The 114,458-nt window shown below is 66.6% G+C and carries 103 protein-coding genes, 1 tRNA gene and 1 pseudogene (1 of these 105 running past the window's edge); 77 read left to right on the top strand and 28 right to left on the bottom strand.

Features of this window, described 5'->3' with window-relative positions; genetic code table 11:
* The 7 genes from ACR4XW_RS14550 to ACR4XW_RS14520 all read left to right on the top strand — a co-directional run.
* A protein-coding gene (locus ACR4XW_RS14550) for a SpaA isopeptide-forming pilin-related protein (protein WP_434761291.1) crosses the window boundary here: on the top strand, positions 1 to 2,572 show its 3' portion. Its footprint begins 1,799 nt before the window's first position; 2,572 of the gene's 4,371 nt are visible here — the last part of the coding sequence; the start codon falls outside the window, past its left edge; its stop codon occupies positions 2,570 to 2,572.
* 85 nt (positions 2,573 to 2,657) lie between these two features.
* Positions 2,658 to 4,280, top strand: coding sequence for a SpaH/EbpB family LPXTG-anchored major pilin (locus tag ACR4XW_RS14545; RefSeq protein ID WP_434761290.1), 1,623 nt, complete (start codon positions 2,658 to 2,660; stop codon positions 4,278 to 4,280).
* Positions 4,281 to 4,355: 75 nt separating this feature from the next.
* Positions 4,356 to 5,255: a SpaA isopeptide-forming pilin-related protein gene (locus ACR4XW_RS14540; RefSeq protein WP_434761289.1), complete on the top strand. Its 900-nt coding sequence runs from the start codon at positions 4,356 to 4,358 to the stop codon at positions 5,253 to 5,255.
* The gene (locus ACR4XW_RS14535) at positions 5,252 to 6,148 is read left to right on the top strand and encodes a class C sortase (protein ID WP_434761288.1); all 897 of its coding nucleotides are present in this window, start codon (positions 5,252 to 5,254) and stop codon (positions 6,146 to 6,148) included. The genes ACR4XW_RS14540 and ACR4XW_RS14535 overlap by 4 nt, the downstream gene beginning before the upstream one ends.
* Positions 6,135 to 7,031 (top strand): class C sortase, encoded by an 897-nt coding sequence (locus tag ACR4XW_RS14530; protein ID WP_434761287.1) that lies wholly within the window; start codon positions 6,135 to 6,137, stop codon positions 7,029 to 7,031. Before ACR4XW_RS14535 ends, ACR4XW_RS14530 begins: the two co-directional genes overlap by 14 nt.
* A complete protein-coding gene (locus ACR4XW_RS14525) occupies positions 7,021 to 7,926 on the top strand; it encodes a class C sortase (protein ID WP_434761286.1) in 906 nt (301 codons plus the stop codon). The genes ACR4XW_RS14530 and ACR4XW_RS14525 overlap by 11 nt, the downstream gene beginning before the upstream one ends.
* Positions 7,927 to 8,249: 323 nt before the next feature.
* A complete protein-coding gene (locus tag ACR4XW_RS14520; protein WP_434761285.1) occupies positions 8,250 to 10,556 on the top strand; it encodes a helix-turn-helix transcriptional regulator in 2,307 nt (768 codons plus the stop codon).
* A gap of 59 nt (positions 10,557 to 10,615) precedes the next feature.
* Here the strand turns inward: ACR4XW_RS14520 and ACR4XW_RS14515 are convergent, their stop codons facing one another.
* Positions 10,616 to 11,746, bottom strand: coding sequence for an ATP-binding protein (locus ACR4XW_RS14515; protein ID WP_434761284.1), 1,131 nt, complete (start codon positions 11,744 to 11,746; stop codon positions 10,616 to 10,618).
* A 226-nt stretch (positions 11,747 to 11,972) separates the two neighbouring features.
* Between ACR4XW_RS14515 and ACR4XW_RS14510 the strand changes: the two genes are divergently transcribed.
* The 4 genes from ACR4XW_RS14510 (at position 11,973) to ACR4XW_RS14495 (ending at position 14,765) form a co-directional block, all read left to right on the top strand.
* Entirely contained in the window at positions 11,973 to 12,470 is a 498-nt protein-coding gene (locus tag ACR4XW_RS14510; protein ID WP_434761283.1) for a flavin reductase family protein, read from the top strand.
* A 5-nt stretch (positions 12,471 to 12,475) separates the two neighbouring features.
* Entirely contained in the window at positions 12,476 to 13,585 is a 1,110-nt protein-coding gene (locus ACR4XW_RS14505; protein ID WP_434761282.1) for an LLM class flavin-dependent oxidoreductase, read from the top strand.
* A 3-nt stretch (positions 13,586 to 13,588) separates the two neighbouring features.
* Positions 13,589 to 14,557 (top strand): AraC family transcriptional regulator, encoded by a 969-nt coding sequence (locus ACR4XW_RS14500; protein WP_434761281.1) that lies wholly within the window; start codon positions 13,589 to 13,591, stop codon positions 14,555 to 14,557.
* 135 nt (positions 14,558 to 14,692) lie between these two features.
* Positions 14,693 to 14,765, top strand: a tRNA-Pro gene (locus ACR4XW_RS14495).
* A 75-nt stretch (positions 14,766 to 14,840) separates the two neighbouring features.
* On the opposite strand, the gene ACR4XW_RS14490 is transcribed toward ACR4XW_RS14495, so the two are convergent.
* Both ACR4XW_RS14490 and ACR4XW_RS14485 read right to left on the bottom strand, forming a co-directional pair.
* Positions 14,841 to 16,283, bottom strand: a complete 1,443-nt coding sequence (locus tag ACR4XW_RS14490; RefSeq protein ID WP_434761280.1) for an SMI1/KNR4 family protein — start codon at positions 16,281 to 16,283, stop codon at positions 14,841 to 14,843.
* A gap of 55 nt (positions 16,284 to 16,338) precedes the next feature.
* Complete coding sequence (locus ACR4XW_RS14485; protein ID WP_434761279.1) at positions 16,339 to 16,806, bottom strand: DUF309 domain-containing protein; 468 nt, start codon at positions 16,804 to 16,806, stop codon at positions 16,339 to 16,341.
* Between the two features lie 144 nt (positions 16,807 to 16,950).
* Here ACR4XW_RS14485 and tig point away from each other — a divergent pair, with 144 nt between their 5' ends.
* The 5 genes from tig to ACR4XW_RS14460 all read left to right on the top strand — a co-directional run bounded on the left by tig (position 16,951) and on the right by ACR4XW_RS14460 (position 21,887).
* Positions 16,951 to 18,345: a trigger factor gene (tig, locus tag ACR4XW_RS14480; RefSeq protein WP_434761278.1), complete on the top strand. Its 1,395-nt coding sequence runs from the start codon at positions 16,951 to 16,953 to the stop codon at positions 18,343 to 18,345.
* A gap of 302 nt (positions 18,346 to 18,647) precedes the next feature.
* Positions 18,648 to 19,214, top strand: a complete 567-nt coding sequence (locus tag ACR4XW_RS14475; protein ID WP_434761277.1) for an ATP-dependent Clp protease proteolytic subunit — start codon at positions 18,648 to 18,650, stop codon at positions 19,212 to 19,214.
* Positions 19,215 to 19,306: 92 nt separating this feature from the next.
* Positions 19,307 to 19,906, top strand: coding sequence for an ATP-dependent Clp protease proteolytic subunit (locus tag ACR4XW_RS14470; protein ID WP_434761412.1), 600 nt, complete (start codon positions 19,307 to 19,309; stop codon positions 19,904 to 19,906).
* 86 nt (positions 19,907 to 19,992) lie between these two features.
* Complete coding sequence (gene clpX, locus ACR4XW_RS14465; RefSeq protein ID WP_434761276.1) at positions 19,993 to 21,276, top strand: ATP-dependent Clp protease ATP-binding subunit ClpX; 1,284 nt, start codon at positions 19,993 to 19,995, stop codon at positions 21,274 to 21,276.
* A gap of 80 nt (positions 21,277 to 21,356) precedes the next feature.
* Positions 21,357 to 21,887, top strand: a complete 531-nt coding sequence (locus ACR4XW_RS14460; protein WP_434761275.1) for a DUF1707 domain-containing protein — start codon at positions 21,357 to 21,359, stop codon at positions 21,885 to 21,887.
* 87 nt (positions 21,888 to 21,974) lie between these two features.
* On the opposite strand, the gene valS is transcribed toward ACR4XW_RS14460, so the two are convergent.
* Positions 21,975 to 24,563 (bottom strand): valine--tRNA ligase, encoded by a 2,589-nt coding sequence (gene valS, locus ACR4XW_RS14455; RefSeq protein WP_434761274.1) that lies wholly within the window; start codon positions 24,561 to 24,563, stop codon positions 21,975 to 21,977.
* 55 nt (positions 24,564 to 24,618) lie between these two features.
* Between valS and ACR4XW_RS14450 the strand changes: the two genes are divergently transcribed.
* The 10 genes from ACR4XW_RS14450 to ACR4XW_RS14405 all read left to right on the top strand — a co-directional run bounded on the left by ACR4XW_RS14450 (position 24,619) and on the right by ACR4XW_RS14405 (position 35,282).
* Positions 24,619 to 26,097, top strand: coding sequence for a bifunctional folylpolyglutamate synthase/dihydrofolate synthase (locus ACR4XW_RS14450; protein ID WP_434761411.1), 1,479 nt, complete (start codon positions 24,619 to 24,621; stop codon positions 26,095 to 26,097).
* Positions 26,094 to 26,489, top strand: coding sequence for a DUF4233 domain-containing protein (locus ACR4XW_RS14445; protein ID WP_434761273.1), 396 nt, complete (start codon positions 26,094 to 26,096; stop codon positions 26,487 to 26,489). The genes ACR4XW_RS14450 and ACR4XW_RS14445 overlap by 4 nt, the downstream gene beginning before the upstream one ends.
* Before the next feature lie 10 nt (positions 26,490 to 26,499).
* A complete protein-coding gene (ndk, locus tag ACR4XW_RS14440) occupies positions 26,500 to 26,919 on the top strand; it encodes a nucleoside-diphosphate kinase (protein ID WP_434761272.1) in 420 nt (139 codons plus the stop codon).
* Between the two features lie 22 nt (positions 26,920 to 26,941).
* Positions 26,942 to 29,908: a Na+/H+ antiporter subunit A gene (locus ACR4XW_RS14435; protein ID WP_434761271.1), complete on the top strand. Its 2,967-nt coding sequence runs from the start codon at positions 26,942 to 26,944 to the stop codon at positions 29,906 to 29,908.
* A complete protein-coding gene (locus tag ACR4XW_RS14430; RefSeq protein ID WP_434761270.1) occupies positions 29,908 to 30,357 on the top strand; it encodes a Na(+)/H(+) antiporter subunit C in 450 nt (149 codons plus the stop codon). The genes ACR4XW_RS14435 and ACR4XW_RS14430 overlap by 1 nt, the downstream gene beginning before the upstream one ends.
* Complete coding sequence (locus ACR4XW_RS14425) at positions 30,354 to 31,883, top strand: Na+/H+ antiporter subunit D (RefSeq protein WP_434761269.1); 1,530 nt, start codon at positions 30,354 to 30,356, stop codon at positions 31,881 to 31,883. Before ACR4XW_RS14430 ends, ACR4XW_RS14425 begins: the two co-directional genes overlap by 4 nt.
* Complete coding sequence (locus ACR4XW_RS14420) at positions 31,880 to 32,446, top strand: Na+/H+ antiporter subunit E (RefSeq protein ID WP_434761268.1); 567 nt, start codon at positions 31,880 to 31,882, stop codon at positions 32,444 to 32,446. The genes ACR4XW_RS14425 and ACR4XW_RS14420 overlap by 4 nt, the downstream gene beginning before the upstream one ends.
* On the top strand, positions 32,443 to 32,778 hold the full coding sequence (locus ACR4XW_RS14415; RefSeq protein ID WP_434761267.1) for an MrpF/PhaF family protein: 336 nt from the start codon (positions 32,443 to 32,445) through the stop codon (positions 32,776 to 32,778). The genes ACR4XW_RS14420 and ACR4XW_RS14415 overlap by 4 nt, the downstream gene beginning before the upstream one ends.
* Positions 32,775 to 33,248: a monovalent cation/H(+) antiporter subunit G gene (gene mnhG, locus ACR4XW_RS14410; protein WP_434761266.1), complete on the top strand. Its 474-nt coding sequence runs from the start codon at positions 32,775 to 32,777 to the stop codon at positions 33,246 to 33,248. Before ACR4XW_RS14415 ends, mnhG begins: the two co-directional genes overlap by 4 nt.
* 87 nt (positions 33,249 to 33,335) lie before the next feature.
* Complete coding sequence (locus ACR4XW_RS14405; protein ID WP_434761265.1) at positions 33,336 to 35,282, top strand: TIGR03960 family B12-binding radical SAM protein; 1,947 nt, start codon at positions 33,336 to 33,338, stop codon at positions 35,280 to 35,282.
* A gap of 1 nt (position 35,283) precedes the next feature.
* Here the strand turns inward: ACR4XW_RS14405 and ACR4XW_RS14400 are convergent, their stop codons facing one another.
* Positions 35,284 to 36,480: a cytochrome P450 gene (locus tag ACR4XW_RS14400; protein WP_434761264.1), complete on the bottom strand. Its 1,197-nt coding sequence runs from the start codon at positions 36,478 to 36,480 to the stop codon at positions 35,284 to 35,286.
* Between the two features lie 119 nt (positions 36,481 to 36,599).
* Here ACR4XW_RS14400 and ACR4XW_RS14395 point away from each other — a divergent pair, with 119 nt between their 5' ends.
* The 5 genes from ACR4XW_RS14395 (at position 36,600) to ACR4XW_RS14375 (ending at position 43,496) form a co-directional block, all read left to right on the top strand.
* Entirely contained in the window at positions 36,600 to 37,367 is a 768-nt protein-coding gene (locus tag ACR4XW_RS14395; RefSeq protein WP_434761263.1) for a 3'(2'),5'-bisphosphate nucleotidase CysQ, read from the top strand.
* The gene (gene cysD / locus ACR4XW_RS14390) at positions 37,364 to 38,284 is read left to right on the top strand and encodes a sulfate adenylyltransferase subunit CysD (RefSeq protein WP_434761262.1); all 921 of its coding nucleotides are present in this window, start codon (positions 37,364 to 37,366) and stop codon (positions 38,282 to 38,284) included. Before ACR4XW_RS14395 ends, cysD begins: the two co-directional genes overlap by 4 nt.
* The gene (gene cysN / locus ACR4XW_RS14385; RefSeq protein WP_434761261.1) at positions 38,284 to 40,185 is read left to right on the top strand and encodes a sulfate adenylyltransferase subunit CysN; all 1,902 of its coding nucleotides are present in this window, start codon (positions 38,284 to 38,286) and stop codon (positions 40,183 to 40,185) included. Before cysD ends, cysN begins: the two co-directional genes overlap by 1 nt.
* A 177-nt stretch (positions 40,186 to 40,362) precedes the next feature.
* A complete protein-coding gene (locus ACR4XW_RS14380; protein ID WP_434761260.1) occupies positions 40,363 to 42,144 on the top strand; it encodes an SLC13 family permease in 1,782 nt (593 codons plus the stop codon).
* 86 nt (positions 42,145 to 42,230) lie between these two features.
* The gene (locus tag ACR4XW_RS14375; protein ID WP_434761259.1) at positions 42,231 to 43,496 is read left to right on the top strand and encodes a sulfotransferase family protein; all 1,266 of its coding nucleotides are present in this window, start codon (positions 42,231 to 42,233) and stop codon (positions 43,494 to 43,496) included.
* Positions 43,497 to 43,550: 54 nt separating this feature from the next.
* Here ACR4XW_RS14375 and ACR4XW_RS14370 read toward each other — a convergent pair whose 3' ends face one another.
* On the bottom strand, positions 43,551 to 44,732 hold the full coding sequence (locus ACR4XW_RS14370) for a flavin reductase family protein (protein WP_434761258.1): 1,182 nt from the start codon (positions 44,730 to 44,732) through the stop codon (positions 43,551 to 43,553).
* A gap of 224 nt (positions 44,733 to 44,956) precedes the next feature.
* Between ACR4XW_RS14370 and dctP the strand changes: the two genes are divergently transcribed.
* The 6 genes from dctP to ACR4XW_RS14340 are packed head-to-tail and all read left to right on the top strand — an operon-like array spanning position 44,957 to position 50,196.
* The gene (gene dctP / locus ACR4XW_RS14365; protein WP_434761257.1) at positions 44,957 to 46,036 is read left to right on the top strand and encodes a TRAP transporter substrate-binding protein DctP; all 1,080 of its coding nucleotides are present in this window, start codon (positions 44,957 to 44,959) and stop codon (positions 46,034 to 46,036) included.
* On the top strand, positions 46,029 to 46,613 hold the full coding sequence (locus ACR4XW_RS14360; RefSeq protein ID WP_434761256.1) for a TRAP transporter small permease: 585 nt from the start codon (positions 46,029 to 46,031) through the stop codon (positions 46,611 to 46,613). Before dctP ends, ACR4XW_RS14360 begins: the two co-directional genes overlap by 8 nt.
* 4 nt (positions 46,614 to 46,617) lie before the next feature.
* On the top strand, positions 46,618 to 47,925 hold the full coding sequence (locus tag ACR4XW_RS14355) for a TRAP transporter large permease (protein WP_434761255.1): 1,308 nt from the start codon (positions 46,618 to 46,620) through the stop codon (positions 47,923 to 47,925).
* 60 nt (positions 47,926 to 47,985) lie between these two features.
* Entirely contained in the window at positions 47,986 to 49,245 is a 1,260-nt protein-coding gene (locus ACR4XW_RS14350) for an amidase (protein WP_434761254.1), read from the top strand.
* Positions 49,245 to 49,571 (top strand): hypothetical protein, encoded by a 327-nt coding sequence (locus ACR4XW_RS14345; RefSeq protein ID WP_434761253.1) that lies wholly within the window; start codon positions 49,245 to 49,247, stop codon positions 49,569 to 49,571. The genes ACR4XW_RS14350 and ACR4XW_RS14345 overlap by 1 nt, the downstream gene beginning before the upstream one ends.
* Positions 49,558 to 50,196 carry a response regulator transcription factor gene (locus ACR4XW_RS14340; protein ID WP_434761252.1) on the top strand — a complete coding sequence of 213 codons (639 nt, stop codon included), beginning with the start codon at positions 49,558 to 49,560 and terminating at the stop codon, positions 50,194 to 50,196. Before ACR4XW_RS14345 ends, ACR4XW_RS14340 begins: the two co-directional genes overlap by 14 nt.
* Positions 50,197 to 50,481: 285 nt before the next feature.
* On the opposite strand, the gene ACR4XW_RS14335 is transcribed toward ACR4XW_RS14340, so the two are convergent.
* Genes ACR4XW_RS14335 through ACR4XW_RS14305 form a run of 7 tightly spaced genes read right to left on the bottom strand, consistent with a single transcriptional unit; the run spans position 50,482 to position 56,005 of the window.
* Positions 50,482 to 51,432, bottom strand: coding sequence for a PDR/VanB family oxidoreductase (locus tag ACR4XW_RS14335; protein ID WP_434761251.1), 951 nt, complete (start codon positions 51,430 to 51,432; stop codon positions 50,482 to 50,484).
* Between the two features lie 10 nt (positions 51,433 to 51,442).
* Positions 51,443 to 52,189 (bottom strand): SDR family NAD(P)-dependent oxidoreductase, encoded by a 747-nt coding sequence (locus ACR4XW_RS14330; protein ID WP_434761250.1) that lies wholly within the window; start codon positions 52,187 to 52,189, stop codon positions 51,443 to 51,445.
* On the bottom strand, positions 52,186 to 52,677 hold the full coding sequence (locus ACR4XW_RS14325; RefSeq protein WP_434761249.1) for an aromatic-ring-hydroxylating dioxygenase subunit beta: 492 nt from the start codon (positions 52,675 to 52,677) through the stop codon (positions 52,186 to 52,188). Before ACR4XW_RS14325 ends, ACR4XW_RS14330 begins: the two co-directional genes overlap by 4 nt.
* Positions 52,674 to 53,963 (bottom strand): aromatic ring-hydroxylating oxygenase subunit alpha, encoded by a 1,290-nt coding sequence (locus ACR4XW_RS14320; protein WP_434761248.1) that lies wholly within the window; start codon positions 53,961 to 53,963, stop codon positions 52,674 to 52,676. The genes ACR4XW_RS14325 and ACR4XW_RS14320 overlap by 4 nt, the downstream gene beginning before the upstream one ends.
* Entirely contained in the window at positions 53,960 to 54,448 is a 489-nt protein-coding gene (locus tag ACR4XW_RS14315; protein ID WP_434761247.1) for a nuclear transport factor 2 family protein, read from the bottom strand. Before ACR4XW_RS14315 ends, ACR4XW_RS14320 begins: the two co-directional genes overlap by 4 nt.
* A gap of 1 nt (position 54,449) precedes the next feature.
* Positions 54,450 to 54,809 carry a hypothetical protein gene (locus tag ACR4XW_RS14310; protein ID WP_434761246.1) on the bottom strand — a complete coding sequence of 120 codons (360 nt, stop codon included), beginning with the start codon at positions 54,807 to 54,809 and terminating at the stop codon, positions 54,450 to 54,452.
* Positions 54,810 to 54,835: 26 nt separating this feature from the next.
* Positions 54,836 to 56,005 carry an acyl-CoA dehydrogenase family protein gene (locus tag ACR4XW_RS14305; protein WP_434761245.1) on the bottom strand — a complete coding sequence of 390 codons (1,170 nt, stop codon included), beginning with the start codon at positions 56,003 to 56,005 and terminating at the stop codon, positions 54,836 to 54,838.
* Positions 56,006 to 56,175: 170 nt separating this feature from the next.
* Here ACR4XW_RS14305 and ACR4XW_RS14300 point away from each other — a divergent pair, with 170 nt between their 5' ends.
* Both ACR4XW_RS14300 and ACR4XW_RS14295 read left to right on the top strand, forming a co-directional pair.
* Positions 56,176 to 57,708 (top strand): PAS domain S-box protein, encoded by a 1,533-nt coding sequence (locus tag ACR4XW_RS14300; RefSeq protein WP_434761244.1) that lies wholly within the window; start codon positions 56,176 to 56,178, stop codon positions 57,706 to 57,708.
* Positions 57,709 to 57,864: 156 nt separating this feature from the next.
* Positions 57,865 to 58,452: a CPBP family intramembrane glutamic endopeptidase gene (locus ACR4XW_RS14295; protein ID WP_434761243.1), complete on the top strand. Its 588-nt coding sequence runs from the start codon at positions 57,865 to 57,867 to the stop codon at positions 58,450 to 58,452.
* A gap of 40 nt (positions 58,453 to 58,492) precedes the next feature.
* Here ACR4XW_RS14295 and ACR4XW_RS14290 read toward each other — a convergent pair whose 3' ends face one another.
* Positions 58,493 to 59,344, bottom strand: coding sequence for a sugar phosphate isomerase/epimerase family protein (locus tag ACR4XW_RS14290; RefSeq protein WP_434761242.1), 852 nt, complete (start codon positions 59,342 to 59,344; stop codon positions 58,493 to 58,495).
* 76 nt (positions 59,345 to 59,420) lie between these two features.
* Here ACR4XW_RS14290 and ACR4XW_RS14285 point away from each other — a divergent pair, with 76 nt between their 5' ends.
* Genes ACR4XW_RS14285 through ACR4XW_RS14275 form a run of 3 tightly spaced genes read left to right on the top strand, consistent with a single transcriptional unit; the run spans position 59,421 to position 64,242 of the window.
* Positions 59,421 to 61,793, top strand: a complete 2,373-nt coding sequence (locus ACR4XW_RS14285; RefSeq protein ID WP_434761241.1) for an arylsulfatase — start codon at positions 59,421 to 59,423, stop codon at positions 61,791 to 61,793.
* 10 nt (positions 61,794 to 61,803) lie between these two features.
* Entirely contained in the window at positions 61,804 to 63,069 is a 1,266-nt protein-coding gene (locus ACR4XW_RS14280; protein ID WP_434761240.1) for a sulfotransferase family protein, read from the top strand.
* A gap of 12 nt (positions 63,070 to 63,081) precedes the next feature.
* Positions 63,082 to 64,242, top strand: coding sequence for a sulfotransferase family protein (locus tag ACR4XW_RS14275; protein WP_434761239.1), 1,161 nt, complete (start codon positions 63,082 to 63,084; stop codon positions 64,240 to 64,242).
* Between the two features lie 85 nt (positions 64,243 to 64,327).
* Here ACR4XW_RS14275 and ACR4XW_RS14270 read toward each other — a convergent pair whose 3' ends face one another.
* On the bottom strand, positions 64,328 to 65,104 hold the full coding sequence (locus tag ACR4XW_RS14270) for an SDR family NAD(P)-dependent oxidoreductase (RefSeq protein ID WP_434761238.1): 777 nt from the start codon (positions 65,102 to 65,104) through the stop codon (positions 64,328 to 64,330).
* 146 nt (positions 65,105 to 65,250) lie between these two features.
* Between ACR4XW_RS14270 and ACR4XW_RS14265 the strand changes: the two genes are divergently transcribed.
* A complete protein-coding gene (locus tag ACR4XW_RS14265; protein ID WP_434761237.1) occupies positions 65,251 to 65,955 on the top strand; it encodes a TIGR03936 family radical SAM-associated protein in 705 nt (234 codons plus the stop codon).
* Between the two features lie 257 nt (positions 65,956 to 66,212).
* Positions 66,213 to 68,837, top strand: a pseudogene (locus ACR4XW_RS14260) (Rne/Rng family ribonuclease); the annotation flags it as partial.
* A gap of 904 nt (positions 68,838 to 69,741) precedes the next feature.
* On the opposite strand, the gene ACR4XW_RS14255 reads toward ACR4XW_RS14260, so the two are convergent.
* Positions 69,742 to 70,716: an alpha/beta fold hydrolase gene (locus tag ACR4XW_RS14255; protein ID WP_434761236.1), complete on the bottom strand. Its 975-nt coding sequence runs from the start codon at positions 70,714 to 70,716 to the stop codon at positions 69,742 to 69,744.
* A 220-nt stretch (positions 70,717 to 70,936) separates the two neighbouring features.
* Between ACR4XW_RS14255 and rplU the strand changes: the two genes are divergently transcribed.
* The 10 genes from rplU to ACR4XW_RS14205 are packed head-to-tail and all read left to right on the top strand — an operon-like array spanning position 70,937 to position 79,023.
* Complete coding sequence (rplU, locus tag ACR4XW_RS14250; RefSeq protein ID WP_434761235.1) at positions 70,937 to 71,245, top strand: 50S ribosomal protein L21; 309 nt, start codon at positions 70,937 to 70,939, stop codon at positions 71,243 to 71,245.
* A gap of 9 nt (positions 71,246 to 71,254) precedes the next feature.
* The gene (rpmA, locus tag ACR4XW_RS14245; RefSeq protein WP_434761234.1) at positions 71,255 to 71,524 is read left to right on the top strand and encodes a 50S ribosomal protein L27; all 270 of its coding nucleotides are present in this window, start codon (positions 71,255 to 71,257) and stop codon (positions 71,522 to 71,524) included.
* 43 nt (positions 71,525 to 71,567) lie between these two features.
* Entirely contained in the window at positions 71,568 to 73,085 is a 1,518-nt protein-coding gene (gene obgE / locus ACR4XW_RS14240) for a GTPase ObgE (RefSeq protein ID WP_434761233.1), read from the top strand.
* Positions 73,082 to 74,221, top strand: a complete 1,140-nt coding sequence (gene proB / locus ACR4XW_RS14235) for a glutamate 5-kinase (protein ID WP_434761232.1) — start codon at positions 73,082 to 73,084, stop codon at positions 74,219 to 74,221. Before obgE ends, proB begins: the two co-directional genes overlap by 4 nt.
* Positions 74,222 to 74,234: 13 nt before the next feature.
* On the top strand, positions 74,235 to 75,917 hold the full coding sequence (locus ACR4XW_RS14230) for an ABC transporter substrate-binding protein (protein WP_434761231.1): 1,683 nt from the start codon (positions 74,235 to 74,237) through the stop codon (positions 75,915 to 75,917).
* Positions 75,918 to 75,950: 33 nt separating this feature from the next.
* Complete coding sequence (locus ACR4XW_RS14225; protein WP_434761230.1) at positions 75,951 to 77,201, top strand: glutamate-5-semialdehyde dehydrogenase; 1,251 nt, start codon at positions 75,951 to 75,953, stop codon at positions 77,199 to 77,201.
* A 19-nt stretch (positions 77,202 to 77,220) separates the two neighbouring features.
* The gene (locus ACR4XW_RS14220) at positions 77,221 to 77,352 is read left to right on the top strand and encodes a hypothetical protein (protein ID WP_434761229.1); all 132 of its coding nucleotides are present in this window, start codon (positions 77,221 to 77,223) and stop codon (positions 77,350 to 77,352) included.
* Complete coding sequence (gene nadD / locus ACR4XW_RS14215; RefSeq protein ID WP_434761410.1) at positions 77,352 to 78,002, top strand: nicotinate-nucleotide adenylyltransferase; 651 nt, start codon at positions 77,352 to 77,354, stop codon at positions 78,000 to 78,002. The genes ACR4XW_RS14220 and nadD overlap by 1 nt, the downstream gene beginning before the upstream one ends.
* An 8-nt stretch (positions 78,003 to 78,010) precedes the next feature.
* A complete protein-coding gene (rsfS, locus tag ACR4XW_RS14210) occupies positions 78,011 to 78,385 on the top strand; it encodes a ribosome silencing factor (protein WP_434761228.1) in 375 nt (124 codons plus the stop codon).
* Positions 78,382 to 79,023: a histidine phosphatase family protein gene (locus ACR4XW_RS14205; protein WP_434761227.1), complete on the top strand. Its 642-nt coding sequence runs from the start codon at positions 78,382 to 78,384 to the stop codon at positions 79,021 to 79,023. Before rsfS ends, ACR4XW_RS14205 begins: the two co-directional genes overlap by 4 nt.
* A 16-nt stretch (positions 79,024 to 79,039) precedes the next feature.
* Here ACR4XW_RS14205 and ACR4XW_RS14200 read toward each other — a convergent pair whose 3' ends face one another.
* Both ACR4XW_RS14200 and ACR4XW_RS14195 read right to left on the bottom strand, forming a co-directional pair.
* Positions 79,040 to 79,852 carry a sulfurtransferase gene (locus ACR4XW_RS14200; RefSeq protein ID WP_434761226.1) on the bottom strand — a complete coding sequence of 271 codons (813 nt, stop codon included), beginning with the start codon at positions 79,850 to 79,852 and terminating at the stop codon, positions 79,040 to 79,042.
* Between the two features lie 9 nt (positions 79,853 to 79,861).
* Positions 79,862 to 80,446 carry a TetR family transcriptional regulator gene (locus ACR4XW_RS14195; RefSeq protein WP_434761225.1) on the bottom strand — a complete coding sequence of 195 codons (585 nt, stop codon included), beginning with the start codon at positions 80,444 to 80,446 and terminating at the stop codon, positions 79,862 to 79,864.
* 182 nt (positions 80,447 to 80,628) lie between these two features.
* Between ACR4XW_RS14195 and ACR4XW_RS14190 the strand changes: the two genes are divergently transcribed.
* Entirely contained in the window at positions 80,629 to 81,546 is a 918-nt protein-coding gene (locus ACR4XW_RS14190; protein WP_434761224.1) for a TauD/TfdA dioxygenase family protein, read from the top strand.
* A 36-nt stretch (positions 81,547 to 81,582) separates the two neighbouring features.
* Here the strand turns inward: ACR4XW_RS14190 and soxR are convergent, their stop codons facing one another.
* The gene (gene soxR / locus ACR4XW_RS14185) at positions 81,583 to 82,044 is read right to left on the bottom strand and encodes a redox-sensitive transcriptional activator SoxR (RefSeq protein WP_434761223.1); all 462 of its coding nucleotides are present in this window, start codon (positions 82,042 to 82,044) and stop codon (positions 81,583 to 81,585) included.
* Between the two features lie 106 nt (positions 82,045 to 82,150).
* On the opposite strand from soxR, the gene ACR4XW_RS14180 reads away from it, so the two are divergent.
* Positions 82,151 to 82,987, top strand: a complete 837-nt coding sequence (locus ACR4XW_RS14180; RefSeq protein WP_434761222.1) for an MBL fold metallo-hydrolase — start codon at positions 82,151 to 82,153, stop codon at positions 82,985 to 82,987.
* Positions 82,988 to 83,061: 74 nt separating this feature from the next.
* Here the strand turns inward: ACR4XW_RS14180 and ACR4XW_RS14175 are convergent, their stop codons facing one another.
* Positions 83,062 to 83,388, bottom strand: coding sequence for a sulfurtransferase TusA family protein (locus tag ACR4XW_RS14175; protein ID WP_434761221.1), 327 nt, complete (start codon positions 83,386 to 83,388; stop codon positions 83,062 to 83,064).
* A 23-nt stretch (positions 83,389 to 83,411) separates the two neighbouring features.
* Positions 83,412 to 84,473 carry a YeeE/YedE family protein gene (locus ACR4XW_RS14170; protein WP_434761220.1) on the bottom strand — a complete coding sequence of 354 codons (1,062 nt, stop codon included), beginning with the start codon at positions 84,471 to 84,473 and terminating at the stop codon, positions 83,412 to 83,414.
* Positions 84,474 to 85,045: 572 nt separating this feature from the next.
* Here ACR4XW_RS14170 and ACR4XW_RS14165 point away from each other — a divergent pair.
* Together ACR4XW_RS14165 and ACR4XW_RS14160 are read left to right on the top strand one after the other, a co-directional pair.
* The gene (locus ACR4XW_RS14165) at positions 85,046 to 86,098 is read left to right on the top strand and encodes a winged helix DNA-binding domain-containing protein (RefSeq protein ID WP_434761219.1); all 1,053 of its coding nucleotides are present in this window, start codon (positions 85,046 to 85,048) and stop codon (positions 86,096 to 86,098) included.
* A 10-nt stretch (positions 86,099 to 86,108) separates the two neighbouring features.
* Positions 86,109 to 86,489, top strand: coding sequence for a hotdog fold thioesterase (locus ACR4XW_RS14160; protein ID WP_434761218.1), 381 nt, complete (start codon positions 86,109 to 86,111; stop codon positions 86,487 to 86,489).
* A 161-nt stretch (positions 86,490 to 86,650) separates the two neighbouring features.
* Here ACR4XW_RS14160 and ACR4XW_RS14155 read toward each other — a convergent pair whose 3' ends face one another.
* Entirely contained in the window at positions 86,651 to 87,250 is a 600-nt protein-coding gene (locus ACR4XW_RS14155; RefSeq protein WP_434761217.1) for a PepSY domain-containing protein, read from the bottom strand.
* Positions 87,251 to 87,312: 62 nt separating this feature from the next.
* On the opposite strand from ACR4XW_RS14155, the gene ACR4XW_RS14150 reads away from it, so the two are divergent.
* From ACR4XW_RS14150 to ACR4XW_RS14105, 10 genes are all read left to right on the top strand, one after another.
* Complete coding sequence (locus ACR4XW_RS14150) at positions 87,313 to 88,548, top strand: CynX/NimT family MFS transporter (protein ID WP_434761216.1); 1,236 nt, start codon at positions 87,313 to 87,315, stop codon at positions 88,546 to 88,548.
* A gap of 197 nt (positions 88,549 to 88,745) precedes the next feature.
* Complete coding sequence (gene erm / locus ACR4XW_RS14145) at positions 88,746 to 89,546, top strand: 23S ribosomal RNA methyltransferase Erm (protein ID WP_434761215.1); 801 nt, start codon at positions 88,746 to 88,748, stop codon at positions 89,544 to 89,546.
* 128 nt (positions 89,547 to 89,674) lie between these two features.
* Complete coding sequence (locus ACR4XW_RS14140) at positions 89,675 to 90,895, top strand: sensor histidine kinase (protein WP_434761214.1); 1,221 nt, start codon at positions 89,675 to 89,677, stop codon at positions 90,893 to 90,895.
* Positions 90,892 to 91,557 (top strand): response regulator, encoded by a 666-nt coding sequence (locus ACR4XW_RS14135; RefSeq protein ID WP_434761213.1) that lies wholly within the window; start codon positions 90,892 to 90,894, stop codon positions 91,555 to 91,557. The genes ACR4XW_RS14140 and ACR4XW_RS14135 overlap by 4 nt, the downstream gene beginning before the upstream one ends.
* 120 nt (positions 91,558 to 91,677) lie before the next feature.
* A complete protein-coding gene (locus ACR4XW_RS14130) occupies positions 91,678 to 92,586 on the top strand; it encodes an ABC transporter ATP-binding protein (RefSeq protein WP_434761212.1) in 909 nt (302 codons plus the stop codon).
* A 2-nt stretch (positions 92,587 to 92,588) separates the two neighbouring features.
* On the top strand, positions 92,589 to 93,329 hold the full coding sequence (locus tag ACR4XW_RS14125) for an ABC transporter permease (RefSeq protein WP_434761211.1): 741 nt from the start codon (positions 92,589 to 92,591) through the stop codon (positions 93,327 to 93,329).
* 1 nt (position 93,330) lies between these two features.
* Complete coding sequence (locus tag ACR4XW_RS14120; protein WP_434761210.1) at positions 93,331 to 94,080, top strand: ABC transporter permease; 750 nt, start codon at positions 93,331 to 93,333, stop codon at positions 94,078 to 94,080.
* A 22-nt stretch (positions 94,081 to 94,102) separates the two neighbouring features.
* Entirely contained in the window at positions 94,103 to 94,486 is a 384-nt protein-coding gene (locus ACR4XW_RS14115) for a hypothetical protein (RefSeq protein WP_434761209.1), read from the top strand.
* Positions 94,487 to 94,605: 119 nt separating this feature from the next.
* On the top strand, positions 94,606 to 95,142 hold the full coding sequence (locus ACR4XW_RS14110; RefSeq protein WP_434761208.1) for a PadR family transcriptional regulator: 537 nt from the start codon (positions 94,606 to 94,608) through the stop codon (positions 95,140 to 95,142).
* On the top strand, positions 95,139 to 95,969 hold the full coding sequence (locus ACR4XW_RS14105; protein WP_434761207.1) for a CPBP family intramembrane glutamic endopeptidase: 831 nt from the start codon (positions 95,139 to 95,141) through the stop codon (positions 95,967 to 95,969). Before ACR4XW_RS14110 ends, ACR4XW_RS14105 begins: the two co-directional genes overlap by 4 nt.
* 6 nt (positions 95,970 to 95,975) lie before the next feature.
* Here ACR4XW_RS14105 and ACR4XW_RS14100 read toward each other — a convergent pair whose 3' ends face one another.
* Entirely contained in the window at positions 95,976 to 96,350 is a 375-nt protein-coding gene (locus tag ACR4XW_RS14100) for a hypothetical protein (protein ID WP_434761206.1), read from the bottom strand.
* A gap of 70 nt (positions 96,351 to 96,420) precedes the next feature.
* Positions 96,421 to 96,711 carry a helix-turn-helix transcriptional regulator gene (locus tag ACR4XW_RS14095; RefSeq protein ID WP_434761205.1) on the bottom strand — a complete coding sequence of 97 codons (291 nt, stop codon included), beginning with the start codon at positions 96,709 to 96,711 and terminating at the stop codon, positions 96,421 to 96,423.
* A 220-nt stretch (positions 96,712 to 96,931) separates the two neighbouring features.
* Here ACR4XW_RS14095 and ACR4XW_RS14090 point away from each other — a divergent pair, with 220 nt between their 5' ends.
* Entirely contained in the window at positions 96,932 to 97,831 is a 900-nt protein-coding gene (locus tag ACR4XW_RS14090) for a CPBP family glutamic-type intramembrane protease (RefSeq protein ID WP_434761204.1), read from the top strand.
* Positions 97,832 to 98,046: 215 nt separating this feature from the next.
* Positions 98,047 to 98,787, top strand: coding sequence for an ASCH domain-containing protein (locus ACR4XW_RS14085; protein ID WP_434761203.1), 741 nt, complete (start codon positions 98,047 to 98,049; stop codon positions 98,785 to 98,787).
* Between the two features lie 735 nt (positions 98,788 to 99,522).
* Here ACR4XW_RS14085 and ACR4XW_RS14080 read toward each other — a convergent pair.
* Complete coding sequence (locus tag ACR4XW_RS14080) at positions 99,523 to 101,928, bottom strand: S8 family peptidase (protein ID WP_434761202.1); 2,406 nt, start codon at positions 101,926 to 101,928, stop codon at positions 99,523 to 99,525.
* 92 nt (positions 101,929 to 102,020) lie between these two features.
* On the opposite strand from ACR4XW_RS14080, the gene ACR4XW_RS14075 reads away from it, so the two are divergent.
* Positions 102,021 to 103,325: an ISL3 family transposase gene (locus tag ACR4XW_RS14075; RefSeq protein ID WP_434761201.1), complete on the top strand. Its 1,305-nt coding sequence runs from the start codon at positions 102,021 to 102,023 to the stop codon at positions 103,323 to 103,325.
* 261 nt (positions 103,326 to 103,586) lie between these two features.
* On the opposite strand, the gene ACR4XW_RS14070 is transcribed toward ACR4XW_RS14075, so the two are convergent.
* On the bottom strand, positions 103,587 to 104,543 hold the full coding sequence (locus tag ACR4XW_RS14070; RefSeq protein ID WP_434761200.1) for an AAA family ATPase: 957 nt from the start codon (positions 104,541 to 104,543) through the stop codon (positions 103,587 to 103,589).
* Between the two features lie 267 nt (positions 104,544 to 104,810).
* Here ACR4XW_RS14070 and ACR4XW_RS14065 point away from each other — a divergent pair, with 267 nt between their 5' ends.
* On the top strand, positions 104,811 to 105,155 hold the full coding sequence (locus ACR4XW_RS14065; protein ID WP_434761199.1) for a sulfate permease: 345 nt from the start codon (positions 104,811 to 104,813) through the stop codon (positions 105,153 to 105,155).
* 68 nt (positions 105,156 to 105,223) lie between these two features.
* Positions 105,224 to 106,219: a DNA-processing protein DprA gene (locus ACR4XW_RS14060; RefSeq protein WP_434761198.1), complete on the top strand. Its 996-nt coding sequence runs from the start codon at positions 105,224 to 105,226 to the stop codon at positions 106,217 to 106,219.
* A 72-nt stretch (positions 106,220 to 106,291) separates the two neighbouring features.
* On the opposite strand, the gene mobF is transcribed toward ACR4XW_RS14060, so the two are convergent.
* Positions 106,292 to 109,834, bottom strand: a complete 3,543-nt coding sequence (gene mobF, locus ACR4XW_RS14055) for a MobF family relaxase (protein WP_434761197.1) — start codon at positions 109,832 to 109,834, stop codon at positions 106,292 to 106,294.
* Between the two features lie 391 nt (positions 109,835 to 110,225).
* On the opposite strand from mobF, the gene erm (ACR4XW_RS14050) reads away from it, so the two are divergent.
* Both erm (ACR4XW_RS14050) and ACR4XW_RS14045 read left to right on the top strand, forming a co-directional pair.
* Positions 110,226 to 111,044 carry a 23S ribosomal RNA methyltransferase Erm gene (erm, locus tag ACR4XW_RS14050; protein WP_434761409.1) on the top strand — a complete coding sequence of 273 codons (819 nt, stop codon included), beginning with the start codon at positions 110,226 to 110,228 and terminating at the stop codon, positions 111,042 to 111,044.
* Positions 110,963 to 111,484 (top strand): helix-turn-helix transcriptional regulator, encoded by a 522-nt coding sequence (locus tag ACR4XW_RS14045; protein ID WP_434761196.1) that lies wholly within the window; start codon positions 110,963 to 110,965, stop codon positions 111,482 to 111,484. Before erm (ACR4XW_RS14050) ends, ACR4XW_RS14045 begins: the two co-directional genes overlap by 82 nt.
* A gap of 7 nt (positions 111,485 to 111,491) precedes the next feature.
* On the opposite strand, the gene ACR4XW_RS14040 is transcribed toward ACR4XW_RS14045, so the two are convergent.
* Entirely contained in the window at positions 111,492 to 112,088 is a 597-nt protein-coding gene (locus ACR4XW_RS14040) for a TetR/AcrR family transcriptional regulator (protein ID WP_434761195.1), read from the bottom strand.
* A 59-nt stretch (positions 112,089 to 112,147) separates the two neighbouring features.
* On the opposite strand from ACR4XW_RS14040, the gene ACR4XW_RS14035 reads away from it, so the two are divergent.
* Together ACR4XW_RS14035 and ACR4XW_RS14030 are read left to right on the top strand one after the other, a co-directional pair.
* Positions 112,148 to 113,227 carry a GNAT family N-acetyltransferase gene (locus ACR4XW_RS14035; protein ID WP_434761194.1) on the top strand — a complete coding sequence of 360 codons (1,080 nt, stop codon included), beginning with the start codon at positions 112,148 to 112,150 and terminating at the stop codon, positions 113,225 to 113,227.
* Between the two features lie 133 nt (positions 113,228 to 113,360).
* A complete protein-coding gene (locus ACR4XW_RS14030; RefSeq protein ID WP_434761193.1) occupies positions 113,361 to 114,377 on the top strand; it encodes an MFS transporter in 1,017 nt (338 codons plus the stop codon).
* Positions 114,378 to 114,458 lie beyond the last annotated feature (81 nt).

Raw genomic sequence — 114,458 nt, 5'->3', positions numbered from 1 at the left:
GCTCTACCTGGGCATGGGAACCGGGGCCCTCTACACCGTCAATCGGGACACGTTGGCCATCACCGGGGTTGACGAGCGTGCGGTCGGGTACTCGGTGAGCCTGCCGTCCGACTTCGCCTCCTGTGCCTTCCCGACCGAGGAGCCGTACCCGCCGCTCACCCCGCAGTTCAAGGTGCAGAAGTCGATCATCAACGAGGACGGCTCGATCGCGCCGGCCGGAACCACCGGCACCAAGCGCACCCTCAACGCCGACGGCACCCTCACGATCGAGTACCTCGTGGTGGTGACCAACTCCGGGTCCAAGCCCGGGGTGTTCCCCACCATCACCGACCGGGTGACGGTTCCGGAAGGGTTTCGGGTCACCGGCCTGTACTTGGACGACGTGGCGCAGAGCTCGCTGAGCACCTTCACGATTCCCGGTGAGATGCTGGGCGGTGATCAACCGGTCTTCCGCGCCTACACGGTCAAGGTCGAAGCGGTGGCCGGCGACCTGAACGCGGTCAACTGGTCAACCGCCGGAACCTGTAACACCGAGGGTGCCGGCACACCGGCGGCCGGGGGCTTCTTCAACCTGGTCACGATGAACGACGACTCCGACGGGCCGAACAACAACGACGCCTGTGCGCCGGTCTCCATCGCCCAGTTGCGATTGATCAAGCAGATCGTCGATGCCAACGGCAACCTGGTGAACAGCACCGACTCGCAGTACTTCGATCTGCGTGCCGACGGCCCCACCCCGCTGAACGGCACCTCGTCCACCTCCGGGGCGATCGGCCCGAGCGGCCGGGTCGTGCCCGGTAGCTACTCACTCAGCGAACAGGGCAACGACGATGGCGCCACCAGCGGTCAGTACGTTCGCTACGCCTACTGGGCCTGTCGCGATGTGAACACCAACGCCGTCGTCCCGGTGGAGGAGGGCGCGGTGTCGGTGGCCGATGGCGCCCATGTCGAGTGCGTCATCAAGAACACCAAGAAACCGAAGGTGCACGTCGTCAAGACGGCCGCCGACCCCACCGAGAACCCGCATATCGGCCAGCCGGTGATTCCGGACGAGAACGGCACCTTCACCGCCGAGTACCGGATCACCGTCACGAACCAATCCGGTGCCACGATCGACACCGGCCCGGTGTGGGACCAGTTCCTGGTACCCGACGGCCTGCTGTGGGACGGCGACAAGCCCGCCACCCTCAGCTACCAGGCCCCCGCAGGCGTGACGGTGACAGGGTCGCCCACGCAGGTGTCCCGAGACGCTCTCTCGACCGAAGCCACCCTCGCCGAGGCGATCAGGAACCTGCCCCACAACGGCCAGGTCGTGTTCACCCTGCGGATTCCGCTCAAGATCGATACCAGCGCTGCCTCCACCGGCACCGGCACGAAGTTCGAGGAGCATGCAGCCACCCTGGGTGTCTGTGAGGACGAGACCTCGGCCGGCGGCAACCCGTACACCACCGGCAACTCGGGCATTCCGAACGTCACCGGCATCGCGAACGAGGATCTCACCTACAACGACATCCCGATCGAGGACAACGTGGCCTGCATCCCGGTGCAACCCGTCAAGTTCAAGATCGAGAAGGTTGCCGATGACCCCGTCGAGGGCAATCCCCACGTGGGTGTCACCCTCCGTCCGGACGGCAACGGCAAGTTCATCGCTCACTACCAGATCAAGGTCACCAACCTGTCGACCATGACGGCCGACTCCGGTGCGATCACCGACACCTTCGTGGTGCCCGAGGGCCTCACCTGGAACGACCGTGTGGACGGGCCGGCCATCTTCACCCAGGTGGAGGGCTCCGCCGGTGAGGTCCAGTTCCCGTTCAATGGCGGCTACTTCGGCCGCAGATCGCTCGAGAACGGTGCCGAGATCGCCAGCGGCGTGACCGGGCTAGCCCCGGGTGCCACCGCGGTCATCGACGTGACCATCCCGCTGCGCCTGGACCTGACCGTGCCGGAAGGGCAAACCCAGTCGGCCTACGAGCGCAATGCCGACACGTTGGCCGAGTGCTCCATGCTCACGGCGAATCCGGGTGGGCCGCACACCGACACCAACCTCGGAATCCCGAATGTCGTGGCCCTGGCCGGTGAGGACACCGGCTACAGCCCGATCTGGAAGGAAGACAACATCGCCTGCGTGTCGGTGGAGACCCCGCCCAGCGATGTGACCCTGGTGAAGGTCAACGCCGATGGTGAGCGCCTGGCCGGTGCGGAATTCACGCTGTACGGACCCAACGACCAGAACACCGTGCACAGCACCGTGGTGGTTCCGGCCAGCGGTGAGGTGACCTTCACCGATCTGGCGGGCGGCAAGTACTGGCTGAAGGAAACCAAGGCCCCCGAGGGCTACGCGGTGGACCCGACCGTCTACAGCTTCACCGTCGGACGCGGGGCCGGGATCTCGGACATCTCGCCGTCCGACGGCAGCCTGGGGCTGGTCGAGGGACGGTTGGAATTCACCAACCTGCAGCCCCTGGAACTGCCCATGACCGGTGGTCCGGGCACGCTGCCCTTCGCTCTCGTCGGGCTGGCGCTGATGGCGTGGGCCGTCCTCAGAACCCGGGCGAGGAGGCGGGCATGACTTGAGCGCACCTCGGCCCGACCCGGCCTCCACCAAGTACATCCGAAGCATCCATTCCATACCGCCTGAACAAAGGACAGTGAACATGCGAACACTACGAACGATCGGGGCCTTCTTACTGGGCCTGGCGCTCGTGTTGGCTCCGCTGAGCAACGCTCACGCTGCGGACACCAACGTGACCATTACGAAGCTCAAGATGACCAGCCTCGAGGGCTGGCCCCGTGGCACCGACGGTCAGGGTTCGACCGGTAACAACGGTGAGACCTACACCGGTGGCCAGATCAACGACATCGACGGCTTCTTCGGCCAGGGCACCGAAGCCCTGCCGGGCGTGACCTTCACCTACTGGAGCGTCACCGAGGAGCAGTACAACACCATGATGGCTGCCTCCGCGAACTACGAGACCGTTGACGCCGTCAGCGCCTACGTGGGTTCGCCCGGCACCGCTGTGGGTCCGACCAACGCCAACGGCCAGGTCAGCCTCACCCTGGGTGACGGCTTCTACTGGTTCGTGGAGAACACCCCCGGTGAGGACGGCCCGCTGGTCAACGCCTCGGCCGCTGTTCCGTTCGGGCTCAAGCTGCCGCTGGTGCAGGCCGATGGCTCGGAACTGACCGACGTCTACGTCTACCCGAAGAACACCGTGGGTGACGAGCCCACCGTCGACAAGGATGTCACCGAGGAAGGCAACGACTCCGACTCGGCCAACGTGGGCGACACCGTCACCTGGTTGATCAAGCCGAACCTGCCCGCCGATGTTGCCGAGTACCAGGAACTGAAGTTCACCGACAACATCGACACCCGCTTGAACTACCAGAACAACGTCGTGGTCACCAACGGTGACGGCACCCTGGTGGAAGGCACCGACTACACCCTGACCCAGCCCACTGTGGGCCAGGCCGGTGGCACCCTGGTGATCGACTTCACCGAGACCGGTATCGCGAAGCTGACCCCCGGTAACAACCTGCGGATCACCTTCGACACCGTCATCAACGAGACCGCCGTGGTCGGCACCCCGATCCCCAACGACGTGACCCTCGACTACACCAATGGTTCCGGCGTCAAGGGCAAGCCGAAGAACGTTCCGCCGGAGGATCAGCCCGAGGTGTGGACCGGTGGCGAGAACTTCGTCAAGGTTGACGAAGGCGATGGCAGCGCGCTCGCGGGTGCTGTGTTCGCCCTGCACAACGCCGATGGTGAAACCGCCACCAACCAGGTGGTGTGGACCCAGGCCATGATCAACATGAACAAGGCCGGCATCGACGCCGGACTGTTCGCCACCGAGGCCGGCGGCGACTACACCGCCACCAGCGCCACCAACGTGCCGGCCGTCGGTTCGCCCGTGTACCTGCGTTCCGGCGCGGATGGCAAGTTCGAGATCCTCGGTCTGCAGGGCTACGAGCCCACCAGCGCGGCTCCGGGTACCGAGGAGGACAAGGTCAACACCATCTCGCACCCCGGCACCTACGTGCTCAAGGAAGTCGTGGCCCCCGAAGGCTACGCGCTTCGCACCACCGACTTCCCGTTCACGGTGACCAAGACCAGCTACAACGACAACCCGTCGGTCAAGCTGGGTGAGGAAGTCTCCAACAAGAAGATCACCATTCCGCCCACCGGTGGCATCGGTACGGTCGTCTTCATCGTGGCCGGCCTCGCCCTGATGGGTGTTGCGTTCTACGGCATGCGTCGCCGTAGCGTCAACGGCTGATCAACCCCGGTCCGGGAGGGCTTCGGCCCTCCCGGACCACCCCGAGCAACCACCACGCCCGAAGGAGGTGCGGACATGCTGAGCAAGAAGCTCTGGACGAGGGGGGTCGTGACCACCATCGTGGTTGTCCTGTCCGCCCTCCTCGGGTTGGCGGCTCACGCCGCGGGCCGGAACACCCTGATCGTGCACCCCAGTGCCGAGGAGGGGGCCGTCCGGCCGGTGGCCTACACCGTCTGGCAGATCGCCGACACCGATAGCGACCCCCACACCGTTGCCGAACAGCTCGAGCCCTTGGACGATGCCCAGCTCGCTGCTCGCTATCCCAACCACGTCACTGCGCCGGTCGATGACACCGGCAATGCCACCTTCGCCGACCTGCCCGATGGCCGCTACTACGGACGGGCGGCGTTGGCCGATGGCTCCAGCACGCTCATGATCAGTGCCCCCTTCGTGGTGGACCTGCCCCAGGTGGCCGCCGACGGCACCGTCAGTACCGAGGTCACCGTCCATCCCAAGGTGGTCGAACCCACCGAACCCCCACCGCCGCCGCCCACCGGTGGCGAACGATTCGTCAAGGTGAATGGCTCGGGGGAGAAGCTCGCCGGTGCGAGTTTCGTGCTGATGGCCAAGAACGACGCCGACGAGTACAGCCGCGTCCGGATCGGGGGACACCCCGTGGTCGTGACGTCGGGCCGCGATGGCAGGTTCGACATCACCGGCCTGGCCCACGGCCGCTACTACCTGATGGAAACCAAAGCGCCCGCCGGCTACCGCCAGTTGAGTGAGCCGATTGCGTTCACCGTCGATGACAACTCTTATGACGACAGCACGATAATCAGCATCACCAATGTCGCGTTGCCGCCCAGTGAAATCCCCAAGGCGGGAGATATCACGCTGCTGATTTCGCTGATCACCGCTGCTATTCTGATCGGCATGGGCGTCTACTTCTATCGCGGGGCACGAGAAAGTCGATGACCGTCACAGCCCGGCGGGAGATCCAGGCGCCGTCGCGGCGAAAGCGGTGGCCATTCTTTCTGATCTTCATTGTCGGATTGGCCATCTTGGCCTACCCACTACTAACTCGAATTTTCTATGACACCGGGGCTGCTCAGAGCACCCAGGAGTTCGAGGATGCGCGGGCGGCGCTCAGCCCCGAAGAGGTGGAGCGGCGCCTGGCCCTGGCCCGTGGGTACAACGAAGCACTCGAGACCGGCAACCTCTCCGACCCCTACACCGAAGAGCAGAAGGAAGGGGTGGCCGAGTACGCCCGCATGTTGGAGTTGCATGAGCGGCTCGGGCATGTGTCGGTTCCCAAGCTGGCGCTGGACCTGCCGATGTATGCCGGCACCTCCGAATCGGTGTTGCAGAAGGGCGTCGGGCATCTGGAGGGCACCAGCCTGCCGGTGGGGGGCAACAGCACCCACACGGTGTTGACCGCGCACCGGGGGCTGCCGTCGGCACGCCTGTTCTCCGAACTTGACCGTCTCGACATCGGCGACAAGTTCTACATCCACAACGTGGGTGGGGTGATGGCCTACCAGATCGACCAGATCAAGGTCGTGGAGCCGGAGAACTTCAATGACCTGCTCGTGGAGCCCGGCCACGACTACGCCACCCTGCTCACCTGCACGCCGTACATGATCAACTCACACCGCTTGCTGGTGCGCGGCCATCGCGTCGAATACGTGGCCGCGGTGGAGGAACGCAATATCGCCGAGCAGCGTCGGGGCTACTTCTACCGACTGGCCTTCTTCGCTGCCACCGGACTGTTCCTGATCACCCTGCTGGTGGCTCTGCGCGGATACTTCCGGCGCCGGAAGTTGACCCGTCGCATCGCATCCCTGGAGGCGGCCCGTGCAGAAGACTGACGTCCCCGATACGCCGCAGGCACCGGACGAAGCGACCGACAGGTCTGCGCTTCGGCTCCTGCGTGCCCACTGGAAGTCCATCGTGATCTTCCTCGTGGGCCTGGCCATCGTGCTCTACCCCTTGGCCACCCAGCTCTACTACTCCACCGACGCCGAAGAACGGGTCACCGACTTCGAGGAGGGCCGCAGCGAGCTGGACCAAGAAGTCATCGATCAGCGCATCGACCTGGCCCGCGCCTACAACGAATCGCTGGACCCGTCCCGGATTTCGGATCCCTACTCCAAGCGTGCCCGCGAAGGACGGGCCGAGTACGCCCGCATGCTCGAGGTGCACGAGATGCTCGGCCACGTGGAGATTCCCAAGATCGGCCAGGATCTGCCGATGTACGCGGGAACCTCCGACGAAGTGCTGCAGCGCGGTATCGGCCACATGGAGGGCACCAGCCTGCCGGTCGGTGGGGCCGGCACCCATTCGGTACTGACCGCGCACCGGGGTCTTCCCTCGGCCCGCTTGTTCACCGACCTGGACAAGATGGAAGTCGATGACGTCTTCCTCGTCCACAACATCGACGGGCCGATGGCCTACAAGGTCGATCAGATCACCATCGTCGAACCGAGCGATTTCTCCGACGTGCTCGTGGTGGAAGGTCAGGACTACGTCACCTTGCTGACCTGTACGCCGTACATGATCAACTCGCATCGGCTGCTGGTGCGAGGTCACCGGGTCGAGTTGAGCGAGTACGCGGGCTCGGCCGAACAGGCACCGATCATCCCCTGGGACCTCGCGCTCGCTCTCGGGCTGGGTGCCGTGGTGGTCGTGGTGGGGATCATCTTCGTCAGAAGGGGCCGCTCCCGGAAACGGGGTTCACGCCGTGCGGCGTAGAACGGTGGGGCTGCTGCTCATCATCGCCGGTCTGCTCTTCGCGTTGATCCCGCTGACGTTGATCGAGTACCAGTCGCTGACCCGGTATCGGTCGGTGGAAACCTATCTGGACCGGATGACGGGGGAGGGCAACCTGGACCGTCGCCTGAGCGAGGCGCGCGGCCACAACTCCCGCCTCGAACAAACCGGGTACGACGTGGTGGATCCGTTCAGCACCGAACTCGACGAGCAGGCCAACCCCCTGGCCGACGAGGACGGGGAGTTCGCCCACATCATCATTCCCAGCATCGCCCTGAGCCAACCGGTCTATCTCGGTGCGTCCTACGACAACATGGCCAAAGGCCTGGCCCAGGTCGAGGGCACCAGTCTGCCGGTCGGTGGGGAAGGCACGCGCAGCGTCATTGCCGGGCACAACGGCTGGTACAACAACCACTTCCTGTTGTTCGCCGATCGGCTCGAACCCGGGGACCGCATTTACGTCGTGGTGCTGGGGAAGGTGCTGGCTTACGAGGTGGTGGACTCCGAGGTGATCCTGCCGTCCGAGGGTGAGAAACTGGCCGCCGTCGCCGACCGGGACATGCTCACCCTGCTCACCTGCACGCCGGCACCGGTCAACGACAAGCGACTTTTGGTAAACTCGGTTCGAGTACCCCACGAAGACGCCGACAGCACCGAGTCGGCAGGGAGCAACGACGCTCGCGAGCAAGTCCGCCGCATCGAGCAGAACGATGATCAGGCAGGCGCGGTTCGATTCTGGCAATACGTCACTCGGCTCACGATTTTCGTGCTGACGGTGACTCTGCTGTGGGCCGTGGGACGTCTCGTCCGGTCTTCGCGGGCTCGTCCGACTGAGCACGCAGCCGGTGGAATTGAAAACGAGAACCAACAGTCGTAAATAGGGTGGTTCACCGTATTCAAGAACACTTCCGCAGGGTCTGGTCTCTGCTTACTCATTCGGTAGAGTGGAGCATTCAAGTTCGGCTCCGGATGAATACGGGAGAGCGCCGGGAATAGGAATTCAATATACGGCGGAATGAGGAGAGCCATTATGGCTCGACCCCGGACACAATGATGTGTCGACCGCCGTGGATCCGGGTCAGGAAAGGAGGCAGTACGTTGCCATACCCGTCCACATTGGAGAATTTGCTCCAAGTGATGGGTCCGCGGCTCTGCTCTGTCCTGACCGATGGTCGGTCCGTTCTGTTGGTGGCTCCGGACGTGTTTCTGGCGCAAGAACTGTGCCGCGGGGCACTCACCACCATGCACGGGCCCGATGCAGTGGCCGAGCTGGTTCTCGATTCCCCCGAGCCCGCGTTGGACGCCCACGCCGGCAAGGTGCTGTTGGTGAAAGTGCCGGCCGACCGGATCGGAACTCTCGTCGAGGGGGCCGAGCACCTGCTGAAGGCAGTGGCCGGCGGGCAGATCGGCGGCCTATTGGTGATCGTGGACGCCAACGAGATTCCGGCCGAGATCTCCGATCTGGGCTTCGAGCGGGTATTGGGCCACCACGTGTTGGTCATGACCGCGCAGGAGATGGCCTCGCTGCTGCCGCCGAAGGTGCAGCAGATCCCGGGAGCCACCAGCAGTCTGGAGGCATTCACCGGAGCTGTACCGGGTCTGGTGGCAGCGGTTGACCTCGATGATCCGGAGGTTCCGGCACCCATCATGGAGGCGGCCATGCCCTGGGCGGAGCAGTTCGTGGCAGCGGCCCGCAACAATCCGTTGTTGATGTTGCACGTGTGGGGCGGAATGCTCTCCTGTCAGACCATGGCCAGCCTGGCCAGTCACATGATGGGTGAAGGCATCAACGCCGACGATGTCCGCGACGTCCGCAGCGGGGCCTTTTTCCTGGGTGCGAGCAGTACCGATGAGGTCGCCCCCTACGCCTTGTTGGAGGCGGCCCGGGAAGTTGTTGCGCGCTTCGACCCACAACTGTCGCAGCGCATCAGGAGATCCCTGCGAGCGGCGGCCGTGGCCACCCCGACGATCGGCGCCTTCGACAAACTGGAGGTACTCACCAGTCTGCAGGATTGGGCCGGGTTGGATGCGGTGCTCGCCGACTCCATGCACCTGCTGGCCGCTGCCGGGTATGCGTTGCGGGCCAGGATCAAAGTTCTGTGGCCCTGCACCGTGGCAGCGAATCTGCGCTACCTGACCCACGCGCGACGGTTCCTGGACGGCGAACTGAGGGCATCGTCCCCGGCGAACGGCACCCACCGCAGTTATGCCGATCTGGAGATGCTCTTCGAGCAGGAACGTCAGCCGGAGCCGGAATCGGGGATCGCCTGCGTCCGTGATCTGCTCACTCCGCCCATCCCCATCTGGACCGTTCCTCCAGACGTGGGTTCGGACCGGCTCGAACATGTGATGACGTGGATCGAGTCCACCGAGGAGGAAGCAGCCCAATACACCGGCGGGGCGAGGACGGATCTCGCCATCGTGCTGATCCTGGTGGTGTTGGGTACCGCCGACAACGCCACCCAGTTGGGCAGACTGCAAGAGGCCTACGAACTGGCCAACCGGGCCCTGCGGCTCACCCAGTGGCTGGACCACCGGGAAATGGTGCACGCGTTGAGAATCGCCACGATGTCTCGGCTCGCGTTCCTGGCTGCCGTGATCGGCATGCCGTCCACCGCCCAGTACTGGCTGCGACGTTACGACGAGAAGGTTCGCCTGTACGGCGGGTTCAACGAGGACAGCGACCGGTTGGTCGAGATCACCAGGCGCTTCACGTCGCTGCCATCGGCCGATGGTGAGGAAGGGCTGCAACTGAGCGACCCCAATGCCAGCTTCATCGCCTTCGAGGCCGAGGTGGAAGCGCTGCGGGCCGTGCTGATGCGTGACGCGAACGGGGCGTTGACGCACCTGAGATCGATCGCGAACCTGAGTACCTGGTCGCAGTATCCGGCGTGGACGTGGTGGCCGTTCTTCATGATCCTGGCGCTGGTCGAGGCCCGTGAGGGCCACCTCGACTCGGCCCAGAAATGGGTCGACCGCGCGGCCCTCCCTTCCGAGAAGGGCGGCATCGTCAAGGCGTACAGCGAACTCGCGGCCGGTCGGCACACCACCGCAGGCCTGCTGGCGCGGCAGGAATTGGGCATCGTCGATCTCACCCCACGCTGCCGAGCCCTGGCGGTGGGGGTCATGTTGAGCCTTCCCGATATCTCCGATGTCGAGCGGGAGGTGCTGTTCTCGTCGGTGCTCTGGGAGGAATCACTGGATGCGGTCTGCCTGCTGCCCCGGGTCGCCCAGGAGCTGGTGGTCGACCGGCTCGGTCTGTCCACCGACCGGTATCCCGGGCTGGCGCCGACACCGTCACCGCCCGAGCCCACGACGCAGTTGACGCGTCGACAGCTCGAAGTGCTCGAAGCTCTGGACTCCTCCAGAACGTTGGCGCAGATTGCCCGCGCCCAACACGTGGGGGTCGAAACCATTCGATCCACCACCAAGGAGATCTACCGCAGGCTGGGCGTCCGTGACCGCCACAGTGCGGTGCGGATGGGGCGGGCGCTCAATCTGCTGTAGCCATGCCCGGGGGCGGCCTGTCGGTCGAGTGCTGCGCGACGAGTAACGGCGGGCCGGGCTCAGTCGTCGGCTTGCTCGCGCAGATACTCCCGTAGGTAGGGCAGCTCGAAATCGACCTCCCCGTAGCCGGCCGGGGCGATGATCTCGGCATCGATCAACCGCCTTCGATAGACCCCGGCGTACTTGGTGGTGACCCCCATCTGTTCGGCGATCGCCCCGGTACGCATCGGCCCATCGGCTCGGGCCAGGGTGTCGAGGAAGGTGCGGTCGACTTCCGACAATCCGGCCAGGGCGGTTTCGTGCACCTGGGTGTGCATGGTCGCCAAAGCCCGTGACACCGCCAGTTCGACATGGCCGGTGGTGATGGACTCGGCCCGGTCGCGGGTCACCACCCGGATGCACTCGTACCCGATCTGCTGGATCAGGAAGGGGTAGCCCTGGCTCGCGGCGGCGGCCGCCCGCAGCGCATCGGCATCGAAGGGCACGCCCGCGTCCCGGGCCGGAATCGCCAGCGCCCGGCTGGCCTGGGCGTCGCGCACGCTGGTCAACGACACCTGCACCGCCCGACGCAGAAAGGTGATCGGGGTGTCCTTGCGCAGCAGGGCCTTGATGCTGGACGGCAGCCCCGCGCCCACGAAGGCGACGGGCAGTTCCTCGCGGAACATGTGCTGCACGATCATCGTCAGCCGACGCAGGTCGTCCTCGGCGCTGCGGTGGATCTCGTCCACGGTGATCAACAGCCCGGCTCCCTTGCCGGCCTGAATGGTGCCGATCGCCTCGAACATCATCCGCGCGTCCCACTGCACGTTGTAGTCGGCCGCCACCGAGGTCTGCACCCCGCCGCCCCCGAGCCAGGTCGGCAGGGTGATGCCGGTGATCTTGCGGGTGAGTTGCCCGCGCGGGTCGAGGGATCGCAGCGCCCGGGGCAGCTCGGAGTCGGTGAGTCGATCCATCAGCCCCGGTGAGGTGGATTCGCTGATCACCACCCAGCCGCGGCCGCGGGCCTCGTCCTCGAGCACATTGAGCAACACGGTCTTGCCCACCCCACGGGCACCGGTCAGCAGGGTGGCCCGGCCCGGGGCACCGACCCCCTGATCGATCGCATAGGCCCAGTCCTCGACCATCTGGTCGCGTCCGGCCAGGATCGGTGGGGTCTTGCCGAAGGTCGGGGTGAAGGGGTTGCGCACCATCGCGTCTCCTTTGGATCTCTTTAGAACTATAAAGGGTTCGCGTCCCCCGCTATCCGAAATGCGCAGACCCGATGGGTGATCGGCGTGGAAGCGGGGTAGGGCAGTGGTTGTCGTTTCGAGGTTCGGGAAACCTTTTCGCACTGGTTCGCCTTGGGGACACCCGGTTGCGCGTAGTGGATATCACAGCTCCGTGACTGTCGTCACACTATTTCGACAGGAGGTATGCATGGAAGCCAAAGAACTTCGAAATCACCTGGCCAGGTGGGCCACCGGGGTCACGGTCATCACCGCGATGGATCGTGCCGGCGTCCCGCTGGGCAAGGCTGCGAACAGCTTTCACGCGGTGTCGATCGCCCCACCCCTGGTCGCCTGGTGCGTCGACGTCGCGTCCACGCGTTACGACGAATGGCTGGCCGCCGAACACTACGCCGTGCACGTGCTGGGTATTCATCAGGAAGACCTGGTCAAGCGCTTCAGTACCCGGGGCGGTGACAAGTTCGACGAACTCGAATGGACCTCCGGCCCCGGCGGCACGCCGCTGCTCGACAGCGCCCATCTGCGGGTGATCTGTCGCGTGGTCGACCGGCATCCGGCCGGTGACCACACCTACCTGATCGGGGAGGTGCTCGACATCCAGTCGGGCGACCAGACCACGCCACTGCTGTTCCACGGGGGCAAGATCTCGCACTTCCTGGAACCCCAACTCATCGACCGAAAAGGATGAAAACCATGAGCATTCCCATTCTCGACACCCAGGATTTCCGACTGGGCCTGTTCTCGGCCAACTGCTCCGGCGGCTTGGCGGTCACGACCATTCCGGAGCGGTGGGACGCTTCCTGGGCCTCCAACCTCGCCCTGGCGAAGCTGGCCGACGAGGTGGGGCTGGACTTCATGCTGCCGATCGCGCGCTGGATCGGCTACGGCGGTGACACCAACTTCCACGAATCGGTGCTCGAACCGGTTCCGTGGGCCACCGGCATCGTGAACAACACCAAGCGCCTCACCGCCTTCACCACGATCCACACCGCCTTCAATCACCCCGCGGTGACCGCCAAGCAGTTGGCCACCATCGACCAGATGGCCCCGGGGCGGATCGGCCTCAACGTGGTGGCCGGCTGGAACGAGCCGGAGTACCGGGCGATGGGCGTCGACCTGCCGACCGACCACGATGCCCGCTATGCGCGCAGCCAGGAGTGGATCGACGTCGTCACCACCCTGTGGAGCAAGGAGGGTCGTTACGACCTGCCCAGCGAATGGTGGAACCTGCGCGGTATCGAGTCGGTGCCCAAGCCGGCCGCCGGGCGCCTGCCGATTCTGAACGCCGGCTCGTCCACCCAGGGACGGGACTATGCTGCGCGCAACGCCGACTTCGTGTTCACGATCGTGGTCGGCCCGGAGGATGGTGCCGAGGTGGTCAAGAAGGTCAAGTCGGACGCAGCCGCGCTGGGCCGTGAGGCCGGCGTGCTCACCCCCACCCATGTGGTCTGCCGGCCCACCAAGCAGGAGGCCGAGGACTTCTTGCACTACTACTCGGTGGAGAACGCCGACGAGGACGCGGTGGACAACCTGATGCGTCTGCAGGGCATGCACGCGAAGTCGTTCACCAAGGAGATGCTGGAGATGTTCCGCGGCCGATTCGCCGCCGGACACGGCACCTGCCCGCTGATCGGTACTCCCGATGACGTGGCCGACGGCATCGAGGCCCTGGCCAATGCCGGCTTCGGCGGCATCACCATGGCCTTCGTTGACTACATCGGCGAGTTGGAGTACTTCGCCCAGGAAGTGCTGCCCCGACTCGAGGCCAAGGGGCTGCGCGCACCCCGTCCGGCGGCGGAGTAACCCATGGACGGCGAAATCGTGACGGAATATCCCGACCTGGGGCAGGAACTGCATGCCACTGCCCAGGTCACCGAGTTGCGCAACCGGATGGCCGATTTCGCCGTGCCCCATGTGTTGGAACCGAAGACGGGACGGGTCTCCGGGCTGGTCACCGGGATTGCCCTGGGGTCGGCCAAGCTCGCCTTCATCAAGTACGGGGCACCGATCCGGGTGGTGGCCCAGGCGACCGACGAACAGGTCTGCTGGACCATCCCGATCGGCCCGATGCGGGTCGAGGTCGGCCGGAGCAGGGCGAAGACCATGCGGGAAGGGTTCCTGCTGGATCCCGACAACCGCACGGTGATGGAGCCCAGTCCCGAGCGCGGGGCCGTGGTGGTGACCACGCACGCCACGGCCCTGCAGCAGCAGCTCACCCAGTTGGTGGGCAACGAAACGGCTCGGCTGAGGTTCAAACCGGGCCCGTCCACGGCCGCGGTGAAGGGGCAGGTCGACCTGGCCTGGCAGTACGTCGCGGCCAGCCTCGCGCTGACCCCCGATCCGCCCGAGGCGTTGCGGCATTCGCTGGGACAGACCCTGCTCACCGCGATGCTGCTCGAACTGCAGCAGCCGCAAGATGTGCTGGACGTCACCGATGCAGGCGAGCCGGGCCGTCAACATGCCCGACGCGCCGCGGAATGGGCGGCGGAGAACTTCACCAAGCCCGTCCGGGTCACCGAATGGGCCCGGGGAGTGGCGATCTCGGTGCGGCATCTGCAGGCCACGATGCTGGCCGAGTACGGCTGCACCCCGCGGGAGTACCTGCTGAAACTGCGCCTGGAACGGGCACATGCCCTGCTGCGCGAGGCCGGCCCGGACGACACCATCACCGGCATCGCCTCGGCCGCCGGATTCAGCCATCTGGGCAGGTTCGCCGCTCAGTACCGCGACCGCTACGGCCACTCCCCATCCCAGGAGTTGAAGCAGGCCTCCTGAGGGAGCTTTGGAAGGATAAAAGCTTCCAAAGGTGTGGTGAAGCGGCCAGGGGGCACGGTCGCTGTTGTTCACGTGTCGCGTCGGGCCGTACCGGTGTAAGCTGTGCCACTGGTTGGCCGCCCGAGTGCGGTACGACGGGGCGTAGCGTAGTGGCTAGCGCGCCTGCTTTGGGAGCAGGAGATCGCAGGTTCGAGTCCTGTCGCCCCGACTCAATACTGTCGCCCCGACCAACGCCCGGCTCATCGTGCAGCCCAACTCGTTGTGAAGCCGGTGCTGCGCAGGGTCACTCCTTCTCGGCCGAGGCGGTGATGATCGTCGTCGGTTCGCCGCCGCGCAGCACGTCGATCAGGCGCACCTTCTCGGTGAGCGGAAGGTCGCCGAACCGACCCAACTCGACAACGTGGAGGTGCTGGTTCGCGCCGGCTGCGGTGAGTACCTCATCGGGCGTGGCGCCCTCGAGGCACAGCTCCTCCAAGGCAGGCAATGAGGCGAGGGTCTCGCCTCCTCGGATCCGGTCGATGCGTTCCAGGGTGACCAGACGCAGGGTCGGGTGTCCGGCCAGCGGCGTGAGGTCGACCTCGGGCAGGTCCAGCAACCTGATTTCCTGCAGCGGCAGGGCGGTGAGGCCGGTCAAGTCGACCTCATGGGCGTCCTTGATCAGGAGCAACTTGAGGTTGGTGGCGCGGGCAACGCTTCGTCCTTCGACCCGGCTGTGGCCGAACAGCCGAAGCGACTGGATCGCGGGCGGAACCTGCTCCGCCTCGAGTGGGCCGGACTCATCGGCCGACACCATCACGTCGAGTTCAAGGTCTTCGGGCCAGGACCGACGCCGGCCGGCCAGGTAGTCGATCAGCGAAGCAGCGTGGACGAAGGGCCCGTCGTCGCTGTCGCTGCCGAACTCGATCACCTGACCGGGAGTGCCGGCCGGGCCGGGGACGGTGTCGATCGCGAGGTGGTTGCCGGCGTAATCCTGCGCGAACGGAATCCACCCCGGATGCGCCAGCCGAAGTTGGGTGAGGCCGGTTTCCCCGAGGTCGTAGGCGACCCCCATGTGGTGGCCTTCCTCCGCCGCTTGCCGCCACTGCCGGTATTCGTCGGCGATTTCGTCGGTCGACATCAGGTGCAGGCCACCCAGCAGGGAGTTGGCTCCCGCCTCCTCGTCGAACTCCTCGTCCTCATCGGCATCGTCGACCAGCACGGCGCCGTTGGTCAGGCGCAACAGGGCCGCCAACTGTGGTGGAACCGGCTGCCCGATCGTTTCGGCCAGCCCGGCAAGTTCGTCGTCAGCGGCCCCGGGAACCGTCTCGAAGTCCGCTGCTCCGGCCTGCCACAGTTCCGCCAGGGTGGCCTCTTCGTCCCGCGTGATCGCGGGCAGCTCGACCGGCTGGTGCGAGAAGCTCACCGGACGCAGGCGCACCCGCTCGGGAACGTCGGCGGCGGCCACGGCACTCCAGCCACCCTCCCGGTCGACGGTTAACTCCAGGGCCCAGGCTTCTTCCTCGACCGAATCACTCAACTCGTCGAGAAGATCGTCCAGGTCGTCCTCGGCGTCGTCACCGAGCTCGAACGGGCGGGCCTGGCCCTCGGTGTCCAGCCCCACACACCGTCGCACACTCGAGTACTCGCCGAAGGTGCTGGAAAGTCGTGCGGCCGGCAAGTCGGTACTGCTGAGGGTCTGGGTGACGAGGCCGGCGATTCTCGTCAGAACTGCGTCGTTGAGTTGCATGGGTTCATTTTCCACCCGTGGTCGGGTCGTTGTGGGCTCGGGTCATCTCGGCCGATCACTCTTCGGCGGTTTGCGCAACGTGGCGTCGGGCACAGGCGATCACCTCGACCAGGTCCAACCCGTAGCGGGGACCTTCGCCGTGCTGATACTCGGTCACCTGCGCCGCACCGCGTTCCAGCAGCCGATCGGCACCGGCGCGGTTTCCCCGGGCGGCATGGGTGATCGCCACACACAACTGCGCCAGCCCCTGCCACAGGCTTCGTTCCTCGGGCGGGCAGGCCTTCCACCGGGCCTCCAGTACCTCGTGGGCCGAGAAGGGCCGTCCCTCGTCGAGCAGGCTTCGGGCCAGGGCGAGGGTCTCGTCCGGGGGCAGTGGATCCTCGGGCACCGGTGGCACACCCTGGGCGCCGTAGGGGAGGGGGCGACCCAGTTCGTCTCGGGGTCGGGCCTGCCGCGGCCGACCTTGTTCGTCGCGGTCGCGGTTCCCGGAGGGCTCCCGTGGTGGTGGGGTGGTGGACACCATCGCCCCATCCTAGGTGTGGCGGGGCTGTTCGGTGTTTGCCGGAGTTGGTGCGCGGTAATGGTGTCACGTTAGGATGGCCGCTGCGCTGGACTGGGTCCGAGGCTCACCCACGCCCAAAATATTCGATCGTTCAGGAGTCATCCCTTGCCCACCACCGTCGAACAGCTCAGCCCCACGCGGGTCAAGATCACCGTCGAGGTGCCCTTCAGCGACCTGAAGCCCAACCTGGACAAGGCATATCGGGAGATCGCCCAGCAGATCAACATCCCCGGATTCCGCAAGGGCAAGGTGCCGCCGCCGGTCATCGACCAGCGCTTCGGCCGCGGCGTGGTGCTGCAGGAAGCCATCAACGATGCGCTGCCCGAGCTCTACGGCAAGGCCGTGGACGAGAACGACCTCAAGCCGATGGGTCAGCCCGAGGTGGACATCACCAAGCTCGAGGACGGCGAACTGGTCGAGTTCACCGCCGAGGTGGACGTCCGTCCCGAGGTGACGCTGCCCGATCTGAGCAAGATCTCGGTCGAGGTGCCCGCCGTCGAGGTCTCCGACAGCGACCTCGAGGAGCAGCTCGACGTGCTGCGTCAGCGCTTCGCGACCCTCAACGATGTCGACCGCGCCGCCGCCGACGGCGACGTGGTGACCATCGACCTGAAGGCCACCAAGGACGGCGAGGACCTCGACGAGGCCCAGGCCGAGGGGCTGACCTACCGGGTCGGCGCCGGCGGCATGCTCGACGGCCTCGATGAGGCGTTGACCGGCCTGAGCGCGGGGGAGTCCAACGACTTCACCTCCACCCTGGTGGGTGGCCCCGACATGGGCACCGAGGCCGACATCCACGTCACCGTCACCAAGGTGCAGGAGCAGGAACTGCCCGAACTGGACGACGAGTTCGCCCAGATGGTGTCGGAGTTCGACACCGTCGAGGAGATGACCGCCGACCTGCGTGCCGGCCTGGAGCGCAACGGCCGCCTGGAACAGGCCGCCCGCGCCCGTGACCTGGTGCTGGAGAAGATCCTCGAAGAGGCTCCGATCGATCTGCCCGAGAAGCTGCTCGCCGAAGAGATCGAGACCCGCAACAGCCAGATCGACCAGCAGTTGCAGGCCGCCGGCACCACCCTGGCGAAGTACCTCGAGGCCTCCGACGAGGAAGCCGAGACCGAGGAGGAGTTCCGCGCCGACGTCGCCAAGCGCGCCACCCAGGCCCTGCAGGCCCAGATCCTGCTCGACCACGTGGCCGACGCCGAGGAAGTCGGTGTGGAGCAGGAGGACCTGACCGCGCACATCTTCCGCAAGGCCCAGCAGTCCGGCACCACCCCGGAGCAGGAAATGCAGCACATGATGGAGCACAACCACCTGCCAGAGTGGATGGGTGAGATCCGTCGTGGCAAGGCCCTGGCCTGGGTTGTGGAGCAGGCGACCGTCACCGACAGCGACGGCAACGAGGTCGACCTCGCCAACCTGCGCGGCGACGGCAGCATCGCCGACCCGGCCGCCGAAGAAGCCGCCGAAGCCGAGGAAGAGGCCTCCGACGAGGAGTGACCGACCCCGATTCGCCGAACGGCCGTGCCCTGTGGGCGCGGCCGTTTTGCTGTGCCGGGCCGGTGATGGATGAAAACTACCCCCAGGGGCAGGCACCCGGCGCTACAGCGACGCATACCTCCCGGTAGGGGTAGTTTTCATCCATCGGGGGCGGCGCCACGTGCTTCGCAGGGGCTGCGCCGACAGCGAACACGCGGCCCCGACTGTTCGGAATGACGGTGCTGGGCAGTAAGTTCGTAGGCGTGAACAGTTCAGTACCCGCTTTGCCCCGTGCCGCGGCCACGACCCCGACCGGTATCGGTATGACCGACAACGTGTATCAGGCGCTGCTGGCCAACCGCATCATCTTCCTGGGTTCGGAGGTGCGCGATGAGAACGCGAACGCCATCTGTGCCCAGATGCTGCTGTTGAATGCCGAGGACCCGGACAAGGACATCTACCTCTACATCAACTCCCCGGGCGGCTCGGTCGACTCCGGCATGGCCATCTACGACACCATGCAGTGGATCAGCAATGACGTCGCCACCGTGGCGATGGGCCTGGCGGCGTCGATGGGGCAGTTCCTGTTGAGTGCCGGCACCAAGGGCAAGCGCTTCGCGCTGCCGCACAGCCGGATCATGATGCACCAGCCCTCGGGTGGGCTGGGCGGTACCGCCTCCGACATCCGGATTCAGGCCGAACAGTCGCTGCACATCAAGAAGACGATGGCCGCGCTGATCGCCGAGCACACCGGGCAGACCGTCGAGCAGGTCGAAGCCGACTCCGACCGTGACCGCTGGTTCACCGCCGAGCAGGCCTTGGAGTACGGCTTCATCGACCACGTCTACGAACGGGCCGCGCAGATCACCTCCGACGCCCCGAACCAGTGAGGCAGATACCCATGATCAACACCAATCCTTCTTTCCTGCTGCCCACCGCCGGCTTGGACTCCACCCCGGCGCAGCCGCCGCTGTCGCCGGACATGAACTACTACATTCCGCAGTGGGAGGAGCGCACCTCCTACGGTGTGCGCCGGGTCGACCCGTACACCAAGCTGTTCGAAGACCGGATCATCTTCCTCGGCACCCCGATCACCGATGAGATCGCCAACGCCGTGATGGCCCAGTTGCTGTGCCTGCAGTCGATGGATGCCGAGCGTCAGATCAGCATCTACATCAACTCCCCGGGTGGCTCGTTCACCGCGCTGACCGCGATCTACGACACGATGCGCTACATCAAGCCCGATGTGCAGACCGTGTGCCTGGGGCAGGCCGCCTCGGCGGCCGCGGTGATCCTGGCGGCCGGCACCAAGGGCAAGCGCCTCGCCCTGCCGAACTCTCGGATCCTGATCCACCAGCCGGCCACCGAGGGCGGTTACGGACAGTCCTCCGACCTGGAGATCCAGGCTCGCGAGATCCTGCGGATCCGGGAACTGATGGAGAACATGCTGGCCGAGGACACCGGCCAGCCGGCCGAGTCGATCAGCCGCGATATCGAACGCGACAAGTACCTGACGGCCGAAGAGGCCAAGGAGTACGGCATTATCGACGACATTCTGATGTCGTTGAAGGACGCCAACTGACCCGACCGGAAAAGGTGCCTCCCCAACGGCCCTTCGCGGGTTAGTGTGGGGAGGAGCACCGGATCGGTGGAAGGAGGGGAGCACCGATGGCACGCATTGGTGAGAGCAGCGATCTGCTGAAGTGTTCGTTCTGCGGCAAGAGTCAGAAGCAGGTCAAGAAGCTGATCGCCGGCCCGCAGGTCTACATCTGCGACGAGTGCATCGATCTGTGCAACGAGATCATCGAGGAGGAGTTCTCCGAAGCCTCCGATGTCGGTTTGCTCGAGGAGCTCCCCAAGCCCCGCCAGATCCGTGACTTCCTCGACGCCTATGTGATCGGCCAGGACGCGGCCAAGAAGGCCCTGTCGGTGGCGGTCTACAACCACTACAAGCGGGTTCAGGCCCAGGCGGCCACCCCGGCCCGCCGGGCCGCGGACGAAGAGGGCGTCGAACTCGGCAAGTCGAACATTCTGCTGATCGGCCCGACCGGCTGTGGCAAGACCTATCTGGCTCAGACCCTGGCCCGGTTGCTGAACGTTCCCTTCGCGATGGCCGATGCCACCGCACTGACCGAGGCCGGTTATGTCGGCGAGGACGTCGAGAACATCCTGCTGAAGCTGATTCAGGCCGCCGACTTCGATGTGAAGAAGGCCGAGACCGGCATCATCTACATCGATGAGATCGACAAGGTCGCCCGCAAGAGCGAGAACCCCTCGATCACCCGCGACGTCTCCGGTGAGGGTGTGCAGCAGGCGCTGTTGAAGATTCTCGAGGGCACCACCGCCTCGGTGCCGCCCCAGGGTGGCCGCAAGCATCCGCATCAGGACTTCATCCAGATCGACACCACCAACGTGCTGTTCATCGTCGGTGGCGCCTTCGCCGGCCTGGAACACATCATCAACGACCGGGTCGGCAAGCGGCCGCTGGGCTTCAACAACGAGGACGTCGCCCGCCGCGCCCCCAGCGACGATCCCTACTCGGAGGTGCGGCCCGAGGACCTGCACAAGTTCGGGCTGATTCCCGAGTTCATCGGCCGCCTGCCGATGATCTCCTCGGTCACCCCGCTCGACAAGGAAGCCCTCGTCCGGATTCTGATCGAGCCGAAGAACGCGCTGATCAAACAGTTCCGCAAGCTGTTCGAACTCGACGGGGTCGACCTGGTCTTCGCCGATGACGCGGTCGATGCGATCGCCGACCTGGCCCTGGCCCGCGGCACCGGCGCCCGGGGACTGCGCGCGATCCTCGAAGAGGCACTGCTCGATGTGATGTATGACGTGCCCAGTGATGAGGACGTCGTGCAGGTGGTGATCACCGGGGCAACGGTCACCGATGGTGAGGCCCCACAACTGATGACCCGCCAGCAACTGGCCAAGCGCGAGAAGAGCGCCTGACCCACCAGGTACGTCCCAGCTCGGACGGTGCGGCGTGCGGACGTCGAAATGGTCACCCCACCTGAGGCACAATGAGCCTCATGAGCGATTTGGCGCGCAGCGGTGGCACTCCCAGCAGTTGGAGTGAGTTCACCGCCGACCCCCGCAAGGCGAAGAACTTGGAGCTGCGGGCCTCGGACACCGACCGCAATCTCGTCTCCGAGATCTTGGCCGACGCCTTCGCCGAAGGACGCCTCGACCCCGAGGAATACCAGAACCGCCTCGACAAGGCACTGAGCCTGCGCACCCTGGGTGAAATCACCCCACTGGTGCAGGACGTGTGGCTGGCCGGCCGTCCCAGCGCCAAACAGGTCGCACCGCGCAGCAAGGTCGAGCGAGGGTTCGACATCGCCGTCGGCGCCGGGCTCGGGAGCTGGCTGGTGGTCGCGGCGATCACCAACGTGGTCTGGCTCGCCACCTCGCTGTCCGGCGGCTTCTACTACTACTGGCCGATCTGGCCGATGCTGGGCGTCGGTATCGGCGTCGTGGTGTCGTTGATCGGGCGCTGGCAGGCCGGCGCCGAGAAGCGGCTGAAGGTCGAGGACAAGCGCCGCCGCGAACTCGAAGGCTGAGCACTCCGAGCAACCGGGACCCGTCCCCGGATCCCAAACGACGACGGCTCCCCGATCCTTCCGAACCGGGGAACCGCCGCCGAGAACTCAGTTCGTCGCCGGTGGGGCCAACTCCACGTTCACCTCGAGGTCGCCGTCGGCCTCGGTCCACACGACCTCACCGGTCACCCGGCCCACGGCCCGCAGATCGGCCTCGACCAGGCGAAGCTGCTCCAACTCCGCGGCCGCGCCACGGAACTCCGCCCGCAGCACCTCGGTCTTCATCGACACCTTCGCCGACGACTTCGCACCACGAATCGCGATCAGCGCCTCGGAGACCAGATCGAGCAACTCGGGATTGTCCCCGACCTCGATCTCGTCCACGGTCGGCCAGGCGGCCAGGTGCACCGAGCCGTCCTGCCACCACGACCACACCTCTTCGGTGACGAAGGGCATGATCGGGGCGAACAGTCGCAACTGCACCGACAGGGCCGTGGTCAACGCGGCCACCGCCGAGGCGGCACCGGCCTCACCCGCCGCCCCGTACGCCCGTTCCTTCACCAGTTCGAGGTAGTCGTCGCAGAAAGTCCAGAAGAACTTCTCGGCCGCTTCCAGGGCCGACGAGTAGTCGAAGGCGTCGAAGGCCGCGGTGCATTCGGTGATCACCTCGCGCAACTGCGCAAGCATCGCCAGGTCGGCGGCCTCGGTGACATCACCCAGCGACCCGCCCGCGCCGTAGCTCAGCACGAACTTCGAGGCGTTCAGCACCTTGGTGGCGAGCCGGCGTCCGACCTTCATCTGGGTCTCGTCAAAGGGCGAATCGGTTCCCGGACGGGCCATCGCGGCCCGCCAGCGCACCGCATCGGCACCGAACTTGTCGAGGATCTCGGTGGGCACCACCACATTCCCCTTCGACTTCGACATCTTCTTGCGGTCGGGGTCGACCACGAAGCCCGAAATCGTCGCCCGCTGCCACGGCAGGGTGTCGAACTCGAAGTGTGAGCGCACCACCCGCGAGAACAACCAGGTGCGGATGATGTCGTGCGCCTGCGGGGCGATGTCCATCGGGAAGGTCAGTGCGAACAGTTCCTCATCGCGCTCCCACCCGGTCGGAATCAGCGGCGACAGCGACGAGGTCGCCCAGGTGTCCAACACATCGGGGTCGCCGATGAACCCCCCGGCTTGACCACGTTGCGATTCGGTGTAGCCCGGCGGGCAATCGGTGGACGGGTCGACCGGCAGGGCGTCCTCGCTGGCGATGATCGGCTCGCCGTAGTTCGGCTCCCCGTCGGCGTCCAGCGGGTACCACACCGGGAAAGGCACCCCGAAGAACCGCTGCCGCGAGATCAGCCAGTCACCGTTGAGACCCTGCACCCAGTTGGCGTAGCGGTGCCGCATGTGCTCGGGCACCCAGGCCAGTTGTTCACCTCGGGCCAACAGGGCCTGCTTGAGGTCGTCATCGCGGCCGCCGTTGGTGATGTACCACTGGCGGGTCGACACGATTTCCAGCGGCTTGTCACCGCGCTCGTAGAAGTTCGCCTTGCGCTGGGTCGGCTCGGGCTCACCGTCCAGATCGCCGGAATCGCGCAACAGGCCGACCATCGCCTCCCGGGCCGAGAAGGTCGTCTTGCCGGCCAACTCGCCATAGGGCTCCGGGTTGGTCAACCAGTCGGGGGTCTCGCGCAGAATCCGGCCGTCGCGACCGATGATCGTACGGGTCGGCAACTGCAGTTCGCGCCACCAGATCACGTCGGTCAGGTCACCGAAGGTGCAGCACATCGCGATGCCGGCGCCCTTGTCCATCTCGGCGGCCTGATGGGCCAACACCGGAATCTCCACCCCGAACACCGGGGTGGTCACCGTGGTGCCGAACAGGTGCTGGTAGCGCTCGTCGTCGGGGTGGGCGATCAGCGCGGCACAGGCGGCCAGCAATTCCGGGCGGGTGGTCTCGATGTACACCGGTTCGCCGTCCGGCTTGTGGAAGGCGACCCGGTGGTAGTGGCCGGGGTAGTCGCGGGCTTCCATCTCGGCCTGGGCGACCGCGGTCTGGTAGGTGACGTCCCACATCGTGGGGGCCTCCGACAGGTAGGCCTCACCGCGGGCGGCATTGCGGACGAAGGCCAGTTGGCTCACCCGCTGGGTGTCGGTGCTGATCGTGGTGTACAGGTGCTCCCAGTCGACCGACAGCCCGACCCGCTGCCACATCTCCTCGAACACCCGCTCATCGGTCAGGGTCAACTCATGGCACAACTCGACGAAGTTGCGCCGCGAGATCGGCACCGGACGCTTCGGGTCGGGCTTGGCCGGCGGGGTGAAATCCGGGTCGTAGGGCACCGACGGCTCACAGCGCACCCCGTAGTAGTTCTGCACCCGACGTTCGGTCGGCAGGCCGTTGTCGTCCCAGCCCAGGGGGTAGAAAACCTGCTTGCCACGCATCCGCTGGTAGCGGGCGATGCAGTCGGTGTGGGTGTAGCTGAACACGTGCCCCACGTGCAGCGAACCCGACACCGTCGGCGGGGGAGTGTCGATGCTGAACACCTCGTCGCGTGAGGTGGGACGTTGGAAGGCGAAGGTCTTCTCCGCCACCCATTTCGGGCCCCATTTGTCCTCCAAGCCGTCCACGACCGGCCGATCCGGTACCCGAACCTCGCGGTTGGTCGTCGGAACGGAGGTCGCTGATGTCTGCTCGGCACTCATGAGCACAGATCATAGTGGCGCCGAGCGCGTACACTCTGCGGCGATGTCCAGCGAAATTGAACAGCACGCCCGCCTGGTCGCCGAGTTGACCGGGCGCTGGCCGGAAAACCGGGTCGCCCCCAGCCTGACACGCATCTCGGCGTTGTGCGGCCTGCTCGGCGACCCGCAGCACGCCACCCCGGTGATTCACCTGACCGGCACCAACGGCAAGGGATCGACCGGGGCCATCATCGACGCCCTGCTGCGATCGGTCGGGCTGCGCACCGGCCGGTTCAGCAGCCCGCACCTGAGCGATCTGACCGAGCGGATCAGCATCGACGGCCAACCGATCGGCAAACAGGACTTCGCCGACCTGTGGGAACAGGTCGCCCCGATGGTGCAGATGGTGGACGAGCAACGCCTCGACGGCGTGCCGATGACCTTCTTCGAGGTGATGACCGGGCTCGCCTTCGCCGCCTTCGCCGACGCCCCGGTCGACGTGGCGATCGTCGAGGTCGGCCTGGGTGGCCGCTGGGACGCCACCAATGTGGCCGACGCCCAGGTGGCGGTGCTCACCCCGATCTCGCTGGACCACACCCACCTGCTCGGCGACGACGTGGTCGCGATCGCCGAGGAGAAGGCCGGCATCATCAAGGAAGGTGCCTGCGCGGTGCTCGCCGGGCAGGAACCCGAGGTGGCCAAAGCCCTGCTGCGCCGCTGCGCCGAAGTCGGCGCGAAGGTGATCACCGAGGGGGTTGACTTCGCCGTCCTCGACCGCACCCTGGCGGTGGGCGGACAGGTGATCCGGATCGACGCCCACGACGGGCCGGTCGGTGAACTGCACCTACCCCTGCACGGCGCCCATCAGGCCCACAACGCCGCCCTGGCGGTGGCGGCGGTGGAGGCCTTCCTGGGCGAGACCGGGCTCGACCCGCAGGTGATCCAGGATGGCTTGGACGAGGTTCGTTCCCCGGGCCGGCTCGAACTGGTGCGCCGCTCGCCGTCGATCGTGCTGGACGCCGCCCACAACCCGCACGGTGCCCGGGCCGCCGCCGAAGCCCTCACCGAAGCCTTCAGCCCCGACCCGCTGGTGCTGGTCTTCGCGGTAATGCGTGACAAGGACGCCGACGAGATGCTGCGGGTCTGGGACGAGGTGGCCACCGAAGTGGTGATCACCCGGGTCGCCGGCACCGACCGGGCGATGCCGGTGGACGACCTTGCCGAACAGGCCGAGGGCATCTTCGGCGCCACCCGGGTGCACCGGGCCGAACGCCTCGACGATGCGATCGAACTGGCCACCGCCCGCGCCGAGGCCCTCGCCGGTTCGGGTGGTCAACCCGGGGTGCTGGTTACCGGTTCGGTGATCGCGGTCGGACAGGCCCGCACCCTGCTGGTCGGCGACGAACCGACACCGGCCGAGCCGGTCGAGCTCGAGGTCGGCGCCCCGCACGACCCCGATGCGGCCTTCGACGAAGCGTTGCGCCGGGCCTTCGAGGAGCAACTTTCCGACGATCACGTCAACGGCCATGGTTTCGGCGAGGGGATGGACCGATGAACGGGCTGGGCGCCAAGGTGTCCCTGATCACCGGCAATCCGATGACCAAGGTGCTGGTCGCCATTCTGGCCTTCGAGGCGATCGTGGTCGGGCTTGCCGTCGCGGTGATGGTGCAGGTGTCCGACGTGTCCCCGGTGCTGGCCGGAATCTCGGCCGGGGTGGTGGCGCTGTTGGCGATCATCGGTGCCGGAACGCTGCGTCGGGGCGCCCCCGGGTACCTGGTCGGCTGGTTGACCCAGATCGCCCTGGTGGCCACCGGTTTTCTCACCCCGGCGATGTGGGTGATGGCGGTCGTTTTCGGGGGCCTGTGGCTGACCTGCTTCATTCTGGGCAAACGCCTCGAATCCGAAGCGATCATGAGCAGTGACGAAAGCGGCGACGAGGACGGCTAAGGTACGTGCCATGAGCACCACCGAGAAGACCCTGATCCTGTTGAAGCCCGACGCGGTACGCCGCGGCCTGATCGGTGAGATTCTCGCCCGCTATGAGTACAAGGGCCTGACGGTGGAGGCCATGCGGATGGTGCAGTGCACCACCGAGATGGCCGACGCGCATTATGCCGAGCACGTCGAGAAGGACTTCTACCCGCCGCTGCGCGATTTCATCTGCTCCGGGCCCCTGGTGGCCGCGGTGCTCAGCGGTGAGTCGGTGATCGAGATCGTGCGCACCATCAACGGTGCGACCGACGGCGTCCAGGCCGCGCCCGGCACCATCCGGGGGGACCTGTCCGCCTCCAAGCGGGAGAATCTCGTGCACGGCTCGGATTCGGCCGAATCCGCCGAGCGCGAGATCGGTATCTGGTTCCCCGAGCTGAACACCTGATCCGCGCCGAGGAAGCACGCTCGTGATTTGGCTGCTGGCAGCGTTCTTCGTCCTGGCGACCCTGTCGCCCTTGGTGATGCGGATCGTGGGCCAGCGAGGATTCTTCTTCTTCGCACTGATCCCGCTGGCCGCCGCGATCTGGTTGATCGTCCACGGGCCCGCCGTGTTGGCCGGTGGGGTGATCGTCGAAGGGTTCGAATGGATTCCCACCCTCGGGGTCGGATTCACCTTCCGGATCGGCCTGTTGCAGTGGGTGCTCGGCCTGGTCGTCACCGTGATCGGTGCGATCGTGCTGTTCTACTGCCGCAGCTACTTCGCCCATGACCCACCCCAGGCCCGGGTCGCCGGCCTGTTGGTCGGTTTCGCCGGCGCCATGCTCGGCCTGGTCACCAGCGACGACCTGATCGCGCTGTACATCTTCTGGGAACTCACCACCGTCTTCAGCTACCTGCTGGTCGGCCACAACCCGTTGCGGGCGGCCAACCGCGGCGCCGCGATGACGGCCCTGATCGTCACCACCTTCGGTGGCCTGGCGATGCTGGTCGGCATCCTGATCCTGGCCGACAAGGCCGGGAGTTTCAGCCTGGCGACCGTTCTCGAGGCCGGGCTGGACGGCCCCCTGGTCACCGTCGCGGTGGCCCTGCTGCTGCTCGGGGCGATCACCAAATCGGCCCAGATCCCGTTCCACTTCTGGTTGCCCGGAGCGATGGCCGCACCCACCCCGGTGTCGGCCTACCTGCACGCCGCGGCGATGGTCAAAGCCGGCATCTACCTGATCGCGGTGCTGGCCCCGGTCGCCGCCGGCAACCCGGTCTGGCGACCCACGGTGCTGCTGCTCGGAGCGGTGACGATGATCATCGGCGGCTGGCAGGCCCTGCGCCAGAACGACATCAAACTGCTGCTCGCCTTCGGCACGGTCAGCCAACTCGGCTTCCTCACCGTCCTCAACGGCCTCGGCACCGCCTCGGCGGCACTGGCCGGGCTGGCGCTGCTGGTGTCCCACGCCCTGTTCAAATCGGCCCTCTTCCTGGTCGTCGGCGTGGTCGACCACAGCACCGGCACCCGCGACCTGAACGAACTCAGCGGCGTGGGTCGCAAGATTCCGGTGATTGCCGTCGCCGCCATCCTGGCCGGCGCCTCGATGGCCGGATTCCCACCGCTGCTCGGTTTCATCGCCAAGGAATCGGCCTTCGAATCGGTGCTGTACCTGATCACCGAACAGGGCGACGGCACCAGCATCCTGCCCGGCCCCGCGGTGCTGCTGATGGTGGCCCTGGTGCTCGGCTCGGTACTGACCGTCGCCTACACGCTGCGATTCCTGTGGGGTGCCTTCGCCGACAAGTCCCGGGTCTCGGGACGCACCGAGGTCGCCCGGGTCGGCCCGGTGTTCGGCTCCTCGCCGGTCGTTTTGGCCCTGGCCGGTCTGGTGCTCGGCTTCTTCGGCCCGCACCTGACCCGCGCCTTCAGTGGCTTCGTCGACCTGTTCAGCGTCGGACACCATCCGCACGGGTTGGCGCTGTGGCACGGCGGCTTCACCGTGCCGCTGCTGCTGTCACTGCTGTGCTGGATCCTCGGCGCGATGATGTTCCGCTGGCGGCTCGCCTTCGCCCGCCTGCAGGAGACCTTCCCGGAGATCCTGACCGCGCAGGAGGCCTACGGGCACGTGATGCGCGGCCTGGACCGGGCCTCGGTCGAGGTGACCGCGCGCGCCCAGCGGGGCTCCCTGCCGATCTACCTCGGCACCATCATGGTGGTGCTGGTGCTGTTCACCGGCGGGGTGGTGCTGACCAGCCCGGCCCTGCCCGACAAGGTCGTGTGGTGGGACAACATCGCCCAGGCCATGGTCGGGCTGGTGATCGTGATCGCCGCCTTCCTGGCCGCCAGTTCCCGCGGACGACTCAAGGCGGTGATCCTGGTCGGGGTCACCGGCTTCGGGGTCTCGGTGTTGTTCCTGCTGCACGGCGCCCCCGACCTGGCACTCACCCAGGCCCTGGTCGAAACCGTCTCGATCGTGGTCTTCGTGCTGGTGGTGCGCAAACTGCCCAAGTACTTCACCGACCGTCCGCTGCATTCCTCCCGCTGGTGGCGCTGGGCCCTGTCGGTGCTGGTCGGGGCGACCGTCGCCGGTGCCACCATGTTGGCCGCCTCCGCCCGACGGGCCGTGCCCCCGTCCGACAGTCTGACCGAATCGGCCTACCGCTTCGGCTACGGACGCAACATCGTCAACGTGGTGCTGGTCGACACCCGAGCCTGGGACACCCTCGGCGAGATCAGCGTGCTGCTGGCCGCCGCCACCGGGGTGGCCTCACTGATCTTCATCCGGGCCCGGTTCTCCCGGCAGACCCGGGTGCGCCGGCTCACCGCCCCCGATGAGGGCCAGGCCTGGCTGCGCGGCGGGGTCACCCTGTCACCCCAGCAACGCACCGTGGTACTGGAGGTGATGACCCGGTTGATGTTCCCGGTGATGATGATCGTCGCGGTCTACCTGCTGCTGGCCGGACACAACCATCCCGGCGGCGGTTTCGCCGGTGGCCTGATCGCCGGCATGGGCATCATGATCCGCTACCTGGCCGGCGGACGACACGAACTGGAGGAGGCCGCCCCGGTCGATGCCGGCCGGGTGCTCGGTGGCGGCATGATCCTGGCCACCCTGTCGGCGGTGTGGCCGGTCGCGATCGGCGGACGCATCCTGCAGAGCTATGAGGTCAACATCCACATCCCCTACCTGTCCCAGGTACCCACCCCGTGGGGGCCGGTCGACCTGATGGGTGATATCCACCTGGTCACCTCGATGTTCTTCGACATCGGCGTCTTCCTGATCGTGCTCGGGCTGATGCTCGACATCGCCCGCTCGCTGGGCTCGGGCATCGACGTGCACGAGGAGGAGGACCGGGCACCCTCCCCCCGCTCCGGTGCCCGCGGCAGCCGCAGCGGACGGCCCACCGTCACCCGGTTGCGCCGGCCCCGAACGTTCTCGGAGGCGCCCTGATGGTTGTGAACTTCACCCTCGTCGTGGTGGCCTCGGTGCTGATCGCCACCGGCGCCTACCTGCTGCTGGAACGCTCCCTGACCCGAATCCTGGTCGGCGTGCTGCTGATGTCGAACGGGGTCAACGTGCTGTACCTGGTCGCCGCCGGCCCGGCCGGACGAGCCCCGTTGATCGGTCTGTTCGAGCCCGACGAGATGTCCGACTCGCTGCCGATGGCGATGGTGCTGACCGCGATCGTGATCACCCTGGCGTCCACCGCCTTCATGCTGACCATGGCCTACCGCAGCTTCCAGTTGCACGGCCACGACGAGGTACAGGACGACGTCGAGGACGCCCAGATCCGTCGCCTGGCCGAGGCCGACGAGGCCTCCGAGTCCTTCGACGAATCCGGTGACGGAACCCCCGACGAAGTACCCGGCAAGGACCCGGCCGAGGAGGTGGGCGCATGATCAACAACCTGATTCCGCTGCCGGTACTGCTGCCGCTGCTCGGCGCCGGCCTGACCCTGGCAATGGGCCGCCGCGCCCGGGCCCAGCGGTTCGTGTCGACCGGCATCCTCGGCCTCACCGTGCTGATCGCCGCCGTGCTCGCCTGGCACACCGACCAATACGGTGCCCAGAAGATCTGGCTCGGCTCCTGGCCCGAGCCGGTCGGCATCGTGATGGTCGCCGACCGGCTCAGCTCCCTGATGCTGCTGGTCTCCACCGTGGTGGCCCTGATCGTGCTGCTGTTCTCGATGGGTCAGGACCAGGACGAACGCCGCCGCGAAACACCGCTGTCGATCTACCACCCGACCTTCCTGATCCTCTCGGCCGGGGTGTCGAACGCCTTCCTCACCGGCGACCTGTTCAACCTCTTCGTCGGCTTCGAGATGTTGCTGTTCGCCTCCTACGTGCTGCTCACCCTCGGCGGCACCTCCGACCGGGTGCGGGCCGGCACCACCTACCTGGTGGTGAACCTGCTGTCGTCGCTGCTGTTCCTGGTCACGATCGCGGTCACCTATGCCGCCACCGGCACGGTCAACATCGCCCTGCTGGCGGTGCGGGTCGCCGAACTGCCCGGCACCGTGCAGACCATCATCCAACTGCTGCTGCTGACCGTGTTCGGCATCAAGGCCGCGGTCTTTCCGCTGTCGGCCTGGCTGCCCGACTCCTACCCGACCGCCCCGGCACCGGTCACCGCGGTGTTCGCCGGCCTGCTGACCAAGGTCGGGGTGTACGCGATCATCCGCACCCAGACCGTGATCTTCCCCGACCGCTCGCTGAGCGAACCGCTGATGGTGCTGTCGCTGCTGACCATGCTGGTCGGCATCCTGGGTGCGGTCGCCCAGTCGGAGATCAAACGAATGCTGTCGTTCACCCTGGTCAGCCACATCGGCTACATGCTCTTCGGGGTGTCCCTGGCCACCGAGGCCGGGCTGGCCGGTGCGATCTTCTACACCGCCCACCACATCACCATCCAGACCACGCTCTTCCTGGTCACCGGTCTGATCGAACGACGCGGCGGCTCGACCTCGCTGAACGAATTGGGCGGGCTGGCGGCGATGTCACCGATCCTGGGCGTGCTGTTCTTCGTCCCGGCGATGAACCTGGCCGGCATCCCACCGTTCTCGGGTTTCATCGGCAAACTCGGGCTGCTGCGCGCCGGTGTCGAAACCGGCACCCTGCTCGCCTATGCCCTGGTGGCCGCCTCCATGCTGACCAGCCTGCTGACCCTGTTCGCGGTCGCCAAGGTGTGGAACCGAGCCTTCTGGCGAGGGGTGCCCGACCAGGTCGCCGGACGTCCCGGCGCCTCGGCGCGGGCCCGGGGCCGACGGATGCCCCGGGGCATGGTGGTCACCGCCGCCGCCCTGGTCGGGATCGGCATCGCCCTGTCGGTCGTCGCCGGCCCGCTGTACGGGTTCACCACCCGCGCCGCATCCGACACCTACGCCGGCCATTACGTGCAGGCCATCCTTCCGGAGGGCATCAGATGAGTCCCGATCGAGTCCGGCAGAGCCGGTTGTCATGGTTGAACGCCGGCGTCGCCCTGCTGGTGTGGATGTTGTTGTGGGGCACCTTCAACATCCCGCTGGCGATCCTCGGGCTGGTCGTCGCCGTGCTGGTCGCGGTCACCTTCCCGATGACCCCGATCAACTTCCGCGGCACCTTCCGTCCGCACTGGTGGTTCCTGATGTTCCTGCGCTTCCTGTGGGACCTGGTCGTCGCTTCGATCGCGGTGCTGATGCTGGTCTTCCGGCCGAGGATGGACTTCAAGAACGCCGTGATCCGGGTGCCGATGCGGGTGCAGTCCGACCTGATCCAGACCCAGACCGCCGAACTGGTCTGCCTGGTACCCGGTTCGATCGTGCTCGAGGCCACCCGTGCCACCCCGGTGCTGTACGTGCACAACCTGGACGTGCCCAACGATCCCGAAGCCCTCGACGAGGTTCGCGAGCGGGTGCGCGACGCCGAGGCGCGGGTGCTGCACTTCCTGGGCTCGAAGGAGCACTACCAGAAGGTGCGCGCCGAACGCCGGGGTGAGGAGGTGACCTGGTGAGCGCCATCCAGATCGCCACCGTCGTGTTCATCGTGCTGGCCGGCCTGGTGCTGTTGACCGCAGCCCTGCTGACGCTGATCCGACTCAGCCGCGGCCCGTCCAACCTCGACCGGATCATCGCCAGCGATGTGATGGTGGGCGTGGTGATCGCCGGCCTGGCGATCGAGGCCGCGGTGCACAAACACTCGACCACCTACCCGGTGATGGTGGTGCTGTCGCTGGTCGGCTTCGCCGGGGCGGTGGGCATGGCCCGCTTCGTCGGTGACCGCGACAGGGACCCGGCCACCCGTCACCCGTCGCCCAAGATCGAGGAACGGGGGGAGCAGGGATGACCGGAGAGATCCTCGACCTGATCGGCGCCATCTTCCTCTTCCTCGGCTCGGTGTTGTCGTTGGGCGCCGCGGTCGGGTTGCTGCGATTCCCCGACGTGGTCACCCGGATGCACGCCGGTGCCAAACCACAAACCCTCGGGCTGCTGTTCCTGGTGGTCGGTGCGACCCTCTCGATTCGGGAAGTGCCCGCGGTCACCATGGGCATCCTGATCATCGCCTTCCAGTTCCTGACCGTCCCGGTCTCGACCCACATGGTCGCCCGCACCGCCTACCGGGCCGGCCTGGTGGCCAAGGATTCCCTGGTGATCGACGAGTTGGCCGATCAGGTGCAGCAGACGCAGCGACCGGTGCCACGTCCGGCCGGGCCCAAACCCAAGGCCAAGCCCGATCCGACCGCACGTCAGGTGGACCCGGCCGACGAGAACGGCGATGGGGGCCGCACGGGTGAGGTCACCGGACGCTCCGAGTAGCCGCCGACGGTGCCGCAGCGGTCCCCAACAGGGGCCCCCACGCAGAGGTGTGGTGAGCCTTCCCTCAGCAGGTACTCTTGATGCCCTATGACTACAGCAGAGCCGGAGACGCTGTTCCCCCGCCTGGAGCCCTTGCTCGGACGGGTGGGCAAACCGATCCAGTACGTCGGCGGTGAGGTCAACTCGGTGCAGACCGAGTGGGCCGATGCCGACGTGCGCTGGTGCCTGATGTACCCCGACGCCTACGAGGTCGGTCAGCCCAATCAGGGCGTGGCGATTCTGTACGAGGTGCTCAACGAGGCCGACCGGGTGCTGGCCGAACGCACCTACTCGGTATGGCCCGACCTGGCCGCCCTGATGCGCGAACACGGCATTCCGCAGTTCACCCTGGACACCCACCGTCCCGTGCGGGCCTTCGACGTGCTCGGGGTCAGCTTCGCCACCGAACTGGGCTACACCAACCTGCTCGAAGCCCTCGACCTGGCGGGTATCGCGCTGCACGCCGCCGACCGTGGTGACGACGAACCGATCGTGTTGGCCGGCGGGCATGCCAGCTTCAACCCCGAACCGATCGCCGACTTCATCGATGCCGCAGTGCTCGGCGACGGCGAAGAGATCGCGCTCGCGATCAGTGACCTGATCGCCGAATGGAAGAGTGAGGGCAGCCCCGGCGGACGCGACGAACTGCTCTCGCGACTGGCCGCCACCGGCGGGGTCTACGTACCCCGCTTCTACGATGTCGACTACCTGCCCGACGGACGCATCCAGCGGGTCGCGCCGAACCGTCCCGGGGTGCCGTTCACGGTGCGCAAACACACCCTGATGGACCTCGACCAGTGGCCCTACCCGAAGAAGCCGTTGGTGCCCCTGGCCGAGACCGTGCACGAGCGCTACTCGGTGGAGATCTTCCGCGGCTGCACCCGGGGCTGCCGGTTCTGCCAGGCCGGCATGATCACCCGTCCGGTGCGGGAACGCAGTATCGAGACGATCGGGCAGATGGTGGCCGACGGGCTGGGTGCCACCGGCCTGGAAGAGGTCGGCCTGTTGTCCCTGTCGAGCGCCGACCACTCCGAGATCGGCGAGGTCACCACCCAACTGGCCGACCGCTACGAGGACAGCAATGTGTCGCTGTCGCTGCCCAGTACCCGGGTGGACGCCTTCAACATCGACCTGGCCAACGAACTGTCCCGTAACGGACGGCGTTCCGGGTTGACCTTCGCCCCCGAGGGCGGCTCGGAGCGGATGCGCCGGGTGATCAACAAGATGGTCGACGAGGAGGACCTGATCCGCACCGTCGCCACCGCCTACGGCAACGGCTGGCGGCAGGTGAAGCTGTACTTCATGTGCGGGCTGCCCACCGAAACCGACGAGGACGTGTTGGCGATCGCCGACCTGGCCGCCCGGGTGATCGAAACCGGACGCGAGGTGTCGGGCCGCAAGGACATTCGGTGCACCGTGTCGATCGGTGGTTTCGTGCCCAAACCGCACACCCCCTTCCAGTGGGCCGCCCAACTCGACGCCGAAACCACCCACGAACGGTTGATCAAGCTGCGCGACGCGATCCGCGCCGACAAGCGGTACGGCCGGGCGATCGGGCTGCGCTACCACGACGGCGAACCCGGCATCGTCGAAGGGCTGCTCTCGCGCGGCGACCGCCGACTCGGCGCCGTGATCGAAGCGGTCTGGCGTGCCGGTGGACGCTTCGACGGGTGGAGCGAACACTTCAGCTACGAACGCTGGCTGGAAGCCGCGGCCGAGAACCTCGACGGCGTGGACGTCGACTGGTACACCACCCGCGAGCGCGACTACGACGAGGTGCTGCCCTGGGACCACCTCGACGCCGGCCTGGACCGGGACTGGTTGTGGGAGGACTGGCAGGACGCCCTCGACGAGGTGAACGTCGACGACTGCCGCTGGACCCCGTGCTTCGACTGCGGGGTGTGCCAGCACCTCGACACCGAGATCCAGATCGGGCCGACCGGCCGCTCGCTGCTGCCGATCGCCCAAGTCACCGGCCCCGGTCTGACCGGCTGAATCAGCGCAGGTACACCGGCAGCTTGTCCGGCCCGCGCAATACGGTGACGAAGGAACTGCCGATCTTCGAGGGCACCGACGGGTCGAGCCGCAGATTCGGATAACGCTCGGCGAGCACCCGCAGCACCGTGGAAACCTCGGCCCGGGCCAGGTGCAGGCCCAGACAGAAGTGCGGGCCGGCGCCGAAGGTCATCGTCGCCTTGACCGGACGTTCGATGTCGAAGGTGTCGGGATCGGGGTAAACCTCGGGATCGCGACCGGCCCCCAGGAGGGCCAGCAACATCGGCGTCCCGGCCGGAATGTGGATGCCCTTCCATTCGGTGTCCTCGGGGCAGGTGCGCGGCAACAGTGAGGTCGCCGGGTACCACCGCAGGCCCTCGGCAGCCGCCTTGTCGGCCAGCCCGGCCGGGTCGGCGGCGACCTTCTCCCACTGGTCCCGGTTGGTCAGCAGCGCCCACAGGGTCGAGCCGAGATTCAGGTAGGTGGTGTCAGCACCTGCCGGGAAGAGCAGTGAGATGAAGGCGACGATCTCGTTGTCGGTGAGCCGCTCCCCGTCCACTTCTTCGGTGGCCAACTGGGACAACAGATCCTCACCGGGATCGGTTCGACGTTGATCGATGACCGGTTTGAGGTACTGGAAGAACTCCTCGGCCGCGGCCCGGGCGCCCGTCATGTTCTGCCCGTGGTCGAGCAGGGCCACGGCCCACCGGGCCAGGGTGTCGGCATCGGTCAGCGGCAGCCCGAGCATCGCCGCGATCACCTTGATCGGGTAGGGACGGGTGAGCTCGGCCACCAGATCGAACGGCCCGTCACCGCCCTTGGCCTCCATCTCGTCCAGCATCTGATGCGCCACCGGGGCCAGCATGGACTCGACCAGTTTCCGAAATTGGGCGCCCCGGAAGAACGGAGCGACCAGACTGCGCTGCACCTTGTGCTCGGCGCCGTCATAGGTCTGGATGGTGCGTCCCAGCACCGAAACGTAGCCCGGCTGGTTGTAATGCGCGCCGCCGGGAAAGCGTTCCTCGTCGCGGAAGGCGTCCGAAACGTATTCGTAGCTGCTGAGCAGCAGGGCGCGTCGGCCCTGGAGTTTGACCCAGGCCGCCGGATGCGTTTCGCGCACCTCGGCCAGCCAGGCCGGCAGGTCTGCCACGTCGTCGGTGAACAGGTCCACATCGAAGTCGAGATCGTTGCTCGTCACAAGGGTCTCCTCCCATTTGCTGAACAGTGTTCAATCAATTTTCGTGCTGGGCCGCAAAGTGATCCCGGTCACTGGGAATGCAGGCTGAACGGCGTTCAATCCTCGTATCGTGCAGGTTTATGAGCACTGACGCTGCGACCCACAACGGTCACGGGGACGACGCACGCACCGCTGCCGAACTGGCAACGGCCTCCGGTGACCTGCTGCTGAAGATCCGCGAGGATCTGCGCTCCGGAGCCGAACCCTCCGACGTGCGCAACCGGGGAGACCGGGAGAGTGACGACCTGCTGCACGAGTTGCTCGGGGAGCGTTGTCCGGGGGATTCGATCCTGTCGGAGGAAACCGCCGACAGCCCCCAGCGCCTCGAGGCCGACCGGGTCTGGATCATCGACCCCCTCGATGGCACCCGCGAGTTCGGCGAGGACGGTCGCAGCGACTGGGCGGTACATGTGGCCCTGGTGTCCGGCGGCGAGCTGGTGGCCGGCGCGGTGGCGCTGCCCGCATTGGGCATCACCTTCAGCAGTGACCGGGTCGAAACCGCTCCCCGGCCCGATGGGCCGGTGCGGGTGGTGGTCAGCCGCACCCGTCGTCCCGAACCGGTGTTGAAGCTGGCCGAGGCGATGGATGCCGAACTGGTCGAGATGGGATCGGCCGGTGCCAAGGCGATGGCGGTGGTGCGCGGTGAGGTCGACATCTACGCCCACACCGGCGGCCAGTACGAGTGGGACTCCGCTGCCCCGGTTGCGGTCGCGCAGGCCGCGGGGCTGCACGTCTCCCGGATCGACGGGTCCCCGCTGCGCTACAACCAACCCGACCCGAAGCTCCCGGACCTGTTGATCTGCCGACCCGAGTACGCGGCCCGCGCCCTGGAGGTGTTGAACTCATGACCCACGACCTGAGAACCCCCGAGCTGACCCACCTGCAGCGGCTCGAGGCCGAGAGCATTCAGATCATGCGCGAGACCGTCGCCGAGAGTGAGAACCCGGTGATGCTGTACTCGGTGGGCAAGGACTCGGCGGTGATGCTGCACCTGGCGCTGAAGGCCTTCTACCCGTCCCGGCTGCCCTTCCCGCTGCTGCATGTCGACACCACCTGGAAGTTCCAGGACATGTACAAGCTGCGCGACAAGGTGGGTGCCCGCGACGATGTCGACCTGCTGATCTACCACAACCCCGAGTGCGTCGAGCAGAACATCAACCCCTTCGACCACGGCTCGGCGGTGCACACCGACATGTGGAAGACCGAGGGTCTGCGGCAGGCCATCGACCACTACAAGTTCGATGCCGCCTTCGGCGGGGCCCGCCGCGATGAGGAGAAGTCCCGCGCCAAGGAGCGGATCTTCTCGATCCGCAGCGCCGAACACCGTTGGGACCCCAAGGCCCAGCGCCCCGAACTGTGGCACCTGTACAACGTGCGCAAGGCCCGTGGCGAAAGCCTGCGGGTCTTCCCGCTGTCGAACTGGACCGAGCTCGACATCTGGCAGTACATCCTGCTCGAGGGCATCGAGATCGTGCCGCTGTACTACTCGGCGGTGCGTCCGGTGGTCGAACGTGACGGCACGCTGATCATGGTCGACGACGAGCGGATGCGACTGCGCGAGGGCGAGGAACCGATGATGCGCTCGGTGCGCTTCCGCACCCTCGGCTGCTACCCACTGACCGGTGCGGTCGAATCCGAGGCCGCCACGCTGCCCGAGATCATCCAGGAAATGCTGTTGACCACCACCTCCGAGCGGCAGGGCCGCGTCATCGACCACGACTCGACCGCGTCGATGGAGAAGAAGAAGCAGGAGGGCTACTTCTGATGTCGCACCAATCGAATCTGATCGCCGAGGACATCGACGCCTACCTCGACGCCCATGCCCACAAGTCGATGCTGCGGTTCATCACCTGCGGCTCGGTCGACGACGGCAAGTCCACCCTGATCGGCCGGATGCTGTACGAGTCGAAGATGGTCTTCGAAGACCACCTCGCCGCGCTCGAATCCGACTCGATCAAGAGCGGCACCCAGGGTGAGGAACTCGACTTCGCCCTGTTGGTCGACGGCCTGGCCGCCGAGCGCGAACAGGGCATCACCATCGATGTCGCGTACCGCTTCTTCTCGACCGACAAGCGCAAGTTCATCGTCGCCGACACCCCGGGCCACGAGCAGTACACCCGCAATATGGTCACCGGTGCCTCCACCGCCGACCTGGCGATCATCCTGATCGACGCCCGCAAGGGGGTGCTCACCCAGACCCGCCGGCACTCCTACCTGGTGTCCCTGCTGGGTATCAAGCACGTCGTGTTGGCGATCAACAAGTTGGATCTGGTCGACTACTCCGAAGAGGTCTACCGCAGCATCGAGGCCGACTACCTCTCCTTCGCCAAGGACATCGGCCTGCTGCAGGTGGTGGCGATTCCGCTGTCGGCCCTCAACGGCGACAACCTGGTGTCCCACAGCCCGAAGACCCCCTGGTACGACGGGCCAACGCTGATGGAACACCTGGAGACCATCGAGATCGAGGATGAGGTCACCCACCATCCGATGCGGATGCCGGTGCAGTGGGTGAACCGACCGAACCTCGACTTCCGCGGCTTCTCCGGCCCGATCGTCTCCGGTGGGGTGCGCCCCGGTGATCAGGTGCGGGTGCTGCCGGCCGGGCAGCGCAGCTCGGTCAAGGAGATCGTCACCATGGACGGCAACCTCGACCAGGCGATCGCGGGACAGGCGGTGACCCTGACCCTGAACGACGAGATCGACATCAGCCGCGGCGACGTGCTGTGCGCGGCCGACTCGCCCCTGGCGGTCTCGGATCAGTTCGCGGCCCACATCGTGTGGTTCTCCGAGGACGCGATGTTGCCCGAACGCACCTACGCCTGCCGGATCGGCACCTCCACGGTGCAGGTACGGATCACCAAGCCGAAGTACAAGGTGAACGTGAACACCTTGGAGAAGCTGGCCGCCTCCACCCTCGAGGTGAACGAGATCGGCCAGTGCAACATCAGCTTCAGCCGCCGGGTGCCCTTCGCGCCGTATCAGGAGAACCGTGATCTGGGCGGCTTCCTGATCATCGACCGGATCACCAACGCCACCGTCGGTGCCGGCATGATCGACCATTCGCTGCGCCGGGCCGACAACATCCACTGGCAGGCCGTCGACGTCGACCGGGAACAGCGCGAACACCGCAATGGGCACAAGGCGGTGGCCCTGTGGTTCACCGGCCGCTCCGGCGCCGGCAAGTCCACGATCGCCAACGTGGTCGAGAAGCACCTGCACGCCCGCGGGATCCACACCTACCTGCTCGACGGCGACAACGTCCGACACGGGCTGAGCCAGGATCTCGGCTTCACCGATGCCGACCGGGTGGAGAACATCCGCCGGGTGGGGGAGGTGACCCGGTTGTTCGTCGACTCGGGTGTGGTGGTGCTGACCGCCCTCATCTCACCGTTCATCCGCGACCGCAATGCGGTGCGCGAACGGATCGGAACCGACGACTTCTGCGAGATCTACGTCGATGCACCCCAGGAAGTCGCCGCCGAACGCGACCCCAAGGGCTTGTACAAGAAGGCGGCCGAGGGTGACATGAAGTACTTCACCGGCCTCGACTCCTCCTACGAGCCCCCGCAGAATCCCGACATCTACCTGGACACCACCGAACTGTCGCCGGAGGAGGCGGCCACCAAGGTGATCACCTGGTTGCGGGACAACAAGAAGATCCGCTGACCGGAGCACCTGCTCCGGTGGGGCTGCTGCAAAACGCCTGATTGTGAGGGTCAAAACCACATAGCAGCTTTGGTGCCCGAGATCAGGCACTTTGCAGCAGCCGGCTCGGACGGACCGGGACCGGAGGGGCCGGAGGGGCCGGAGGGACGAGAAGGACGCGGCCCGAGGAGGGATGCGATGGGTCTCCTGGCACTGACCGGCACCGCGGCCGCGATCACTGCCCTGATCGTGGCGGTGGGCATGCTGGTGCTGTTCATCACCGAGACCTATCCGCCCGAGGTGGTGGCGGTCACCGGCGCCGCGGTGATGATCGTGCTGGGCATCGTGCCGGCCGACCTGGCCGCAGCTTCCTTCGCCAACCCGGCCCCGTGGACCATCGCGGGAATGTTCATCCTGGTGGGTGCCCTGGTGCGCACCGGCGGTCTGGACGCCCTGGGCCGGGTGGCAACCACCTGGGCCAAAAACCACCCCCGGCTGACGCTGGTCGGCATCGGCCTGGGCACCGCGGTGCTGTCGGCCTTCCTGAACAACACGCCACTGGTGGTGGTGTTGATGCCGGTCTACGTCCAACTCGCGCGGTCGCTGGGAGTGGCACCGTCCAAGGTGCTCATCCCGCTGTCGTATTTCGCCATCCTCGGCGGCGGCATGACGATGATCGGCACCTCCACCAACCTGATCGTGGACGGGGTCTGGGCACAAGCCGGGTTCGGTCACTTCGGCATCTTCGAGATCATGCCGCTCGGGGTGCTGATGCTGGTGGTCGGCACGGTCTACCTGGCCCTGTTCGCCAACCGGCTGCTGCCCGCCCGCGACCCGGCCGGCCCCGGAACCCATGTCGAGCGGGAGTTCCTGACCGAGTTGCTGATCGTGCGGGACTCACCTCTGATCGGCCTCACCCTGAGCGAGGTGGCCGCCTTCAAGCGTTCCGCGATCACCGTCATCGACGTGATTCGCGGCTACGACTCGCTGCGCTGGAATCTCGCCGGGGTACGGATCGAAGCCGGTGACCGGATCGTGCTGCGCAGCCCGATGGGGGAGATGCTCACCCTGCGCGACCACCGCGACCTGCGGCCGGTGGACAAGGTGGCGACCGCGGAGATGACCGTGGTGGAAGCCCTGATCACCCCCGGTTGCCGGATGGTCGAGCGCACCATGGGTTCGCTGCACCTGCGCCGCCGCTACGGGGTGTACGTGGTGGCCATGCACCGGCACAACCACGACCACCCGGCCGGAACGCTGCGTGACCTGGTGGTGCAGGTCGGCGACCTGCTGGTGCTCGCCGGCCGCCCCGCCGACATCAACCGGATGGTTGCCGAGATGGAGCTCGTCGAGGTCGACGAACCCAGCGAACGGCCCTTCCGGCGCACCCATGTGCCGATCGTGATCGCCTGCCTGCTGGCGGTGGTGACCCTCTCGGCACTGAACATCGCCCCGATCTTCGCCCTGGTGTTGCTCGCGGTCGCGATCGTGCTGATCACCCGGTGCATCGATTCACGCGAGGCCCTGGGTTTCGTGGACGGCCGGTTGCTCTTCCTGCTGGTCGGCATGCTGATCGTGGGGGAGGGGTTGCACGCCTCCGGCGCCCTGCAACTGCTGGTCGGCGGCATCGCGCCGATCCTGCAGCACGCGCCACCGTGGGTGATCGTTGCGGCGCTGTACCTGCTCGCCTCGGCGCTGACCGAACTGATCACCAACAATGCGGTCGCACTGATTCTCACCCCGCTGGCGATCGTGCTGGCCGGTCAGCTCGGGGTTGATCCGAAACCGGTGGTGATCGCGGTGATGATGGGCGCCAGCGCCAGCTTCGCCACCCCGATCGGCTACCAGACCAACACCCTCGTGTACGGCCCCGGCGGCTACAAGTTCCTCGACTTCGCCCGGATCGGCATCCCACTCCACCTCGTGCTCACCGTGGTGGTCGCGGTCGCGATCCCACTGCTGTGGCCCCTGGATGCCTGATCTCTCCCGGTGACCGGCACGTCCCGGTCGGCCGCTGAAGGCCTGATTAGGCTCCGAGAGAATTCAACCCAACATCAGGAGCCGCCATGTCCGCCCCGGATCTCGAATTCCCGCCGCTGGTCAACCGTGAACTCACCCCGTACCAGCAAGCCCTGGTCGACTACGCCGACGCGAACCCCGTGCCCTTCAGCGTCGACGCCATCAAGGGAGCCGCTCAGGCCGCGACCGGTCTGGACGACTTCGGCCCCGGCGAGGAGGGCCTGACCGAGCGGATGCAGGTCTGGGTCGATGTCGGCAACGAACCGATCCGCACCAACATGGCCCGCCTGGGCATGTTCGCCCTGATGACCAAATACCTGTCGAACCGGATGCGGGTCTTCAACTTCGTCAAACAGCACCCCGAGGTGCGCGAGATCGAGATCAAGCGCCCGTTGATGGTGGGCGGCCTGCCGCGTTCGGGAACCTCGCATCTGGTGAACCTGATCGCCGCCGATTCCCGGTTCCGCGCCGCACCGATCTGGGAACTCGACCAGCCGGTGCCCGACCCCGGTCAGGGAGCCGGCCCCGACGGCATCGACCCGCGCTACAAGAACGCCCAGGCCGCCTGGGACGAGATGGTCGCCGGCAACCACTACATGCCCGCCTGGCATCCGATGCAGCCGTACCGGATCGAGGAGGACGTCGAAACCTTCGCCCAGAACTTCACCGGCCACTATCCCGATCACCTCTACCAGCACGCCCAGCCGTGGCGGGACTACTACCTGGCCCACGACCAGACCGAGCACTACGAGTACCTGAAACTCGTGATGCAGATCATGACCTACTTCCGCCCGAAGGATCAGTGGGTCACCAAGTACCCCGCCCACATCGAGAACATCCCGGCCTTGCTGAACGTGTTCCCCGATGCGGTGCTGGTGGAGACCCACCGCGACCCGGTGGCCTCGGTGCAGTCCATCGCCACCATGCACACCTACATGGCCGCCGAATGGCAGACCGAGGTCAAGCCGGAGCTGCAACTCGACTACTGGACCAGACTCTGCGTCGAGTTGAAGGAGGCCGGGATGCGTGACCGACACCTGGTCGAACCCGATCAGATCGTCGAAGTCGGGTTCCGTCCGTTCATGGCCGATAACTGGAGCGCGATCCACACGATCTACGACAAGCTCGGCCTGGAGATCACCGATCAGGCCCGCCAGGAGATCGACCAGTTCATCGAGGACCACAAGATCGGTGAGAAGGTCAGCCGGATCAACTACGACGTGCGCCGCCACTTCGGTGTCAGCCCCGAGGAGATTCGCGAACCCTTCAGCGAATACGTCGAGAGGTTCGACGTCCCGATCGATGTGAAGTGACCCCGGGCCGGGCCCGCGCCGTTCGAGGTGCCGGGCCCGGTCTCGGTGTGTGGTTCAGCCGCAGGCGCGCAGCGTGCGCTCCATCGAGCGGGCACAACTCAGCGCCGCCTCGACCCACTCGCCCACCCGCTGCCCGGACGTTGCGGCCGGAAGCTGCGACAGGCGCAGGGTCAGCGGGGCCGCCCCCGACTCGTCGTACAACGGCACCAGAATCGCTCCCACGTCGTAGCTGCGCTCGGGGTCGATCGGCTGCGGTGTGTAGTCGATGCCCGAGGTGAGGATCCGCTCCCGGATCTCACGTTCCTGGGCCGGGGTGATCCGTCCGGTGGCGTAGAGCTGGGTCGCTTCGATCACCGCCTCGTAGGCCTCGGGATGGTCGGGTGGCAGCAATGCCATCAGGTAGCCGTGCTCGGTGCAGAAACTCAGTCGATCCCAGAAGAGTTGCTGCTGCTCGGCCGACTCGTGGGACGCCTTGGCCAACCAGGCCTCCTGCTCGGCATCCGATGCGGCACTGTGATAGGTGTCGCCGATCGGCGGCACCATGGGGATCCGTTCCCCCAGGCCACCGCCGGTACTCAGCCCTCTGCCCAGGGCGCTGGCCACCGAGGCCAACTCGTCGGGGCTGACCGCGGCCAGCAGGGATACCTCACAGCCGATCTCGCGGGCCAGGTCCTCCAGTTCACCGCGCACCCGGGCGGCGTCCTGCACCGAGGAGATGATCCCGTCCTCCATCCGGGCCACCAGGGAGGGCATCACGAAGGTGCCGTAACCACCCTGGAAGAACAGCAGCGGGGTGACCGGGTTGTGCACCGCCAGATCGACCACCCGACACTGCGCGATCCAGTGGTCCCCGGCGTCGATGGTCGAATCCAACCGGACGTCCAACCAGGCCAGTGACTCGTCGAGCACCGGGTCACCCGAAGGGGACGGCGACCAGGACAACCCCTCCAACTTGTGCTCCTTGCGCCCGGCGATGGTGCGCACGACCTGCTCCTGCTCGCCGGTGAGCACGTTGATGCACAGCGACTCGCAGCGGCGCAGTTGCTCGAAGGTGCGTGAGCCCCGGGTGGGCAGGAAGGCCACCAACGGCGGGTCGAGCGACACCGAGGTGAAGGTGCCGACCACCATGGCCAGCAACTCACCATCGGCCGCCACCCCGGTGACCACGACGACACCGGTGGGGTAGTGGCCCAGAACATGTCGGAAGTGCGTGGCACTGATCGCCTGCTGCGTCATCGCGCGACTCCTTAGCGGCGGTGGGGGATACACCCCCGACGCTAGACAGCTTGGTCGGCGGGCAACAGTCGAAGAACCTTTACTCAACGCGGATGCCGGGTACGGCGGCCTAAAGGTTATTCGTATATCGGTGCGTCGCGGCGCTGCCTAGCCTGAACACACCCGGTCATCACGCCGAGCGTGTCGGGTCGGGCGGATGCGCGTCGACTGAATGGAGTTTTGAGATGAAGAAACGTTGGGCAGTCACCATTGCCGGTGCCCTGGCCGGCGCCCTTGCCCTGTCGGCGTGTGGTGGCGGCGGCGGAGCCGGTGGCGGCGGGGACGACGGGGAGCGCGAAGAGGTCACCTTGACCTTCGTGACCGGATTCCCCGAGAAGCTGGTGAACAACCAGGGCTTCTGGATGTTCCGCGACAAGCTCAAGGAGAACGCTCCCTGGGTGACCATCGACTACCGCGGTGGCCCCGAGGTCATTCCGCCGAACCAGATGATGGAGGGCGTCTCGTCCGGTGCCTACGACGGCGCGCACATGCCGGGTGACTACTACGTCTCCCAGTTGCCGGCGATGGACCTGCAGCGGTTCACCCCGTTCACCCCGGCCGAGGAGCGCGAGAACGGCGTGGCCGACCTGTGGCAGCAGGTGCACGAGCCGCTCGGCCTGCACTATGTCGGCCACACCCACTCGGGTATTCCGCAGATCATCTTCCTGAAGGACAAGATCGACAAGCCCGACCTGTCCGGTAAGTCGATCCGCACCTCGCCGGCCACCTCCTACATGGTGCGTGCCATGGGCGGCACCCCGGTCGAGATGCCGGGCGCGGAGGTGTACACCGCTCTGGAACGGAATGTGGTGCAGGGCTCGGCGTGGACCTCGGTGGGCGTGTCCGACCTGGGCATCGACGACCAGACCAAGTACTGGATCTCGCCGCGGTTCTACGACTCGCTGGCCAACACCGTGATCAACAAGGATCGCTGGGACTCCCTGGAACCCGAAACCCAGGAGGCCATCACCAAGACGATCAACGAGGTGGAGCCGGAGATCTTCGACTACTACCAGAAGCTCTCGGCCGAGGAGACCCAGGCCTGGCTCGACAAGGGCCTGCAGCGGATCGAGTTCACCGACGCCGATGCCGAGAAGATTCTCGACATTGCCTACAACAAGGCGATGAACGACCTGGACTGGGATCGGATGAAGGAGATGACCCCGCAGGCCGAGGAGATTCGCACCAAGTTCGAGGAGAAGTACTCCGAAGACCTGACCAAGGCCGTGCCCGGTGGGGTCATGATCAAGGGAACCAATGAGTAACGAGCACGACCACGCGGCGTCGTCCGGGGCCTCCGAGGTTCCGGACGACGCCGTCCCTTCCCCGGCGCACGATCTGGTGGCGGCCACCGCCCCCGACCGGCCCGAGGCCTGGCTGCCGCTGCGCGGCCTGGAGTATCTCGGCGGGTTCGTGGTGCTGGGCATGGCCCTGCTGATCACCGCCTCGGTGGTGATGCGGGCCATGGGGTACGGCCTGACCGGGGTGATCGAACTCAGCTCGGTGGCGATGCTGTTCCTGGTGCTGCTGGGCGCACCCGCCCTGGCCAACCGGGACGAGCACGTCCGGCTCGAATTGATCGACATGGTCGCCAAGGACAACCACCTGCGCCTGCTCTCGATCTTCGGCGCACTGGTGCAGTTGGTGGTGATCGGTTTTCTGCTCTACGCCACCTGGATGCTCTTCCAGACCGACCTGGCCCGCGGCACCACCGTCGCCGGTGAGCTGCGGATGCCGCGCTTCTATGTGACCGCCGGCGCCATGGTCGGTTTCCTGGCCCTGGCGATCGGGGTGGTCGTCCGGATGCTGCACGAACTCCGCCGATCGCGCAAGGAAGCCTGAAATCATGGAATGGTATGTCTTCCTGGGCGCCTTTCTGCTCTGTTTGATCGTCCTGCTGGCCCTGCGGGTGCCGGTGGCCTTCGCGATGCTCGGGGTCGGTATCGCCGGCGCTCTGATCAGCTACAACACCGTCGACGCGGGCCTGCGTCAGGTCGGCCTGAGCGTGATCTCCAGCGTCGACAGTTTCGTCTTCACCGCAATCCCGCTGTTCATCCTGATGGGCGAGTTGCTGTTCCAATCCGGTATCGCCCAACGCGCCCTGGACGAGATCTCCCGAGTGCTGAGTCGGCTGCCGGGACGGTTGGCGATGGTCGCGGTCGGCGGCGGCGCCCTGTTCGGGCTGTTGTCGGGCTCGTCGCTGGCCAACACCGCGCTGTTCGGCCGCACCCTGCTGCCCGAGATGACCGCCCGCAAGTACGACCCCAAGTTGGGTATCGGCTCGATCCTGGCTTCCGGTGGTCTGGCGATGGTGCTGCCGCCGAGCGCCTTCGCGATCCTGTGGGGTGGCATCGCGAACGTGCCGATCGGCCCGCTGCTGATCGCCGGCATCATTCCGGGCATCCTGATGACGATCGCCTACGCGGTGATCGTGGTCGTCTGGGCCAAGCGCAGCGGCCTGTCCGAGCCCAAACAACCCCGCCGCCCACTGGGACGCTGGCTGCGCGAAGGTGCCCGCGACGCCCTGCCGCCGGGACTGTTGATCGCTGCGGTGCTCGGGATGATCTTCTTCGGTATCGCCACCCCCACCGAGTCGGCCGCGGTCGGCTCCCTGCTGGCACTGTTGCTCGGGGTGGTCACCGGCAAGCTCAACCCGGCCAAGATCATGGCCGCCGCCCGCGGCACGGTGCAGACCACCGCGATGATCTTCCTGATCGTGCTCGGCTCGAACCTGTACGGACAGTTGATGAGCTTCAACGGGGCCACCGCCGGGATGGTGCGCTTCGTCACCGACAACATCACCCATGGTGCGGTGATGCTGATCGTGATCATGCTCACCGTGCTGGTGCTCGGCGCCTTCATCGACCAGGTGTCGATGATGATGGTCACCGCACCGCTGTTCATGCCCCTGGTGGCGAGCTTCGGCTGGGATCCGATCTGGTTCTCGGTGTTGCTGATGATCAACCTGCAGATCGCCAACACCACCCCGCCGTTCGGGATGGGCCTGTTCGTGATGAAGGGCGTGGCCCCGCAGGTGTCGTTGCCCACCTTGTACAAGGCGGCGTTGCCGTGGATCACCTCCGACCTGGTGGTCATCACCTTGGTCGCTGCGGTGCCATCCCTTGCATTGTTCCTGCCACAATTGATGGGCTGAGGGCACGGCACCGACTAGGAGCCGGGTAGGTCAACGACGACCACGGAAGGGGCAGATTCGGTGAAGACGACATCGCTGCAGGAAACGATCGACCGGATCCGGGCCGGACAGCGTTCGGTGGCCGAGGAATTCGAGGCGACCCGGTCCCGGATCGAGGCGGCCGACACCGAACTGCGCTCCTTCGTCGAGGTCGCCACCGAACTGCCGCCGGTGGTCGAGGACGGCCCGCTGCACGGGGTACCGATCGGGGTCAAGGACATCATCGATGTGGCCGGCTACCCGACCAGGTGCGGCAGCTCGATCACCGACCCCGCCCCGGTCACCACCACCGCTGCCTGCGTGCAGCGCCTCGTCGACCTGGGCGCGGTCGTCGTGGGCAAGTCCGTCACCACCGAGTTCGCCTACTTCGCCCCCGGACCGACCCGCAACCCGGCAGCCGCCGGACGCACCCCGGGTGGCTCGTCCAGTGGTTCGGCCGCGGCCGTCGCGGCCGGACTGGTACCGCTGGCACTGGGTAGTCAGACCGCCGGATCGCTGACCCGTCCGGCCTCCTTCTGCGGGGTCTCAGGCATGGTGCTGGCCCACGGCTCGGTCGACCTGTCGGGGGTGACCGGGCTCAGCCCGTCGCTGGATTCGCTCGGTCTGATCACCCGCACCGTCGCCGATCTCGAGATCGTCCATCGTGCCTTCACCGGCGACGCGACGACTGTCACCGGGGAGCCGGCCTTCCTGGTCTGGTCGGGCTCGGAGCTGGGCGAGATCGACCCGGCGATGACCCGGCTGATCGATGCGCTGGCCGCAGATCTGGCCGCCGATCACGAGGTCGCCCCGCTCGATTGGGACGACCATGTGCACACCCTGACCAGCGACCACCTGATCGTGATGGGGTACGAGGCGGCCCGGGAACACCCGGAACTGCTCGCCGAGCATCGCGACGCACTGTCCGCCCCGCTGGTGCAGTTGCTCGCCGAGGGTGCCGAGACCACTCATGACCAGTACGAGGGTGCCCGCTACCGCCGCGACCGCTCCCGGCTGGACCTGGCCGAGCGGATGCCGGCCGGCACCGTGCTGATCGGGCCGGCTGCCCCGGGCCCGGCGCCCGAAGGGTTGGAGGCCACCGGATCGCCGGTACTGAGCCGGGCCTGGCAGTTGCTCGGACTGCCGGTGATCACCGTCGCCGGAGCCACCACCACCGACGGTCTGCCGTTGGGGGTGCAGGTGATCGGCTGGCCCGGCCGTGAAGCCGACCTGCTCGCCGCCGCGGCGCTGGTCGAAGACCGGGTGCGAGGAATGACCGTTGGTCGAGAGGAGAGTGTGTGATGTCGACGCCCCTGAAACAACGCCCCACCGAGGTGCACCGGATGTCGCTGACCTGCTACGAGGACACCCTGGATTACGGCTGGCAGCACGTCGACCTGTTCGAACACGACAGTCACGGACGGGAGGTCAGCTGGGTGCACTGGGGAGTGCCCGCCGACGGACCCGAGGCCGCCGACGCCTCGATCCGCCGTCAGGAACCGCTGTTGCGTCGCACCAGCGAATGGCGTCCCGCGACCAGCCCGGCCGGGGTGCGTTACTGGACCGCCGACGCCGCCTGGGCCGACCCTGATGACGACGACCACGCCGATGCCGATGAACCCCGATAACGAGGACGAGGCACACCCCACCGTCGTCTACATCGTCGATGACGACCCCGAACTACTCGAATCGGTGTCGTGGCTGTTGGGCAGCATCGGCATCGACTCGGTGCCGTTGGATTCGGCCCAGGCCTTCCTGGACACCTATGACGGCAACCACCCCGCTCTGCTGATCCTGGATGTGCGGATGCCGGTGATGAGCGGTACCCGGTTGCAGGAGATCCTCAACGACGAACTGCCGTGGGTGGCGGTGATCTTCGTATCGGCCCACGGAGACATCAAGATGTCGGTGCGCACCATGCGCCGCGGCGCGATCGACTTTCTGGAAAAGCCCTACGAATCGCAGCACATGCTGGACGTGGTGCAGTCGGGTATTCGTACCGCCGCCGAGAGGTTCACCGAGTTCCGCGACCGGCAGGACGTGCAGGCCAAGCTCGACACCCTCACCCCGCGGGAGAAGGAAATCCTGCGGCTGGTGGTCGAGGGCCTGCCGAGCCAGAACATCGCCCGCCGGCTGGAGATGAGCGTGAAAACCGTCGACGTACACCGGGCCCGGATCAAGGCGAAAACCGAGGCCGACTCGATCAACACCCTGGTGCGCGACATCCTGCGCTACGGCGCCGATCTCGACTGATTGCCCGGGGCTCGGCTGGAACTCGTTGTTGCTGCAACTGGCCTGATTTCGTCGAGCCACGTCAGATAGCTCGATGCCGACCCGAAAACAGGCCAGTTGCAGCAGCATCCGGGTGATGGTCCGGGTGTGACCTCGGGCTCGTTGAGTTGGGGGTTTTGGTACCCGCGAGCCCGGACTGGGCCGGGTTTGGCGGCTCTGCAAGATTGTGTGACTTCTTGTCCGGCAGGCGAGCAAGATGTCACACGATCTTGAGGGGGAGAGCCCGGGGTGACGACCACACCCGGCTCAGTACCAGTCGAGCACCAGTTTCGGATCCCGCGACCGGGACACACAGGTGGTGATCAGCTCGCCCGATTCGCGCTCGTCGGTGGTCAGCACGTTGTCGCGGTGTTCCACCTCGCCGGACAGCACGGTCATGATGCAGGTACCGCAGATGCCCTCCTGGCAGGAGGTGTCGATGCCGACCCCGGCCTCGTTGAGCACTTCGACGATGCTGCTCTCGGGCGGGATTTGGTAGGTCTCCCCATCCAGCTCCACCTCGAAGGCGGAGTTGTCCTCGGCGCCGGGTTGTTCGGTGGGGGTGAAGTTCTCGCGGTGGAAACGATCGGAGCTGAACCGTTCGGCCGACACCTGCTCGACCATCTCCATGAACCCGTCCGGCCCACACACATACACATGTGAGCCCTCCGGAACCTCCGCCAGGGCGGCTCGCACCAGCCCCTCGTGTTCGGTGCGTGCAAAACCCAGATGCGCGTGCAGTTTCTCGGGGCAGCGTTCCTGCAGCAGCGGCAGGAAGGCCGCCTCCTCGCTGCTGCGGGCGAAGTAGTGCAGCTCGAAGCTGTACCCGTGCACATCCATCCAGCGGGCCATCGACAACATCGGGGTGATCCCGATGCCGGCCGCCAGCAGCACATGGTGTTCGGCATCGGGGGCCACCGCCATCAGATTGCGCGGCTCACTGATCTTCAGAATGTCGCCGACCTGCAACTCGTGCAGCGCCGCCGAACCACCCCGTCCGGTCTCCTCGCGTTTGATCGCGACGATGTAGGAGTTCGGGTCGTCGGGGGTGCTGCACAGCGAGTACTGCCGGGTGATCGCGGTCGGTCCGACCACGTCGACATGGGCACCGGCCCGATAGGCCCCCAGCGGGCGCCCGTCGGTGCGCTCGAAACGGAACGACTTCACCGTCGGCGTCTCGTCGACGATTTCGGCCACCCGTACCTCGATCAGATCCATCCCCAACTCCTCAGCGCAGGTAGAGGCCGCCGTTGACGTCCCAGCAGGCGCCGGTGACGAAACCGGCCCGTTCGGAGGCCAGCAGAGCGACCACGTCGGCGATGAAGGCCGGGTCGCCCAGATGCCCGACCGGAATCCCGGCGACCACTCCGGCCAGCTTGTCGGCCGGCACCGTGCGGTGCACCACCGGTAGATCGTGCGGGCCCGGCGAGATCGCGTTCACCGTCACTCCACGCCCGGCCAACTCGCGGGCGAACACCTTCGTGAGGGTGTGGATCGCACCCTTGGAGGCGGCGTAGTGCACCCCGGTGGCGGTGCCGCCGTTCTGGCCGGCCAGCGAGCCCATGTTCACGATCCGGCCGAAACCGGCCTCGGCCATCGCCCCACCGATCACCTGACAACCCAGCAGCACACCGCGGGTGTTGACGTCGACGACCTCGGCGAACTCGGTGTCGTCGATGGTCATCACATCGGCGGCCCGGGTCACCGCGGCGTTGTTCACCAACACCGTGGGGGTTCCCCAGGCCTCGGTGGCCAGGTCGAGGGCGGCCCGGAAATCGTCCCGGCTCGCCACGTCCAGCCCGGTTCCACGCACCGCCGCACCACTGGGGTCCAGTTCGCGCGCCAGTGTCTCGGCGGCTCCGGCGTCCAGGTCGGTGGCCAGCACCCGCAGCCCGTCGGCGTGCAACCGTCGGACGATGTGGGCGCCCATCCCGCCGGCCGCCCCGGTCACCACCGCAACCCCGGCGGCACTCACAGCAGGAACCCGGCGGTGGAGACCGCGTCGGTGGAGTTCAGCAACCGGACGACCTTGTAGGCGATCCGATCCCCGTCATCGGCGAGCGCGATGGTGTGGGTCAGTTCGGCACCGACGGTGTCGAACTGCTGACGCTTGTAGGAGTTCACGATCTGCGCCGACCGCAACACCACCTGCTGGTCGTCGACCGACTCGACGCTGAACCGCGAAACCGTCCGCACCGTCGCCGCAGCAGCCACCGCCGATTGCGAGTAGCCCTGGGTCATCCGCTCCACCCGCATCCGGCGCATCCGCTCGTCGTCGTAGACCATGTTCAACGAGGCGGCGTAGTCGGTGGTGTCGGGGTCGATCGGAATCACGTAGTACGCCTCGGGTGTGTACATCTCCTGCCAGGCGAGGTAGTCCTTGTCGTCCAACAGTCGGGCCTCGGTCCACACCACCTGAATCGCCCGCTGCACCCGCGGGTCGCTCAACCACAACTCGTTCATCGTGCCTCCTGTTCGGATCCGGCCGACATCATCTGCTTCCACATCCGGTACGACTCGCGCATCCCGGTCTCGTCGGTGACATGGGAGGTGGCCCAACCCTCGGGGCTGGTCTCCTCACGGTTCAGGCCGCGGTTGACCAGAATCGGCAGGTCGGGGCCGCCGTGGGCACCGATCTGGACGCGTTCCCAGCCGTCGGCGTCATCGGGGGAGCCGAAACCGAAGGGGCCCTGGAAGTGCTCGTGAATCCGCATCCGCTCCTGGTTCACGATCTCGGGGCCGCCGTCCATCCCCAGCGCCATGTGCCAGATCTCGGTTTCGTCCACCGAGATCGGGATCAGCACCCGGAAGAAGGCCGACGACATCGCCACATTGGGGAAGGTGTTCAGGTTGAACCCGCAGCCGTGCATCGAGCGCATCATTCGGCGGATCTCCTCGGCGGAGTAGCCGTCGGCCTCGAGGGCTTCGACCAGATGGTTGAACCGGGGCTGGATCTCCTCGGTGCCGTCGTCGATGTCCAGATCGAGGTGTTCGGTGGCCATGATCGCCACCGAATGACCGTTGCCGAGGTTGTGGGTGACCGACTCGGGGTCGTTCATGAACGACATCATGTCGGCGGTTTCGGCATCGACCGAGACCATCCACGACTTGTGCACCATCGGGAAGTGGTAGCCGTCGGTGGTGTTCTCCAACTGGATCTTCCAGTTGCCGCGGAAGCGGAATTTATGCACGCCGATCACCTTGGTGGGGTAGCCGGCGCTCTGCTTGAAGAAGCGCTCCATCCACAGCTTCGCATCACCCAGGAAGTCCTCCAGGGGCTCGGCGTCCTCGTTGAAGGTCGCCCAGATCATGCCCAGGTACGACTCGGTGCGCAGCCGCTTCAGCGGGAACTGCTTCTTGTCCACCACACCCTCGTAACCGGTGGGGTAGGGGATGCCGCGCAGCGTCCCGTCCAGGGTGTACGACCAGTTGTGGTAGGGGCAGGTGAAGCCGTTGGCCTTGCCGCTGGGCTGATCACACACCGTGGCGCCGCGGTGTCGGCAGCGGTTCAACATGGTGTTGAAGTTGCCCTTGCGGTCGCGCACCACGATCACCGGCTGCTGACCGATCTGGGTGGTCTTGAAGCTGCCCGGGGTCGGGATCTCGCTCTCGTGGGCCACCCACACCCAGGTGCGGTAGAAGATCTTCTCCATCTCCTCTTCGAAGATGTCGGGATCGGTGTACAGCCGCGCGGCGACCCGGTCGGATTCGACCAGGTCGGGCGGGTGGATGCCGTCATGGGTGGTCATCGGTGCTCCTTCTCGACGGGAGGGGTCAGGTCGGCGGTGAAGAGCCGTTCGGTGCGGAAATGGGAGATCAGGGCCGAGCCCGAGGCCAGCTCGAAGTCGACGGTCAACCTGGCCACCATCACCTCGTCGCGGTGGTCGGTGTAGGTGGACAGTTGCTGCATCAGCCACTGGCCCTGCCCGGTGTGACCGTCGGTGCGCAGTTGCTCCGAGGTCAACAGGTGAACGTTGCGGCGGAAGTGCTCGATCGGGGGCAGGTAGCTCGCGACGTGGGCGGCGATTTTGCGCCGCCCGGTGACCCGGCCGAACTTGCCCGCGTAGGCCTCGCCGAGCCCCTCCCAGATCGCCCGGGGGGTGAACAGTTCGGCCAGTTGGTTCTGATCGGTGAACGGGCCGGGCACGTCACACAAATCGAAATAGCGGGACAGGCAGGATCGGATGGCGTCCTTCGCCTCCAGGATCCGGACCCGTTCCGCGAGGGTGGTCATCTCAGGTGACCTCGGGGCGGATCACGAGCTTGCGGCCCATCCGGGCCTCGATCTTGGCGTACTTCCACAGGGCATCGCCGCCGAAGACCTCGGTGGTGCGGAACAGGTTGCAGACCTGCTTCACGGTCTCCTGATCACGGACGTCGGCCAGCACGTAGCAGGTCCACGGCCATCCGTCGGACGGGCCGACCATGTGCGAGTCGTCGTCCATATTGCCCAGCACCTCGACCCCGTCGAAGTCCTCCATCTCGGCCAGCATGCCGGCGAAGGCCCGCCACACCACACCGATATCGGACTTCGGCAGATCGAAGAAGTTCTGGTTGATGCCCATGCAGAACAGCACGCGCAGTGGTTCGCTCATGATGGTTTCCTCCGGTGGTTGTCGGATCAGGGGAAGCTGGGAATGGTGACGTCGGCGCCGAGCAGTACCGCCCCGGCGGCCTCGATGGTGTTGGTCTGCAACATCGCGTGCTGAGCCGGTACCAGGGCATCGCGCAGGCAGCGCTGCAGCGGATGGGAGTTGTAGATCGCGCCGGTGCCGGCCAGGTCGAAGCAGGCCAGCACCACCTTGCGGCTGACATGGGCGATGTGGCTGGTGGCCAGCCGCAACAGGGCGGTGGTTTCGGCGTCGATCGGGTCGCCGGCCACGGCCAACTGCCACACCCGGTCGGTCTCCTCGTAGAAGAACGACCGGGCCGAGCGCAGTTCGGCCTCGGCGGTGGCCAGCTCCATCTGGTAGCTGGGCCGGGCGCCCTTGGCCCGCCCGCCGGTGATCGAGGTACGGGCCGAACCGACCTCCCGGCTGTAATCCAGAGCGGCCCGGGCAGCACCCAGACCGGTCACCGCCAGCACCTGGGCGGCGTACGACAGGGACGGATAGCGGTACAGCGGCTCGTCGACCAGCGGGGTGCCACCGCGGATGAAGGTGTACTCATCGGGGACGAAGACCCCGTCCAGGTGAATCTCGTTCGACCCGGTGGCCTTCATCCCGGAGACATCCCAGTTGGCCACGATCTCGGCCTGTTCCGGCTTCAGCAGGGCGGTGACCGGGCGGCCCTGGGTTTCGGGGCCACCCTTGAGGCCCACCCCGAGAATGTCGGCGGCATGCGAACCGGAGGCGAACTGCCACACCCCGGTGCAGGAGTAGCCGCCTTCGACCCGTTCGGCCTCCTGCAACGGGAACAGGCCGGCGGCGAAGACCAGGTCGGGGCCGTCGGCGTAGATCTCGGCCTGGGTTTCCAACGGCAGCGCGGCGAAGTAGCACAGCGCCGAACCGAAGCTCGCCACCCAACCGGTGGCGGCGTCGACCACCGAGATCTTCTCGATGCGTTCCAGGAACTCCGCGGGCGCCTGGGCGTCGCCACCGAAGCGGGCGGGGGTGGAGGCGCGGTAGATGCCGGCGCGCTTCAACTGATCGATGAAATCCTGCGGTACGTAGCCCTGCTCGTTGAACTCGTCGCGGCGCTCGTGCAGCGTGGTCAGAGCCTCTTCGAAGGCACGCTCGCGGGCGGGGCCCTCCGGCTCGGCAGTCACCATGGTCTTGGGCGACGCGGTCATCGTTCCTCCGGAGGGTGTGAGACGTACAGGTGCTGGGCCCAACGTAAAGTCGCCGCCACCGGCCCAGCTATTGGGACTTTCCAGGCTGCTCCTGAAGGAATCCCCTACTTGCCCCGGCAATGGCCCCGAATCGGTTGGCCGACCCCCGTACGCCGGGCAGGATGGCCTGCATGCAGACGAGCCGAGGGGACCTGTTTCCGACCGGACGCGATTTCCGGGAAATGGCCCTGCACACCGAGGTGGGTGTGCTGATTCACGAGGCGGCGAGCAAGAACATCCTGTGGGCCAACCCCGCGGCCTGCCGGATGTTCGGGTTCACCTTGGAGGAACTTCGTCCACTGAAGGCCCATCACATGTCGTCGTCGGAGAAGCAGTACCGCCGCGAGGTCGGGGTGGCCTGGTTGCAGGACGCGGTGAACCGCGGAGTCAGCCACAAGCGGTGGAAGTACCGGGCCAAGGACGGCCGGGACTTTCTGACCGATGCGGTGGCCACCCTGGTGCCCTTCGACGACGGGCCGGTGGTGATGGTGCAGTTTCGCGCCATCGACCAGGAGGTCGGTCTGGAGGCCGAACTGGAACGCACCAACGACTACCTGATGCGACTGATGTCCTACGCCTCGGCCGGCATCCTGCTGCTGGACGACGAGGGCCGGGTGCTGGACGTGTCGAACATGGTCTCGCAACTGTTCGGCCGCTACCCCGACCGGGTGATCGGCGAACCCCTCGAGGCCCTGGCCGAGGTGAGCATCGCCAGCGGCGCGGCGGTTGACTGGCGGGACGCGGTGGAGCAGGTGGGGGTGCCGATTGAGTTGCGGCTGAAGGTCGACATCGACGGGCAGACCCGCTGGCTGTCGGGTCAGGCCGAGAAGGTCGACCACGACGGGATGACGTCCACCCTGCTGGCGGTGCGCGACATCACCACCCGGGTGGAGATGCAGCAGGCCCACGACTACCAGGAGGCCAACCTGCAGTATTTGGCCCGGTACAACGCGATGGGCGATATGGCGATGATCATCGCTCACGAGCTGGGGCAGCCGCTGGCCGCGGCCGGCAACTTCCTCAGCGGCATCCTGACCCGACTCGATTCGGGACGGTTCACCGAGCAGGACATCCGGTACGCGGTGGAACGCGCCCGGCAACAACTCGGCCGTTCGGCCGACATCGTCAGCAGCGTCAAACGGTACGTACAGCGCATCGAAAGCCCGGCGACGGTCTCGGACCTCAATGCGATCACCGAGGAGAGCCTGTATTTCGCCAGACTGCGGGCCGCCGAACGTGGGGTGGTGGTCGAATCGGAGCTGACCTCCGAACCTTTGCGGATCAGTGGCGAGCAGATCCTGATCGGTCAGGTGATCATCAACTACTGCTTCAACGCGATCGACGAGATGGCTCTGGTCGCCGATGGGCCACGGCTGGTGCGGGTGCGCACCTTCGCCGACGGTGACCGGGCCTGTTGTGCGATCGAGGACTGGGGACGCGGCCTGGACCAGGCCCACCATCAGGACGTCGCGGAGGGCCGCCTGCCCAACAGCGCCACCGGCAACCGGCTGCTGCTGGCACCGTTCTCGGCCAAACAGGACGGTGCGGGCATCGGGCTGGTGCTGTCGGAACGCATCGTGGAACGCCACGACGGCGAAGTCACGGTGGCCGACAACGATCCCTGCGGCACGGTGATCACGATGCGCCTGCCCCTGGCACCGTGACACAACACGCCCGGGGGCCGGGTTCCGGACGAGTCCGGGCGGGCCTAGGCTGATCGCGTGATTGCTTCAACACCAGAGACTTCACCTCAGCGCAAGACCGCGCCCGTATGGTTCGTCGCCGTTGCCTGCATCGTGCTCTCCCTGACGTGGGTGCTGGTGTCAGTGGCCCTCAAGTCGGTCGTCCCCGGTGACTACATCGACTTCGGCCGAAAGGTCGAGCCGACCCTGCTGCGCGGCGCTTTGCCGATGGCGGTGGTCGGGCTGATTGTCGTGATCGCCCTTGCCGCCACCGGCCGGTTGCGCCGGGTCTGGCGCGACCAGAAGGACCTGCCGCGTCCCCCGATCTGGATGCGCCTGCTGATCATCATCCCGATCGCGGTCACCATCGCCGGTTTGGTGCGCCGGGTGGTGCAGTTCAACTCCACCGGCCCCGCCCTGCTCGGCGCGATTCTCGTGTTGGTGCTGGTCGTGGGCTTCACCGAGGAACTGATCTTCCGCGGTTGGGTGATCACCGAGCTGCGCGATCGCGGCTTCGGCGAGATGCACGTGATGTGGATCAGCGCCCTGCTTTTCGGTGCCTGGCATCTGCCGAACATCTTGTTGGGGCAGAACGTGGGGCAGGTTCTGACGCAGTTCGCGCTCACCACGCTGACCGGTCTGATCGACTACGCAGTACGCCGCACCACCCGACGCCTGTGGCCGCTGATGGTGCTGCACGCCGGTTGGGACTTCGCGGTTCTCTGATCGAGCCCTGGTCGGGACGGGTCGGCTGCGAACGGACGGTTCAGTCCGGGTCGGGCAGGACGGCTCGTCCGGCCTCGGCGGCCAACCGGGCCGCCTCCCGCGGCGGCAGCGCCCGCAGCCGGTCGGACATCACCTCGACACTGATCGGCACCGACACCCCGAGCCGGTGCAGTTCGGCCAGGGTGGCCGCGACCTCGGCATCACCCTCGCCGGGCAGCAACCGGCGGTGCATCGTTTCGGCGAACATATTCGGCTCGGCCGTGGCCGGGGCGTCGTTGATCTGCACCGCCAGGATCTGATCGGCCACCGCGGCCAGATCGGACGGGGTACCGCCCGATCGGAAGTGGTGCCAGGTGTCCAGGATGACCCCGCCGTTGGGCCGTCCGGCCAGACGACTCACCTCGGCGGCGACCGCGATCGTCGGCACCGCCGAACCACCCAGGGGTTCCAGGTGGGCCAGCAGGCCGAACTCGGCCGCCCGGTCACAGGCCCGGGCGAATCCCTCGGCGAGGTCTGCGACCGGAACCGGACGGCCACCCATGTCGACCACATTCACCGACCGGGCGCCCAGCCCGGCGGCGGCCGTCCACAGGTTCTGCTCCATGGTGTCGAAGTCGTGGTCGGCGGGCAGGAGCCCGTGGTGCTGCCAGTGATGGGGCGCCCAGCGGGCCAGCGCATCGAGGTCGGCGACCACCAGGCCGTGCTCATCGAGCAACGCGGCGATACCGCTGATCGTCCAGCCGGCGGCCAGGGCCCGTCCGATATCGGGAGGGCGCAGGGACAACCCGGCGAAGCCCGCCGCCGCGGTCGCCTCGACCCGTTCGGTGAGGTCGGCACCGTCCAAGGTGTAGGCCGCGAGCACCAGATCCCAGCCGGCCGGAGAACTACTCATGGGGTCACGTTAGGGGTACGTCCCTGTCAGCGGGAAAAGCTTGTCCTATCAGTTCCGGTAGGTCACATTGACTCCCATGACTTCATCGACTTCGGCGCCCCGTGACGACCGCGGTATTCCCACCGACCTGGACGAATCGGCGCGGGCGTATCACGGCTTCGAGGGACGCATCGGACGGACGATGGCCGGATCCGAGCCGTACTGGCCGCCCCGTCCCCGGGCCGGTGCCGACGCCCCGAATGTGATCCTGATGCTGGTCGACGATCTGGGGTACTCCGACTGGGGGTGTTTCGGGTCCGAGATCGACACCCCCGAAGTCGATCGGTTGGCCGCCGAGGGATTGCGGTACACGAACTTCCACGTCACCCCGATGTGTTCCCCGACCCGGGCCGCGCTGATGACCGGCCGCAACTCCCACGCCGCCGGGGTCGGTTACGTCGCACATGCCGACCCCGGTTATCCCGGCTTCGCGATGGAACTGGCCGACGATGTCAGCACGATCGCCGAGGTGCTGCGCGACACCGGGTATTCGACGTTGATGGTCGGCAAATGGCACCTGTGCAAGGACGGTGATGTCACCGAGTCGGGGTCGAAGAAGTCCTGGCCCCTGCAGCGTGGCTTCGACCGCTTCTACGGCTTCATGGACGGGCTGACCAACATGTTCCGTCCGCACGGGCTGTACCGGGACAACTCGGTGGTCACCCCCGAGGACTACCCCGAGGATTACTACCTGACCGACGAACTCACCGACGAGGCGATCTCGATGGTGCGCGCGGTGAAGGCCTCCGACGCCTCGAAACCGTTCCTGCTGTACTTCGCCCACGGGGCGGTACACGCCCCGCTGAATGCCAAGGCTGAGGACATCGAGCGGCATCGCGGTGCCTACGAGATGGGCTGGGACGAGTTGCGCGAGCGGCGACTGGCCCGGATGAAGGAACTGGGCATCTTCGACGAGGACGTCCAACTGCCCCCGCGCAATGCCGAGGCCGGCAACGACGTCGAGGCCTGGGACTCGCTGAGTGATGACCAGAAGCGGCTCTTCGCCCGCTACATGGAGGTCTACGCCGCCATGGTGCAGACCATCGACCAGTCCCTGGCCCGGCTCCGCGCGGCGCTGGAGGAACTCGACGAGTGGGACAACACCTTCGTGCTGTTGATCTCCGACAACGGCGCCTCCCGTGAGGGTGAGGCCCAGGGCAGCAGCCAATACTTCGATCTGCTGCGGCACTACCACGGGGTCGGCGACCTGGGTGGGGCGCTGGAGCGCGACCTGGCCGATATCGATCTGATCGGTGGGCCACGCACCCTGCCGCACTACCCGCGGGGGTGGGCGATGGCCTGCAACACTCCGTTCCGGCTGTACAAGATCAACACCCACGCCGGTGGGCACTCCACCTCGGCGGTGGTGTCGTGGCCGCGGGCCCTGCACGGTCAGGAAGGGCAGTTCCGGCGGCAGTACACCCACGTCACCGATGTCTTTCCCACCCTGTTGGAGATCTGCGGGGCGACCAACCCGAGGGAGCGCTACGGGGTGCCGCTGAAACCCCTGGCCGGGGCCAGTTTCGTCGACAGCCTGACCAACCCCGATGCGCCCGAACATCACCGGGAGCAGTACTACGAGATGATGGGCCACCGCGGTTACTACCGCGACGGCTGGGAGATCGTCACCCTGCACCCGGCGATGACCGAGTTCGGCGACCACGAATGGCAGTTGTACAACCTGCGCGAGGACCCGACCGAGACCACCGACCTGGCCGCCGAGCATCCCGAGCTGGTCGCCGAACTGTCGGCCGCCTGGGACAGGGCGGCCTGGCACAACCAGGTGTACCCGCTGAACGAGGGCGCGGGCCTGCTGCGCAATGTGCGACCCGAACACGAGGACGTGTTCTCGCTGCCGGCCACCTTCGTTCCCGGAACCCGCACCCTGGAGCGATACCGCTCGCTGATGTTGGTCTATCGCCGCGGCTTCGATGTTGCCGTCGACCTGGAGTTCCACTCCGGTGATGCCGGCGTGCTGTTCGCCCACGGCACCCAGAGCGGCGGCTATCTGTTGGCGGTCGAGAACGACCGGCTGAGCTACCACCACAACAGTTCCTCGATCATGACGGTGCTCGATTGCGGGGAACTGGCCGACGGAGTGCGCTCCATCGGGTTGCACGTCGCCGCCTTCGAGGGCGGCTCCCGGGTGAACGTGCGGGTCACCGTCGAGGGGGAGGAACGCGCCGCGATCGAGGGCATCGACATGCCGATGGGTCAGGCGATGTTCCAGGGCATCGACATCGGCATCGACCGGGGTTCACCGGTGTCGTGGGAGATCTACGACAAGCACGGCACCTTCCCCTACACCGGACGGCTCAAGTCGGTCACCTGGACCCCGGGCCCCCATGCGCCGAACACCGGCCCCGATCAGATCCCGCGGATGCGCGAACTCGGTCTCAAGTTCGAGTGAGAGGTAGCACATGTCAGCCCCGGACCTGGAGTTCCACAATCTCGGTCACCGAGAACTGACCCCCAACCAACAAATGGCCACCGATTACGCGAACGCGAACCCGGTGCCGTTCAACGTGGATGCGATCAAGGAAGCCGCCCGCGATGCGACCGGCCTGGACGACTTCGGCCCCGACGAGGACGCCCTGACCGAGCGGATGCAGGTCTGGGTCGACGTCGGCAACGAACCGATCCGTACCAACATGGCCCGGATGGCCATGTTCGGCCTGATGACCAAGTACCTGTCGAACCGGATGCGGGTGTACGACTTCGCGGCGCGACATCCCCAGGTGCGCGAGATCGAGATCACCAAGCCGGTGATGGTGATCGGACTGCCACGATCGGGCACCTCACACCTGGTGAACCTGATCGCCGCCGACTCCCGCTTCCGGGCCGCCCCGATCTGGGAACTCGATTCCCCGGTGCCGCCGCCCGGTGGCGGGCCCGGCCCCGACGGCATCGACCCGAGGTACAAGGCCCAGGAGCGCACCTGGGACATGATGACGGCCGGCAACCCGTACATGCATGCCTGGCACCCGATGCAGCCCTGGCGGATCGAGGAGGACATCGAGATCCTCGCCCAGGACTTCTCCGGTTACTACCCCGAACAGCTCTATCAGCACGCCGAACAATGGCGGGACTACTACCTGGCCCATGATCAGACCCCGCATTACGAGTACCTGAAGCTCGTAATGCAGATCATGACCCACTTCCGTCCCAAGGATCAGTGGGTCACCAAGTACCCGGCCCACATCGAGAACATCCCCGCACTGCTGAACGTGTTCCCCGATGCGATCCTGATCGAGACCCACCGCGACCCGGTGGCCTCGGTGCAGTCGATGGCCACGATGCACACCTACGTCGCCCAGCAATGGCAGACCGAGGTCGACCCGCAGCGGCACATGGACTACTGGACCGAGTTGTGCGCCCGGTTGAAGCATGCCGGTATGCGCGACCGACATCTGGTCGAACCCGAACAGATCGTCGACGTTCCCTTCGCGCCCTTCATGAGCGACAACTGGACCGCGATCCACACGATCTACGACAAGCTCGGCCTCGAGCTCACCGATCAGGCCCGTCAGGAGATCGACACCTTCATCGCCGAACACCAGCTCGGTGAGAAGGTCAGCCGGATCCGGTACGACGTGCGCCGCGACTTCCACACCACCCCGGAGGACATCCGGGAGCCCTTCGCCGAGTACGTGGCGAAGTTCGATATTCCGGCAGAGGTCACCTAGGAGAGGGCGTCCATGACGTTATCCGCGCAAGCCCAACAACTGCACGAACTGGCGATTCAGAACTCCGGTGGCCTGGACGATTTCGGGGACGTCGACAGCTACAGCGAAGGTCTGCACGTACTGCTCGATTCGCTGAACACCGAAGCCCAGTTGAACGAATTCGGCGTCGAATCCCTGTACGGCACTGTCGTCGGATATCTGATCGCCCGGCTGGTCGCCGAAGCGGGCTTCAAGGCGGTGCCCGGGGTGGCCGACATCGCGATCACCGAGCCCTTCTTCATCGTCGGATTGCCGCGATCGGGAACCACGGCCTCCCACCGGTTGTTGGCCTCCGATCCCCGACATCAGGCGTTGGAGATGTGGTTGGGCTTCAGCCCCCAGCCGCGTCCCCCGCGGGAGACCTGGGAGTCGAACCCGGCCTACTCGGTGTTCAACGAGCGGCTCAACTCTTCACGCACCGGGACGCCCCAGGGGCGCGGGCTGCACTATCTGCGGGCCGACCTGGCCGATGAGTGTCACCACCTGACCGCGCAGATGTTCGTGGCGAACAGTTTTCCGAGTACGGCCAACGTGCCGAGCTATGTGCGGTGGCTGGCCGACAACGACTACAAGGCGGCGATGCACCGGCACAAGCAGAACCTGCAGTTGATCGGGTCGACCAGCCCCGAGAAGCGATGGGTGCTGAAGAATCCGGGCTACACCGGGGCCCTGCCGGGCATCTTCGACGCCTATCCGGACGCCCGGGTGATCGTGATGCATCGCGACCCGGTGGAGACGATTCCGTCGGTGTGCAACGTGATCCAGTATTTCCAGAGCCCCACCTCACCGCTGGAGTCCGGTCGTCCGCTGGCCGATCTGATGTTGGACATGCTCGGTGGCGACATCGACCGCTTCCTGGCCCAGCGCGAACAGTTCGCCGACCGGATCGTCGAGGTGTACTACCGCGACTACGTCAAGGACCCGATCGCCATGATGCGATCGGTGTACGAGCGCTACGAGATGGACTTCGATTCCACCGCAGAAGCGGCGATGCGGGCCGAGTACGAGATCTCGATCAGCGGTGACCGGGCGCCGTCCGGCTCGTACTCACCGGCCGATTTCGGGATGACCCCAGAAGAGATCGACGAGCGGTTCGCCGACTACCTGGCCGCCTACCCGCGGCTGCGGGACTGAACCACCCAAGCGCGCAGACACAGCAGAGCGGTACCGCCCCGAGGGAAGCGGTACCGCTCTGTTGTGTCCGTGCTGGATCGTGCGTTCAGAGCGACGCGCGCGCACCACCGTCGATGCGCAGATCGGCGGCATTCCAGTAGACCGCGTCATCGGAGGCGGCGAAGCAGATGAAGGCGGCCAACTCGGCGGCCTCACCGGACTCCTCCTGACCCCACAGGTGCAGCAGGCGGCCGTACCAGTCGCCGTCGTAGTCCTTCACCTGCTCCCAGATGTCCCACATCATCTTGGTCTTCACACCCGAGGGGCTGAGCGACACCGCGCGGATGCGCTTCGGGGCCAGCTCCACCGCCAGACCCATGGTGGCGGTGACCAGTGCGGCCTTGGAGGCGCCGTAGGCGGTGAGTTCGGGCATCGCCTGGGTGGCAGAGGTGGAGGAGATGTTGATGATCGAGCTGCCGACGCCCTCGACCATGTGCGGCAGGGCTTCGGCGATCACGCGCATCGGGCCGTGGAAGTTCACGTCCATCAACGTGCGGGCCACCTCGGAGTCGTAGCCGGCGATCGGGGTCTTGACGGTCAGTCCGGCGACGTTGGCCACGACGTTGATCTTGCCGTCGAGGAACTCGGCGCCGGCCTTGACCGCTGCGGTGATCGAGGCTTCGTCACCGACATCGCAGGACGCGTAGTTGAACATGTCGGGGTTGTCGCACATCGACTTGGTCTCTTCGAGGCCCTCGGTCGAGCGGGCCAGGCCGAAGACCTTCGCGCCCTCGGCCACGAAACGGGCGGAAGTGGCTTGGCCGATGCCGGAGGAGGCGCCGGTGATCAGGACGTGCTTGCCGGCGAAGCGCGGTTGGGTCATGGTAAATCCTTTTCTCTGCGGGTGCGAGCGAGGTTATGGGGTCGTACCCGGGCACGCCAGCACATTCCCGTTGACCGAATCGGTTACGGATCGGCTATGTGTTCGCGCCCTCTCGGCAGTGGCCGGGCCGCCTATGCTGTGGGCTTGTGAGCAGTAATCGACGCCAACCCGAACAGCAGGCACCCCCGGTTCAGTGGCTGCGCGTGCAGTACGCCAAGCGGGGCCGGGCCCGGTTCACCTCACATCGTGACTTCAGCCGGGCCTTCGACCGGGCGTTGCGCCGCGCCGGGGTGCCGATGGCCTACTCCTCGGGGTTCAATCCGCATCCGCGGGTCTCCTTCGCCAACGCCGCGCCCACCGGTGCGGCGACCGAGGCCGAGTACCTGGAGATCGGCACCAGCGAGGTCTGCGACCCGGTACTGGTGCAACAGGCCCTCAACGATGCGCTGCCCACCGGCCTGTCGGTGCTCGCGGTGGTGGCGGGCACCAAGGGGAGCCTGGCCGACAAACTCACCGCCTCGTGCTGGCGGGTCGAGCTCACCGGGGTGCCGGACGGCCTGATCGAGGAGATCGTGCCGCAGTTCTTGGCCCGCGAGGGGGTCGAAGTACAGCGGATGACCAAGAACGGGATGCGCAGTTTCGATGCCCGGGCCGCGGTGGTCAGCGCTGCGGTCGAGGATGGGGGATTGCTGCTGGTGATCCGACACACCACACCCCTGGTGCGCCCCGATGATGTGCTCTCGGCGATGAGCCAGGTGGACGAACGCTTCGCCCCCGACGGAGTGCTGTTGACCCGGCTGGCCCAGGGCCCCCTGAGCGGCGACACGGTCGGTGATCCGCTCGCCGAGTGAGTCGCTGATCGGTGCTTTTGGGCAGGGTGTGCGATAGTGGACTCAGGTTTGGGTGCCGCCGGCACCCGAGTTCGGCACCGAGTTCCGCCCCGCAGATGACGACGGGGGTGGGATCGGCCGCGTACTCGACCGCGACGCAACAGCGACCGCGGGGGTACGTGCGACGTAGGTGTCGAGACCGCCAGCTTTCGGGTCGGCCCTGGCCGCCCGGTGTCCGGGATCGGGGTGCCGTCACACCCCGGCCTTGAGGAGCCTGCATGCTCGACAACGAAGAAAACACCACCCCCACCACCCAAGACGCACCGGCCAGGCCGGCTCGCACCCGCCGCCGGGCCGCCAGCCGTCCGGCCGGCCCCCCGCCCGAGGTCACCGTCGAGACGACTCCGGTGACCGAACCCATCACCAGCCCCGCCGCCGAGCAGCCCCCGGCCACCGAGACCACCCCCGCCACCGCAGCCGACGACACCGCTTCCGAGACCAAGCCGCCCCGCCGGCGCCGGGCCACCAAGCCCGCCGGTGAGCCCGCCCCGGTCACCGAAGTGGCTTCCGACGAGACACCCGCGCCGGTGACCGCAGCCGAGGACAAGCCGGCCCCGCGTCGCCGCAACCGGTCGACCGAGGCGAAGACCGATGATCAGAGCGATGCCGCGACCCCGGCCGAAGAAGCCGACGAGGCCCCGCGTCGCACCCGTACCCGTACCCGCCGCACGGCCGACACCCCGGTCGAGGCCCCCGAGGACTCGGCCGAACAGAAGTCGGAGAGCCGCGCCACTTCAGCGACAACCGAGGACGAGGCGCCGTCCGGCCGCACCCGTACCCGCCGCCGGGCGACCCGTCCGACCGCCGCCCCGCCGCCGGTCGAGAAGTTGGAAACCCTGCCGGTCGGTGAAGAAGCCGAACAGGCCACCGACGAAGAGGACGAGGCCACCGCCGACGCACACCTCGAGCAGGCCCCGGAGGAAACCGCCGAGGACAGCGGGTCGGTCGACGACAAGGCCGATGACGAGGCCACGTCCGATGACAACGACGCCGACGCCGAGGTCAAGGACGCCGACAAGGACGGCGAGGACAAGGACAGCGACAACGGCGACGACTCCGACGATGACTCCGCCGACGGCGAATCGTCCGGTACCCCGCGCCGCCGCCGTCGGCGCCGTGGTGGCCGTCGTCGCCGCCGCAGCGGGGACAGTGACAGCAGCGATGCCACCCCCGATGACGACTCCGACGACGAGGACGACAACGACTCGGGCGAGGACGACGACCAGCCTTCCGGCAGCGACGATTCGGGCAGCAGCAGCACCCGCCGTCGCCGTCGTCGCCGGCGCCGCCGCGGGGAGGACTCCGGCGGCTCGGACGACGACTCGATGGATGTCGTGGTGCGGGTGCGTGAGCCGCGTTCGTCGCGCAATGACGAGATCACCGGTATTGAGGGTTCGACCCGGATGGAGGCCAAGCGCCAGCGTCGCCGCGAGGGACGCCAGGCCGGCCGCCGCCGCACGCCGGTGCTCTCGGAGGCCGAGTTCCTGGCCCGTCGCGAGTCGGTCAAGCGCGAGATGGTGATTCGGCAGAACGACGAACTCACCCAGATCGCGGTACTCGAGGACGATGTGCTCGTCGAGCACTACGTCGACCGGGATTCGGCCGCCTCACTGATCGGCAATGTCTACCTGGGTCGGGTGCAGAACGTGCTCCCGTCCATGGAGGCCGCCTTCATCGACATCGGCCGGGGCCGTAACGCCGTGCTCTACGCCGGTGACATCGACTGGAGTGCCTTCGGTGAGGCCGGCGAATCGCGTCAGGTCGAGAAGGTGCTCAAGAGCGGCCAGTCGATCCTGGTGCAGGTCACCAAGGATCCGATCGGCGCCAAGGGCGCCCGGCTGACCCATCACATCTCGATGCCCGGCCGCTACGTGGTGTACTCCCCGGGCGCGCACCTGTCCGGCATCTCCCGCAAGCTGCCCGACACCGAACGGCAGCGACTGCGCGAGATCCTCTCGCGGGTGGTCGACGAGTCGGCCTCGGTGATCGTGCGCACCGCCGCCGAAGGGGTCAGCGAGAAGGAGCTGGTGCACGATGTGAACCGGCTCAAGGCCCAGTGGGAATCGATCGACAAGAAGCGCAAGGGCTCGGCCCCGCAACAGCTCTACGGCGAGCCCGACCTGACCGTGCGCATCGTGCGTGACCTGTTCACCGAGGACTTCGTCTCGCTGACCATCGACGGCAACGACGGTGATGACGACGCCTATGAGACGGTGACCGCCTATGTGGCCGACGTCGCCCCGCACCTGAGCGACCGGATCAGCAAGTGGGATCGCGATGGGGGAGACGTCTTCGCCGCCCGCCGGATCGACGAGCAGATCTCCAAGGCGATGGAACGCAAGGTGCACCTGCCCAGCGGTGGTTCGCTGGTGATCGACCGCACCGAGGCGATGACGGTGATCGATGTGAACACCGGCAAGTTCACCGGCACCGGCGGCAACCTCGAGGCCACCGTCACCAGCAACAACCTGGAAGCGGCCGAGGAGGTCGTGCGCCAACTGCGGCTGCGCGATATCGGCGGCATCATCGTGATCGACTTCATCGACATGGTGCTGCCCAGCAACCGTGAGTTGTTGCTGCGCCGCTTGGTCGAATGCCTGGGTCGCGACCGCACCCGCCACCAGGTGGCCGAGGTGACCAGCCTCGGGTTGGTGCAGATGACCCGCAAGAAGATCGGTACCGGTCTGGACAGCGCCTTCAGCGAACCCTGTGAAACCTGCCAGGGACGGGGTTACCACGTGCACGACATGCCGGTGGCCACCCAGACCCAGGCCGATGGTGGCGAGCGGCGCAGCCGCAGCGGACGCAACCGCCGCAACAAGGGCGGCGGCAACGGTTCGGCCAAGGACGAGCACAAGCAGCAGCAGTCCGAGGACAAGAACGGCGAGGCCGAGAACCAGAGCCACAACCGCGAGGAAATCATGAAGGTGGTTGCGGCCACCGTCGGTGGTTCCCACAAGGATGAGGAGGCCCCCGAGTCTGCCGAGCCCACGGTGCAGGATGCCGAGGCTGCCGACAAGCAGGCCGAGACTTCTCAGCAGCAGGACGAGCCCAAGCAGGACGAGCCGAAGCAGGCGGAGCAGAAGCCGAAGTCGTCCTCGAAGGGTAAGCAGAGCAAGCCGGCACAGTCCGGTGCGGGCGAGGACGAGGTCAAGCCGGCCCGACGTCGCCGCAGCAGCTCCAAGTCGGCCGAATCCAAGGCCGACACCGGAGCCAAGGGTGACACCGGAGCCAAGTCCGACGCCGAGCCGAAGACCGATGCCCCGGAGAAGAAGGCCGATACCTCGGAGAAGAAGGCCGATACCTCGGACAACGACGCCGAGTCGGGTGAGCAGGATGCCAAGGCCGACGATGCCAAGACCGAAGATGCCAAGGCCGCGCCCAAGCGCACCCGCAGCCGCAGCACCAGGGCCAAGAAGCCCGCTGCCGAGGCGGTCGAAGAGGGCCAGCCTGAACCGCCGGTTGCCCAGCAGACCGAACTCGCTCCCGAGGGCGACGCCCTGCGCGCCGCCGAACCGGAGTCGTCCGAGGACTGATCACCGGGGTTCACCCGAGCGATGAAGCGGCTCCGTCACCGAGAGGTGGCGGAGCCGCTTTCGTCGTGTGTTTGGGCCGGTGGATGAAAACGCACCCCAACCGGGCCGATAGGGCCAGAAAGTGCCGGATACCCGGCTCTGGGGTGCGTTTGTATCCATCACCGACGGCGGCTCCCGCCACGGTGACGGGGCAACGGTCGGGATGAGCGGGTCAGTCCAGACCGGCGAGGAAGTCGAGGAAGATCTTGTTGACCTCCTCGGCAGCCTCCATCTGCACGAAGTGACCCGCACCCTCGATGATGTGGATATCGGTCAGGTTCGGGGCCAGATCGCGCATCGACTCCAGGCCGGCTGCGCCGAACATCTCCACCACGGTGTCGCGTGCACCGGCCACGAACACCGCCGGGCACGTGATCGGGTCGTCGGCGAACTCGGCCGTCTGCTCCCAGACCAGGTCATTGGCCCGGTACCAGTTCAGTCCGCCGGTGAAACCGTGCCCGAAGCCCTCGACATACACGTCCAAGTCCTGTTGGGTGAGCCACGGCCAGGGCAGTTCGGGGGTCTCGGGCAGCACATCCAAGTACCCCAGCCGGCGCCCGTCCGGGCCGTAGCTCGGCTGCTGCCAGAGGTCGAGGTAGTGGAACCCGCCGCTGAGGGCGAAGAACACCCGGCGCAGGAACTCCTCGGTGCGCGGGTTGATCTCGGCCTCGGCCATTCCGGGTTCGCGGAAGTAGTCGTAGTGCAGGAAGTGCTCCTCGGCCATCGCCGCGTAGGTCTCCGAGGGGCGCTGCGGGGCGCGGTGCATCATCGGCACGCTCACCCCGATCACCCCACGAATCCGGTCGGGTGCCCAATGCGGCAGATCCCAGGCCAGCGTCGCCCCGAAGTCGTGTCCTGACACCACCGCCTCATCGATGCCGAGGGCGTCGAGCACACCGAGCGCATCCGAGACCACCTTGTCGCGACCGTAGGCCTCGACCTCGGTCGGGGCATCGGTGCGGCCGTAGCCGCGCATATCGGGGGCGATCGCGGTGTAGCCGGCCTCGGCCAGGGCACGGATTTGATGCCGCCACGAGTAGCCCAATCCGGGGAAACCGTGCATCATCAATACCGCCGGGCCCGATCCGGCCATCGTGACGTGCATGGACAGGCCGTTCGCATCGACCTGCTTGTGCTCAAAGTCCATTGTTCCTCCTCAGTGCATGCTCAATGTAGGGAAACCGGGGCGGGCGGAGCGGAAAGATCCCGCTGGTTTGACCGGTTCGCGGGTGCCGCCTAACATTGATCCTCGGTGCGCACGCGGTGCGGTTGTATTCCTGCAGCGATTTCGTCTCCACGTCCCAACGGATGGTTGGTCCGGTGAGCACCGCGTGAAAGTTTTCCAGGCAGAAGAGAGTGGGTCAGGCGTGTACGCGATCGTGCGCAGTGGCGGCCGCCAGCACAAGGTGGCCGTTGGCGATGTCCTCGAGATCGACAAGGTCGCCGACGAGGTGGGTTCCTCGGTTCAGTTGCAGCCGCTGCTGGTTGTCGACGGCGACACCGTGACCTCGGAGGCCAAGGCGCTGGACAAGGTGAAGGTCACCGCTGAGGTGCTCGCCGAGACCAAGGGCCCGAAGATTCGGATCTTCAAGTACAAGAACAAGACCGGGTACCGGCGGCGCCAGGGCCATCGCCAGCGCTACACGCAGGTCAAGGTCACCGGGATCGAGAGCTGAGGTAGCGACATGGCAACAAAGAAGGGCGCGTCGTCGACCCGTAACGGTCGCGACTCCAACTCCAAGCGTCTGGGCGTCAAGCGTTTCGGCGGCCAGACCGTCAGCGCCGGCGAGATCCTCGTCCGTCAGCGCGGCACCTACTTCCATCCCGGCACCGGCGTGGGCCGTGGTGGTGACGACACCCTCTACGCCCTGGTTCCCGGCGAGGTCGAATTCGGCAACAAGCGCGGCCGCCGGGTCGTGAACATCAAGACTGCCGAGGTGGCCCCGTCGGCCTGAGTGCCGACGACAGGATCACCCGGACAACGAAGGAGGAGCGCCGATGGCGATTCCATCGTTCGTTGACCAAGTAACGCTCAACGTGGCCGCCGGAAACGGTGGCCACGGTTGCGCTTCGGTGCGTCGCGAGAAGTTCAAGCCCCTCGGTGGACCCGACGGCGGCAACGGCGGCAACGGTGGCTCGGTCACCCTGCGCGTCGACCCCGGGTTGACCACCCTGGTGGACTACCACCGGCAATCACATCGGCGCGCCCAGAACGGTGAGCCCGGCCGCGGTGACAACCAGAACGGCGCCAACGGCGACGACATCGTGCTGCCCGTGCCGATCGGTACCCAGGTCAGCGACGCCGCCACCGGCGAAATGCTGGCCGACCTGGCCCACCACGACGACGAGGTGGTGATCGCCACCGGCGGTCGCGGTGGTTTGGGCAATGCCGCACTCGCCTCCCGCACCCGCAAGGCCCCCGGTTTCGCCCTGCTCGGCGAAGAGGGCGAGGCACGCAAGATCATCCTCGAACTGAAGGTCGTGGCCGATGTCGGCCTGGTCGGCTACCCGAGCGCGGGCAAGTCGTCCCTGGTCGGGGCCATCTCCCGGGCCCGACCGAAGGTGGCCGACTATCCGTTCACCACGCTGACCCCGCACCTGGGTGTGGTGGTCGCCGGCGACACCACCTTCACCGTGGCCGATGTGCCCGGCCTGATCGAGGGCGCCAGCGAGGGCAAGGGTCTGGGCCACGACTTCCTGCGCCACATCGAACGTTGCGCCGCCCTGGTGCACGTGGTCGACCTGGCCACCTTCGAGCCCGGACGCGACCCGGTCTCCGACCTGCGGGTGATGGAGGCCGAACTGGCCGCCTTCGGTGGCCTGGAAGACCGTCCCCGCCTGGTGGCGCTGAACAAGATCGACGTTCCCGATGCCGCCGAACTGGCCGACATCGTCCGCGACGAGGTCGCCGCCGAGGGCTGGCCGGTGTTCGAGATCTCCACCAAGACCGGTCAGGGCCTCACCGAACTCATCCACGCGATGGCCGATATCGTCCGGCAGCGCCGGGCCGCGACTCCGGCACCGACCGCCAAGCGGATCGTGTTGCGCCCCGAGCCGGTGCGCAGCGGGCCGGAGTTCACCATCACCCGCGAGTACGACGCCGAGGTCGGCGATGTTTGGCGGGTGCGCGGCAGCAAGCCCGAGCGCTGGGTGCGCCAGACCGACTTCAACAACCCCGAGGCCGTGGGGTACCTGGCCGACCGGCTGAACCGGGTGGGCATCGAGGACGAGTTGCTCAAGCTCGGCGCCCAACAGGGTGAAGCGGTCGCGATCGGCGACCCGAACCCGGTGGTGTTCGACTTCGCCCCGCAGATCGACGTGGGCGCCGAGATTCTGTCCCGGCGCGGTGAGGATCATCGCCTCGAAGAACTGCGCCCGGCCGCCGCCCGTCGCCGGATCCGCGACGAGGAATACCACCGTGCCAAGGCCGGCGACGACCTCGACGAGGACGACGACAACCTCGACGACGACGACTGGCTGCACGAGGACTGGACCGAGGAACCGGATCGGCAATGAGAAACACCGTGGCCCGGGCCCGGCGGGTGGTGGTCAAGGTCGGTTCATCCGCGCTGACCACCGACGAGGGCGGGGTGGACCTGCGCCGCCTGCATGCCCTGGTGGACGTGCTCGCCGCGAACAAGCAGCAGGGCCGCGAAGTGATCCTGGTCTCCTCCGGCGCGATCGCCGCCGCCCTGGGCCCGCTGCGGCTGGCGAACCGGCCCAATGATCTGTCCACCCAGCAGGCCGCGGCCGCGGTCGGCCAGGGGCTGCTGATCGAGCATTACACCCAGCGTTTCGCCCAGCACGGCATCGTGGTCGGCCAGGTGCTGCTCACCGTCGACGACCTGACCCGCCAACAGCACTACCGCAACGCCCACCGCACCGCCGAACGGTTGCTGGAGCTGGGGGTGTTGCCGGTGGTGAACGAGAACGACACCGTCGCCACCCACGAGATCCGCTTCGGTGACAACGACCGACTGGCCGCCCTGGTCGCCCACCTGGTGCACGCCGACGCGCTGGTGCTGCTCACCGACGTCGACGCACTGTACAGCGACCACCCGTCCAAGCCGAACGCCCGCCGCATCGAGGAAGTGCGCTCGGCCGCCGACCTGCGCGACATCGACATCTCCCGACGCGGAACCGCGGTCGGCACCGGCGGCATGCAGACCAAGATCGAAGCCGCCCGGATCGCCACCTCGGCCGGAATCCCGGTGGTGTTGGCGAAGGCCTCCGCAGCCGCCGACGCCCTCGGGGGGCAACCGGTGGGCACGATCTTCCATCCCACCGGCAAACGTCGTCCGACCCGGCTGTTGTGGCTGGCCCACATCACCGAGGCCAAGGGTGAACTCGTCGTCGACGACGGAGCGGTGCGCGCCCTGACCGAACGCAAGGCGTCGTTGTTGCCCGCCGGGGTGGTGCAGGTGCGCGGCACCTTCCGCGCCGGCCAACCGGTCGATGTGGTCGCCGCCGACGGCACCCTGATCGCCCGGGGGCTGACCAACTACGCCGCCACCGAACTACCCGACCTGATCGGGCGCAGCACCACCGATCTGGTGGCCGAATACGGCCCCGGCTACGAGCGCACCGTGATTCACCGCGACGCGATGGCACTGCTGGTCAAGCGGGGAGAACCGGCCCGCAGCCGGAACTGACGGCGGTGACCAGGTGTCCGGCTACGCTGACTCGGTGATCAGGGCTGGACGGGTGCGACGGCGGGTGATCGCGGCCGGTGTGGTCGCGTTGCTGACCGCCTCCTGCGCACCCAACCCCGTCCCGCCGCCCGAACCCTCACCGAATACCTCGGGCGGGCAGGGAATCTACGTCCATGCCACCGGCACCGAGCCGCTCGGCTTCGACCCGGCCTTCGCCACCGACCCCGCCAGCGAACAACTCGCCCGGCAGATCTTCGAGGGGCTGGTTGCCCCCGACGAGGTGGGCACCGGGGTGCAACCGGCCCTGGCCGAAGCCTGGGAACACAATGACGAGCACACCGAGTGGGTCTTCACCCTGCGCGAGGGCGTGCAGTTCCACGACGAAACCGCCTTCACCCCGTCTGCGGTGTGCGCCAACTTCGACCGCTGGCACCGGTGGCGCGGACGTGCGGCCCGCACCGCCGAAACCTACCGCGCCCACTTCTTCCGCGACGGGCACGAGCTCTACCATTCCTGCACCCGGGTGGACGATCGTCGGGTGCGGATCACCCTGACCCGGCCGACCCCGAACCTGCTCGAAGTGCTGGCCCAGCCCCAGTTCGCGATGCAGAGCCCCACGGCCCTGGCGGAGTACCGGGCCGATGCCGACTCGGCCACCGCCGACCCGCGGGCCAGCGAATACGCCACCGCCCACCCGACCGGGACGGGACCGTTCCGTTTCCTGGCCCATGAGCCACTGGTGCAGGTCGTGGTGGAGCGCAACCCCGACTATTGGGGCCAACCCGCCGAGCTGAACAAGGCGGTGCTGCGGGTGGTACCCGACTCCAAAGCCCGGCTGGCCGACCTGGCCGCAGGACGTGTGAACGGTTTCGAGGTACTGCAACCGGCCGACGATGCCGACCTGGCCGAACTGGCCGAGAAGGGCAGCAAGCCGGTGGTGATCAACCGCCGGCAACCCTCGGTGCTGTACGTGGGCTTCAACCAGCACAACCCGATGCTGGCCGATGTGCGGGTACGCCGGGCGATCGCGCTGGGCATCAACCGCCAAGAACTGCTGGACGGGGTGATCCTGCCCACCGACACCCGCCCCGCCCACGAACTGATCCCACCCGGCATGCTCGGCCACGCCGGGATCGAGGCCGAGGAACCCGACCCGGAGCTGGCCAAGCTGCGGCTGACCGAGGCCGGCTACTACGGCGACGACCTCACGGTGAAACTGGCCTACCCCAGCGGGGTGACCCTGCCGTACCTGCCGGCACCGGAGGAGACCTATGTGGTGGTCGCCGAGCAACTTGAAGCGCTCGGCTTCACCGTGCAACCGGTGGCCGCGTCCTGGCCCGACTACCTCGACCTGATCAGCAACCCGAACCGCGCCGACGAGCACGATCTGCATCTGATGGGCTGGTCATCCTCGTCCAGCCACCCGGCGAACCTGCTGGTACCCAAGTTCGGCGCCCAGAACGCAGAGTTCGGCTTCGTCCAGCCCGCGATCAGCACCACGGTCAACGCCGCGGCCACCGACCCCGGCCGGGATCCGCAACGCACCTGGGCCGATGTGTCGCTGCGACTCGACGACTTCCGGGCCGTGGTTCCGCTGGCGTACCCGCAGCCGCACCTGGTGCTCGACCCCGAGGTGCGCGGATATCGACCCAGTCCGGTGGCCGCCGAGACCTGGAACACCGTGGTGGTGGAGTGATCCGCCCGGTAGATTGCCCGCTCAGGAGGACCCATGTCATTCACCGAACAGGCCACTGCCGCCCGTACCGCCGCGATCCGTCTGGCCACCGCCACGCGCGCCGAGAAGGATGCCGCGCTGCACGCGATGGCCGACGCCCTGCTGGCGGCCGAGGACGAGATTCTCGCCGCGAACCAGGTCGACATCACCCGGGCCGAGGAATCCGGCACCGCCGCCTCGCTGATCGACCGGCTGCGCCTCAACCACGACCGGCTGGTGGGTATGGCCGACGGCCTGCGCCAACTCGCCGACCTGACCGACCCGGTCGGCAGCGCGGTGCGTAGCTGGACCACCCCGCACGGGCTGGAGATCAGCCAGATTCGGGTACCGATCGGCGTGATCGGCATCATCTACGAGGCCCGGCCCAATGTCACCGCCGACGCCGCCGGTATCTGCCTGAAGTCGGGTAACGCCTCGCTGCTGCGCGGCTCGTCCTCTGCCTACGACTCGAACGTGGCCATCGTCAACGCCCTGCGCGCCGGGCTGGCCGCCGCCGATTTCCCCGAGGACGCCGTGGCGCTGGTTGCCGGCGGACGGGAGGTCACCACCGAGATGATGACCGCCCGGGGGTTGGTCGACCTGCTGATCCCGCGCGGTGGGGCCGGCCTGATCAACGCGGTCGTCACCGGATCGCAGGTGCCGGTGATCGAAACCGGTACCGGCAACTGTCACCTCTACGTGCACAGCGAGGCCGACCAGCAGATGGCCCTGGACATCATGGTGAACGCCAAGCTGCAGCGTCCCTCGGTGTGCAATGCGCTGGAGACCCTGCTGGTCGACGAGGCGATCGCCGAGGACTTCCTGGCCAAGGCACTGCCCGAACTGACCTCGGCCGGGGTGACCGTGCACGGCGACGGGGCGGTCGTGGCGGCCGGTAACGGCAACGAGCACGTGGTGCCGGCAGCCGAGGGTGATTTCGATGAGGAATGGCTGTCGCTGGACCTGTCGGCCAAGGTCGTCGCCGACATGGACGAGGCGATCGAGCACATCCGCGCCCACACCTCGGGCCACTCCGAATCGATCGTGACCGACAACGCCGAGGCCGCCGGCCGGTTCGTCGACCAGGTCGACGCCGCCGCGGTACTGGTGAATGCATCCAGCCGGTTCGTCGACGGGGGCGAGTTCGGTTTCGGCGCCGAGATCGGCATTTCGACCCAGAAAACCCACGCCCGCGGGCCGATGGCCCTGCCCGAAATGACCTCCACGAAGTTCGTCGTTCGCGGCACTGGCCAGGTTCGCGGCTGAATTCGGTAGGCTGCGCGTCATGAATCTTGGATTTGTGTTTCTCGAGGCCTACGGGCCACACCCCTTGGTGTTCGGGATCATCGCCCTGATCGCTCTGCTGGTCGCGCTGGCCTTCGTGCGCGGCATCGGCAAGGGCCGTCCGCACAGCTGATCTTGACCACGCAACCGGGGTTGGCCCGCCGACCCGATGCGACGCCGGGAGCCCGTTACCGCCTCGGCGTGATGGGTGGCACCTTCGATCCGATCCACCACGGACACTTGGCTGCGGCCTCGGAGGTCGCCGCCCGCTTCCACCTCGACGAGGTGGTCTTCGTCCCCACCGGCGTGCCCTGGCAGAAGAAGCACCGCCGGGTGTCGCTGGGTGAAGACCGCTACCTGATGACCGCGATCGCCACCGCGTCCAACCCGCGCTTCACCGTGAGCCGGGTCGACATCGAACGTCCCGGCGACACCTACACCGTCGACACCCTCAAGGATCTGCGCGCCGAACGCGGCGATGTCGACCTGTTCTTCATCACCGGTGCCGACGCACTGAGCCGAATCCTGACCTGGCGGGGGGCCGACGAACTGTTCGACCTGGCCCAGTTCGTCGGGGTGTCGCGGCCCGGGATCTCACTGGACGGGGCGATCGACCACCTGCCGTCCGACCGGGTGACCCTGCTGGACGTGCCGGCGATGGCGATCTCGTCCACCGACTGCCGCGCCCGCACCGCCCGGGGCCTGCCGATCTGGTACCTGGTGCCCGACGGCATCGTGCAGTACATCCAGAAGCGGGGCCTGTACCTGCCCGAGAACGAATAGGAATCCGCGTGAGCGCAACCGATCGTGCGATCGAGATGACCAAGGTCGCGGCCGCAGCCGCCGCCGACAAGATGGGCACCGACCTGATCGCCTACGACGTGTCCGAGCAACTTGCGATCACCGATGTCTTCCTGGTGATCACCGCCGAGACCGAACGTCAGGTGGGCGCGATCGTCGACGAGATCGAGAAGAAGCTCCGCGAAGACCTGGACGCCAAACCCACCCGCCGCGAGGGTGACCGGGAACAGCGCTGGGTGCTGCTCGACTACCTGGACGTGGTGGTGCACATCCAGCACACCGAGGAACGCGGCCTCTATGCCCTGGAGCGGTTGTGGTCCGACTGCCCCCGAGTCGCACTGGGACTGCCGGAGGAGATGGCGTGACCGCTCGCCGGCTGATTCTGTGGCGACACGGACAGACCGACGGCAACCTGCACGGACGCATGCAGGGACAGGCCGACGTACCACTGAACGACACCGGGCTCGCCCAGGCCCGTGACGCCGCCCCGCGGGTCGCCGCCCTGGCCCCGACCCGGATCGTGTCCTCGGACCTGCAGCGGGCCTCCCAAACCGCCGAGGTGATCGCCGAACTCACCGGGTTGGAGGTGACCACCGACGCCCGCCTGCAGGAGATCAACGTCGGCGACTGGGTCGGCATGACCCGCGACGAGGTGGCCGCCGCCCATCCCGGATTCTTCGAGGACCTGGCCGCCGGGCGCGACTTTCGGCGCTCGGATGCGGGGGAGACCGGTGACGAACTCGGCCGCCGGGTATCGGCCGCCCTGCACGAACTGGTCGAGGCCGGTGATGATGACGAGGTGCTGCTCGCGGTCGGCCACGGGATGGCCTGGCGGGTCGGCCTGGCCTACTTCCTCGGCTACGACTTCACCGTCTCGCGCACCTTCGCCGGGCTGCACAACTGCGGCTGGATAGTGCTCGACCGCGCCGGTGCGCACTGGAAGCTCGAGGCCTACAACGTGACCGCCGACCCACGCGAGCCGTACTCCTCGGTGATGCGCTGAGCCTCGTCCCCTCGGCTCAGTCGCCGGTGGCGATCGGACGGTCGGTCGCGGCGTACTGCGACCACGAACCGGGGTAGAGCCGGCCCCGTCCGAGCCCGGCGTATTCCATCGCCAACAGGTTGTGGCAGGCGGTGACGCCCGATCCGCAGGAACTGATCACCTCGCCCGCATCGGTGATGCCCAAGGCCGCGAAGCGTTCGCGGAGTTGTTCGGGGGTCTTGAACCGGCGGCCGTCGGTGAGGTTGTCGGTCATCGGTGCGCTGCGCGAGCCCGGAATGTGCCCGGCCTGCGCGTCCCGGTTCGGGCCCTCGCCGCGGAAGCGTTCGGCCGAGCGGGCGTCGATCACCATCGGGCCGGCGGCGGCGGCCTCGTCGATGGTCGCGATCAGTTCCGGACCCCAGGTGCCGACCGGGAAGGAGATGTCGCCCTCGGGGTCGGGTGCAGGGTCGGTGCTGAGCTCGCCGTCCCAGGCGGTCAGGCCGCCGTCCAACAGGGCGGCGTCGACACCCAGGGCCCGCAGCATCCAGATCAGTCGGCCGGCGGAGAACCCACCACCGTCGTCGTAGCCGACCACGATCGAGTCGGCCCCGATGCCGGCGGCCTCCATCGCGGCGGCGAAATCCTTGGGGTCGGGCAGCGGGTGGCGTCCGGCCTCGGTACTGGCCGGGGCGGACAGTGCCTCGTCCAGATCGATGAACACCGCGCCGGGAAGGTGTCCGGCATCGTAGGCCTCGCGGCCGGACCGTCCGTCCAGATACCAACGAACATCGGCGATCATCGCTTCGGGGTGGGCGCGCAACCAGGTGAGATCAACGACCGGTGGAATCATGACGACACCCTACGCCCGTGCCAGCCGGGCGTAACGGTCGAAAGCCGCATCGAGGGACGTGAGCCAGTCGACCGAACCCCGGCCGGCATACCACTCGTCCTCGGCGAACCGCAGGATGGTGAAGGAGATCGCCGCGAGCAGGTGCACGTCGCGATCATCCATGTCGACCCCCCGTCGTTCGGCCAACGCGGCGGCGACCTCCTGCTTCCAGCGGGCGGCAACCAGTTGGGCGCGTCCGCTGAGGACGGGCGTTTCGTCGGTGACGCGATGACGCTGCATGCGGCGCGCATCATCATCAACGCCGCCCTGTTCGTGGAAGGTGCGCAGTGCCTGATGGATGGCCTCGAGGTCGGATTCATCGGCCGGGCGTTGTTCGATCAACGACCGCACCTCGGGCGCCCAGTGGTCGGAGTCGGCGAAGAGCACCTCGTCCTTGGCGCGGAAATAGCGAAAGAAGGTGGTCACCGAGATGTCGGCGTCACCGGCGATCTCCTCGACGGTGGTCGCCTCATAGCCCTGCTCGACGAAGCGGTTCAGGGCAGCGTCGACGATACGCCGACGTGTCTGCACCTTCTTGCGCTCACGTAACCCCATTGCCGAACCTCCTTTCGCCGACCAAACCTATCAATGGGCATTGACTCACAAATGGTAGTTCACTAACTTATTGACGTCACAGCGGGTGCGGATGGCGAATCGTCACCGCCCCCGGAACCGGGAGTCGCCTCGCAGGGGTTCCGCCGGAAAGCGGCTCACAGCCGACCAATGAAGGGATATCCATGAACTCCGTACAAGTCGCCGATACCGCAACGCAGTCGCACGAAGGCGGAAAGATGCGCATCACGCGGTTGAACGCCAACATCGGGGCTCTGGTCGAGGGAGTGCATCTCAGCGACCTGAGCGATGAGCAGTTTCACGACTTGCACCAGGCTCTGCTCGACCATCACGTGATCTTCCTGCGCGACCAGCACCTGTCGGAGGAGGATCACGTCGCCCTGGCCCGCCGGTGGGGCACGCCCATGGTGAACCCGGTCGGCAAGTTGCACAACAGCGATACCGTGCTGCATCCGGTCGAGGACACCCCCGAAAGCCCGCCCGCCGCCGACGGGTTCCACACCGACCTGACCTACTGGGCCGAGCCACCCACGCTGGCGATTCTGGCCGCGATGAGCATTCCTCCGGTCGGTGGTGACACCTTGTGGATGAGCCTGTATGCCGCCTACGACAGCCTCTCCGACGAGATGAAGCGCATCTGCAACGGCCTACGGGCATGGCACAAGCCCTCGCCGCATTTCATCGAGGCCAACATCCGCCTGTACGGCGGCGAAACCGAGCAGTTGATCCGCGACAACCTGCGTGGCGCGATCCTGCCGCTGGTACGTACCCATGACGAGACGGGTCGCCAGGCGCTCTTCCTCAGCTCCTTCATCGACCAGATCGTCGACATGCACCGAGCCGAGAGCGATGCCCTGCTGGGGTATCTCAACGGACTGGTGCACAACCCGAACTGGGCCGTGCGGTGGCGCTGGCGCGAGGGTGACGTTGCGATCTGGGACGAGCGCTGCACCAATCACCGCGCCTTGTCCGACCACTTTCCGCAGTACCGGCTGATGCGCCGCTGCACCGTCGAAGGGGGCCGGCCCTTCTACCGGCCCGAGGGTGCCTCCGAGCCGCTCATCGAGGGTGTCTTCGCCTGATTCCGGCTGCCGACAGCCGGAGGTCGTCCCGGTTGATCAGGTGGGCGGGTGAAACTCGGGGAACATGCGCCGGGCGCCGGATCCGGTGGCGGCGAGTTCGTCGTGCGGGTTGTAGATGGCGCACTGGCGCATGGTGAGGCAGCCACACCCGATGCACATCGACAACCCGTCGCGCACCTGTTCGAGTTCTCTGATGCGGGCGTCCAACAGGGGGCGCCACGTCTTGCTGAGGCGTACCCAGTCCTGTTTGGTGGGGGCGTGATCGGCGGGGAACTTCGCAAAGGCCCGGCGGATCTCGGCCAGGCTGAGCCCGACGTGCTGGGCGGCCTGGATGACGGCGATGCGGCGCAGCACCGACCGGTTGAACCGGCGGTGGCCGGAGTCGTTGCGGGTGCTGGTGAGCAGGCCGAGGCTCTCGTAGTGCCGGATGGCCGAGGTGGCCAGCCCGGCGCGTTCGGCGACCTCGCCGATGGTGAGTTCCTCCGCTGTGTCACCCATGTCGGGCAGCTTGCCAAGATCAGGTCTTGACTTCAAGTGCACTTGAAGTTCAAGGCTGTTTTCGTGGGCCGTACCGAGCGGCCCCGGAGAACTCTTGGGAGCAGCTTTGACAGCAACCACCCCCGTCGTCCAGTGCTCGACCTGTGGTGTCGAACGCAGCGCTGAGACCACCGGCGCCGACAGCACCGTGTGCCCGATCTGCGCGGACGACCGCCAGTACCTGCCGCCCGACGGTCAGCACTGGCTCGACCCGCGCGAACCGGAGCCGGCGGCACACCTGTCGATCGCCGAGCTGGAACCGGGCGTCCACGCAATCACCCAGCACGATTGCCCCGGTATCGGCCAGACCCCGCTCCTGGTCGAAACGGCCGCCGGGCCGGTGATGATCGAAGTACCGACTCACATCGATGACCGGGCCATCGCCGAGGTCGCCCGCCTCGGTGGGCTGGCCGGGATCATCGCCTCGCATCCGCACATGTACGGGCTGCAGTCGTTGTGGTCGGAGGCCTTCGGCCACTGCCCGGTCTACATCTCGGCCAAGGACGAGCAGTGGCTGGGTCACCGGCCCACCAACACGGTGATCTGGGACGGGGAACTGCGCTTGGCCGAGGACATGGTCGCCAGCCAGCCCGGGGGTCATTTTCCGGGAAGCGTGGTGGTGCACTGGCGCGGGCGGGACGGCGGGGGAGTGTTGTTCGGCGGTGACACGATCTTCCCCACTCCGGCCGCCGGTTGGGTCACCTTCATGCGCTCGTTCCCGAACATGATCCCGCTGTCGGCCGATGTCGTGACCCGGATCGCAAAACACGTCGCCCGCTATGACTTCGACCGCCTCTACAACAACTTCGGCAGGTGTCTGCCCCAAGACGCCCACGACGCCGTCCAGCGATCGGCCCGCCGTTACGCGGACTGGGTCTCGGGCATCCACGACCACCTCACCTAGCCGCCGGCATGTTCGACGCTGCGCGGGGTGTTGCGAATCGCAACACCCCGCGCGTCCGGTTCGGGCCGGTGTCCTCAGGCCTTCCGGACCGTGATCGTCCAGGCCGCCTCACCCACCTGCTCGAAGTGCGTCACCGGGTGTCCGGCCGCAGCCGCCCAGTGCGGAATCGAATCGGTGGCCTGGGTGCAGTCGAAGTCGATCACCAACTCGTCCCCGGAGTTCAACTGCTGCATCGCCTGCTTGGCCTCCACCAGCGGGAAGGGGCAGACCTGACCGAGGGTGTTCAGTTGGTAGCGCCGGGCCTCGGTGGCCGAATCGAGTGGGGTGATCGTCTCGACGTCGGGGCTGACCGGGGAGGTGACGACGTTCTTGGCGGTGCGAAAGCGGTTCAGAATGCTCATGGTTCTTTCCTGTCTGTCGATGATCAGTTGTTGGCGCCGACGCGGGGCAGGGCAACCGGTGCGGCACCGGCCCGTCGGTGGGTCTGGATGAAGTAGCGGGCGCCGATGCCCACCCCGAGCAGGGTGAACACGAAGGCGACCCAGCCCTGGTAGCTGAACAGGGCGGTCTGCACCAAGGAGTTGCCGATCGTGCAGCCACCGGCGAGGGCCGCGCCGACGCCCATCGCCGCGCCGCCGGCAATCGCGCGCACGGTGGTCGGGGCGTCCGGCACCCGCAGCTTGAACTCACCCGACAACTTGGCCGCGATGAACGAACCCGGAATCAGGCCGAGCACGAAGAGCACGCCCCAGTCGATGAGGCTCGCATCACCGGTGGTCAGGAACTGCACGATATTGGCCGACGGGGTGGTGATCCCCATCCCGGCGGCTCGTCCGGTGGCGTTCGACAGGGGGTAGGCCACCGCGGCGAGGACGCCGACCACGATCGCGGTCGCATAGGGGCTCCACGGTTTGCCCACCAGCCGGTGCGCCAGGGCAGAACGACCCGGTTTCGGCGGCAGGGTCGCGACGCGTTGGGCACGCTGCCGGGTGATACCCCAGGCCACCACGGCCACGAGTGCGACGACCGGGATCCAGGGGCTGATACCGAGGGAGTCGTGGATGGTGGTGAGTTCCGACTTGCCGGCACGGGCCGCGTCGTTGACCGGCCGCAACGCGCCGTACTTCATCACCGAGGCGAGCAGGGCGTAGAAGATCAGGGCGATCCAAGAACCGATCAGGCCTTCGCCGGAGCGGTAGTAGGTGCCGGTTGCGCAGCCGCCGGCCAGCACGATGCCGATGCCGAAGATCAGGGAGCCGCCGGCCACGGCGAGCCAGGCGATCTGGGGCACCTTGACCTGAATCAGGCCGAACGCGAGCAGAAACTGCACGAGCACGGCCTGCACCGCGATCGCCAGTCCGAAGGCGGTCAGCCAGCGGGTGGAACGCGACAGCCACACGTCGCGGAAGGCGCCGGTGACGCAGAAGCGTCCGCGTTGCAGAACGAAGCCGAGCACAATGCCCAGCAGAAGTCCGGTGAGAATCATGGGTTTACTCCGAAATGGGTGCGAAGGATCTGTCCCGGGCGGTGCGCGGGACGGTCGAGCAATGGGCCGGCGGGTCAGCCGGGCGGCCTACCGGAGCAGTCGGGGGAGCTTTGTGAGCGCGCCGATCACCGGATATGCGGCCGGGGATGGAAGCACAACGGTCGAGGGATTGGTGGATCACATCGATCGGTCGGCCACGGCAGAGCCGAGACCGGGATGTGCGGAGGGACGACGAGGCGTCCGGTGGTGCCGGAGAGGACCGTGCTGCCGGGGGCAGCCGGGGTCAGCCGACGAGCGTCAGGCGCGACAACAACACGGACGGGCCACAGCGACGCACATGCCGTACGCGCTGCGTACGGTGTGGGGCCGGCGGGAGTCCGCGAGTCGAATCATGAAGGAAATGTCCTTGCCTGAATGGGCCGAAGCCCGGATGGAATGCTCTGCACGCTAGGGCAAGAACTCCTGCGTTGTGAAATGGCGTCTCATTTTTCGGTACGACGGTTGGGGTGAGCCCTCGACATCGGTGCACCCAGTGCACACAATGAAACGCCCATCCGCTCAGGGAGGACCGCATGGTTTTCACACCCGGTGACATCAGTTCGGCCCGCATCGTGGCCCAGCGGTTGGTCGGCGAGCAGGCGGACGATCCGGTCGAGGTGGTGCGCCATCTCGGCTGCGTCCAGGCCCAGGACCTGCCCGGAGCCCTGGTCTCGGTGGCGCTGCGCACCAGCGGACGGTCGGTCGATGCGGTGCGGCAGGCCTTCGCCGACGGCGGCCTGGTGCGGTCGTGGCCGATGCGCGGCACGCTGCACTTCACCCGTGGGGTCGACATCGGCTGGATGTGCGCGCTGACCGGGCCGCGGGTGTTCGCCCAATCGGCCCGTCGCCGTGCCGAGTTGGGTCTGGACGAGGCGATGCTCGCCCACAGCGGTGAGTTGGCGGTGGCGGCGATTCGTGAGCGCGGGCCGCTGACCCGCGCCGAGGTGCTGGAACTGTGGGAGCCGCACGGCTACCTGGAGGTACCCGGCCGGGGATACCACCTGCTGTCGGTATTGAGCTACACCGGGGTGCTGGTGCAGGGGCCGATTCGCGACAAGGAGCAACTCTTCTGCGTCCTCGATGATCTCGTGCCCGACCCGTACACCCCGGCCGGGGAGGAAGCCCTGGGGGAGTGGGCCACCCGGTACTTCACCTCCCACGGGCCGGCCACCGTTGCCGACTTCGTCCGCTGGACCGGGCTCACCGTCCGCGACGCCAAGCAGGCGATCGCCGTCGCGGGCGACGCACTGGCCGATGCCGACATCGACGGGACGCGGTACTGGTACGACCCGGCCCTGCCCGATCTGCTGGCCGAACACCGCAAGGAGGCCGCCGGCTTGTTCCTGCTGCCCGGCTTCGACGAGTTGATCCTGGGTTACAAAGACCGTTCCTGCACCCTCGACCCCGAACACGAACAACTCGTGGTGCCCGGCAAGAACGGCATGTTCCGTCCCACCGTGGTGCTGGACGGAACCGTGCGTGGGGTGTGGAAACGGGCCCGCGGTGGGGTGCAGACCGAGCCCTTTCCCGAGCAGCGGTTCCCGGCTGCTTCCCGAATCAGCAAGGCCGCCGCCGCTTTGCCCTAGATTGTCGGCCATGACGCAGCACATCGTGGACAGCGCGCTCGATACGAAGATGGGCCTGGAACTGACCGAGGCCACCCCCGAGCGGATGGTCGGCCGAATGCCGGTGGAGGGAAATACCCAGCCGGTGGGCCTGTGGCACGGCGGAGCCAGTTGTGTGCTGGCCGAAACCCTCGCCTCGATCGGCTCCTACCTGCACGGCGAGCCCCGGGGGATGAAAGCGGTCGGCACCGAGATCAACGCCACCCACCACCGCTCGGCCACCGAGGGCTGGGTGACCGGCACCGCCACCGCCATTCACCTGGGACGCACTACCACCAGCTACGAGGTGGTGCTGGTCGACGACTCCGGACGCCGGTTGTGTACCGCCCGGGTCAGTTGCCGGCTGGTCTGAGCACAAAGCAGTACCTAAGACTGCGGTACCAAAAACTGCGGTACCAAAACCGCCAACTCACCCGTCCGATCTGACCCGATCTGGGCCGAAACGGCGGGTGAGTTGGAAGTTTTGGTACCGGCGAAACCGGTGTCGGAGGTTCTGGTCGCCGAAAGCGGACGTCAGCCGCGGTTCAGAACCTCGCCGCTGGCCGCGTTGATGTAGATCGAGACGTCGTCACCCTCGGGGGTGTCGATCTCGACCTCCCAGGCGACGTTGGAGTCCACCTCGTCCAGTTCCGCCGTGTCGAGCGTGCCCTCGACCTCGCCCATCGCCTTGCGCACCGCGTCGGTGAGGCTCACCGAGGCCTTCGACAACCGCTCGACATCATCACTGTCGGCATCGTCGTCCTCGACCTCGATCACCTCGGTGCCGTCGGCGTTGATCGTGAACTCGCGTTCGGTCTTCCCTTCGATGACGTCGACCTTCCAATGGCCGTCGTCGTCCCAGTCCAGGCTGATCGCCTTTCCGTTGGAAGTCTCGGACTCGGCCAACTCGACAGCAGCGAAGCCCTTCTCGATGTCGGCTCCCTGCTTGTCATCATCGTCCGACTTCGGTGAGCTCTCGGCCTCACCCGGGGTCGGGTCGGCCGGGGGAGCCTCCTGAGTAGCGGTCGGCTCCGCCGGGTCGGTCGGCTCCGGGTCGTTGGGGGCGCAGGCACCCAACAGGGTCAAGGCGGCCAAGCCGGCGATCAGGGTGGTCATCGTCTTAGCGGTACTCATGCCTCGAGCCTAAAGGCAACCTCCGTGCTGCCACACCAGCCCTTCAGGTGAACCGGCGACGGGTGAGCCGCGACGCCTTGGTGGCTTACGATCCGCAGATGGACGGCGGCAACTCACCGGAACAGCGACGGTCGAACACGACCCTTCGTGCTGCGGTGACGACGGCACTGATCTTCGCCGTCGCGTTCAACCTGCGTCCGGCCATGACCGCGGTCGGGTCGGTGCTGCCGCAACTGGGGGCGGACCTGCAGTTGAGCGAAGGTGTCCAGGGAACCCTCGGGGCGGTTCCCCTGGTGGCACTGGCCCTGATCTCACCGCTGGTGCACCACCCGGCACGCCGCTTCGGGGTGGAGCGGGCCCTGATGGCAGCCCTGATCGGCATCGTGCTCGGAGTGTTGCTGCGCTCCTACGGCGGCGGCCTCGGACTGTGGGCCGGGACGGCGGTGCTCGGTTGCGCCGTCGCGGTCGGCAATGTGCTGGTGCCGACGGTGCTGAAACGTGACTACGCCGGCAAGGTGGCCCGCGCGACGGGCATCTACTCGGCCTGCATGACGATCGGTGCTGCGATCGCCTCGGTGATCGCCGTCCCGATGTCGGAGGTGGTCGGCTGGCGTGGAGCCCTGGCCTTCTGGGCGATCCCCGCCGCCCTGGTGGCGCTGTTGTGGCTGCCCCGCACCCGGGCCGCAGCCCGTCCGGTGGAGGAGCCGGAGCCGGTCTCGGGCCGGCCCGTTTCGGTGTGGCGCCAACCCACCGCCTGGTTGGTGACTGCCTTCATGGGCCTGCAATCGACCCACTTCTTCGTCGTCGCCACCTGGCTGCCGACGATCGGGCTGGCCATCGGCCGCACCCCACAGGAATCCGGTGTGCTGCTGTTCGTCTTCCAACTCGCGGCCCTGGTCGGGGTGTTCACCGCACCCCGGCTGGTGCGCGGCACCAATGTGCTGCCCGCAGCATTGGCGGCCAGCATCCCGATGCTGATCGGCCTGGTCGGGCTGATCGCTCTGCCGCAGCTGGCCCTGGGCTGGGTTCTGATCGCCGGCGCCGGATCCGGGGCCTCCCTGGTTGCCGGGCTGACTCTGATCAGCCTGCGCGGACGCGACCAACAGGAAACCACCCAACTGTCCGGGATGGCCCAGTCGATCGGATACCTCTTGGCCGCCGTCGGGCCGATCGGAGCCGGGTTCATGGCCGAATGGACCGGCGGCTGGACCGCCAGCCTGGGAATGCTGACCGCCATGGCCACCGTCCAGTTGATCGTCGCCTTCGCCGTCGGCAAAGACCGCCGGGTACGTACCTGACCCGAGCCCCCGAATAAATCGGTGGCAGGTGCGGTGGGTGGCGACCTAGGCTGGCGGCATGTCTTTCACTGGCACTGCTTCGCTGCGGTTGCGCAGCCGCTGACGGCGGCGAGCAGAGCTTCCATGCTCCCGCCCCCGGTACCTCGCCGGGCGGCTCTTGCAGTGTGCCCGGCTCCGCCACGACCACGGAGCAGCCAGTGCCCACCCATCACCACGGCCGTCACGAGCACGGCCAGAACTTCCTGACCGACCGATCCACCATCGACACCATCACCGCGCTGGTCGCCGAAACATCCGGCCCGATCATCGAAATCGGCCCCGGCGACGGTGCCATCACCACCCACTTGGCCCGGCTCGGCCGACCACTGACCGCCGTCGAGATCGATCCCCGGCTGGCCCGGCGACTGCGTACCCGGCTGCCCGGGAGGGTCGATGTCGTCACCGCCGACTTCCTGAAATACCGACTCCCGCATCACCCGCATGTGCTGGTCGCAAACCTGCCCTTCCATCTGACCACCGCGATGCTGCGCCGCGTTCTGCACGCCCCGGCCTGGACCGACGCGGTGTTGCTGATGCAATGGGAGGTGGCCCGGCGCCGGGCCGGGGTCGGCAACACCACGATGATGACCTCGCAATGGGAACCCTGGTTCGAGTTCAGCCTGCACGGACGCGTCCCCGCCCGGGCCTTCAGTCCACGTCCCGGGGTCGACGGCGGCATCCTGACCATGCACCGCCGCGAAGTGCCACCGCTACCGATGGCACAGCGGCGTCAGTTCCAAGCCCTGGTGCATCGGGTCTACACCGGCCCCGGACGAGGCTTGGCCCAGATCCTGGCCCGCACCACCTCCCTGGCGACGCCACGCGCGGCAGGCAGGTGGCTGTCGGCCCGCGGGATCCGTCCCGATGCCCTGCCCGGCGCGCTGAACCTCGGAGCCTGGATCGACCTGTACCGCACCACCGGGGTCTCCCCGCCGAGGCGCCGTCGGCGAAAGGGGTAGGGGTACCAAAACCGCCAACTCACCCTCCGATTCCGGCCCCAGACGCCCGAGTTTCGGGAGTGAGTTGGGAGTTTGGGTACCCAGGTGGGCCCGATGGGGTGTCGTCGACCGGCGGTATCGTCGCCGATATGAGATTTCCGGCCCCTGTGCTCGCCGACGATGCGTCGGCTGCCGCGGTGCCGCCGATGAGCGCAGCCGGCCCGGGCTGGTTTCGGCAGCGTATGTGGCTGGTCGATCTGCTGGTTGCACTGGGAGTGTTCCTCTACAACCTGCCGATCGTGCCGATCTACGCCGACGGGCCGGGGCGGGTGGCCGGCTTGGTGGTCGTCTCGGCAGTCCTGTGTGGGGTGTATCCGGCGCGCCGCCGCCGGCCGCTGACGGTTCTGGGGCTGATGCTGGTCACCGCCGGGGTGCAGGTGCTGCTGGGTGCTCCGATTCTTGCCGCGGACGTGATGTTGTTGCTCGCGGTCTACAACGTCGCCTCCCGCTACCTGTGGTGGGTGTCGCTCGTCGGGGCGGTGGCCGCGGTGGTCTGGCTCCTGATCGCAGCAGTACCCCACCTCGGTGATGACCTCCTGGACATCGGTCAGCTCGGAGTACTGGTCGTGGTGACGTTCTGGGCCTGGACCTGGGGCACGCTGGTGCGCGTGCGTCGGCAATACGTCGCAGGACTACAAGAACGCGCCGCCCAAGCCGAGCGAGAACGAGAGACCAACGCCCGGATCGCGGTCGCCGACGAACGAGCCCGGATCGCCCGGGAGATTCACGACATCGTCTCGCACAGCCTCAGCGTGGTGGTGCTGCTCTCGGACGGAGCCGCGGTGAAGGTCGACACCGAACCGGCACGGGCCAAGTCGGCGATTCTGCAGGTTCGCGACACCGGTCGCAGCGCCCTGGCCCAGATGCGCCGCATGCTGGGGGTGCTGCGTGAGAACGAACCGGGTTCGGACGCCCCACAGCCCGATATCGACCAACTCGAAGCCCTGATCGAACTGTCCCGTGATACCGGGATGCCGGTCACGCTGACCGTCAGCGGAACACCCACCACCCTGCCGGACGACCTCGGCCTGACGGTCTACCGGCTGGCTCAGGAAGCACTGACCAATGTGCGCAAACACGCCGGGCCGAACCTGACCCGGGTCGATGTTCTCGTGACCTACCGCCCCCACGAGGTCGAACTGCGGATCACCGACGACGGCCAGGGGCCGCAGCAGGAGACCCACGGGCACGGACTGCTCGGGATGCGCGAGCGGGTGGCGGTCCATGACGGCAGCCTGCACGCCGGGCCGGGCGAGGCCGGTGGCTTCGAGGTGGTCGCAGTGCTGCCGCGAGAACAGGAGACGCCATGACGGTGCGCGTGGTGCTGGTCGATGACCAAGAGCTGGTTCGCAAGGGGCTGGCTATGGTGCTGGAGGCTCAGCCCGGGATCGAAATCGTCGGTGAGGCCGACGATGGTGACAGCGCACTGACCCTGTTGGAGCAGCTCGAGGCCGATGTCGTGCTGATGGACGTCCGGATGCCCCGCCTGAACGGGGTGGAGGCGACCCGGCGATTGACCCAGTGGCAGAACCCGCCGAAGGTGCTGATTCTGACCACCTTCGATCTGGACGAGTACGCCTACGACGCCCTGCAAGCCGGGGCATCGGGGTTCCTGCTCAAGGACACCCCGGTCGAAGAGGTCGCCGCGGCGATCCGACACATCCATGCCGGCGATGCCGTGGTCGCACCCAGCACCACCCGTCGTCTGCTCGACCACTTCGCGCGGTCGCGCCCCTCGTCCGAACCGGATCCGAAGGTGCGCCTCGAAGGGCTGACCCCGCGCGAACACGAGGTGCTCGCCCTGGTCGCCCGCGGCCTGTCCAACGCCGAGATCGCCGACGAACTGGTGCTGGCCGAGGGCACCGTCAAAGTGCACGTCGGACGCATCCTGGCAAAGCTCGGCCTGCGTGACCGGGTACAGGCGGTCGTGCTGGCGTACCGGACGGGCCTGGCCGACCCCGGCCAGGCCTGAGCCCTCCGCTGCGGGTAGGTCTCCGGGCGCATTGGCGCCGCCGGGTATGCCCGAAGTGATACGCCCAAGATATGCCTGCCGCCAGATGTTTCACCGGCGGTTTCTTGCGATCGTGGAGGGGTGTCTTCCACCATCGTCGCCACCCACAATCTGACCAAGCGCTATGGGCAACACACCGTTGTCGACAACCTGAACCTTGAGATCCCCAGCGGCTGCGTCTACGGGTTCCTGGGCCCCAATGGGGCAGGGAAGTCCACCACCATGAAGATGCTGCTCTCCCTGATCGGGCCCACCGACGGTGAGGTACAGATCATGGGACGGCCGATGACCCGCGGCACCCGCAGAGAGCTGCTCGGTCACATCGGCTCCCTGATCGAAGCACCGCCCGGATACGCCCATCTGACCGGTGCCGAGAACATGCGATTGGTCCAGCGCATGCTGGGCTTGGACCGCCAACAGGTCGACGATGCTGTGGCGGCCGTGCGCCTGCACCACCAGATGAACAAGAAAGTGCGCAACTACAGCCTGGGCATGAAGCAGCGGCTCGGCCTGGCGATGGCCCTGGCCCGCCGTCCCCGGCTGTTGATCCTCGACGAGCCGACCAACGGCCTCGACCCGGCAGGAATCGAGGAGATGCGAAACCTGTTCCGCCGCCTCGCCGGTGCCGGAGTGACCGTCATGACCTCCTCACATCTGCTCGACGAGATCGACCGGATCGCCGACGTGATCGGCATCCTCTCCGACGGTCGCATGATCTTCCAGGGTGCCCGGGCCGAACTGATGTCGGCAGCACTGCCGGATGTGCTGATCAGGTGTTCGGACCCGCGAACCGCCACGATGCTCCTCGGTCATCACGGTGCGCATCCGACCGAGACCGGGGAGATAGCCCTCGGCGGGCTGGACGACGCCCGGACCGCCGGCGTTGTCGCCACCCTGGTCAACGAAGGCGTGGACATCTATCAGGTGCGGCGCGAACAGCAGAGCCTCGAGGACGTGTTCATGTCCCTCACCGACGGGGGTGGGCTGTGATCATGCGGACGGTGCTGAACGAATACGCCAAGATGCGGCACCGGGCTGTGGGGCTGATCTGCGCCATCATGATGCTCGCCTCGGTCCTGTTGGCACTGTTCGCCGTGGTGTCCGCTGACGTCGACCCGGACGGGACCGGTGCCTGGTACGCATTACTGGCCGGCCTGTCGATGGGCATTCCGCTGCTCTCGCCGTTGTTGCTGGCCGTGCTGGCCTCCAGACAGACCGATATCGAGCACCGGGGTAATGGTTGGTTGTGGCAGGCCACCTCGGGGGCAACACCCGGAGGTGTGTGTCGGGCCAAGTTGGTCGCACTCGGCTCGGTCGTTGCGGTCGCCACGCTCGGAACCGGGCTGGTGGTGCTGGTGCTCGGCCGGTTGCTCGTGGGTATCCGGACGCCGGTGCCGCTGTGGCATTGGGTCGGTTTCACCACCTGCATGCTGGTGATCAACCTGGTGGTGCTCGCGTTGCACATCCTGATCTCGGCGAAGCTGGAGAATCAACTCGTCGGCCTGGGGGTGGGGGTGCTCGGCAGCATCCTGGCCGTCTTCTCCCAGGGGCTGCCGTCGTTGGCTGCGCATGCCACTCCGTGGGGGTACTACTCGCTGGCCCGGGCCGCCGGATACCAGGGCGATGTGCTGCGCCGGCTGCCGATCGCCTATCCGAGTGTTGCGGTGTTGGCCGTTCTGGCCGGGGTGCTGTTCGTCGTTGTCACCCACCGCTTCGATGAACAGGAGGCCTGACATGGGTGCCCTGACGTCCGAAATCATCAAGCTCAAGCGCTCCCTGGCCTGGCCGGTGGTGGTGTTCCTGCCGATGGTGTTGGTGTTGGCCGGGGCGGCCACCCGACTGGCCGATGGCAGCCGGCCGCCGAACGGCTGGCACACGGTGTGGCTGCAGTCGGTCGGGTTCTACGGGCTCTTCCCGCTGGCGATCGGGGTCGCGATTCTCGGATCCCTGGTGTGGCGGGTGGAGCACCACGGCAGTAACTGGAATGCCCTGATGAGCGGGCCGGTCGGCTCGCTACGCATTGTGATCGCCAAGACCGTCGTGGTCGCCGGGTTGACCGCGATCATGCAGGTCGTCCTGCTGTTCGCCGTGGTCGTCATCGGCAAGGCGGTCTTCGGTCTGCCGGGCCCGCTGCCCGGGCAGTACTTCGCGATCACCGGCCTGCTGATCCTGGCAACCATCCCCGCGGCAGCCGCACAATCGGCACTGTCGATGTTCCTGCGATCCTTTGCCGCGCCCATCGCGGTCGCCCTGGTGATGTCCGGGGTGTCCACCCTGGCGCTGATGTTGCTGGGGAACCTCGCGCTGGTGTCGCCCTACGCGGTGGCGACCCGCGCCGCACTGCTGGGTACCGGCACCTTCGGCGACAGCGGCGCCGTGTCGGTTCTCGACGTCACCCCGATCCTCGTGGCCGCCGCGGTGCTCACCGTCGCGATGGTCGCGCTCACGACCGCGATTCTCGAACGCCGCGACACCCGTACCTGACCACCACAAGAAGGAGATCCTCATGTCGAACCACACCCCCTCACAGCTAGCGGATGCTCACGAAGGAGCCGCTGAGCACGCCTCCGCGGCCGGGAAGGGAATCGCTTCCCTGGTGCTGTGTGGCGTCGCGCTGGTCTGTGCCCCGATGTTGCTGTTGATTCCCTATATCGGGTTCGTGCCGGGCCTGCTGGCATTGGCGGCGGTCATCGTGGCCTGGCACGGGTTGCGCTCGGCCCGTCGCGGCCACCGCACGGCTGTCGCCGGCCTGATCATCGGCGTCGTGCTGCTCGCGGTGTTTGTCGGTATCGCCACGGTCTGGAACTTCATGGTCGCCGACCCCGCGATCCGCGACTACGACGAGTTGCACGAGGTATTCGACTACATCAAGAAGCTCATCTTCGGCTGAACCATCCGCGGGGTACCAAAACCCCCAACTCACCCACCGGATTCGGGCTCACACGCTCGATATGGCGGCCTGAGTTGGGGATTTTGGTACCGGCCTGGCCAGTCTCTTAGTCTGGCACCATGCAAACATCCGATTCGGACGGTCCGTTTCGTCCTGTCTCGATGGTGGTGCTCGGGTTGCTCGAAACCGTCGGGCCGCAAACCTCCTACGAGTTGTGGCGCAATGTCGAGCTGTCCGTGTCCTTCTTCTGGTCCGTGGCCAGATCGCAGCTCTACGCCGAGCCCCAGCGCCTGGAGGGCCTCGGGCTCGTCACGTCCACCCAGGAGACGTCCGGACGACGTCGACGGGTTTTCGCGATCACCCGGGATGGTCGCGAAGCCCTTCTCGATTGGCTCGGGCAGCAACCCGGGGCGGCGCAGTACTACGACCCGGCGATGCTGCGCCTGTTCTTCACCGACGCGGCCCCGGACTTGGTGGCGCCCTTGGCCCAGCGGCGCGTGGAAGAACTCATCGAGATGTTGGACTTCCTGGAACAGCCGGGGCTCGGTGGTACTCAGCCCAACCATCGACGCGTCCTGTCCTGGGGACGGTTGACGGTGCGGGCCGACCTGGCCTTCTGGCGCTCGGTGCTCGACGACCTCGAGGGTGACTCATGAGCCGGTTACTGGCCCGGTATCCGTTGGCGGCCTTCTTCGGGCTCGCCTATCTCGGCTCCTGGGTGATGTGGAGCCCGTGGTATCTGGCGCGCAACGGAATCGGTGTGCTGCCGTTCGATTTGCCCCTCACTGCGGTCGCCGGCGTCAACCAACTTGGACTGTTCGCGGGCCCCTTCGCGGCCGCGCTGTTGATGACCCGCATCACCGAGGGACGCGACGGTCGTCGTCGCTTCTGGCGACGCATCGTCCAATGGCGCGCTCACCCGGGCTGGTACGTCCTGGCCTTGCTGATCATCCCGGTTGCCACAGGTCTCGGATACCTCCTCGGCTCCGGTGCGGAAGGAGGGAGTGGCGGCCCGGCGGCACTCGGACTCCTGGCCGGTACCTACCTCATGTATCTCATCGGGGGTCCTTTCCAGGAAGAACCCGGGTGGCGCGGTTTCGCGCTTCCTCGTCTGCAGCAACGACTCCACCCGGTCGCAGCAGCGTTCGTGCTCGGGGTGATCCACTGTTGCTGGCATGCACCTCTGTTCCTCACCGACGAGTGGGACACCGCGCGTCAGGACCCCAGCCAGTACGCGGCCTACTTCCTGTTGGTGGTCAGCCTGTCGTTCGTGCTGTCGTGGCTGGCCAACGGGTCACGTGGCTCGGTGTTGCTGGTCATCCTCGGTCACAACAGCCTGAACTGGGCGCTGTACGGCACCGAAACCCTCACCGGACGTGAGGTCGTCAGCAATTGGCCTGCCGCCATCGGCCTCGCCGTGCTCGCGGTGATCGCCGTTGTGGTCACCCGCGGGCGGCTGGGTCAGCCAAGGGCAAGGCAATGATCGACCTCATGCTTCCGGGTTGTCCGGAATGTCACGAGTCCGCCACACCAGCAGCACTGTCGGCAGCGCCGCGGCGGTGAGGAACCCGAGAAACACGATGTGGGCACTGCGTTGCAGGAGTCCGAAATCGCCTCGCTCGGCCATCTTGGTGGCGACGAGCAGCAACACGAAACCGAGCACCAAGGCTGCCAGGGCCACGACGTAGCCGACGTCCCGCACCCGGGCGCGCTCCACGAACTCGTACTCATCAACCTGTCGGGCGGGGCGTTCGGCGACATCGCGCACGATCATGCGGCCGGCCACCCAGCTGATGGCGAACAGTGCGAACCCGACGAGGCCAATTCCCCCGTAGGTGCCCGTGCCGAGCACGGTCGAGATCAACAGGATGAGCCACCCTGCCAGGACCCCTATGAGGGTGACTCTGCAGCGTCCACGGCGGGTTCCGGTGGCCTCACGAAAGTCCACTCGGTGCCACTCCCTGCCGGCGGTAGGCAGCACCGATCGACTCGAACGGCTCTCGCGCGAAGACCGCTTCGACCGGAAGCTCGAATACCTCGCACACGCTCATCGCCAGGTCCAGGCTCGGGTAGTGATCCCCTCGCTCCAGCGCGCCGATGGTCTGCGGGTTCACGCCCACGCGTTCGGCGAGCTGGACGCGGGACATCCCGGCCTCGACCCGCAGGACCCGCACCCGATTGTGGATCACCCGGCCGGTTCGGCCCGTGCGTGTTGGTCCCGACATGCTTCGGACGCTACCGCAAGGCACAGTGCGTCACAACGAAGTTCAGGTGTGAATACAGAATGTCTTGTTGTGTAAACCCAACGACAATGTGCATCATGTCGTCATGATCAGTGACCGCAGGCCCAGAAACCACGATGCCTCCCGCCCCGGTGCCGGAACACCGAACGGGCCCCTGCGCGAGCCGTACACGGCAGTGAACTGGCGCCATATCGGTCTGTTCATGCTGATCTCGTACGGGCTCTTCGCCCTCTTCGCAGTCCCGTTCTGGATCCTGCCCGAAGGCATCAAGCACCCCCTGTACAGCATCGTCATCGGGGTGGGTATGTGGACGCCCGCCGTGGCATCCATCATTCTGGCGAAGTTCGTGGAGAAGACTTCGTGGCGTACGCGGGTGGGGCTGCGGTTTCGGGGCAAGTGGAAGCGAATCCTGATCTGGACGCCGCTGGCGGCACTGATCGTGCTGGCCGTGCATGTGATCACTGCGCTGGTGATGGTGCTGCGTGGCGTGCCCGGCGACCTCACCGGGCGCACCTGGCTGCGCCTCACCGTGCAGCAGCTCTCGGAACAGGCCGGAATGCCCGCCAGCCCGCTGCAGGCCATCATCTTCATGGCCATGATCATGATCGCGGGATTCCTCGTGACCAGTGTGATGACACTGGGTGAGGAGATCGGCTGGCGCGGTTGGCTGTGGCCGGCGCTCAAACCGCTGGGCACCCTGCGCGGCGCTTTCGTCGGTGGCATCATCTGGTCGCTGTGGCATCTGCCGATCGTCCTGATCGGGCACAACTACGCCGGTCAGCCACGCTACCTGGCGGTGCTGATGTTCCTTCTGCCGTGTATCGCGATGACGCTTCTGTTTGGGGCGATCACCGACCGCGCCGCTGGAAATCCGATTCCGGCTGCGGCCGCACATGGGGCGATGAACTCGTGGTTCGGCGTGGTTCTCGGCTTCATCAGCACCACCGACACCCCGGGTTCGGTGAACCTGTTCATCGATACGCCGCTGGGGTTGATCGGGGTGGTTATTCTCTTCGTGGCCGGAATCCTCGTGGCAGGGCCCCGCAACCTGTTCGCCGCCAAGCCCGCGGCGGCGCCGGTTGTCCGTCCCGAATCGTCCTGAGCCCGAGCCCCCGCAGTTGGGTGAGCCGGACGGCGCGAGCTTTGCCGACCAGCGGCAGTTTCAGCGCGAGCATCTTCTCCTCGGACACATTTCTGGCCGCCGAAGACTGCCTGCCGCAACGGGCCCGCACCTCCGGCCTTCGTGGTCGGGGCCAATATCTCGATGCCGCGAGCGTGCTGGGGTGGGGTGGAGCGTGACGCCCTACGATGAGTTGAATGATCAGCAACGACTTGCGACGACTGGTTCGGCTCACGGCTGAGCACGCTCGCCAGTGGCACGACGGTCAGAATCACACGGTGGCAGCGGGGCTGCTCACTGGTTCCGGTGAGGTCGTTCTCGGGTTGAACACCTACCACTTCCTGGGGGGCCCGTGCGGCGAGATCGCTGCATTGTCGAACCATGCATCGTCGCGGCCGAACGACCCCATCGTCGCCGTTGCCGCAGTTTATGGGCCGACCGGAGCGGTGATCGCCCCGTGCGGCAAGTGCCGTCAGGTTCTTCTTGACATCGATCCGGGTATCAGGTTCGTCGTCCGAGAAGCCAACGGCCTTACGAGCAGAACCGCCGCGGACCTCCTCCCGTTCGCCTACGACTGGCGTGCTGCTGAGCAGCCTCAGCGTCTCTATATGTGGGAAGGCTACGAGGAGCTCATCCGCTCGGGGGCGAAGACGCAGACCATCCGCGTCGATGATCCCTTCCGGCCGGGTCCGGCACAAGTGGTGTTCGAGAAGGAGAACGGCGAGGTCGTGGTCATCTCCGCGACGATCACCGATGTGCGTTCTGTTGCTCGTGCTGACGTGACGGAGGAGATCGCTGTCCGTGACGGGTTCTCGTGCCTCGATGACCTCCACCGCGCCCTCGACGTTCACTACCCGGGTCTCACGGTGGATGATCACGTGGATGTTGTCCGTTTCACCGTCGACGACCATCCTCATCACCCACCTCGAAACCGGTGAGATCATCGCAACCAACACCACCGACCCCGATCGCGGACACTGGCGCAACACACAACGAGAGCCCGGTCCATGGCCGGGCTCTCATCCGTGATACATGACGCGATTCATCCGAGACATATCTCGACTCATCACAATGCCCGCCCGAACACGACAAAACCCCCGAAGTCACAAGTTCGGGGGTTTAGGCTGAGTACCAAAAATTTTGTGGACCTAGCAGAAGGCTTGTCGAAACTCGCCCCGCCGGTGATTCAGATGTTGCGAGCACACCAGTCCATCCGCGCGAGAAAGCACAGGACGCACCGCCGGAGGCACCAACCGCAGCAGGCGCCGCGAGCGTCCGCAGACCTCCTCCAGCGAGCGGAAGCCGCTTACGCTGCCGGCGGGTCCCTGAAGGCTGTGGCCCGGCAAGTTGGCCTCGGACACGAGCGACTCTCTCGCCTCCTACGAGAAGGCGGTGTCGTCCTCCGCAACCACTCCCCGTCGATCAGCGAGATTCGGCTGATGCGGTCCATGTATGAGCAGGGGGCTTCACTGGAGCGTGTGGGCAACAAGTTCGGCTACACCGCGGGGACAGTCCGCAAACACTTGATCGCCGCCGGTGTCATGATGCGCGACACGCACGGTCGTGTCTGAACGGAGCCCCCCACGGCTTCGGCAAGAGCTCAAGACATCATGACCAACGCTGATGTTCCCAACAGGAGCTGGGTCCGAGTATGCAGTCCTTCGCCGTGCATATCAGCTCTGTACCCGGCCGCGCGCGCGATCGCGGGCTTGCTGCCGCAGTCTTGCCCGTACTTCGTCGTGGATCGTGGTCGAGGTCTGCTCTGCTGTCTCGATGGAGACCACGAGTGCGTATCGCACCGTCTTACCAGCACCAAGGTGTTGGGCGTCGTCCATGCATTCAACGTGGATCGGGAACGTGTCATCGTCGCCGAACACCATGGCGCGGTTGCCTTGGACGATCTCGTGTTGGAGGCTCCCTCGCCTGACCGAGTTGTGCTCCGCATCAATGCGTTCTCCGCCTGCGAGTTGCTTGTCTGGAGTGGCGAAGTACACCTTCGCACTTCGGTAGCGGTTGAGCCGACTGACAGTGGGGGCCATGTACGCCAGGGTGATGGTGAGGCGATGCCATTCTGCGCGTGCACGAAGCGAAGGCGGGAGTGGCAACTCGTAGGTGTGACGTTGGTCGCCGGCTATCAGCCCTCCGCTGACTAGGACTGCTCTGTTTGTGGCCCCAGCGCCGAGTCGATCTGTGTCGAGGCGCCCGTAGCCCAGATGCGCGGTCAGGTGTCGACGAGCTTCCTGCTTGCTCAGCTTGAGTTCGCGGCGCAGTTGCGGTTCCCAATCGCCCCAGCTTGTCGCATGGGCAAGGAGGGCTCTCACTAGTAGTGGATGATATTGAGGATCTGGCAGCGGCGCGTCTTCTGAATCGTCGGAGCCAGCTTCAAGGACATCGAAGAGTCGGCTGGCCTCGCGCGTCACCAGTGCCGTTGCGTTGCTCGTGCCGACGCTGAAGACGGTGTGGTTGGTTGCGCCTGCTCGCCCAGGTGCAGCCACCTGGAGCCCCGGACCGGTAGTTGCGGTCTGGGCCAGTTCCACGGCAACGGTTTCTAGGCGATCGGATGGAATGACAGGGCGGGTGTAGAGCGCTCTGCCACCGGTGTGGTGCAGGTCGGGCTTGACTGATCGATCGACGCCGGGTCCCGTCGCGCCGTAGTGGGCAGGTCCGTTCGGGTGCGTAATGTCCCAGGCGGTGTCTGGTACGTCGATATCGCCGAGTCCGTCGGTGTGGGTCGCTCCGATGGTGAGTGCGTTGAGAGCATCTCCTGGAGGGAGGATGCCGCGCAACAGCGCACTGTCGTGGAGGGTTCGGATTGCAGCGGATCGAGCGGATTCGGGGTCGCTGGCCACGGTAATGGGAATTGTGATTGGGCCGAGGTGATTGCCAGCGCTGACGATGAACAGCAGGTTGTAGGAGTGAGCTAGCCAGTCGAGTAGCCGGCCAACAGGGCTCATCCTTCTCACGAGCGCTCGTGCTTGGGACCCGATGGAGAGGTTGATGACGCGCACGCTGGGTGCGACAGGGTCGTGGCCGGCATCACCTTCAACGATTCGCTTGACCGCGCGGTGTAGCAGGTCAGGGAACAGCCTGTCTGGCAGGGTCTGTTCGTGTCCTGACATGAACTCGTGGGGTTGCATGATTGGACGCACATAAAGGGGCCGGTCGATCGGTTCACTGCGGGTGGCAAGGTCTCCATGAATGATCAAGGACGCCATCGCCGTGCCGTGGTAACGAGAGGCCAGCGGGTAGTCCTCGCCAAGACCATCAGGATCATCGACTACCAGTCGACCTGCGAGGGCGTCATGGTTAGCGAACGGCAACCCATCCAGCAAGGCGACCCTAGGCAACTCAGAAGGGGCACCTTCTCGGGGTGCCAGGTCGAACTGAATACTCGTTTCCGTGGTCGGCGGCGCGACGTGCATAGGGGTGAACGGGCTGACAAACATGACTTCGTCTGTGGCCAACAGCTGGATCGACTCGGCACCGTCGGTGGTCAGTGAATGAACCTGTTGTATCGGCAGTTCGGCAAGCAGGGCGTGGTAGCTGATAGCCCCGATCTGAGAGCGATCGAGCACACGTCCGCCACTGGCGGCGATGACTTGCTCGACGTGCGCTTGCGCGGTGGCGCGCTGTCTAGCATCGGAGCGGTACCACAGCTCGACTTCAACCATCACAGTGCTCACGGATTGGCCGACGAGGTCGAGCGTCTCTTGCCACTGTTCGCGAAGGCCGGTCTCCCGGATGCGATCCTCTGGCCCCCAGCGTCTGATTGAGGTGAGCTGCTCGAACGCTGTCTTGAACCTGCCGAGGCCACGAGCAAACTTTGTTGTCGGGTCTGTTTGCCAAGTCTTGAACAAGCTGAGGAGTTGATCAATCGCTTTTGCGTTCGACAGCATCAGGTACAGGGAGTGCTGAACGGGCTTGTCCGTACGGCCGCTCTTGGACTCCACCATGTGGAAATCGTCGTCAGGGTCAGATTGCTCCCCGATCAATTCAGACAAGAACTCCAGCCCGTCAACTTTGTCGATCGCGTTGCGGAAATCCGTGACGCTGCCAGCGAGGTCAAAGAGGCTCTTCAATCTTCCGCGTGACGCGGTCCTGACGTAGGTGCTCGTGGCCCTGCGGCAGGGTGGGTGTTCTTCAGGCATCCATCCAGACAGGAACCACGAGCGTGTCCCAGCCTACGGCGGGCGCGGCCTCTTCGGCTGCGTCGGCGTTGTTCAACCTGCCCGACTACGAGGTCCTCGAGGTGATCCGCGGCGCTGAGGGCGACCGCACTGTCGTGATCGCGACCACCGTGTCCGAGGCGGCCTGCCCGGCCTGCGGGGTGCTCAGTAGTCGGGTCCATCAGCGGACCCGGCAGCGGCTCGCCGATGTGGGGTTCGACGGGCGAGTCGAGGTCGCTTGGCTCAAGAAGAGGTGGAAGTGCGCCGAGCCGCTGTGCGCGAAGGCGACGTTCACCGAGCACACCGACCAGGTACCGCCCCGAGCCCGGCTCACCAGACGGCTCGCCGACGCGGTCCTCGAGGCGGTCGCGGGCGAGGTCCGCGCGATCGACCGGGTGGCCGGCCAGTTCGGGGTCTCCTGGCCGACCGTGCAGCGGCTGATCGACCGGGCCTCAGCCGACCTCGCCATCAGGCGCCGAGCCCGACCCCGGCTGGTGCGATCCCTCGGCATCGACGAGCACCGGTTCCGCAGCGTGCGCTGGTTCCGCGACGACACAGGATCGTGGCGGCGAGTCGAGCCGTGGATGACCACCTTCGTCGACCTCGCCACCGGTGAAGTCATGGATGTGGTCGACGGCCGCAACGCCGGCGCGGTCGCGAACTGGCTCGCCGCGCAGCCACGGTGGTGGCGCCGCCGGGTCGAGGTCGTCGCGATCGACCCCTCGGCCGCGTTCCGCTCCGCGGTCCGCCGCTGGCTGCCCAAAGCAAGAGTGAGCGTGGACCACTTCCACCTGGTCAAGCTCGGCAACGACATGCTCACCGGTGTTCGCAGGCGTGTGGCCTGGGAGCGGCACGAGCGGCGTGGCCGCAAGAACGACCCCGCGTGGGCACACCGACTGCTCCTGCTGCGCGGTTACGACAGCCTGTCCGACGCGGGGAAGGCAAAGCTCGAGAAGGTGCTGCGCAGCGACGACCCCACCGACGAGATCGGCGCCGCGTGGGGCATCAAGGAAGCACTGCGGCTGACCCTGAAGGCACCCACCGTGGCCGTCGCCCGGCAGCGCAAGACCGACCTGTTCGACCGCTGCGTCGCCATGGGCCGCCTGCCCGAGGCCGACCGACTCAAGCGCACGATCGACTCGTGGTGGGGCGAGATCGAGACCTTCATCGACACCCATGCGACCAACGCCCGCACCGAGGCCGCGAACGTCACCATCAAGAACATCAAGCGCACCGGCAGGGGGTACCGCTCCCACACCAACTACCAGTCCAGGATCATGCTCTACAACGCCGCCCGGAGCGCGGCGTGAACACCCACCGCATCACGCGGAAAGTCGGAGAGCCGTCAAAGACCACTACCAAGGCCGGATCTACCTCGTCCGGCGTGTCAGGCGAGAGACGTGCGCGCTCGGCATCGAACGCCGAGCGCAGTTCACCAAATTGCGGTGTCAGGCGTGCGCCCTGCCTGCCGCTGGTTGGTTTGGACAAGCGTGGCAGATCGCGTGTTTTCTGTTTTGGTCGGCCTGCAACCTTTGGTGGCCCGAATGCCAGGAGGGGCCGAGGTTCGGCCGTCATCCCGTCGCCTGATCTCGTCTGTGCTCCAGACGTTCTTGGACGATCTTCCGGAGGTTGCTGTCGGGGAGTTCGAGGACTGCCCTGCGACGCACGTCGAGAGCGAACTCTTCCAGTTCGGAGAAGCTAGCTCCCGCAAGTTTGTCCGCCAGAGTGCGCGGGGCAAATCCGAGATCACCGCCCAGCCGGGCGGCGAGGCGTTCGAGAAAGCGTGTCGCTTGAGCACGGCTGGGTGGTTCGAGTTCGGCGCGGATCTGGAAGCGTCGCCATGCTGCCCGGTCGAGAAGCTCGCTGTGGTTTGTCGCCCCGACTAGAAGGACATGCGGAGGCAGCCGGTCGATCTGGAGCAGCAGTGTCGAAACCACGCGCTTGATCTCTCCTGTCTCGTGCTCGTCCGATCGCTCTTTAGCGATGGTGTCAAGTTCGTCGAAAAACAGGACGCAACGGCGCGTCCGTGCGAACTCGAAGGCATTGTCGAGCCGTGCAGCGGTTTCGCCCAAGAAGCTTGAGACCACTCCTTCATAACGGATGACGTAGAAGGGCAGCATCAGTTCTGAGGCGATCGCCTCGGCGACGCTGGCTTTGCCGTTACCCGGCGGACCAGACAACAGGAGTCGATTGCGGGGCTCGATTCCGTAGCTGCGGAGCAGCTCGGAACGCTTTTGCTCTTCAATCAACTCAGCGACGACCCGACGAGGGACCGGTGCAAGCTCTAGCTCTTCCAAGCGGCGTTGAGGAACGATCTCCTGGATCAGGTCGCGCATAGCTGCGGCGTGGTCGTCACGCGGAGCGCTCTGCCCAGTGGTTGTAATCAGCTCGGACAAGCGGTCGGCGACAAGGTGGTGCTGGTTGGCTCGCTCCTCAGCGATTACAGCTTCGACGAGAACGCGAAATCGGTCTCGGTCACCACGTCTCTCGGCTTCGACGAGGTCAAGTAGCAGGTCAGCACGCGCCATCTCTGCCTCCTTGAACCGCTAGCCGTTACCCTTGCACCATCTTAGCGGCGAGCACCGGGAACCGAGAGAGCCTCGCCGCCGTGGACACCCCGGTCCTCGCGCGACAGCGGCGGGTTCACTTCCCCCGCGACTGCCAGGCAGTATGGTTACCTGTAGGCGGCCTCTACCTGCGTGGCCCACCGTTGGATGCGGTGGGTGACCTGATGGCTTCGGTCGGAGTGGTCCTCTTGTTTCCTTGTCGCCGGTGACGAGGAGAGGACTGTGCTCATGTTTCGCCTGATCTGGATCGCCAGCATCCACACGCGTGACTTCCTGCACCGATACATGCCGACCAACATCGTGGTGGGCAAGCTCCGCACGCGGCGGGGGCTGAAGTGGGGCGTGCCGGCGATGTTGCTGGCCATCCCGTACCTCGCGGTCGCGAACATCATGACGATTCTCATTGACCGCGGTGCACCGGGATGGTTCCACCTGCTGGTGCTGCTGTGCATCTGGAACGCGTTGAAGTTCCTGGTCATGGGCCCGGTGAGCGTAGTGCTGTTGGTACGAGCCCGCACTGCTGAGCGTCGCGACCGGCGCATGCTGTCACGTTCGCCGCCACCCACGGCCTGACGGCCGGGCGAGGCTCGCGGGCTGCGCTTGCGCACCTTCTCGGCGAAGTCTGTCGAGAAGGGGCCGTCATGTCTGCTGTTGCTGGTCTTGGTGTTGATGAGCGTCGTGCCCGGGTAGCGCTGTCGCTGTTGGCGGAGCCGGATGATCCTGTCACGGGCGGGATGCTGCGGCGTGTGGGTGCGGTTGAGACGCTCGGGCTGCTCGACACCGACATGACCGTGCCTGGTCTGGGTCGGGTTGATGGTCAGGTGTGGCGCGACCGCCTCACCTCACCGGGCAGGCTGGATGGGCTGGAGCAGCGGCTGCGCATGGTTGAGGAGAGCGGGATCGCCACGCTGATTCCGGGTGATGGGCAGTGGCCCCGGGCGCTGGATGATCTCGGCGACCGCGCTCCGTATGTTCTGTTCGTGCGGGGCACGACGTCGTTCCTGGCTCGACCGTTGAACGATCTGGTGACGGTCACGGGGTCTCGGGCGGTTTCCGCGTATGGGGAGCATGTCGCGGACGAGCTGGCGGGCGACCTCGCGAACCGTGAGCGTGTTCTGGTGGCTGGTGGTGCTTATGGTGTCGAGGCTGCCGTGCACCGCGCGGTGTTGGCGGCCGGTGGGGACACGATCGCGGTGCTCGCCGGTGGCGTGGACCGCCCCTACCCGAGCGGGCACCGTGACTTGCTGGAGCGGGTGGGTGATGTGGGTGCACTGGTCAGCGAGCTTCCTCCCGGATCAGTGCCGACGCGGCATCGGTTCCTAACCCGCTCCCGACTGCTGGCGGCCATGTCAGCGGCGACGGTGGTCGTGGAGGCCGGCGCGCGATCGGGGGCACTGCGCGTGGCGTCCGAGGCCCGCCAGCTCGGACGCCAGGTCGGTGCAGTGCCGGGGCCGGTCACCAGCGCCACCAGTCATGGTCCGCACGAGCTACTCCGCACCGGCCACGCACACCTGGTCACCTCCGCTCCCGACGTCGAACAACTCACCGCCGACCGCGTGACCCAGCGTCCGGGCTTGTCGGCCGAGTTCGCGCAACATATGGGGCCGGCGGCTGGTCCGCCGGAGCGATCGCTGTAGCCCGGTCGACAGATTGTGGGGTCTCGCACCATCCGTTTGGACGGTGCGAGACCCTTTCTTTGTGCACCGCCGTTACAGGTCGAGGTGCCGAGTCGCCTGGGCGGCGGGACGTCGACGCTCGTTCTCGATGGTTGGGCGGGTCAGCGTTCGTAGTGCGGTTTCGGCCCGGGCGCGGTCGATCTTCTGCGCTGTGCTCTCTGGTTGGGTGCCGAGCGGTGCCGGGTCGGTGATCTGGTAACGATCACGGTAGGCAGCGACCACCACAGCTCGCCGTCGCCACTGCTGCCGCTCCCGCCCACTGGGGGTGATCGGGCCGAGTGCGGTAACCCAGGGCTCTTCCGTGTGGAGGGCGGTGTCGAGGACGGCTTCTGCTCGGGATTCGATGAGCTGGCGGCGCTCGGCCAGGGCCCGTTGCATGTCGGGGATCATGGGACCGTCGGCTTCAGGGATCAGCCCGGCGATGAGACGCGGCGCCTGCCGTGTGCGGCCGGAGCCGGCGGGTCGGGTGGTGGCGTTGGCGAGGCGGTGGTGGATGACGGAGGCGATGTCGTCGGCGTCGGCGAACCCGCGAGCCTTGATGAGGCGTGGCAGGAGGGCCTCGACGTTGTGGTGGTTGGCTTCGGCCCGGCGCAGTTCCGCGGTCAGGGCGCCGAAGGCGTCGGAGTCGATGACGGCTTGTGCTTGCTCGTCGGTGAGCCCGGAGCCGCGGACCAGGGTCGTCCAGCGGTCGTGTTGGGCTGCGGCGGCGATGGTTTCGTATTCGGCGGCGAGTTGGGCGATCGAGCCCCACCGGTCTTGCTCGGCGGTGATGGTCTCGTGCGCCGACAGCTCAGCACCACTGTGTTGCAGCACGCCGTAGAGGACCGTGCGGGCGGTGGCGTCGGGATTGTCGCCCGGGTGCGGAGTGGCGTGGTCGTCGGGTCGGTCGAGGATGACGTAGGCCTGGTTCGATTCGCGTCCGCGGGTCATGGCGACATACAAGTTCTCCCTGGTGGTGGTGGGTTCGACGAGGACGTGGGCGGTGTCGGTGGTGAGGCCTTGGGCGCGGTGGGCGGTGACGGCGTAGCCGAGGTCGACGTGCTCAGCCACGTAGTCAGCGGGCAGCACGATGTTGTTACCAAACCGGGCACCGGGCGGGCGGATCGTGACCGACCCATCGCCGCGAACGGCGGTGATGGTCCAGGTTTGGCCGTTGCGGACCCAGCCGCGCCGGTTCCGCAGCCGCCGGTCGTTGCGACGGGTGATGATCGTGTCACCCACGCCCGCTGCCGATCCGTCGGACAGGGCGATTTCAGGGCCGGGCTTCAACGCGCCGTCCAGGATGAGGTCGGCGCGGGCGCGGACGTTGAGGGCGGTGACGTTCTCGCGGGTTTCAGCGATCAGCACCGACACCAAACCCTGCTGCCGGTCGTGGCGCCAGGCGGTGTAGGCGGCATCGGTCATGGCCTCGGCGTCACCATCATGGATGCGGCCGTGGTCGAGGTAGGTGTCGATGACTGGGGTGCGGCCGTGCCGCAATTCCAGGGACGCGGTCTTCTCCCAGGCGTGGGTGAAGCGGTGAACATCGACCAGCTCGGGAGCATCGTCACGGTCGTGGATCAACAGACTGAACGCACCACCAGCATCGACGGACTGGAGCTGGGCGTAGTCACCGACCAGCAGCACCTTCGCCCCCGCCTCCTCAGCTGCCTGCGTGATCCGATCCAAGGACAGGGTGCCGGCGAGGGAGGCTTCGTCGATGATGACCAGCTGCCCGGCCTGGAAGGTGGCGCCGGTGTGTTGATGGGTGGTCCACCACTTCGCCGTGTTCTCCGTCTGAATGCCCAGATCGTCGGCCAGCACCTGCGCCGCCACCGCCGACGGCGCCAGTCCAACTACCGACCCGGCACCATGCGAGGCTTCCCATGCCCGGCGCAGCGCATTCATGGCGGTGGTCTTCCCGGCCCCTGCCGGCCCCACCAACACATCCACGACCCGGCCCGAGACGGCGACCGACGCCAAAGCTGCGGCCTGGTCCTGGCCGAGCACCCGACCCTCGGCGTCACGCTTGCTCGTGATGGTCTCGACAATAGCGAGGTCGACACTCGGCCCGGTGGTAGTGCGGGCCCGTTTCAGGAGGCGGTCTTCGGCGGCGAGGAGGGTGTCGGAGGAGAACACGGTCGAGTGCTTCGGGCGGAACACGCTGGTGCCATCCAGGCGGCGGAACTCCACCGGACTGGTCGCTAGCTCGGGTGGGGTCAGGCGCAGGGACGCCTGTTCGGCAGCGTCAGCAACCATCGCGGTGATGACTTCGCGGTCCTCGACGGTGGCGAACCGCCACCCCATCGTCTGGCGGGCGGCTTCGGCCATCAGGTTCCAGCGCCGCCACGTCGAGCGCTTCTCACCGACCACCTCGACCACCGACCGCCCCACCTGCTCGATCAGATCCAACGGCACATCATCAGCCCGCAACAGCATCTGCCGCTCCCCACCCGTGACGCTGCGCGCCCACACCGTCGCATCATTGCCGAGGACTCTGCTGGCGCGGGTGCGCCACTGTTCGGTCAGCTCCGCTAACGAGCGGACCTGCTTGCCCGGACGCGTCGCGAGCGTGGCCTGGGCACGCAACCGGATCACGGTGGCATCAGATGGCTGCCGGCCGTAGGAGGCTACGTACTCGGCCACCAGCCGGTCCTTCTCCACCTCGATCTGTCGCGCCCGCGTGGAGAACTCCGCCACCAGGTCTTCGGGGACGTCGGTGATCGCCCAGGACGGGTTCCGGTCCCGGCCCATCTCCCGCGCCTCCCAGCTCACGCCGAAGGTGCGGGTCATGTGATCGGCGAACACGGCCTCGTGCAGCTCCGACAACGCGACCACCGCGGCATGCATCGGACGCCCATCCAGACTCCGCCACTTCCCATCCAACACCGTGCGGACCTTGTTGCTGATCACCACATGCGTATGCAAGTGCGGGTCACCGGCGCGGGAATCGAAGTGATCAAACGCCGTCGCGATCAAACCCGTGACGTCGACCTGTGCAACCGCGCCATCCCCAGCAGTTGCGCCCGTGCGAGTGGCTGCAACCTCGCGCTCCATGAACGCAACCACCGCCGCAACCGCCTCATGATGGGCTTGCGCAATCAACGCCTGCGTCCCCGCGTCCGCAACCGCCCACAACACCGACGCCGACTTCGGCACACTGAACGTGAAATCAAACCCCGCCACCGCACGCCGCGACCCCCGCGCAGCCTCCTCAGCCTCAATCTGCGCAACCCTGCGACCCCGCTCCACCGCCCCCAGCGCCGGGTCCAGTTGCGCGACGCGATCCGCAACCCGCTCCCCAGTCGAGCTGTACACCGGATACGCCCGCCCCAACGGCACGCCAGTAATCGGGTCCCGCCCCATCCCCACCAGCAACTGAAGCTGCGCCTCCGACACCTGCGCACCCGGAGCGAGTTCACCATGACCCAGAGCAGCCACGCCCGAGCCAAGCCAACGCCCGGGCGGGGTGCCCGCCTCGGCGTAATAGCGGGTCAACGGAGTCGACAACGACCGGTCGCCGTCGCCGGCCGCCACCGTGCGCAGCAGGTACGTGTAGCCGTCACCAGCCGACATCACCCGCATCGACACCGTCACCCAAACCACCCCTCACCTGGTCGTCACACAGGTGAGCCGGCAGCCTCCCGACCTCGATCTGCAAGACGCGTGGCGTCTCTGTCGAGATCTCTCACGGAACGAATCCCGATGTTGCCGAGGCTCTGCGGCCGTGGATTAGCTCGGGATTCGTACTGGCCAGCATTGATACGGATCTGCGCGTCTTTGAGCAGAGACGGGATATTGAGTCGCTGACCGGCAGTGGATTCACCTACGCTGGTTGGCATGTTGGTTTACGGCACTGCTTCGCTGCGTCTGCGCAGCCGCTAACAGCGGCGAGCACCCTCCACAGGTTGTTGCTCCCGCCCCCGGTGATCACGGCCGGGCGGCTCTTTTCAGCGTGCCCGGCCCCGCAACAACCACGGAGCAAACAGTGCCTACCTATCGAGGTGGCCGTCATGAGCACGGCCAGAACTTCCTGACAGACCCATCCACCATCGTCACAATCACACGGCTCGTGGCCACCACCGAGGGCCCGATCATCGAGATCGGCTCCGGTGACGGAGCACTCACCTCGCCGCTATCCCAGCTCGGGCGACCGGTGACAGCCGTCGAGATCGACACCCGACTCGCCCGACGCTTGACCCAACGGCTCCCACCGCACGTGGAGGTCGTCGCCGACGACTTCCTGACCTACCGGCTTCCCACGTCTGCGCATGTGCTCGTCGGCAACCTGCCGTTTCACCAGACCACGGCCATGCTGCGACGCATCCTGCACGCCCCGGCATGGACCGATGCCATCGTGCTCGTGCAATGGGAAGTTGCGCGGCGCAGAGCAGGAGTTGGCGGTGCCACGATGATGACCGCACAATGGGCGCCCTGGTTCGAGTTCACGCTGCACAGTCGTGTTCCCGCTCGCGCGTTCACCCCACGCCCGGGAGTCGACGGCGGAATCCTCACCATCCACCGCCGCGAACACCCGCTGCTGACTCCGGCCGAACGACGCCAGTTCCACGCCCTGGTCCACCGCGTCTACACCGGTCCCGGCCGCGGGCTCGCCCAGATCCTCGCACGCACCACCGCACTCGGCTCACCGCAGGCGGCACATGCGTGGCTGACACGCCAGGGCGTGAACGCTGCCGGACTGCCGAAGGACCTGCCCGTCGAGGCATGGGTGGACTTGTTCAAGACCACGGGCTCCTCGCCACCGCCCCGCCGCACGCAGTCGTCCTCAGGAAGGCGGCGGCGATGAGCATCGAACTCTCGTGGCGAGTCTGCCCGGACGAGACCACACCCAGCCATGCGTGCCCGGCCGAGACAGCCGCACACCATGCAGCACGGCTCCTCGCTCAAGACCCCGGACGGGATTGGCGGCTCCGTGACCTCGCCACACTGGTCCATCTATCCACATCCCAGCTGGGCAGAGCGTTCACACAGCGATTCGGGATGCCGCCCATGCGGTACCTCGCTCATATTCGGGCCCACCGGCTGGCCGAGCTCCTGGTCGAGACTGATCTTCCGATCGGTGTCGCCATGACACACGTCGGGTGGCACAGTCGCGGCCACGCCGCACGGCAGTTCACCGCCATCGTCGGGATGAACCCTTCCAGTTATCGGCGCACTGCGATTGCGCGATCTCTCACGGGTACTAGCCAGTGGCCATCAGCAGCACAGGGCAGCCCCGAATCATAAGGTCCCCTCAAGACAGGAGTGCCGCGATGCCGTCGGCGAGGATCTCGTCTGGGCTGATGTGGTGCGTCGCGTGGAGTCGCGCGTAGGTGGGGGCTTGGTCGGGGTCGATGGCGACGCGCTTCTCGTCAGGCGCCATGGGGGCGGTCATGGAGGCGCCGATCACCAGGTTGGACAGCAGGTAGGCAGTTCCCAGCGGATCCGGGGTGCCCGCTTGTTCGAGCAGGACGCACATCCGCTCGGAAAGGGCCAGGTAGGCGGGGCCCCTGGGTGCGCGCATGCCGATGACCTGACCGGCCCACCGGTGGGTCGTGAGGTGCGCGAAGAATGCTTGCATCAGGGCGGGCAGGTCAGCGTTGCGTATCGACTCGGACATCACGGGATCGTCTGCAAGCGCCGTGTCGAGGGCGAGGTCGAACAGATCGTCGACGGATTCCACGCGGGAGTACAGGCTGGCTGGAGCGACACCCACCTGTTGCGCCACGGATCGCAGGGTGAGGGCCCTCAACCCACCTTCGTCCAGCAGCCTCACCGATGCCCTCGCAACCTCCACGATGTCCACTGCGCGGAGGCGCTGCACAGGTTTGCGGTGTTCCCAGTAGCTCACCCCACCAGCCTAACCAAACATGCTTCAGTTAGCTATCCATTCTATGTTAGGTTTAGCGCATGCTGGATGCCACCACCCTTCCGATCACCTTGGAGAACACTCGACTACGTCCCCTGTACGAGCTGGACGCAGACGCGTATGCGGCCGGCACCAGGGATGAGGCTGTGCGGCGCTTCGGCCACCTGCCCGAGCCTGACTACACCCCCGAGTCCGTGCGACGGATGATCCGCGAAGAAGTTGCGGCGGGTCTGTCGTCCGGCACGTTGGCCGTCCTCGCACTTGCCGACGCCGAGACGGACCGGTTCGTCGGCTCCTTGGTGCTCTTCGATGTCAGCTCTGAGGCTGCCGAGGTCGGGTTCTGGATTCATCCCGATGCACGGGGGGATGGGCACGCTCGTCGGGGTCTGGAGCTGGCAACGCGCTTCGCACACAACAGTGGACTTCGAACCCTCACGGCACGCACACTTCCGGAGAACAAGGCCTCTCAGCGGTGCTTGACGACCGCAGGTTTCCGTGAGGTCGAGCGGCGCGTCGGGACCACGCCCGCAGGACAGCAGGAGGAGTTGTTCCATTACCGGCGCGATCTCGTGCCCACCGCCCAGTGGCCGTTGGTGACGGAGCGGCTCCGGCTCCGGCTGCACGAGGCAGACGATGCCGCATGGCTTCACGAGCTGTACTCGCAACCCGACGTTACCCGCTACCTGTTGGACGAGCCATGGACCGCGGAAGTCACCCGCGAAAAGCTCGCCGAGCGGCTAGCGAAGACCAACATCGATGGCGAGACTGGTGCGCTTGCGCTGGTCATCGAGCATGGCGGCGTCGCGATCGGAGATGTGGCCCTCTGGCTCACCGATCACGAGCACCGTCAAGGCGAGATCGGGTGGGTTCTCGACCCGGCGCACGGTGGGCAAGGTTTCGCCAGCGAAGCCGTCCGAGCAGCACTCGCCCTCGGGTTTGATCACTACAAGCTCCACCGCGTCACCGCGCAGATGGATGCCCGCAACAGCGCCTCGGCAGCACTCGCTCGTCGTGTCGGGCTCCGGCTCGAAGCACATCACGTCCAGGACTGGTTCAGCAAGGGCGAATGGACCGACACCCTCATCTTCGCGCGACTTGCCTCCGAGAACATGCGCCAATGATCGGGAGTCTGACTTTCATGCTCCCTGTACGCGGCTCCCAAATCTACCGCGCTCTGACGACGTATCGGCATATTGAAAGGCTGAGATGACTCAGGATCCCCCTGCGCCGGCCTCGCAGCGCACACGGTGGTTCGTGCTCACCGCCGTCTCTCTCGGTTTGCTGCTTGCAACGGTCGACACTTCGATTCTCTACGTGGTCGCGCCTCTTCTGACGGACGAGTTGTCGGCGAGCGTAAGTGAGTCACTGTGGATCATCAACATGTACCCCCTCGTCATGACTGGCCTACTGCTGGGCACCGGGACGCTCGGGGATAGGTTCGGACACAAGCTGGTGTTCCAGATTGGCATCAGCGCGTTCGGGATAGCTTCACTACTCGCAGCCTTCTCTCCAAACGCGTGGGTGCTGATCGTCGCGCGGGCACTACTCGCGGTGGGTGCAGCACTAATGCTGCCCGCGACACTCGCGATCATCCGGTTCACGTTCGAGGACGAGGATGAGCGCAACGTCGCCATCGCTGTTTGGTCGAGTGTCTCGATCGGTGGCATTGCCTTCGGTCCGCTCGTTGGAGGCCTGCTCCTGGAGTGGTTCTGGTGGGGCTCGGTCTTCCTCATCAATGTTCCCTTTGCCCTCGTGACCTTCTCGTTGGCGGCCATGTACGCGCCAGCGGCTCGCGCATCGACAAGAACGTCCTGGGACTTGCTGTCATCTGTGCTGGCGCTCGTTGGGTTGACTGGCCTAGTCGCAGCGATCAAGCAGGGTGCCGTATCGGCCCCCTCCGGTGTGTTCATTACAGGGGCACTTGCGACGAGTTTCGTCTGCTTCTGGTGGTTCGCACGGCGCCAGCGGAGACTCCCAACACCGCTCCTGGAATGTTCGGTCTTCCGCAGCCGATCGGTCGTTGCCGGTGTCTTGGCAGCAGGGCTGGCTACATTCGTCTTTGCCGGAGTTGGGGCGGTGACTTCTCAGCACTTCCAGCTGGTTCGTGGATTCTCACCCCTGCAGAGCGGACTCCTGTTGGCCGCGATCGCGGCGGGCGCGACGGTGACCTCCCTCCTTGCGGGTTCACTGCTTTCCCGAGTCGGGCCGCGTCGCCTGCTCGGCGCTGGCTGTGTTGTTGCGGGCGGAGGTTATGCGGCTATCCGCAGTTGAACGTGGTGGCCTGCTGATTCAAGGGTGAGCGCCTGCCGTGTCGGTGGGCGCTGGCCAGGAGGATACGGGCTTGGTAGTGCT

The sequence above is a fragment of the Pseudenemella bisphenolivorans genome (assembly GCF_051133435.1).
Classification (GTDB): Bacteria; Actinomycetota; Actinomycetes; order Propionibacteriales; family Propionibacteriaceae; genus JAAYAO01.
The sequence above is the reverse complement of the archived record's forward strand: the minus strand, read 5'-3'. Positions and strand labels throughout refer to the sequence as shown.

Excerpts from the sequence above, each read along its gene's own strand:
- ACR4XW_RS14545 (WP_434761290.1), top strand. The coding sequence starts at position 2,658 with ATGCGAACACTACGAACGATCGGGGCCTTCTTACTGGGCCTGGCGCTC.
- ACR4XW_RS14540 (WP_434761289.1), top strand. The coding sequence starts at position 4,356 with ATGCTGAGCAAGAAGCTCTGGACGAGGGGGGTCGTGACCACCATCGTG.
- ACR4XW_RS14535 (WP_434761288.1), top strand. The coding sequence starts at position 5,252 with ATGACCGTCACAGCCCGGCGGGAGATCCAGGCGCCGTCGCGGCGAAAG.
- ACR4XW_RS14515 (WP_434761284.1), bottom strand. The coding sequence starts at position 11,746 with ATGGTGCGCAACCCCTTCACCCCGACCTTCGGCAAGACCCCACCGATC.
- ACR4XW_RS14510 (WP_434761283.1), top strand. The coding sequence starts at position 11,973 with ATGGAAGCCAAAGAACTTCGAAATCACCTGGCCAGGTGGGCCACCGGG.
- ACR4XW_RS14505 (WP_434761282.1), top strand. The coding sequence starts at position 12,476 with ATGAGCATTCCCATTCTCGACACCCAGGATTTCCGACTGGGCCTGTTC.
- ACR4XW_RS14500 (WP_434761281.1), top strand. The coding sequence starts at position 13,589 with ATGGACGGCGAAATCGTGACGGAATATCCCGACCTGGGGCAGGAACTG.
- ACR4XW_RS14490 (WP_434761280.1), bottom strand. The coding sequence starts at position 16,283 with ATGCAACTCAACGACGCAGTTCTGACGAGAATCGCCGGCCTCGTCACC.
- ACR4XW_RS14485 (WP_434761279.1), bottom strand. The coding sequence starts at position 16,806 with ATGGTGTCCACCACCCCACCACCACGGGAGCCCTCCGGGAACCGCGAC.
- ACR4XW_RS14475 (WP_434761277.1), top strand. The coding sequence starts at position 18,648 with ATGACCGACAACGTGTATCAGGCGCTGCTGGCCAACCGCATCATCTTC.
- ACR4XW_RS14470 (WP_434761412.1), top strand. The coding sequence starts at position 19,307 with ATGAACTACTACATTCCGCAGTGGGAGGAGCGCACCTCCTACGGTGTG.
- clpX (WP_434761276.1), top strand. The coding sequence starts at position 19,993 with ATGGCACGCATTGGTGAGAGCAGCGATCTGCTGAAGTGTTCGTTCTGC.
- ACR4XW_RS14460 (WP_434761275.1), top strand. The coding sequence starts at position 21,357 with ATGAGCGATTTGGCGCGCAGCGGTGGCACTCCCAGCAGTTGGAGTGAG.
- valS (WP_434761274.1), bottom strand. The coding sequence starts at position 24,563 with ATGAGTGCCGAGCAGACATCAGCGACCTCCGTTCCGACGACCAACCGC.
- ACR4XW_RS14445 (WP_434761273.1), top strand. The coding sequence starts at position 26,094 with ATGAACGGGCTGGGCGCCAAGGTGTCCCTGATCACCGGCAATCCGATG.
- ndk (WP_434761272.1), top strand. The coding sequence starts at position 26,500 with ATGAGCACCACCGAGAAGACCCTGATCCTGTTGAAGCCCGACGCGGTA.
- ACR4XW_RS14430 (WP_434761270.1), top strand. The coding sequence starts at position 29,908 with ATGGTTGTGAACTTCACCCTCGTCGTGGTGGCCTCGGTGCTGATCGCC.
- ACR4XW_RS14425 (WP_434761269.1), top strand. The coding sequence starts at position 30,354 with ATGATCAACAACCTGATTCCGCTGCCGGTACTGCTGCCGCTGCTCGGC.
- ACR4XW_RS14420 (WP_434761268.1), top strand. The coding sequence starts at position 31,880 with ATGAGTCCCGATCGAGTCCGGCAGAGCCGGTTGTCATGGTTGAACGCC.
- mnhG (WP_434761266.1), top strand. The coding sequence starts at position 32,775 with ATGACCGGAGAGATCCTCGACCTGATCGGCGCCATCTTCCTCTTCCTC.
- ACR4XW_RS14405 (WP_434761265.1), top strand. The coding sequence starts at position 33,336 with ATGACTACAGCAGAGCCGGAGACGCTGTTCCCCCGCCTGGAGCCCTTG.
- ACR4XW_RS14395 (WP_434761263.1), top strand. The coding sequence starts at position 36,600 with ATGAGCACTGACGCTGCGACCCACAACGGTCACGGGGACGACGCACGC.
- cysD (WP_434761262.1), top strand. The coding sequence starts at position 37,364 with ATGACCCACGACCTGAGAACCCCCGAGCTGACCCACCTGCAGCGGCTC.
- cysN (WP_434761261.1), top strand. The coding sequence starts at position 38,284 with ATGTCGCACCAATCGAATCTGATCGCCGAGGACATCGACGCCTACCTC.
- ACR4XW_RS14380 (WP_434761260.1), top strand. The coding sequence starts at position 40,363 with ATGGGTCTCCTGGCACTGACCGGCACCGCGGCCGCGATCACTGCCCTG.
- ACR4XW_RS14375 (WP_434761259.1), top strand. The coding sequence starts at position 42,231 with ATGTCCGCCCCGGATCTCGAATTCCCGCCGCTGGTCAACCGTGAACTC.
- ACR4XW_RS14370 (WP_434761258.1), bottom strand. The coding sequence starts at position 44,732 with ATGACGCAGCAGGCGATCAGTGCCACGCACTTCCGACATGTTCTGGGC.
- dctP (WP_434761257.1), top strand. The coding sequence starts at position 44,957 with ATGAAGAAACGTTGGGCAGTCACCATTGCCGGTGCCCTGGCCGGCGCC.
- ACR4XW_RS14360 (WP_434761256.1), top strand. The coding sequence starts at position 46,029 with ATGAGTAACGAGCACGACCACGCGGCGTCGTCCGGGGCCTCCGAGGTT.
- ACR4XW_RS14355 (WP_434761255.1), top strand. The coding sequence starts at position 46,618 with ATGGAATGGTATGTCTTCCTGGGCGCCTTTCTGCTCTGTTTGATCGTC.
- ACR4XW_RS14345 (WP_434761253.1), top strand. The coding sequence starts at position 49,245 with ATGTCGACGCCCCTGAAACAACGCCCCACCGAGGTGCACCGGATGTCG.
- ACR4XW_RS14340 (WP_434761252.1), top strand. The coding sequence starts at position 49,558 with ATGAACCCCGATAACGAGGACGAGGCACACCCCACCGTCGTCTACATC.
- ACR4XW_RS14335 (WP_434761251.1), bottom strand. The coding sequence starts at position 51,432 with ATGGATCTGATCGAGGTACGGGTGGCCGAAATCGTCGACGAGACGCCG.
- ACR4XW_RS14325 (WP_434761249.1), bottom strand. The coding sequence starts at position 52,677 with ATGAACGAGTTGTGGTTGAGCGACCCGCGGGTGCAGCGGGCGATTCAG.
- ACR4XW_RS14320 (WP_434761248.1), bottom strand. The coding sequence starts at position 53,963 with ATGACCACCCATGACGGCATCCACCCGCCCGACCTGGTCGAATCCGAC.
- ACR4XW_RS14315 (WP_434761247.1), bottom strand. The coding sequence starts at position 54,448 with ATGACCACCCTCGCGGAACGGGTCCGGATCCTGGAGGCGAAGGACGCC.
- ACR4XW_RS14310 (WP_434761246.1), bottom strand. The coding sequence starts at position 54,809 with ATGAGCGAACCACTGCGCGTGCTGTTCTGCATGGGCATCAACCAGAAC.
- ACR4XW_RS14305 (WP_434761245.1), bottom strand. The coding sequence starts at position 56,005 with ATGACCGCGTCGCCCAAGACCATGGTGACTGCCGAGCCGGAGGGCCCC.
- ACR4XW_RS14300 (WP_434761244.1), top strand. The coding sequence starts at position 56,176 with ATGCAGACGAGCCGAGGGGACCTGTTTCCGACCGGACGCGATTTCCGG.
- ACR4XW_RS14290 (WP_434761242.1), bottom strand. The coding sequence starts at position 59,344 with ATGAGTAGTTCTCCGGCCGGCTGGGATCTGGTGCTCGCGGCCTACACC.
- ACR4XW_RS14285 (WP_434761241.1), top strand. The coding sequence starts at position 59,421 with ATGACTTCATCGACTTCGGCGCCCCGTGACGACCGCGGTATTCCCACC.
- ACR4XW_RS14280 (WP_434761240.1), top strand. The coding sequence starts at position 61,804 with ATGTCAGCCCCGGACCTGGAGTTCCACAATCTCGGTCACCGAGAACTG.
- ACR4XW_RS14275 (WP_434761239.1), top strand. The coding sequence starts at position 63,082 with ATGACGTTATCCGCGCAAGCCCAACAACTGCACGAACTGGCGATTCAG.
- ACR4XW_RS14270 (WP_434761238.1), bottom strand. The coding sequence starts at position 65,104 with ATGACCCAACCGCGCTTCGCCGGCAAGCACGTCCTGATCACCGGCGCC.
- ACR4XW_RS14255 (WP_434761236.1), bottom strand. The coding sequence starts at position 70,716 with ATGGACTTTGAGCACAAGCAGGTCGATGCGAACGGCCTGTCCATGCAC.
- rpmA (WP_434761234.1), top strand. The coding sequence starts at position 71,255 with ATGGCAACAAAGAAGGGCGCGTCGTCGACCCGTAACGGTCGCGACTCC.
- obgE (WP_434761233.1), top strand. The coding sequence starts at position 71,568 with ATGGCGATTCCATCGTTCGTTGACCAAGTAACGCTCAACGTGGCCGCC.
- proB (WP_434761232.1), top strand. The coding sequence starts at position 73,082 with ATGAGAAACACCGTGGCCCGGGCCCGGCGGGTGGTGGTCAAGGTCGGT.
- ACR4XW_RS14225 (WP_434761230.1), top strand. The coding sequence starts at position 75,951 with ATGTCATTCACCGAACAGGCCACTGCCGCCCGTACCGCCGCGATCCGT.
- ACR4XW_RS14220 (WP_434761229.1), top strand. The coding sequence starts at position 77,221 with ATGAATCTTGGATTTGTGTTTCTCGAGGCCTACGGGCCACACCCCTTG.
- ACR4XW_RS14200 (WP_434761226.1), bottom strand. The coding sequence starts at position 79,852 with ATGATTCCACCGGTCGTTGATCTCACCTGGTTGCGCGCCCACCCCGAA.
- ACR4XW_RS14195 (WP_434761225.1), bottom strand. The coding sequence starts at position 80,446 with ATGGGGTTACGTGAGCGCAAGAAGGTGCAGACACGTCGGCGTATCGTC.
- ACR4XW_RS14190 (WP_434761224.1), top strand. The coding sequence starts at position 80,629 with ATGAACTCCGTACAAGTCGCCGATACCGCAACGCAGTCGCACGAAGGC.
- soxR (WP_434761223.1), bottom strand. The coding sequence starts at position 82,044 with ATGGGTGACACAGCGGAGGAACTCACCATCGGCGAGGTCGCCGAACGC.
- ACR4XW_RS14175 (WP_434761221.1), bottom strand. The coding sequence starts at position 83,388 with ATGAGCATTCTGAACCGCTTTCGCACCGCCAAGAACGTCGTCACCTCC.
- ACR4XW_RS14170 (WP_434761220.1), bottom strand. The coding sequence starts at position 84,473 with ATGATTCTCACCGGACTTCTGCTGGGCATTGTGCTCGGCTTCGTTCTG.
- ACR4XW_RS14165 (WP_434761219.1), top strand. The coding sequence starts at position 85,046 with ATGGTTTTCACACCCGGTGACATCAGTTCGGCCCGCATCGTGGCCCAG.
- ACR4XW_RS14160 (WP_434761218.1), top strand. The coding sequence starts at position 86,109 with ATGACGCAGCACATCGTGGACAGCGCGCTCGATACGAAGATGGGCCTG.
- ACR4XW_RS14155 (WP_434761217.1), bottom strand. The coding sequence starts at position 87,250 with ATGAGTACCGCTAAGACGATGACCACCCTGATCGCCGGCTTGGCCGCC.
- ACR4XW_RS14140 (WP_434761214.1), top strand. The coding sequence starts at position 89,675 with ATGAGATTTCCGGCCCCTGTGCTCGCCGACGATGCGTCGGCTGCCGCG.
- ACR4XW_RS14135 (WP_434761213.1), top strand. The coding sequence starts at position 90,892 with ATGACGGTGCGCGTGGTGCTGGTCGATGACCAAGAGCTGGTTCGCAAG.
- ACR4XW_RS14125 (WP_434761211.1), top strand. The coding sequence starts at position 92,589 with ATGCGGACGGTGCTGAACGAATACGCCAAGATGCGGCACCGGGCTGTG.
- ACR4XW_RS14120 (WP_434761210.1), top strand. The coding sequence starts at position 93,331 with ATGGGTGCCCTGACGTCCGAAATCATCAAGCTCAAGCGCTCCCTGGCC.
- ACR4XW_RS14115 (WP_434761209.1), top strand. The coding sequence starts at position 94,103 with ATGTCGAACCACACCCCCTCACAGCTAGCGGATGCTCACGAAGGAGCC.
- ACR4XW_RS14110 (WP_434761208.1), top strand. The coding sequence starts at position 94,606 with ATGCAAACATCCGATTCGGACGGTCCGTTTCGTCCTGTCTCGATGGTG.
- ACR4XW_RS14105 (WP_434761207.1), top strand. The coding sequence starts at position 95,139 with ATGAGCCGGTTACTGGCCCGGTATCCGTTGGCGGCCTTCTTCGGGCTC.
- ACR4XW_RS14095 (WP_434761205.1), bottom strand. The coding sequence starts at position 96,711 with ATGTCGGGACCAACACGCACGGGCCGAACCGGCCGGGTGATCCACAAT.
- ACR4XW_RS14090 (WP_434761204.1), top strand. The coding sequence starts at position 96,932 with ATGCTGATCTCGTACGGGCTCTTCGCCCTCTTCGCAGTCCCGTTCTGG.
- ACR4XW_RS14085 (WP_434761203.1), top strand. The coding sequence starts at position 98,047 with ATGATCAGCAACGACTTGCGACGACTGGTTCGGCTCACGGCTGAGCAC.
- ACR4XW_RS14070 (WP_434761200.1), bottom strand. The coding sequence starts at position 104,543 with ATGGCGCGTGCTGACCTGCTACTTGACCTCGTCGAAGCCGAGAGACGT.
- ACR4XW_RS14065 (WP_434761199.1), top strand. The coding sequence starts at position 104,811 with ATGTTTCGCCTGATCTGGATCGCCAGCATCCACACGCGTGACTTCCTG.
- ACR4XW_RS14060 (WP_434761198.1), top strand. The coding sequence starts at position 105,224 with ATGTCTGCTGTTGCTGGTCTTGGTGTTGATGAGCGTCGTGCCCGGGTA.
- ACR4XW_RS14045 (WP_434761196.1), top strand. The coding sequence starts at position 110,963 with ATGGGTGGACTTGTTCAAGACCACGGGCTCCTCGCCACCGCCCCGCCG.
- ACR4XW_RS14035 (WP_434761194.1), top strand. The coding sequence starts at position 112,148 with ATGCTGGATGCCACCACCCTTCCGATCACCTTGGAGAACACTCGACTA.